The 111,186-nt window shown below is 61.9% G+C and carries 109 protein-coding genes (2 of these 109 cut by a window edge); 41 read left to right on the forward strand and 68 right to left on the reverse strand.

The features are described 5' to 3' along the window. From ABWV89_RS10845 to ABWV89_RS10865, 5 genes are all read right to left on the reverse strand, one after another. Nucleotides 1-507 carry the beginning of a TRAP transporter large permease gene (locus tag ABWV89_RS10845; RefSeq protein ID WP_353396519.1) on the reverse strand. 783 nt of this gene lie to the left of the window's left edge, so the window shows 507 of its 1,290 coding nt (coding positions 1-507); the start codon lies at nucleotides 505-507; the stop codon falls past the left edge of the window. Then, a complete protein-coding gene (locus ABWV89_RS10850) occupies nucleotides 504-1,067 on the reverse strand; it encodes a TRAP transporter small permease (protein WP_353396520.1) in 564 nt (187 codons plus the stop codon). The genes ABWV89_RS10845 and ABWV89_RS10850 overlap by 4 nt, the downstream gene beginning before the upstream one ends. 142 nt (nucleotides 1,068-1,209) lie before the next feature. Then, nucleotides 1,210-2,184 (reverse strand): TRAP transporter substrate-binding protein, encoded by a 975-nt coding sequence (locus ABWV89_RS10855; RefSeq protein ID WP_353396522.1) that lies wholly within the window; start codon nucleotides 2,182-2,184, stop codon nucleotides 1,210-1,212. A 102-nt stretch (nucleotides 2,185-2,286) separates the two neighbouring features. Next, entirely contained in the window at nucleotides 2,287-3,201 is a 915-nt protein-coding gene (locus ABWV89_RS10860; protein WP_353396523.1) for an SMP-30/gluconolactonase/LRE family protein, read from the reverse strand. 10 nt (nucleotides 3,202-3,211) lie between these two features. Further along, nucleotides 3,212-4,060, reverse strand: coding sequence for an NAD-dependent epimerase/dehydratase family protein (locus ABWV89_RS10865; protein WP_353396525.1), 849 nt, complete (start codon nucleotides 4,058-4,060; stop codon nucleotides 3,212-3,214). A 118-nt stretch (nucleotides 4,061-4,178) separates the two neighbouring features. Here ABWV89_RS10865 and ABWV89_RS10870 point away from each other — a divergent pair, with 118 nt between their 5' ends. Continuing rightward, complete coding sequence (locus ABWV89_RS10870) at nucleotides 4,179-4,964, forward strand: FadR/GntR family transcriptional regulator (RefSeq protein WP_353396527.1); 786 nt, start codon at nucleotides 4,179-4,181, stop codon at nucleotides 4,962-4,964. Between the two features lie 31 nt (nucleotides 4,965-4,995). Here the strand turns inward: ABWV89_RS10870 and ABWV89_RS10875 are convergent, their stop codons facing one another. The 6 genes from ABWV89_RS10875 to ABWV89_RS10900 form a co-directional block, all read right to left on the reverse strand. Continuing rightward, entirely contained in the window at nucleotides 4,996-6,198 is a 1,203-nt protein-coding gene (locus ABWV89_RS10875; RefSeq protein WP_353396530.1) for an MFS transporter, read from the reverse strand. A 153-nt stretch (nucleotides 6,199-6,351) separates the two neighbouring features. Then, the gene (locus ABWV89_RS10880; protein ID WP_353396532.1) at nucleotides 6,352-7,038 is read right to left on the reverse strand and encodes a histidine phosphatase family protein; all 687 of its coding nucleotides are present in this window, start codon (nucleotides 7,036-7,038) and stop codon (nucleotides 6,352-6,354) included. A 110-nt stretch (nucleotides 7,039-7,148) separates the two neighbouring features. Beyond that, entirely contained in the window at nucleotides 7,149-7,898 is a 750-nt protein-coding gene (locus ABWV89_RS10885) for an alpha/beta fold hydrolase (RefSeq protein ID WP_353397500.1), read from the reverse strand. A gap of 192 nt (nucleotides 7,899-8,090) precedes the next feature. After that, entirely contained in the window at nucleotides 8,091-9,122 is a 1,032-nt protein-coding gene (locus ABWV89_RS10890) for an AraC-like ligand-binding domain-containing protein (protein ID WP_353396534.1), read from the reverse strand. 60 nt (nucleotides 9,123-9,182) lie between these two features. Then, nucleotides 9,183-9,710, reverse strand: coding sequence for an aromatic-ring-hydroxylating dioxygenase subunit beta (locus ABWV89_RS10895; RefSeq protein WP_353397503.1), 528 nt, complete (start codon nucleotides 9,708-9,710; stop codon nucleotides 9,183-9,185). Nucleotides 9,711-9,798: 88 nt separating this feature from the next. Continuing rightward, the gene (locus tag ABWV89_RS10900) at nucleotides 9,799-11,199 is read right to left on the reverse strand and encodes an aromatic ring-hydroxylating dioxygenase subunit alpha (RefSeq protein ID WP_353396536.1); all 1,401 of its coding nucleotides are present in this window, start codon (nucleotides 11,197-11,199) and stop codon (nucleotides 9,799-9,801) included. Nucleotides 11,200-11,395: 196 nt separating this feature from the next. On the opposite strand from ABWV89_RS10900, the gene ABWV89_RS10905 reads away from it, so the two are divergent. Beyond that, nucleotides 11,396-12,331, forward strand: coding sequence for a LysR family transcriptional regulator (locus ABWV89_RS10905; protein WP_353396539.1), 936 nt, complete (start codon nucleotides 11,396-11,398; stop codon nucleotides 12,329-12,331). A gap of 25 nt (nucleotides 12,332-12,356) precedes the next feature. On the opposite strand, the gene ABWV89_RS10910 is transcribed toward ABWV89_RS10905, so the two are convergent. The 5 genes from ABWV89_RS10910 to ABWV89_RS10930 form a co-directional block, all read right to left on the reverse strand. Beyond that, nucleotides 12,357-12,998 (reverse strand): hypothetical protein, encoded by a 642-nt coding sequence (locus ABWV89_RS10910; RefSeq protein WP_353396541.1) that lies wholly within the window; start codon nucleotides 12,996-12,998, stop codon nucleotides 12,357-12,359. Nucleotides 12,999-13,332: 334 nt separating this feature from the next. Further along, nucleotides 13,333-15,450 carry a hypothetical protein gene (locus ABWV89_RS10915; protein ID WP_353396544.1) on the reverse strand — a complete coding sequence of 706 codons (2,118 nt, stop codon included), beginning with the start codon at nucleotides 15,448-15,450 and terminating at the stop codon, nucleotides 13,333-13,335. Beyond that, nucleotides 15,447-15,803: a hypothetical protein gene (locus ABWV89_RS10920; RefSeq protein ID WP_353396545.1), complete on the reverse strand. Its 357-nt coding sequence runs from the start codon at nucleotides 15,801-15,803 to the stop codon at nucleotides 15,447-15,449. The genes ABWV89_RS10915 and ABWV89_RS10920 overlap by 4 nt, the downstream gene beginning before the upstream one ends. A 219-nt stretch (nucleotides 15,804-16,022) precedes the next feature. Continuing rightward, a complete protein-coding gene (locus ABWV89_RS10925; protein ID WP_353396548.1) occupies nucleotides 16,023-16,898 on the reverse strand; it encodes a hypothetical protein in 876 nt (291 codons plus the stop codon). A gap of 50 nt (nucleotides 16,899-16,948) precedes the next feature. After that, a complete protein-coding gene (locus ABWV89_RS10930) occupies nucleotides 16,949-18,076 on the reverse strand; it encodes a helix-turn-helix domain-containing protein (protein WP_353396550.1) in 1,128 nt (375 codons plus the stop codon). A gap of 729 nt (nucleotides 18,077-18,805) precedes the next feature. On the opposite strand from ABWV89_RS10930, the gene ABWV89_RS10935 reads away from it, so the two are divergent. Both ABWV89_RS10935 and ABWV89_RS10940 read left to right on the forward strand, forming a co-directional pair. Next, nucleotides 18,806-20,428, forward strand: a complete 1,623-nt coding sequence (locus ABWV89_RS10935) for a site-specific DNA-methyltransferase (protein WP_353396552.1) — start codon at nucleotides 18,806-18,808, stop codon at nucleotides 20,426-20,428. Nucleotides 20,429-20,431: 3 nt separating this feature from the next. After that, nucleotides 20,432-23,131 (forward strand): DEAD/DEAH box helicase, encoded by a 2,700-nt coding sequence (locus tag ABWV89_RS10940; RefSeq protein WP_353396555.1) that lies wholly within the window; start codon nucleotides 20,432-20,434, stop codon nucleotides 23,129-23,131. A 125-nt stretch (nucleotides 23,132-23,256) separates the two neighbouring features. Here ABWV89_RS10940 and ABWV89_RS10945 read toward each other — a convergent pair whose 3' ends face one another. Continuing rightward, nucleotides 23,257-23,559 carry an acylphosphatase gene (locus tag ABWV89_RS10945; RefSeq protein ID WP_353396557.1) on the reverse strand — a complete coding sequence of 101 codons (303 nt, stop codon included), beginning with the start codon at nucleotides 23,557-23,559 and terminating at the stop codon, nucleotides 23,257-23,259. A gap of 230 nt (nucleotides 23,560-23,789) precedes the next feature. Continuing rightward, nucleotides 23,790-24,164, reverse strand: a complete 375-nt coding sequence (locus ABWV89_RS10950) for a hypothetical protein (RefSeq protein WP_353396559.1) — start codon at nucleotides 24,162-24,164, stop codon at nucleotides 23,790-23,792. 211 nt (nucleotides 24,165-24,375) lie between these two features. On the opposite strand from ABWV89_RS10950, the gene rbp reads away from it, so the two are divergent. From rbp to ABWV89_RS10970, 4 genes are all read left to right on the forward strand, one after another. Then, nucleotides 24,376-24,675 carry an RNA-binding regulator gene (rbp, locus tag ABWV89_RS10955; RefSeq protein WP_353396561.1) on the forward strand — a complete coding sequence of 100 codons (300 nt, stop codon included), beginning with the start codon at nucleotides 24,376-24,378 and terminating at the stop codon, nucleotides 24,673-24,675. A gap of 469 nt (nucleotides 24,676-25,144) precedes the next feature. Further along, nucleotides 25,145-26,656, forward strand: coding sequence for an ATP-grasp domain-containing protein (locus ABWV89_RS10960; RefSeq protein WP_353396563.1), 1,512 nt, complete (start codon nucleotides 25,145-25,147; stop codon nucleotides 26,654-26,656). A 3-nt stretch (nucleotides 26,657-26,659) separates the two neighbouring features. Then, complete coding sequence (locus tag ABWV89_RS10965; RefSeq protein ID WP_353396566.1) at nucleotides 26,660-27,316, forward strand: YHS domain-containing (seleno)protein; 657 nt, start codon at nucleotides 26,660-26,662, stop codon at nucleotides 27,314-27,316. A 23-nt stretch (nucleotides 27,317-27,339) separates the two neighbouring features. Next, nucleotides 27,340-28,257, forward strand: a complete 918-nt coding sequence (locus ABWV89_RS10970; protein WP_353396568.1) for a patatin-like phospholipase family protein — start codon at nucleotides 27,340-27,342, stop codon at nucleotides 28,255-28,257. Nucleotides 28,258-28,267: 10 nt separating this feature from the next. Here the strand turns inward: ABWV89_RS10970 and phnE are convergent, their stop codons facing one another. From phnE to ABWV89_RS10990, 4 genes are all read right to left on the reverse strand, one after another. Next, entirely contained in the window at nucleotides 28,268-29,104 is an 837-nt protein-coding gene (phnE, locus tag ABWV89_RS10975; RefSeq protein WP_502903194.1) for a phosphonate ABC transporter, permease protein PhnE, read from the reverse strand. Continuing rightward, nucleotides 29,101-29,943: a PhnE/PtxC family ABC transporter permease gene (locus ABWV89_RS10980; RefSeq protein ID WP_353396570.1), complete on the reverse strand. Its 843-nt coding sequence runs from the start codon at nucleotides 29,941-29,943 to the stop codon at nucleotides 29,101-29,103. The genes phnE and ABWV89_RS10980 overlap by 4 nt, the downstream gene beginning before the upstream one ends. Nucleotides 29,944-29,959: 16 nt before the next feature. Beyond that, nucleotides 29,960-30,859: a phosphonate ABC transporter ATP-binding protein gene (locus ABWV89_RS10985; protein WP_353396572.1), complete on the reverse strand. Its 900-nt coding sequence runs from the start codon at nucleotides 30,857-30,859 to the stop codon at nucleotides 29,960-29,962. A gap of 67 nt (nucleotides 30,860-30,926) precedes the next feature. After that, nucleotides 30,927-31,799: a putative selenate ABC transporter substrate-binding protein gene (locus ABWV89_RS10990; RefSeq protein WP_353396573.1), complete on the reverse strand. Its 873-nt coding sequence runs from the start codon at nucleotides 31,797-31,799 to the stop codon at nucleotides 30,927-30,929. A 151-nt stretch (nucleotides 31,800-31,950) separates the two neighbouring features. Here ABWV89_RS10990 and egtD point away from each other — a divergent pair, with 151 nt between their 5' ends. Beyond that, nucleotides 31,951-32,985 (forward strand): L-histidine N(alpha)-methyltransferase, encoded by a 1,035-nt coding sequence (gene egtD / locus ABWV89_RS10995; protein ID WP_353396575.1) that lies wholly within the window; start codon nucleotides 31,951-31,953, stop codon nucleotides 32,983-32,985. Between the two features lie 1,139 nt (nucleotides 32,986-34,124). Here egtD and ABWV89_RS11000 read toward each other — a convergent pair. Next, the gene (locus tag ABWV89_RS11000) at nucleotides 34,125-34,481 is read right to left on the reverse strand and encodes a DMT family transporter (protein ID WP_353396577.1); all 357 of its coding nucleotides are present in this window, start codon (nucleotides 34,479-34,481) and stop codon (nucleotides 34,125-34,127) included. 101 nt (nucleotides 34,482-34,582) lie between these two features. After that, nucleotides 34,583-35,857: a selenoneine synthase SenA gene (senA, locus tag ABWV89_RS11005; RefSeq protein ID WP_353396579.1), complete on the reverse strand. Its 1,275-nt coding sequence runs from the start codon at nucleotides 35,855-35,857 to the stop codon at nucleotides 34,583-34,585. 4 nt (nucleotides 35,858-35,861) lie between these two features. Between senA and senB the strand changes: the two genes are divergently transcribed. After that, complete coding sequence (gene senB, locus ABWV89_RS11010) at nucleotides 35,862-36,884, forward strand: selenoneine biosynthesis selenosugar synthase SenB (RefSeq protein WP_353396581.1); 1,023 nt, start codon at nucleotides 35,862-35,864, stop codon at nucleotides 36,882-36,884. Between the two features lie 98 nt (nucleotides 36,885-36,982). Beyond that, the gene (gene selD, locus ABWV89_RS11015; protein WP_353396582.1) at nucleotides 36,983-38,071 is read left to right on the forward strand and encodes a selenide, water dikinase SelD; all 1,089 of its coding nucleotides are present in this window, start codon (nucleotides 36,983-36,985) and stop codon (nucleotides 38,069-38,071) included. Between the two features lie 24 nt (nucleotides 38,072-38,095). Here the strand turns inward: selD and ABWV89_RS11020 are convergent, their stop codons facing one another. The 6 genes from ABWV89_RS11020 to ABWV89_RS11045 form a co-directional block, all read right to left on the reverse strand. Further along, nucleotides 38,096-39,370, reverse strand: coding sequence for a type II toxin-antitoxin system HipA family toxin (locus tag ABWV89_RS11020; RefSeq protein ID WP_353396583.1), 1,275 nt, complete (start codon nucleotides 39,368-39,370; stop codon nucleotides 38,096-38,098). Continuing rightward, a complete protein-coding gene (locus ABWV89_RS11025; RefSeq protein ID WP_353396586.1) occupies nucleotides 39,367-39,849 on the reverse strand; it encodes a helix-turn-helix transcriptional regulator in 483 nt (160 codons plus the stop codon). Before ABWV89_RS11025 ends, ABWV89_RS11020 begins: the two co-directional genes overlap by 4 nt. 233 nt (nucleotides 39,850-40,082) lie before the next feature. Next, nucleotides 40,083-41,249: a bifunctional nicotinamide-nucleotide adenylyltransferase/Nudix hydroxylase gene (locus ABWV89_RS11030; protein WP_353396588.1), complete on the reverse strand. Its 1,167-nt coding sequence runs from the start codon at nucleotides 41,247-41,249 to the stop codon at nucleotides 40,083-40,085. Between the two features lie 39 nt (nucleotides 41,250-41,288). After that, nucleotides 41,289-43,043, reverse strand: a complete 1,755-nt coding sequence (locus ABWV89_RS11035) for an NAD+ synthase (protein ID WP_353396590.1) — start codon at nucleotides 43,041-43,043, stop codon at nucleotides 41,289-41,291. Between the two features lie 23 nt (nucleotides 43,044-43,066). Then, on the reverse strand, nucleotides 43,067-44,275 hold the full coding sequence (pncB, locus tag ABWV89_RS11040; protein ID WP_353396592.1) for a nicotinate phosphoribosyltransferase: 1,209 nt from the start codon (nucleotides 44,273-44,275) through the stop codon (nucleotides 43,067-43,069). 45 nt (nucleotides 44,276-44,320) lie between these two features. After that, nucleotides 44,321-45,211, reverse strand: coding sequence for a cysteine hydrolase family protein (locus ABWV89_RS11045; protein ID WP_353396593.1), 891 nt, complete (start codon nucleotides 45,209-45,211; stop codon nucleotides 44,321-44,323). A gap of 261 nt (nucleotides 45,212-45,472) precedes the next feature. On the opposite strand from ABWV89_RS11045, the gene ABWV89_RS11050 reads away from it, so the two are divergent. Beyond that, on the forward strand, nucleotides 45,473-46,135 hold the full coding sequence (locus ABWV89_RS11050) for an NUDIX hydrolase (protein ID WP_353397508.1): 663 nt from the start codon (nucleotides 45,473-45,475) through the stop codon (nucleotides 46,133-46,135). Nucleotides 46,136-46,187: 52 nt separating this feature from the next. Here the strand turns inward: ABWV89_RS11050 and ABWV89_RS11055 are convergent, their stop codons facing one another. Next, nucleotides 46,188-46,733: a BON domain-containing protein gene (locus tag ABWV89_RS11055; RefSeq protein WP_353396595.1), complete on the reverse strand. Its 546-nt coding sequence runs from the start codon at nucleotides 46,731-46,733 to the stop codon at nucleotides 46,188-46,190. 64 nt (nucleotides 46,734-46,797) lie between these two features. Then, nucleotides 46,798-47,016, reverse strand: a complete 219-nt coding sequence (locus ABWV89_RS11060; RefSeq protein WP_353396598.1) for a CsbD family protein — start codon at nucleotides 47,014-47,016, stop codon at nucleotides 46,798-46,800. 301 nt (nucleotides 47,017-47,317) lie between these two features. Between ABWV89_RS11060 and ABWV89_RS11065 the strand changes: the two genes are divergently transcribed. After that, complete coding sequence (locus tag ABWV89_RS11065) at nucleotides 47,318-47,548, forward strand: hypothetical protein (protein WP_353396601.1); 231 nt, start codon at nucleotides 47,318-47,320, stop codon at nucleotides 47,546-47,548. Between the two features lie 68 nt (nucleotides 47,549-47,616). Continuing rightward, nucleotides 47,617-47,859 (forward strand): ATP-binding protein, encoded by a 243-nt coding sequence (locus tag ABWV89_RS11070; RefSeq protein WP_353396603.1) that lies wholly within the window; start codon nucleotides 47,617-47,619, stop codon nucleotides 47,857-47,859. Nucleotides 47,860-47,912: 53 nt separating this feature from the next. Here ABWV89_RS11070 and ABWV89_RS11075 read toward each other — a convergent pair whose 3' ends face one another. The 3 genes from ABWV89_RS11075 to ABWV89_RS11085 are packed head-to-tail and all read right to left on the reverse strand — an operon-like array spanning nucleotide 47,913 to nucleotide 49,788. Then, entirely contained in the window at nucleotides 47,913-48,569 is a 657-nt protein-coding gene (locus ABWV89_RS11075) for a hypothetical protein (RefSeq protein ID WP_353396604.1), read from the reverse strand. Further along, nucleotides 48,566-49,534: an MbnB/TglH/ChrH family RiPP precursor modification enzyme gene (locus tag ABWV89_RS11080; protein WP_353396606.1), complete on the reverse strand. Its 969-nt coding sequence runs from the start codon at nucleotides 49,532-49,534 to the stop codon at nucleotides 48,566-48,568. The genes ABWV89_RS11075 and ABWV89_RS11080 overlap by 4 nt, the downstream gene beginning before the upstream one ends. 26 nt (nucleotides 49,535-49,560) lie before the next feature. Then, nucleotides 49,561-49,788: a hypothetical protein gene (locus tag ABWV89_RS11085; RefSeq protein ID WP_353396608.1), complete on the reverse strand. Its 228-nt coding sequence runs from the start codon at nucleotides 49,786-49,788 to the stop codon at nucleotides 49,561-49,563. A 442-nt stretch (nucleotides 49,789-50,230) separates the two neighbouring features. On the opposite strand from ABWV89_RS11085, the gene ABWV89_RS11090 reads away from it, so the two are divergent. Both ABWV89_RS11090 and ABWV89_RS11095 read left to right on the forward strand, forming a co-directional pair. Next, nucleotides 50,231-50,785 (forward strand): thioesterase family protein, encoded by a 555-nt coding sequence (locus ABWV89_RS11090; protein ID WP_353396610.1) that lies wholly within the window; start codon nucleotides 50,231-50,233, stop codon nucleotides 50,783-50,785. 64 nt (nucleotides 50,786-50,849) lie between these two features. Further along, nucleotides 50,850-51,212 carry an antibiotic biosynthesis monooxygenase family protein gene (locus ABWV89_RS11095; protein ID WP_353396612.1) on the forward strand — a complete coding sequence of 121 codons (363 nt, stop codon included), beginning with the start codon at nucleotides 50,850-50,852 and terminating at the stop codon, nucleotides 51,210-51,212. Between the two features lie 31 nt (nucleotides 51,213-51,243). On the opposite strand, the gene ABWV89_RS11100 is transcribed toward ABWV89_RS11095, so the two are convergent. From ABWV89_RS11100 to ABWV89_RS11120, 5 genes are all read right to left on the reverse strand, one after another. Next, a complete protein-coding gene (locus ABWV89_RS11100) occupies nucleotides 51,244-52,866 on the reverse strand; it encodes a Tle-like phospholipase domain-containing protein (RefSeq protein ID WP_353396614.1) in 1,623 nt (540 codons plus the stop codon). Nucleotides 52,867-52,896: 30 nt separating this feature from the next. Continuing rightward, the gene (locus tag ABWV89_RS11105; protein ID WP_353396616.1) at nucleotides 52,897-53,475 is read right to left on the reverse strand and encodes a hypothetical protein; all 579 of its coding nucleotides are present in this window, start codon (nucleotides 53,473-53,475) and stop codon (nucleotides 52,897-52,899) included. A gap of 268 nt (nucleotides 53,476-53,743) precedes the next feature. Beyond that, on the reverse strand, nucleotides 53,744-54,004 hold the full coding sequence (locus tag ABWV89_RS11110; protein ID WP_353396618.1) for a DUF3297 family protein: 261 nt from the start codon (nucleotides 54,002-54,004) through the stop codon (nucleotides 53,744-53,746). A gap of 40 nt (nucleotides 54,005-54,044) precedes the next feature. Beyond that, nucleotides 54,045-55,604, reverse strand: coding sequence for an SH3 domain-containing protein (locus ABWV89_RS11115; RefSeq protein ID WP_353396620.1), 1,560 nt, complete (start codon nucleotides 55,602-55,604; stop codon nucleotides 54,045-54,047). Nucleotides 55,605-55,617: 13 nt separating this feature from the next. Beyond that, nucleotides 55,618-56,931: an SPFH domain-containing protein gene (locus ABWV89_RS11120; RefSeq protein ID WP_353396621.1), complete on the reverse strand. Its 1,314-nt coding sequence runs from the start codon at nucleotides 56,929-56,931 to the stop codon at nucleotides 55,618-55,620. 206 nt (nucleotides 56,932-57,137) lie between these two features. On the opposite strand from ABWV89_RS11120, the gene ABWV89_RS11125 reads away from it, so the two are divergent. The 5 genes from ABWV89_RS11125 (at nucleotide 57,138) to ABWV89_RS11145 (ending at nucleotide 63,327) form a co-directional block, all read left to right on the forward strand. Further along, complete coding sequence (locus ABWV89_RS11125) at nucleotides 57,138-57,839, forward strand: response regulator transcription factor (RefSeq protein WP_353396624.1); 702 nt, start codon at nucleotides 57,138-57,140, stop codon at nucleotides 57,837-57,839. A gap of 307 nt (nucleotides 57,840-58,146) precedes the next feature. Continuing rightward, nucleotides 58,147-60,309: a sensor histidine kinase gene (locus tag ABWV89_RS11130; protein WP_353396626.1), complete on the forward strand. Its 2,163-nt coding sequence runs from the start codon at nucleotides 58,147-58,149 to the stop codon at nucleotides 60,307-60,309. A 33-nt stretch (nucleotides 60,310-60,342) separates the two neighbouring features. Beyond that, the gene (locus tag ABWV89_RS11135) at nucleotides 60,343-60,999 is read left to right on the forward strand and encodes a 3'-5' exonuclease (RefSeq protein WP_353396627.1); all 657 of its coding nucleotides are present in this window, start codon (nucleotides 60,343-60,345) and stop codon (nucleotides 60,997-60,999) included. A 197-nt stretch (nucleotides 61,000-61,196) separates the two neighbouring features. Beyond that, nucleotides 61,197-62,279 (forward strand): 3-deoxy-7-phosphoheptulonate synthase, encoded by a 1,083-nt coding sequence (locus ABWV89_RS11140; protein WP_353396629.1) that lies wholly within the window; start codon nucleotides 61,197-61,199, stop codon nucleotides 62,277-62,279. A 10-nt stretch (nucleotides 62,280-62,289) separates the two neighbouring features. Continuing rightward, complete coding sequence (locus tag ABWV89_RS11145; protein WP_353396631.1) at nucleotides 62,290-63,327, forward strand: patatin-like phospholipase family protein; 1,038 nt, start codon at nucleotides 62,290-62,292, stop codon at nucleotides 63,325-63,327. A gap of 2 nt (nucleotides 63,328-63,329) precedes the next feature. Here ABWV89_RS11145 and ABWV89_RS11150 read toward each other — a convergent pair whose 3' ends face one another. The 9 genes from ABWV89_RS11150 to minC form a co-directional block, all read right to left on the reverse strand. Beyond that, complete coding sequence (locus tag ABWV89_RS11150) at nucleotides 63,330-63,794, reverse strand: PaaI family thioesterase (RefSeq protein WP_353396632.1); 465 nt, start codon at nucleotides 63,792-63,794, stop codon at nucleotides 63,330-63,332. 69 nt (nucleotides 63,795-63,863) lie between these two features. Continuing rightward, a complete protein-coding gene (locus tag ABWV89_RS11155; protein WP_353396635.1) occupies nucleotides 63,864-64,274 on the reverse strand; it encodes a MerR family transcriptional regulator in 411 nt (136 codons plus the stop codon). Nucleotides 64,275-64,427: 153 nt separating this feature from the next. Then, a complete protein-coding gene (gene infA / locus ABWV89_RS11160) occupies nucleotides 64,428-64,688 on the reverse strand; it encodes a translation initiation factor IF-1 (RefSeq protein WP_353396637.1) in 261 nt (86 codons plus the stop codon). 517 nt (nucleotides 64,689-65,205) lie between these two features. After that, nucleotides 65,206-65,505, reverse strand: a complete 300-nt coding sequence (locus ABWV89_RS11165) for a hypothetical protein (RefSeq protein WP_353396639.1) — start codon at nucleotides 65,503-65,505, stop codon at nucleotides 65,206-65,208. A gap of 185 nt (nucleotides 65,506-65,690) precedes the next feature. Further along, nucleotides 65,691-67,391, reverse strand: a complete 1,701-nt coding sequence (locus ABWV89_RS11170) for an ABC1 kinase family protein (protein ID WP_353396641.1) — start codon at nucleotides 67,389-67,391, stop codon at nucleotides 65,691-65,693. Nucleotides 67,392-67,454: 63 nt separating this feature from the next. Next, nucleotides 67,455-67,898 carry an acyl-CoA thioesterase gene (locus tag ABWV89_RS11175; protein WP_353396644.1) on the reverse strand — a complete coding sequence of 148 codons (444 nt, stop codon included), beginning with the start codon at nucleotides 67,896-67,898 and terminating at the stop codon, nucleotides 67,455-67,457. 120 nt (nucleotides 67,899-68,018) lie between these two features. Beyond that, nucleotides 68,019-68,279 carry a cell division topological specificity factor MinE gene (gene minE, locus ABWV89_RS11180; protein WP_353396646.1) on the reverse strand — a complete coding sequence of 87 codons (261 nt, stop codon included), beginning with the start codon at nucleotides 68,277-68,279 and terminating at the stop codon, nucleotides 68,019-68,021. Nucleotides 68,280-68,282: 3 nt separating this feature from the next. Next, nucleotides 68,283-69,107 carry a septum site-determining protein MinD gene (gene minD / locus ABWV89_RS11185; RefSeq protein WP_353396648.1) on the reverse strand — a complete coding sequence of 275 codons (825 nt, stop codon included), beginning with the start codon at nucleotides 69,105-69,107 and terminating at the stop codon, nucleotides 68,283-68,285. A gap of 95 nt (nucleotides 69,108-69,202) precedes the next feature. Then, nucleotides 69,203-70,000 (reverse strand): septum site-determining protein MinC, encoded by a 798-nt coding sequence (gene minC, locus ABWV89_RS11190; RefSeq protein WP_353396649.1) that lies wholly within the window; start codon nucleotides 69,998-70,000, stop codon nucleotides 69,203-69,205. A gap of 192 nt (nucleotides 70,001-70,192) precedes the next feature. On the opposite strand from minC, the gene ABWV89_RS11195 reads away from it, so the two are divergent. Beyond that, nucleotides 70,193-71,113, forward strand: a complete 921-nt coding sequence (locus tag ABWV89_RS11195) for a prenyltransferase (protein ID WP_353396650.1) — start codon at nucleotides 70,193-70,195, stop codon at nucleotides 71,111-71,113. Nucleotides 71,114-71,477: 364 nt separating this feature from the next. On the opposite strand, the gene ABWV89_RS11200 is transcribed toward ABWV89_RS11195, so the two are convergent. The 6 genes from ABWV89_RS11200 to ABWV89_RS11225 form a co-directional block, all read right to left on the reverse strand. Continuing rightward, nucleotides 71,478-74,144, reverse strand: a complete 2,667-nt coding sequence (locus ABWV89_RS11200; protein WP_353396652.1) for a bifunctional acetate--CoA ligase family protein/GNAT family N-acetyltransferase — start codon at nucleotides 74,142-74,144, stop codon at nucleotides 71,478-71,480. A 108-nt stretch (nucleotides 74,145-74,252) separates the two neighbouring features. Then, nucleotides 74,253-75,179 carry a histone deacetylase family protein gene (locus ABWV89_RS11205; protein ID WP_353396654.1) on the reverse strand — a complete coding sequence of 309 codons (927 nt, stop codon included), beginning with the start codon at nucleotides 75,177-75,179 and terminating at the stop codon, nucleotides 74,253-74,255. 138 nt (nucleotides 75,180-75,317) lie between these two features. Then, nucleotides 75,318-76,544: a 5-demethoxyubiquinol-8 5-hydroxylase UbiM gene (ubiM, locus tag ABWV89_RS11210; RefSeq protein ID WP_353396655.1), complete on the reverse strand. Its 1,227-nt coding sequence runs from the start codon at nucleotides 76,542-76,544 to the stop codon at nucleotides 75,318-75,320. Between the two features lie 95 nt (nucleotides 76,545-76,639). Then, complete coding sequence (locus tag ABWV89_RS11215) at nucleotides 76,640-77,509, reverse strand: Spy/CpxP family protein refolding chaperone (RefSeq protein WP_353396658.1); 870 nt, start codon at nucleotides 77,507-77,509, stop codon at nucleotides 76,640-76,642. Nucleotides 77,510-77,704: 195 nt separating this feature from the next. Next, complete coding sequence (gene cueR, locus ABWV89_RS11220) at nucleotides 77,705-78,187, reverse strand: Cu(I)-responsive transcriptional regulator (RefSeq protein ID WP_353396661.1); 483 nt, start codon at nucleotides 78,185-78,187, stop codon at nucleotides 77,705-77,707. Further along, nucleotides 78,184-78,384: a cation transporter gene (locus tag ABWV89_RS11225; RefSeq protein ID WP_353396663.1), complete on the reverse strand. Its 201-nt coding sequence runs from the start codon at nucleotides 78,382-78,384 to the stop codon at nucleotides 78,184-78,186. The genes cueR and ABWV89_RS11225 overlap by 4 nt, the downstream gene beginning before the upstream one ends. A gap of 201 nt (nucleotides 78,385-78,585) precedes the next feature. On the opposite strand from ABWV89_RS11225, the gene ABWV89_RS11230 reads away from it, so the two are divergent. The 6 genes from ABWV89_RS11230 (at nucleotide 78,586) to ABWV89_RS11255 (ending at nucleotide 87,450) form a co-directional block, all read left to right on the forward strand. Further along, complete coding sequence (locus tag ABWV89_RS11230; RefSeq protein ID WP_502903195.1) at nucleotides 78,586-80,922, forward strand: heavy metal translocating P-type ATPase; 2,337 nt, start codon at nucleotides 78,586-78,588, stop codon at nucleotides 80,920-80,922. Between the two features lie 154 nt (nucleotides 80,923-81,076). Beyond that, nucleotides 81,077-82,000 carry an agmatinase gene (gene speB, locus ABWV89_RS11235; RefSeq protein WP_353396666.1) on the forward strand — a complete coding sequence of 308 codons (924 nt, stop codon included), beginning with the start codon at nucleotides 81,077-81,079 and terminating at the stop codon, nucleotides 81,998-82,000. A gap of 51 nt (nucleotides 82,001-82,051) precedes the next feature. Next, the gene (locus ABWV89_RS11240) at nucleotides 82,052-83,365 is read left to right on the forward strand and encodes an NAD(P)/FAD-dependent oxidoreductase (protein ID WP_353396668.1); all 1,314 of its coding nucleotides are present in this window, start codon (nucleotides 82,052-82,054) and stop codon (nucleotides 83,363-83,365) included. Nucleotides 83,366-83,725: 360 nt separating this feature from the next. Then, entirely contained in the window at nucleotides 83,726-85,078 is a 1,353-nt protein-coding gene (locus ABWV89_RS11245) for a sensor histidine kinase (protein WP_353396670.1), read from the forward strand. 34 nt (nucleotides 85,079-85,112) lie between these two features. Beyond that, nucleotides 85,113-86,528 carry a sigma-54-dependent transcriptional regulator gene (locus ABWV89_RS11250; RefSeq protein WP_353396672.1) on the forward strand — a complete coding sequence of 472 codons (1,416 nt, stop codon included), beginning with the start codon at nucleotides 85,113-85,115 and terminating at the stop codon, nucleotides 86,526-86,528. A 247-nt stretch (nucleotides 86,529-86,775) separates the two neighbouring features. Beyond that, a complete protein-coding gene (locus ABWV89_RS11255; protein ID WP_353396674.1) occupies nucleotides 86,776-87,450 on the forward strand; it encodes a hypothetical protein in 675 nt (224 codons plus the stop codon). Nucleotides 87,451-87,518: 68 nt separating this feature from the next. Here the strand turns inward: ABWV89_RS11255 and ABWV89_RS11260 are convergent, their stop codons facing one another. Then, nucleotides 87,519-88,010, reverse strand: coding sequence for a hypothetical protein (locus ABWV89_RS11260; RefSeq protein ID WP_353396676.1), 492 nt, complete (start codon nucleotides 88,008-88,010; stop codon nucleotides 87,519-87,521). Nucleotides 88,011-88,085: 75 nt separating this feature from the next. Here ABWV89_RS11260 and ABWV89_RS11265 point away from each other — a divergent pair, with 75 nt between their 5' ends. From ABWV89_RS11265 to ABWV89_RS11305, 9 genes are all read left to right on the forward strand, one after another. Next, a complete protein-coding gene (locus ABWV89_RS11265; RefSeq protein ID WP_353396678.1) occupies nucleotides 88,086-88,886 on the forward strand; it encodes a gamma-glutamyl-gamma-aminobutyrate hydrolase family protein in 801 nt (266 codons plus the stop codon). 76 nt (nucleotides 88,887-88,962) lie between these two features. After that, nucleotides 88,963-90,321, forward strand: a complete 1,359-nt coding sequence (locus ABWV89_RS11270) for a glutamine synthetase family protein (RefSeq protein WP_353396680.1) — start codon at nucleotides 88,963-88,965, stop codon at nucleotides 90,319-90,321. 52 nt (nucleotides 90,322-90,373) lie between these two features. Continuing rightward, the gene (locus ABWV89_RS11275; RefSeq protein WP_353396682.1) at nucleotides 90,374-91,786 is read left to right on the forward strand and encodes an aspartate aminotransferase family protein; all 1,413 of its coding nucleotides are present in this window, start codon (nucleotides 90,374-90,376) and stop codon (nucleotides 91,784-91,786) included. Between the two features lie 142 nt (nucleotides 91,787-91,928). Further along, nucleotides 91,929-93,110, forward strand: coding sequence for an extracellular solute-binding protein (locus ABWV89_RS11280; RefSeq protein ID WP_353396684.1), 1,182 nt, complete (start codon nucleotides 91,929-91,931; stop codon nucleotides 93,108-93,110). A gap of 147 nt (nucleotides 93,111-93,257) precedes the next feature. Next, a complete protein-coding gene (locus ABWV89_RS11285) occupies nucleotides 93,258-94,373 on the forward strand; it encodes an ABC transporter ATP-binding protein (RefSeq protein ID WP_353396686.1) in 1,116 nt (371 codons plus the stop codon). Nucleotides 94,374-94,523: 150 nt separating this feature from the next. Continuing rightward, nucleotides 94,524-95,438, forward strand: a complete 915-nt coding sequence (locus ABWV89_RS11290; RefSeq protein ID WP_353397514.1) for an ABC transporter permease — start codon at nucleotides 94,524-94,526, stop codon at nucleotides 95,436-95,438. Between the two features lie 292 nt (nucleotides 95,439-95,730). Beyond that, complete coding sequence (locus ABWV89_RS11295; RefSeq protein WP_353396688.1) at nucleotides 95,731-96,588, forward strand: ABC transporter permease; 858 nt, start codon at nucleotides 95,731-95,733, stop codon at nucleotides 96,586-96,588. 104 nt (nucleotides 96,589-96,692) lie between these two features. Next, nucleotides 96,693-97,301 (forward strand): hypothetical protein, encoded by a 609-nt coding sequence (locus tag ABWV89_RS11300; protein ID WP_353396690.1) that lies wholly within the window; start codon nucleotides 96,693-96,695, stop codon nucleotides 97,299-97,301. 145 nt (nucleotides 97,302-97,446) lie between these two features. Next, nucleotides 97,447-98,928 carry an aldehyde dehydrogenase gene (locus ABWV89_RS11305; RefSeq protein WP_353396692.1) on the forward strand — a complete coding sequence of 494 codons (1,482 nt, stop codon included), beginning with the start codon at nucleotides 97,447-97,449 and terminating at the stop codon, nucleotides 98,926-98,928. Between the two features lie 85 nt (nucleotides 98,929-99,013). On the opposite strand, the gene ABWV89_RS11310 is transcribed toward ABWV89_RS11305, so the two are convergent. From ABWV89_RS11310 to ABWV89_RS11345, 8 genes are all read right to left on the reverse strand, one after another. Continuing rightward, the gene (locus ABWV89_RS11310) at nucleotides 99,014-99,784 is read right to left on the reverse strand and encodes a class II aldolase/adducin family protein (RefSeq protein WP_353396694.1); all 771 of its coding nucleotides are present in this window, start codon (nucleotides 99,782-99,784) and stop codon (nucleotides 99,014-99,016) included. Nucleotides 99,785-100,004: 220 nt separating this feature from the next. Then, nucleotides 100,005-101,432: an efflux transporter outer membrane subunit gene (locus ABWV89_RS11315; RefSeq protein ID WP_353396696.1), complete on the reverse strand. Its 1,428-nt coding sequence runs from the start codon at nucleotides 101,430-101,432 to the stop codon at nucleotides 100,005-100,007. 53 nt (nucleotides 101,433-101,485) lie between these two features. Continuing rightward, nucleotides 101,486-102,418, reverse strand: a complete 933-nt coding sequence (locus ABWV89_RS11320) for an HlyD family secretion protein (protein ID WP_353396698.1) — start codon at nucleotides 102,416-102,418, stop codon at nucleotides 101,486-101,488. Beyond that, the gene (locus ABWV89_RS11325) at nucleotides 102,405-103,070 is read right to left on the reverse strand and encodes an ABC transporter ATP-binding protein (RefSeq protein WP_353396700.1); all 666 of its coding nucleotides are present in this window, start codon (nucleotides 103,068-103,070) and stop codon (nucleotides 102,405-102,407) included. Before ABWV89_RS11325 ends, ABWV89_RS11320 begins: the two co-directional genes overlap by 14 nt. Nucleotides 103,071-103,152: 82 nt before the next feature. Then, nucleotides 103,153-104,277 carry an ABC transporter permease gene (locus ABWV89_RS11330; RefSeq protein WP_353396702.1) on the reverse strand — a complete coding sequence of 375 codons (1,125 nt, stop codon included), beginning with the start codon at nucleotides 104,275-104,277 and terminating at the stop codon, nucleotides 103,153-103,155. Between the two features lie 104 nt (nucleotides 104,278-104,381). Continuing rightward, nucleotides 104,382-105,050, reverse strand: a complete 669-nt coding sequence (locus ABWV89_RS11335; RefSeq protein ID WP_353396703.1) for a TetR/AcrR family transcriptional regulator — start codon at nucleotides 105,048-105,050, stop codon at nucleotides 104,382-104,384. Between the two features lie 240 nt (nucleotides 105,051-105,290). Further along, nucleotides 105,291-105,485, reverse strand: a complete 195-nt coding sequence (locus ABWV89_RS11340; RefSeq protein WP_353396705.1) for a YgaP family membrane protein — start codon at nucleotides 105,483-105,485, stop codon at nucleotides 105,291-105,293. A gap of 130 nt (nucleotides 105,486-105,615) precedes the next feature. Beyond that, a complete protein-coding gene (locus ABWV89_RS11345; protein ID WP_353396706.1) occupies nucleotides 105,616-106,284 on the reverse strand; it encodes a Crp/Fnr family transcriptional regulator in 669 nt (222 codons plus the stop codon). Nucleotides 106,285-106,480: 196 nt separating this feature from the next. Between ABWV89_RS11345 and ABWV89_RS11350 the strand changes: the two genes are divergently transcribed. The 4 genes from ABWV89_RS11350 (at nucleotide 106,481) to ABWV89_RS11365 (ending at nucleotide 109,059) form a co-directional block, all read left to right on the forward strand. Then, entirely contained in the window at nucleotides 106,481-107,056 is a 576-nt protein-coding gene (locus tag ABWV89_RS11350) for a cytochrome b (protein ID WP_353396708.1), read from the forward strand. Nucleotides 107,057-107,182: 126 nt separating this feature from the next. After that, on the forward strand, nucleotides 107,183-107,725 hold the full coding sequence (locus tag ABWV89_RS11355; RefSeq protein WP_502903207.1) for a YceI family protein: 543 nt from the start codon (nucleotides 107,183-107,185) through the stop codon (nucleotides 107,723-107,725). 67 nt (nucleotides 107,726-107,792) lie between these two features. Next, complete coding sequence (locus ABWV89_RS11360) at nucleotides 107,793-108,371, forward strand: YceI family protein (protein WP_353396712.1); 579 nt, start codon at nucleotides 107,793-107,795, stop codon at nucleotides 108,369-108,371. Nucleotides 108,372-108,609: 238 nt separating this feature from the next. After that, complete coding sequence (locus ABWV89_RS11365) at nucleotides 108,610-109,059, forward strand: hypothetical protein (RefSeq protein WP_353396714.1); 450 nt, start codon at nucleotides 108,610-108,612, stop codon at nucleotides 109,057-109,059. 4 nt (nucleotides 109,060-109,063) lie between these two features. Here ABWV89_RS11365 and ABWV89_RS11370 read toward each other — a convergent pair whose 3' ends face one another. The 4 genes from ABWV89_RS11370 to ABWV89_RS11385 all read right to left on the reverse strand — a co-directional run. After that, nucleotides 109,064-109,339, reverse strand: coding sequence for a YkgJ family cysteine cluster protein (locus ABWV89_RS11370; protein WP_353396716.1), 276 nt, complete (start codon nucleotides 109,337-109,339; stop codon nucleotides 109,064-109,066). Between the two features lie 10 nt (nucleotides 109,340-109,349). Further along, on the reverse strand, nucleotides 109,350-109,949 hold the full coding sequence (locus ABWV89_RS11375) for an NADPH-dependent FMN reductase (RefSeq protein ID WP_353396718.1): 600 nt from the start codon (nucleotides 109,947-109,949) through the stop codon (nucleotides 109,350-109,352). Nucleotides 109,950-110,001: 52 nt separating this feature from the next. Beyond that, nucleotides 110,002-110,934 (reverse strand): DUF6920 family protein, encoded by a 933-nt coding sequence (locus ABWV89_RS11380; RefSeq protein WP_353396720.1) that lies wholly within the window; start codon nucleotides 110,932-110,934, stop codon nucleotides 110,002-110,004. 77 nt (nucleotides 110,935-111,011) lie between these two features. Further along, nucleotides 111,012-111,186, reverse strand: partial view of an anthrone oxygenase family protein gene (locus ABWV89_RS11385; protein ID WP_353396722.1) — the end only. 380 nt of this gene lie beyond the right edge of the window; only the last 175 of its 555 coding nucleotides appear in the window; the start codon falls outside the window, past its right edge — the gene reads right to left on this strand; its stop codon occupies nucleotides 111,012-111,014.

The following is a 111,186-nucleotide window of genomic DNA, read 5'->3' on the forward strand; positions in this document are numbered from 1 at the left end:
AATGGACACCGTACCGCCGGCTGCCAGCGAATAGATCACGGCGTTGTGGCTGGGCGGAATGAGGATGGCCTGTACCGACCCGCTCACGGTGACCGCAGTGGCGAAATCCCGGGGGTAGCCTTTCCTGGCCATTTCAGGGATAAGCACTGTGCCCACCGACGCCGTGTCGGCCATTGAGGACCCCGAGATGGCGCCAAAGAAGGTGGACGCCAGGATGTTCACCAATGACAGACCACCACGAATGAATCCCACCAGCACGTTTGCGAACGCGACCAGTCTCCGCGCCATGCCGCCTTCGGCCATGATGGCACCGGCCAGCACGAAGAACGGTATGGCCAGCAGCGAGAACTTGTTGACCCCGTTGGCGATGGCGATCATCACCGCGTCCAGCGGAATGTCGATGTACCAGGCGCCAATCAAGGCCGAGAGGCCCATGGCATAGGCCACCGGCGTGCCAATGAGGATCAGCACGAAAAAACTGCCAAGCAAGATCCAGGCATCCATCATGCAGCCCCTTCCACACCACTGGCTTCGGCGGCAGTGGTCTCTTGGTCGAAGGTCACCACGCTGCGTTGACTCTGATCGCCCAGGAAGATGTGCTCGAGCACGAACAAAGCCGTGACAGCACCGCCGATGGGCAACGGCAAGTAGGAGAAGCCCACAGGCATCCAGGGCAGCTCGGGAATCGACTGCCCCCAGGTGCCGATACACAGTTGTGCGCCGTACCACAGCATGAACAGCGATGCGGCGAGCATCAGCAGATGAACCACGCCACGCAGCGGCCGCTGTGCGCCAGCAGGCAGGCGTTGGGTGAGCATGGCCACCGCAATGTGGCCGCCCGCGCGATAGCTGCAGGCCGCCCCCAGGAAGGTGAAGACCACCATCAGCAATATCGAGATCGGCTCTGGCCACTGCGAGCCTGTGCCCAGCACATAGCGCGAGAAGATGCCCCAGGGAATGAAGACCGACATGAGAAAGATGCACGCGCCCGCCGTCCAGATGCAGGCCAGGTAGACCGAGTCGAGAAAGCGCGAGACAGGATGTCCGCCCGATGGGTGGTGACTCATGGAAATGACTCTTGTTTGTTCAAGGCGAGGTGGCCAGCAGCGGCGCCCTGTTCCAGGGCACCCGTGGAACCGGCTTTGCCGGGCCACAGGGTGCGTCCCCCCTCCGGGGGGAAGCCGCGAACCGGCGCAGGCGCAGGGGGCTTTACTTCACCGCTGCGATGCGTTTCATCAGATCCGCGTGCTTGGCGCCGTACTTCTGGCGCACTGGCTCGGTCGCGTCATAGAAGGGCTTGGTGTCGATCTGGATGAACTCCACACCAGCAGCCTTGAGCTTGGCGGTGTAGTCCGCCACGCTCTTGTCCCAGAGCTGGCGCTGCTCCAACTGTGCTTCGCGCGCCAGCTTCTTCACCAGCGCCTGATCGTCGGCCGAGAGCTTGTCCCAGGCCACTTTGGACATCACCAGAATCTCGGGAATGATGAGGTGGTGGGTCTGGCTGTAGTACTTGGCCGGCGTGGTGTAGTGGTTGGCGGTGAAGTAGCTCGGCGGGTTGTTCTCGGCACCGTCGATCACACCTGTCTGCAGCGACGTGAACACTTCACCGTAGGCCATGCTGATGCCGTTGCCACCCATGGCGTTCATGGTGTCGACGAACAGCGGGTTGCCCATCATCCGGATCTTCTGGCCTTTGAGGTCTTCAGGCGAGCGCACCGGCTTCTTGGTGTAGAGGCTGCGGCTGCCGCCATCCATCCAGCCCAGGCCAATCAGGCGCGCCGGGCTGGCGCTGACCTTGTCGAGCAAGTCCTGGCCCACTGGTCCGTCGATGACAGCGCGCATGTGGTTGATGTCGCGGAAGACAAACGGCATGTTGAACACATCGACCTCGGGCACCACCGGGCCGATCACGCCGAGCGAAATGCGGGCCATCTGGATGGCGCCCAGCTGCACCTGCTCCACAGCCTCTTTTTCCTGCCCCAGCACGGCGCCGGGGAAAGTCTGAATCTTCAGACGGCCTTTGGTGGCAGCGTCGAGCTTTTTGCCCATGCTCTCCACCGCGGCCACCGTGGGGTAGCCGGCGGGGTGCGTATCGTGTGACTTGAACACAGTCTGTGCATGGGCCGACAGCGGCAGCCATGCGGCAAGAACCAGTCCGGTGATCAGGCGTCGTTGCAGTTTCATCTTTGTCTCCATGGTGTTGTGTGGTGATGAACGAAGGAACGGAAAACTTGAGTGAACGTGAACGTGTGCGTGTGCTTGAGCGATTGCGCGACGGGGCAGACGTCAGGCCCGGCAGCGCGCCTCCTCCAGGCCCGGAACGCCCGGCCGCAAGGCGAACACACCGCCAGCCAGGGGTTGGTCGCTGAGGTCACCTGGCGGGCGAATCGAGGTCACGAACAAGGTGTCCATGCGTGAGCCGCCAAAGGCACACATGGCAGGTTTTTGCACCGGTACCTGCAGCCAACGGTCGAGCAAGCCATCGGGTGTGAACCGGTGCACCATGCCCGCGTCATTGCCGCATACCCAGTAGCCGCCCTCTGCGTCCACTGCCGCACCATCGGGCCGGCCGGGCAGATCATTGAAGTCGACAAACAGGCGACCGTTGCTCGGCTCTCCCGCATCGATGTCGTAGTCGTATGCCCAGACCGATTGCACCTTGGGGTGGGAGTCGGAGAGGTACATGGTGGTCCCTTCCGGGCTGAAGGCCATGCCATTGGGCGTGATGAAGCCCGATTGCAGACGTTGGAGGCGAGCGGAGGGCGCACGGCCGTCCAGGGCGTACAAGGAGCCGGCCGGTTGCGCCAGCGACATGTCCATGACCATCGTGCCGGCACGCAAGCGGCCCTGCCGGTCGCAGCGGCCATCGTTGAAACGCATGCCCGGGGACGGATGCTCCACCTGCGTGATCCACTCGCAGCCCATGGTTCCGTTTTCCTTGGGCGTGAGCCGCGCCACACCGCTTTCCATCGCAGCAATCCATTGCCCGTGGGCAAAGTCATCGCTGCCGTCGGCCAGCGCTATGCATCCGGTCTGCTCAGGCGTGGGCCAATGGCGCGCTTGCCCGGTGGTACTGGTCCAGCACCACAACAGCTTGCTGGCAATGTCCACCCACCACAGCGCCTGGCGCAAGCTGTCCCAGACAGGGCTCTCGCCCACGCTGCAGCGCGCGTCCAGTACCAGTTCGGCATCTGTTTTCATGTGGCGCCGATCAGGCTTTGTTCTTGAAAGGGTCAGCCCGCACGAACGCACCACCCTGGTAGACAGCGGTAGGTTCGTTCACGTCGGGCGTGGCCGTGCGCTCGAACACGGCATCCCGGAACACATCAGCGCTGTCTTCGGGCACATAGCCGATGTGGCGCGCACGGCTGTTGTCCCACCAGGTCACCGCGTTGTCCGACATGCCAAACACGATGCTGTGCCCCAGCACCGGCGTCGACAGGCAGGCACTGATCAGGCGATGCAGGTCGTCGTAGCTGAGCCAGGTGGCCAGCATGCGCCGATCGCGTGGCTCGGGGAAGGACGAGCCAATGCGCACGCAGGCCGTCTCGATGCCGTAGCGGTCAAAGTAGAAGCGCGAGAAGTCTTCGCCAAACGCCTTGCTCACGCCATAGAAGCTGTCGGGGCGTGGGGGGTGGTCGGCGGTGATGGTCTCGCTTTGCTTGTAGAAGCCCACCACATGGTTGGAGCTGGCAAACACCACGCGCTTGACGCCGTGCTGGCGTGCGGCCTCGTACAAGTGGTACAGGCCCAGAATGTTGGCTTGCATGATGGCCTCGAAGGGCGCCTCCACCGAAATGCCGCCCAGGTGGACGATGGCATCGCATCCGGCCACCGCCGCATTCACCGCCGCCGCATCGGCCAGATCGGCCAGCATCACCTCTTCGCCCGCCTCGGCCTCGCCGACCCCCAACTTGTCAGACAACCTAAGCACATCGCAATTGGCTTTGAGCCGGGGACGAAGTGCGGTGCCCAGGCCACCGGCGGCGCCCGTGAGCAGGATTTTTTGGTGTGTTTTGCGGATACTGACCATGGTATTCGTCGCTTTTTGCGGATTCATTTGCACAGCACTCTCGAGCTTTGCTACAGTTGGCTTGTGCTTGAGACATCTGTCGTCAGTTGTCTGACAACTAGGCGAGATTGTGGAAATCCATGGACTCGCTGTCAAGGAAAAATCGATGGACCCAGTGAAAACCCTAGGATCTGACCCGGCCAAGAACGCCGCGGCTGCGCCAGTGCGTGCGCGCCGTCCGCGCGGGCTGGTGCCTGAAATCGTGGCATCGATCGAAGCCGACATCCGGGAGGGTCGGCTGCAACCCGGTCAGAAACTGCCCACCGAATCCGAGCTGGTCGCCCGCTTCGAGGTCAGCCGCACCGTGGTACGCGAAGCCATCTCGCGTTTGCAGGCATCGGGCCTGGTGGAGACGCGTCACGGCATCGGCACTTTTGCCAAGGAAGCCACAGACCCCAGCCTGTTTCGCCTCACCGCAGCGGACTTGCCCACGGTGGACGATGTGGTGGCCTTGCTGGAGCTGCGCATCAGTCTGGAGACCGAGGCGGCCGGCCTGGCCGCCCAGCGAAGGGAAGAGAGTCACCTGCAGGCCATGGCCAAGGCCCTGGCCAGTTTTGAATCTGCACTGAACGCCCAGTCGGATGCCATTCCGTCCGACTTCCAGTTCCACATGGAAGTGGCCATGGCCACCGGCAACCGCTACTTTGCCGATCTGATGAACCACCTGGGCACCGTCATCATTCCGCGCACAAGGGTCAACACGCCCAACAGCGCGTCAGAAGGCCGTGACGCCTACCTGCGGCGCGTCCATGCCGAACACGAGAACATCTATTCGGCCATCCGCGCGCACGATGCCGAAGGCGCCCGCGCTGCCATGCGCACCCACCTGTCCAACAGTCGCGAACGCCTGCGTCGCTCACAGGCCGTCAGCGCAGGAGAGATGACAGGCTGATCGGCCACTCGCCACTCGTCCGGCACCCGTTTCACGCCGTGCGACGCGCCAGAGCCGCCTCGTACAGACCCACACCCAGCGGAATCATCAACACCACGGCATTGATCAGCAGCACCGTCTCCCAGCCGCCATGGTCCCAGGCGTAGCCGCCGGTGGTGATGCCGACCGCGCCCCCCACGTAGTAGAACAACACGTAGAGCGCATTGCCCCGCCCACGGCTGGCCTTGAGACGGCTGTTGAGCGCGCCTGATGCAGAGGCGTGGATGGTGAAGAAGGCGGCACAGATGCCGAGCAGGGCCAACACCACCACCGGCAAACTGTGCACCAGCAAAGCCGCCAAGGACAAGCCGAGCAAAACCGATCCTGCCACCATGGTACGGCCACTGCCGAGCCGGTTGGACAACTTGCCCGCCAGCGGCCCCATCACGGCGCCCAGCACATAGACCAGGTAGAGCAAGGTGATGAGATCGGTGGAGGCCGAGATGGGCGGCTCGCTCAGGTGGAAGGGCAGGAAGTTGAAGATGCTGGAGAACACCCAGAACGCACCAAAGCCCACCAGACACATGCGCAGCGTGCTGACCGATGCCAGCAGTTTGATGAAACCGTGCTCACCCTCCGGGTGTTGGGGGCGCACCCCCGCTCTGGGCAACCATCGCGCCGAAGCCAACACCGCGAGGATGAGCAACACTGCCGCGCTGACGAAGGCATAGCGCCAGTGCAGCGGCGGGTGAATGAAGCCACCGAGCAAACGCCCTCCCAGGCCACCCACCACCGTGGCCGACACATAGGCGCCCATGGCCACGTTGACGCGCTCCATGGGCAAGTTGTTCGCCACGAAGGCCGCCACGCAAGTGGTGAGCGCCGGCATGAACAGGCCTTGCACAAAACGTGCGGCCACCAGCACAGAGAAGGTTTCAGTGACGGCGGCCAGCAACCCGGCCATGCCCACCATGGCCCCACCCATGACGATCAAGGGACGCAGCGCAAAACGATCGCTCATTCGGCCGAAGGGCAAATTGGCCAGCGCAATGCCGAGCACGGTGCCCGAGACGGTGAGCGAGGCCTTGGCCGCGTCCACGCCAAACTCCTCGGCCAGCACGGGCAGGACTGGCTGAGGGATGTAGATGTTGGTGAACGCCGCAGCCACCAGCGCAAAGATCAGCAGCTGGGTGATCAATGCACTGTTGCTGTTGTCGTCTGAGTCGGGGCCGCGGTCTGGATTGAGGGGAGGCATGGGGTTGCCAGCGGATTGGGGGGCGCTCGGAAAGAACTCGGAAGTGGGGATTGTAGGATTCGACGCGGCAAATTCCACGCATCAAATAGCGCAATACCAGATATCGCACCAACACAACCGACACTCGCCACTTCCAACGTCAAACGTCCAACTTCAAACCTGGCATCGGTACACAAACTCGCCCTCGCCATCCATGTGCTGGGCGATGTGGTACACGTCGCAGTTGCCCGGGTTGCGCTGGCGGTCAAACCATTCGTAGGGCAGGTGCAGCCACTGCATGATGAAGGCGCGCATGGTCACGCCGTGGCAGACGACGACGATGTGGTGCACGCCGTGGCGCTGGGCGTCTCGATGGAAGGTGCCGAAGGCCTGGTGCACGCGAATGGCCACATCAAAACGGCTTTCGCCCAGCGGCATGCGCGCCCAGAAACGGCCTTCGTGTTTTTCCGCCAGGTCGTAGTGGGCATGCTCCAGCGGGAACAGGCGCGGCAAGTCTTCGTCGGGCACACCGTCGAACAGGCCGAACTGCTGCTCGCACAGGTTGATGTGTTCGCGCCTGTCCAGCTTGGCAAAGTGCGGCCGCATTGCCGCTTCAATGCCATCCGCGGTTTCGCGGGTGCGGCGGTAGGGGCTGGTCCACATGCGCACGTGCTCGCTCTGGTGTTCCTTGAGCAATTCGCACAGCGCTTCGCCGGCTGCGGTGGCTTGCTTGTGCCCGCGCGCTGACAGCGGCACGGCGTGGTCGGCCGTGGATTTGTAGATGGTGACGTCGAGGTTGGCGATGCTCTCGCCGTGGCGCACCAAGTAGATGTTGCGCAAGCCCTGATGTTTGCTGCTCATGACAGTTTTCCTCCTTGCAGGTGAGGAGGCACCATCGCGCCGGATAGGCACGTGGCCCTCCGGCGCTGTTGTGTCATGAACAGCCTAACACGGCCGCCAGCGCAGATAGCTCAATCGCGCCCTGCTGCAATGATCGCTTTGGCCAACGCTTCGGGCTGTGTGAACAAGGACTCGTGGCTTCCGGCGCACGCCACGTAGCGGAACAGGCCGAGGCGCTCGGAGAGGCGTGGGTGCCAGGGCAGGCTGTGGGGCATGGCTGTGTCTTCCACGCAGTTCACATACGACTTGCCAATTTCCAGCGCGGCCAGCGGTGCCTTGAGCGGCAGAGGGTCGACAAAGCAACGGTAAGGCTGTGGGTGCAGCACGTCGTAGGCCTTCTGCGCCAGCTCGCCGTCGGCATCGTTGATAAAGGCTTCGCGCCAGATGGGGTAGGGCAGCACCACGGCACCGTTGTTGGCCTTGTTCATGGCGTCGAACAGCTCGCGGAAGTTCGGCGGCGTCATGTCGGCCAGGCATTCACCGGGGTTGGGCACGAAGGCGTTGACGTAGACCAGGCGGCGGATGCGCTCGGGCACGCGCTCGGCCGCGCCAGAGATCAGCATGCCGCCGTAGCTGTGGCCCATCAGGCGCACGTCTTTGAGGTCGTTCTTTTCCAGATAGGCCACCAAATCGTCGATGGCGTCTTGCAGTGAGAGCTTGGCGTAGTCGTCGCCAGGGCGGTTGCCGGCGAGGGTGGGGCAGTGCACGTCGTGGCCTTGCTCACGGATGATGCGCGCGGTGGGCTCCAGGGTTTCGCCGGTGTGCCAGGCGCCGTGAACGAGGACGTAGGTATCTTTGCTGCTGCTGTTGTTGTTGGCCATGGGTGTTGTCTCCGAATGTTCGTGTGTTTGTGAACGCAATGCCATGCAATCCAATCCAATACCGGTAGCGATACCGGTGCAGCTGGGCGCATGGCCCAGCCGAACACCGATGGTGGCGTGCTCCTGCCAGGCCGAATGGCCGCTGCCTGCCAGACGCATGGACCTGGCGTGCCAAGCACCGAGCGCGCAGCTTCAGCGAGCGTCGCGGGCGCGGGCGGGCGTGACGCCGCTCCAGCGGCGATAAGCGCGGGTGAAGTGCGAAGCGTCCAGCAAGCCCACGCGGCGGCCTACCTCGGCCGTGGTCAGGCCATCGAAAGAGCGCGACTGCAACATGCGTTGGGCAGAGCGCAGGCGCTGGGCCATCAGTTCCGACGCGAACGTGCGTTCCTCGCTGGCCAGCGCGCGGTGCAGGCTGCGAACCGATACCCCCAATGACGCCGCCACATCGCCCGCTGTGAGGCCTGGCTCGGCGAAGCGTTCATGCAAGCAAAGGTCGATGCGTTCGCGCAGGCTGCGTTGGGCGCCGGCTTCCCGCGCCGCATCATCGCCAACCCGCGCGTTCTGGTTTGCGGCGCCAGCCCCCAAGGTGAGCGCCAGCAAGCCGCCCAGGTGATCCACCTGCACGCTGTCGGGCAAAGCGCCCACGCCGTCTCCGAGCTTGCGCACATAGGCGCTGAGCACATGGCCCCAGCCTTCGCTGCCGTCGATGCGGCGCCCGAGCTGACACGATGCATCCGGCAGCCAGGTGTCCAGCCAGGCCGTGGGCAGCGCCAGAGAGAACACGTCCACCTCGTCCGGGAAATGCAGCTCGTAGCGGCGGCGGGAATCGATGAGCGTCAGGTCGCCCGGCAGCAGGCGCGCAGTGCCTGCACCGTGCTGGGTGATGACGGCGCTGGAGCGCGCTTCCTTGCACAGCAGGAAATAGAAGTCTTCGTGGCTGCGCGCAATGGCGCCCGGCGTGCGGTAGACCCGCTGGTTGCTGCCGCTCACGCGGTTGATGCGCAAATCACCCAGTGGCGTGGATTGCAAGCGGCCTTCAAAGCCGGGCCGGTCGGTGGTGTCCGCCTCCATCTCCAGAAAGCACTCGCAAATCGCACCCACCCAATAGTCAAAGCGCTGCGGTGCCTCGACCACATCGGTGGTCCAGACCTGTTGCCGCCCACCGCTTAAGGTAGACGACGAGAACGCGCTTCTGGAAGTGCTGGAACTGGAGGTTCTGGACATGTGGCGAATCTTGCGGTCAGCGCGCCGGGGCGTCCATCCGGATCAGCCCCATGCCAGACATCAGATCGGGTAGATGATCGAGTTCGGAATCATCTCGGTGTCGTAAATGCATTCCTTGCGGGCAAAGCGCAGGCCTTCGGGGGTGCGCACGATTTCGTCGATGTAGCGGCCCACGTTGAACACCGTGCTTTCCTGCGAAAGCTTGGTGCGGTAGACGGCGTAATTGGCTTCGCAACGCCAGCCCTCGGCCGTGACCTCGCGCACCACCGGCGTGCCCACCACATGGCGCTGGTAGTACGGGTCGTGGTACAGCGTCTCGCGGATGCCGTACACGCGGTCCTTGAGCATGCCCTTGCTGGTGAAGGACAGCGTGGCCAGCGGGAAGCCGCGCTCATAGTTTTCTCGCGGCTGCAGGCGGTACACGCATTGCTCGGTGAAGTACTCGGGCCAGCGGTCCCAATCGCCGCTGTCTACCGCATCGGCGTAGTCGGCATAAAGCTGGGTGATGGCGAACCAGTCGACAAAGTCGATGTTGACGGGGGTGACCGGTGTGAGTGTGGACGCTTCTGATGCAATAGGGGCTGTCATGTCGTTCATGGCGGGCATTCCTGTGGGCTGTATGGATCTGGAGAGCTTGGCGCTTGGCGCTTGGCTGGGCGTTGAGGCCGAACAAGCCTCAGTCATCCTTGTCCGCTTCCATCACCTCCCGCCAGTAGCGGTACATGCCCCGGATCAGGGTTTCGGTCACCATGTGTTCGGTGTTCTCCACCTCCTTGCCGCCCAGCTCGGCCACGGCGCGGTGGAAGGGCTTGCTTTCAAAACCTTCTTGCGAGAACTCGATCACCTCGCCATCGTCGGCCGATACAAAACCAGCCGGGCCGAACAGGTTGGCCTGCGTCAGGCGGCGGTTGGTCATTTCCTCGGTGTCGTCTTCATAGCCGAAGTGCGTCCAGACAAAATCGAAGCTGCCGTTGCCGTTGGGCTGGATGTGGCGGGTGGAGACGCTGTTGACTTGCTGCTGCAGGATCACGCTCGGAAAAATCGTGGTCATGACAGCTGTAGGCATGGGATTTGAAGCCCCCACGCTCGGCACTTCGTGTCTGTCGCTGCCCCCCGAGGGGGCGTCCGGCGCCTCGGGGCGGCCCTGCGCCGCCGGTGAGCCCTGCATAGCCCACCAGTCTTCCGGCACGATGTCCAGGAAGCTCGCATCGTTGAGCTTCATCGACTGCTTGAAGCTCGTCACTTGCGACACTTCCGACACCTTGCCCGCATTGCCCCGCGTGCTGATCATCGCGGCATGGCGGTGCTTGTCGTCCATGCGCAGCTGGCTCTTGTTGTCGGCGCGCCAGAGGCCGAAGGTCACGAACCAGGTGTGCAGCAGGCCGGGGTGGTACGGGTCTTTGATGTTCTCCTGCATCAGCTTCCAGTTGCCCGGAATGCGCTGGCGGTTGTAGCCCAGGATGGTGAGCTTGCGGCCGTTGAACATGCGGTCGAAGTACTGCAGGATGGTCGGGCCCAGGTAGTCTTCAAACGGCTCCACGTTTTCGTCAAACGAGGCAAACACCACGCCGCCGCGCACGGCCACCTTGAGTTTGGTCAGGCCATGGTCGGCCATATTGAAATCTTCCGGCATGCCGCCGTGCATCTGGCCGTCTTGCTTCACGCCGTTGCGGAAGGGCACGCCCACCAGGTCGCCGTTGAGCTTGTAGCCCCACTGGTGGTACGGGCAGACAAAGTTGCGCTTATTGCCATGGCGCTCGCGGCAGAAGCGCATGCCGCGGTGGGCGCACACGTTTTCCACCACGTTGATGCTGCCGTCGCGGTCGCGCACCATGATCACCGAACGCTCGCCCACCACCGTGCGCTTGAAATCGCCCGGCTTCGGCACTTCGGCCTCCAGGCCCACATAGCACCAGTGGCCTTTGTAGAAGAAGCGTTCCAGCTCCTTCTTGTGCAGTTCTTCGCTGGTGTAGGCGGCAAAGGGAATGCGGTGCGTGCCGCTGCCTTCGCCATCACCTTCCCATTCGGGTTCCTTGGGGAAGAAGTTGAGCGGCGCTTCGGGGCGTGGGGAATTCATGGGTCGTCTCCGGTGTTCGCTTTGTATTCAGCATGCTCGGCTGATCTGATGCCCCGTATCCTGCGCCTCTGCCGCACATTCGGCAATAGAATGGATGGAATCATTGCCATCACGTCAACGTGATATTGGTGGCCCTAAACCAATCCACCCATCGATCAATCGCCCAATCGATCCATCGGCTTCCCTCCCTCCGGACATGAACCTTTCCAACCTCGACCTCAAACAACTCGTGCTGTTCAACCAGCTCATGACGCTGGGCAGCGTTTCGCGCGTAGCCGAACAAATGGACATGACGCAGCCTTCGGTCAGCAACGCCCTGGCGCGGCTGCGCCGGCAGTTTGGCGACGAACTGTTCGTGCGCACATCGGGCGGCATGGCGCCCACCCCGCTGGCCGAGCAAATGGCCGAGCCCGTGGCCGAAGCCCTGGCCATGCTGGACCGCGCCGTCAACCCCAGCAGCGCGTTTGACCCCGCCACGCTGGAGCGCACCATCACCCTGGGCATGACCGACATCGGCGAGATCGTGTTTCTGCCACGGCTGGTCGAGCGCCTGCGGCAAGAGGCCCCTGGCGTGCATTTGCAAACCGTGCGCAACCACACCGCCGTACACCTGCGCGAAGACATGGAATCCGGCCAGGTGGACATGGCCATTGGCCTGCTGCCCCAGCTCAAGAGCGGGTTCTTTCAAAGGCGACTGTTCAACCAGCGCTACGTCTGCCTGTTCCGCCGCGACCACCCGGTCCTCGGCCCATGCGCAGAAGCGAGCTATTCAGCCCGCATCACCCTGGCCCAGTTCAAGGCCGCCGAGCACCTCGTCATCACCAGCGCCGGCACCGGCCACGGCCAGGTGGACGAACTGCTCCAACGCAGCGGCATCCACCGCACCACCCGCCTGACGGTGCCCCACTTCGTCAGCGTGGGCCATTTGCTGCAAAGCACCGACCTGATTGCCACCGTCCCCGAACGCCTGGCCATGCAACTGTGCAATCCCTTCGGCCTGGCCTGGGCCAAACACCCGGTGAAAACGCTGCCCCAGGCACCCATCAACGTGTTCTGGCACGCGCGCATGCACCGTGCGCCGGTGAACCAGTGGTTGCGGGGGGTGGTGTTTGAGGAGTTGGGGGAGGGATGATTCACGGCGTGGTGCTTTGCGGCCGTCAGTCGGAGATGCGCAAACCAAGCACAGGCTTGCCGTCTTCGGTCAGCTCCACTGGCTCACCCTGCCAGGGAATGTCCGCCTCCAGATGTTGCACGCCGTCCATGCTCCCCTGGCGAAACGGCACCTGCACGTCACATCGCTTTTTGTAATAGCAGCGCGGCAGCTCCACGAAGAGCGTCTGGCCGTCTGTGCGGTGGTTGACGCCTGGCGAGTAGTACATGGTGGCCTGCAGCTCGCGATACAGGATACGCAGCTGCCCGTCGCCCGCGCGAACCAGCTTGATGCGCCAGCGCTCGGGCTGTGCAGTAGGCGAGGGCTTTGGCTTTTGTGTTGGTGCTGGCGCCGCTTCGGCGAACGACAGCTCGACCGCTTCGTCACCATCGGGCGAGACCATCACCTTGGCTTCGCCCTGGTAAGGGATGACCACTTCGTACCAGTTGGCGATGGGCGCCTCTTCCGCAAGGACTGAAGGCACCTGCACCGGGCAGGGTGTGTTCACCATCAACGAGCAGGCTTTGAGTGAAATGCTCAAGGTCTGGCCGTCGGAGCTGAAGTCTGCCCCTGCATACACCACCGCACGGTTGGACAGCGGCTGGTAGCGAATGCGCACATGCTTGGCGTCTTCACGCACCATGGTCATGGACCACGGCAAGGTTGAAGACGAGGGAGAAGACCCAGTGATCCCTGACAAACCCTTGTATGGCGGCGTTGCCGGTGTTACCGGTGTTGCCACCGCAGCGTCGTCCGCACGCACGTTCGACGTACCAACTACCAGGAGCAGAGCAAATGACATCAACGCTGCCATTACTGCTGGGCGTGCCGCGCACCCCCCAAGGTGCCCTCCCAAGCGCTTGCGTGCCATGCCTGGCTTGGCGTTCTTCGTCATCCCAGTTTCACCCCTTTCCTTCCCTGCGTGCTGGCTTGGTCCCACCCAAGGCGCCGCTGCCCCTGCCTGCCTGGTCTGCGCTGTGGTGTCAACGCGCCATCGCTGACACGTCTGCCGCCTGCGCTTGCTCTGCAGCCTGTTGTGCCTGATGCGCCTGGGCCATCTCCTGGGCAGGCGCCTGAGCCTGCTGTTCCACCGGCTGGTTCGCCTTCAGTGCATCCTGCACATTGAACTCGCTGAGCGCGCCATTGCTCTGAATCATGGCCACCCGCTCGCCATCTTTGCTCAAATGAAATGCGCTGACGCCACCGCCCTGCGCTTTGGCACTGGCGTGTATTGCTGCGGCAGTGGTCACCCGCTCCATCTGCGCTTCGCTCCAGCCTGCGCGCTGCATGGCCGGCCCCAGCTGCGATTGGGCTTGCGCCTGGTAGCGTTGCTGCTCGGGCGAAAGCTGCGGCACCGCTGAAGTGGGTGAGGGCCGTGCGGGCTCGACAGGCATTCCACGTTCGCGCATCTCCTCGCGCAGCGCACGCACATGCCCCTCATCACGCCAGAGCTCGTTGCGCCCGTTTTCCACACGCTCGGCCTGACGCTTCACTGCCAACGGCCTGGGCCAGCCCTGATCCACATTGTTGTGCGAATCCGTGTTGGCCTCCAGCGCCTGCAGCTTCTGCCGGTCTTGCGCCACTTCGCCCCGGTATTGGCGGTAGCGATCGGTGAGCTGCTCGTTGCTCATGGCCGAATAGTTGTCCAGCGGCTCATGGTGCAGGGCGCGCGGGTACTTCTCATGCACCGCGTCGCTGAACGCACCCCGCATGGCATCAGCAGGCTTCTTGCCGGCATCGATGTGGCGCGCCAGCGCATCCACCACATCGTCCTTGTCGACTTTTGGGATGCGCTCGTGCATCTTCTCCCACACCTGGTCGATCTTTTCTCGGCCTTGAAAGTAGCGGTTGTTGCGTTCGACCTCGACATTGAACTTGTCCGCGGCCACATCGAGCCTGGCTTGAATGCGGGCACGCTCCGCAGGGCTTGATGCTTCGCGCAGGTCTTGCGTCAAGCTGTTGACCTGCCGCAGCGCACGGCCGTCGGCCGACACATAGTCATAACCCAAGTCGCCCGCCTGGCGGCCCACATATTTGGCGAACTGCTGCAGGCGCGAATCTTCATACAGCTTCTCGGCGCCATAGGCCGCAGCGCCACCCGTGGCCAGGCCACCCACAATCGGGCCGGCCGGCCCGGTGACAGGGCTGGTCAAGGCCCCGGCGGCCGCACCCGGAATCGCCCCCACCGTCGCCGCCGAACCCGTCACCACCGTCTTTGCACCCTGGTTCGCCGCCTCTTCCGTGCCTTTGATCCACTGCTCGCGGGTGGAGCGGGCAGTGTCGATGGCGGCGTCGACCTGGTTCTTGGCGTCAAGCGCGCCGTAGACGGTGCCAGCCGCTCCAGCGACTTTGACAGCCCCGCGGACAGCACTGGCGTTGACCTTGCCCCCATGCGCTTCCGCTGCTGCGTTGGCGTCTGGCGTGTGCGTGCGATGGGGTGCGTTGAGGTCGGGCTCGCTTGTTGCTGCTGTTGCCTGTTTTGATCGCTCTAGGTCACGCAAAGGAACCCGCAAGCGGTTGTCAACTGTCCGGATGGGTTCGTCGGACATGGTGTACTGGCCACGGTTCGGCGTCAGGTACTGCGTGGCGCCACCTGGCTTCCTGACCTCCCCGTCCAATTCGCTGACGGGCGCCACTGTGCTCACCCAAACTTCCGTCGGCGCGTTCGGCGTAAGCCGGTACACGTCGTACTTGGCGGCCTCACTCGTTACGGGGAGGCCGAAGAACTCCTGCAGGTTCTTACCTTCGCGGATGGCAGCGTCCAGGTCAGCTTCGCGCGCCCAGTACGGGGTGAACGTTGATGGCTTACTCCCTGCAGGCACGATCTTGACCAACGCTTCGCTGTTCATGTCCACGCGAGGGAATTCGCGACCAGATGTTATCTGCCCTACCGCTCGATCGTAAAGCTCTTTGAAGCCTGCGTTGCCGCCCTTACCGGCTTCGATGACCCGCTGCAGGTAGGCTTCGCCTTCGCTTGTTTTCAGAAACTGCCGGGCCTGTTCTTCCGAAAGACCATGGGTTTTGAACGTGCTGATTCCCTGGCTTGCCAGCTCTTCGACCCTCTTTCTGAGGTGGTCCGGCGTCAGCCCAGCCTCTGTCATGACTGGCGACCCTTTTCCATCTGCGCTGCCATGGCCGCCATTCGGCCAATGATCTGCTGTTCTTCCTCATTGAGGCCGCCACACATCTCGATGCCGAAGTCGACGTAGGCACCTTCCACATTGGGATCCCTGAACTCACGATACTCGCCTTCTGCCGAGACGGCCCACCGCCCTGGCATGCTTTGTCTGTCTGGCAGTGGCCTGGTGACTCGACCTGCCTTCGCATCCTCAATCATCGGCAGCAAGGCCTTGTAGAGGCCTTGCACCTTGTCCACATCTGGATACTGCTGACACACCCATTCCAGGTGCTCTGCAGCGGCCTTAAGTTTGACGGGGTCGATCTTCTGGGTCATCTGGAGTCCCTGATAAAGGGTAAGGGCGAAACAGGCAACGGGCTGGACGCTACGGGCAGCCCAGCCAGAGTAGTACCTAAAGTGTATAGGCGCTGTGGGTTGCCGAGGTACCGGGCACCCTCTTTTTTTGACACCGTCCCAAACATTCAGGGAAGCACTGCCATCGGCACGCATCAATGCATTTAGGAATGCCCTTGGATACCGTATGTAAGGCCCGACCTACGACTTGTCCCTGCGGATCAAAGGGTAGATCCCGAACAGAGAATCAGGCTGCGGAACTCTATAGGCTCCAGAACGAGCCTCTGTAGGTGGACAGGCAAACTTTCGCACGTTATCTAATTTTCCGGGCAGCCTCCCCGGAAGAATCTCGACACCAGCCCGTTCCACCTGCCTCACGAATTTCCGGCAAACATCAAAATATGCAATATGAGAAGCAGAACTCTGAACTATGTAGCCAAAGTTCACTTCTCCATCTTTTTGAAACAGCTGTACGCATTGGTACCTCGACGCTTCGCATCCACGAGAGAAATCAGCCAAATGGTCTTGGGCCAGTTGTTCACCAACCGTCCGGCCAACAAAAAGCGGCGCGGCAAAGATTCCGAACAGCATCGCTAGTGCGAAAGGAGCAAGTATTCCCGATCCGGCACCTACTGTTGCAAGGAGGAGCGGCCTACGCAGGTGAAACCTCTCTAGCCATTTCCAGCGATCAACTCGCGGAGCTTCAAACGCAGAGAACGCAAGACTGAGCCCAAACCATATCAAACCTACATACAGCGCAAAGGCAATGCCACCGACTGCAGCCCAGATAATCCGATCTAGTAGGAATGTAAACAGATAGCCAATGCCATTTAGCAATCCATGAAAGCCGGTTACAGCAATTTCATCTGAAGTCTTTGGGAATACGCTTCCATCAATACCCCATTCAGCGAGGTACCCAATCTGTACAGCTCGACCAATGTAGTACAGCAGTACAGCGCTCACCGCAAAGAACGCCGTGGCCTTCGCTACAAGGCGCTGCCACGATTGCCACCATTCGAAGCTTTCCGTGGACGTAGCTTCAGTCTTGGCCGAAAGCTCTGATTCTATGCTTGCCACAATTTATTTCCCCCTTGACTCCCGGCACGTGCTGGGCAAGTAGCTTTGCGCTACCGCGCAACTCTGAACTCAAACTTCGCCTTTAAATCGTTCAGCCACCTAACATCCAAAAGACCATCGTGCTGCATTCTTCCCACCACGATTCCCGGATGAATTCCTATCGAATTCGCGAATTGAGCAACGGCTGACTTGGTCTTCGGGAGGTGAGGAAGAAAGCGCGCACTTTCCGGGGAAACCAAAAAGTCCCTAGCCCAGGCATTCGCTTCCTGCTCCTCTTTTGAAGATGCTCCTGACTTGCTTGGATCATCGAGGAACACAGACTTCTTTTGCTTCCCGTGAAGCAAGATGTGCGCAGCTTCGTGAAAGAAACTGAACCAGAACCTGTCGTTCTGCTTCCCATACAGGGAAAGTTGAATCATTGGACGGTGGGGATTCAGCCAGCGAGCCACTCCAGACACATGCGCTTTTGGTAGCGCAGGCACCAAGACGAAAGCAACTCCTGCTTCGTGCAATAGCTGCTTCATGCGTGGCTCGAATTCCTGCGGGGACTGGCAAGTTAGGCTTCGAATCGCATTCAACGCGGCCTTGAAGCGCGACTCGACAAAGGGTGGTCCATCGAGACGTTCGGCTAGACGCTCCCCCATCCTCAGCCATGCTGAAATGGCAGCAATATCAGCCTGATCCTCACGGCTCCGCCGGAAAGACAGTTCCATCCGCTCGTACTGCGCAGCCCACTGCTCTGGCGTGGCAACACTGAAGAACGTCAGCAACTCATCGACAACAGCGAGTTTGGTCCTGGCATCAAGGCGGCATCTCGTTAGTTCACCGGCGGCCATCATTTCCCTGATAGGAAACCGCTCCAACCAAGGCACCATCGCCTCTCGCTGCTTTTCCGCCTCCTGTATAGCAACACGTTCCCGGTACTGGGCCTCGCGCGTTAGCCAAAACCCAACGGTGGAGCCAAAGACACGTTGAAGCCGAATTGCAGCATCTTCCGTCAGCGGCACTTTGGCCTTGATCAGCTGATTCACATGTTTTACCGAATAGCCAAGACGATCAGCCAACTGTTGCTGCGTCCAATCCCGCTCTTCCAGCAGGTCCACAATGGTGTCTCCGGGCGGCGATACCCAATCGGGCTCGAACTCCATTTCGCCGAGACGTGCCTGAGCTTCAGTCATGGTAGTCCCCGATGTATTCAATGCAAACGATGGTCACGCTTGACCAATCGATAGAAGCGTCTTCCCGACGCGGTATGGGATCGTTGGCAGGTGCGAAAACGAGCCGCCATCCTCCAGTCAAGTTAAGCGCGTACTGCCCTTGGCGATCTCCGGTAAGGGGGTGAGGATTCCCGGCCACAAGATCAGTTACACGAGAAGCGGCTGAAATATCAGCTATACGCGCAAGCAACCTCCGCGCACCTACGTCTCCCAGCTTCCTGACGGCTACGACCTGCTTGCTACAAATATCTTGCAGCTTCTTGTTCTTGAACAGGATTCTCAAGAACGCCCCCTTTCACAGTTAGTGATTCTATATTTTATTTACCCATTGGGTAAATAAAATATAGAACACCCACATTTTGGGGATGGGTTGTATCGTCGGCGGTTCCCTAGGCGACCTTCTGGACTCGTTCATCTACCCTTCAGGGGCTTCCACCATCAGAAGATCCTTCGCACCGCACACTAAACGCCCTAGGACTGCCCCGACTGTGCGACGCTTTGGTCTCATGCACCCTCAAATTTCACAGGTCGCGCGGGCCTAAGATGCTGAGAAAGGCGACTATGACCAGGTGTTGAATAGAATTTGAGTCGACAAGGCTGCGAAGGACTCGGCAACCAATGTCTTTCAAAGCTGGTACCAGTTGTGTACCAGTCCCAAGTGCATACCGCAACAACAAGGAAATGGGCTGAATGCCAACTCTGAACTGGATCGGCAAAGAAGCCGTCGTCAAGCACCACAAGGATGTACCATTCCGCCTACTGGAGACAGACCCAGAACTGTCCTGCGGCCCCGCAGATTCAGGCAACCTGATCGTGCAGGGCGACAACTTGCATGCGCTGAAAAGCCTGCTGCCGCGTTATGCGGGCCAGGTGAAGTGCATCTACATCGACCCGCCATACAACACAGGCAACGAGGGCTGGGTCTACAACGACAACGTCAACAGCCCGGAAATTCGCAAGTGGCTGGGCGAGGCGGTTGGCAAAGAAGGCGAGACACTGGACCGGCATGACCGCTGGCTCTGCATGATGTACCCCCGCCTAGTGCTGCTGAAGCAGTTTCTGCGCGAAGACGGCGCGATCTTTGTGTCCATCGACGACAACGCGGTTGGCAACTTGCGGCCCTTGATGGACGAGATTTTTGGTGCCCGCAACTTCATCACTGGCTTCATCTGGCGCAAGGTCGACAGCCCGAACGACAACAAGGTCCCGCTCACGCCCGACCACGAGTATGTGCTGGCCTATGCCCGCAGCAAGGACCGCCTGAAGCTTGCACAGATGTCGGCGCCGGGCATCGTCGAGGCCTATGGGCGCGTTGATGATCAGGGGCGTCGTTTCCGGGATCGGTTGCTAAAGAAGAACGGCCGAAACAGCCTGCGCAAGGACCGTCCGACGATGTACTTTCCGCTGACCGCACCTGATGGCAGCGAGGTCTATCCAACCCATGACAACGGCGAGGAAGCCGTCTGGGCAATGGGCCAATCTGGAATTGATCGCCACAAGGCAGCGGACACGCTGATATGGAAACAGCGCCAACGCCAGGGTCAGACGGTTTGGGAACCTTACACGCGCGAGTTCGCCCCAGAGGACCCTAGGCGTCCGTACCCCAGCATCTGGGCGGACCTACCGACCATGCGCCAGGCCAAGGCTTTCCTGCGCGATGTGTTCAACACGGCCGACCTGTTCGACACGCCCAAGCCCGTTGAACTGATTGAACGCATCCTGCAGATGATGAACGACCCCTCAGCGCTGGTGCTGGACAGCTACGCGGGTTCCGGTACCACCGGGCACGCAGTGCTCAAGCAAAACGCCGAAGACGGCGGAAACCGTCGATTCCTTCTGGTGGAAATGGATGACGGCATCGCTGTTCGGGTTTCGTCCGAGCGCGTCAAGAAAGTATCTGAGGGCTACACCCCCGATGGTGGCGAGCCGGTCGAAGGACTCGGGAGTGGCTTCCAGTTCTGTCGCCTGTCAGCAGCCCCCCTGTTCGACGCCGACGGTCAAATCCGCAGCGATGTGAAATTCGCCCAGCTGGCCGAATTCGTCTGGTTCGCCGAAACCGGAACGGGCTACACGGGCCCTGCCGATTCGCCGCTGCTGGGCATCCACGAGGGCCGCGCCATTTACCTGCTCTACAACGGCATCCTCATGGACAAATCTGTGGGCGGCGGTAACGTGCTCACCGGCCCGGTACTCGATGTGCTGCCCAAGTTCGCTGGCCCGAAAGTGATTTACGCCGCTGCCAACCGCATGGGTGCCCGCACCGCGCGCGAAGGCATTACCTTCAAGCAAACCCCTTACGCGCTGGAGGTGTAAGCCATGTCTGGATTCGCACCGAAAGTCTATCAACAGCAAGTGCTCGACAGCGTGGAGGCCTATTTCAAGTCCTGCCATGAACTGCCGTCGCCTTCGATTGCCTTCACCGCCACCACCGAGCGCCTGTGGGGACGCGGCAACCCGTACAACCCGTTGTCGGGCTTTCCGGCCGATATGCCGTACTTCTGTCTGCGCGTACCGACCGGCGGCGGCAAGACCTGGCTGGCGGCAAAAAGCGTCCAGCTCGTTAACACCCACCTGCTGCGTGGCGAGCACAGCGTGGTTCTGTGGCTCGTGCCCAGCAAGCCGATTCGTGAGCAAACGATCAAGGCGCTGAAAGATCGCAGTCACCCCTATCACGCCGCACTGCGCGAGGCGGGCCCGATCACGGTTTTGGATCTTGAAGAGGCCAAGAGCGTGACCCGCGCCACGCTGGACACCTCGACCACGGTGATCGTTGCCACGCGGCAGGCGTTTCAGGTGGAAGAGGAAGAGTGCCGCAAGGTGTACCAGTCCAGTGGCGCACTGATGCACCACTTCGACAACCTGTCACCCTCGCAGCGCGACGAGCTGCTGACCGATGGCGAGGGAAGCGAGCGCACCACGCCGTATTCGCTGGCCAACGTGCTGCGCCTGCGGCGCCCGTTCGTGGTGGTGGATGAAGCGCACAACAGCCGTACCGAACTGGCCTTCGACATGTTGGCGCGCTTCCGCTCCAGCGGAGTGATGGAGCTGACCGCCACGCCTGATCTGGAGCGCACGCCTAGCAACGTGCTGCACAGCGTTTCCGCCGCCGAGTTGAAGGCGGAAGAAATGATCAAGTTGCCGGTGGTGCTGGAAACCGAACCCAACTGGCAGCAGTGTCTGGCCGATGCCATTGCCCGCCGCGATGTACTGCACAAGCTGGCTGATGAAGACCGCCGTGCGGGCGCGGACTACCTTCGCCCCATCGTATTGATCCAGTCGGAGCCGCGCCGTACTGGCGTCGAGACGCTGGATTTCGACAAGGTCAAGAATGAGCTGATCACCAATCATGGCATTCCTGCGAACGAAATCGTAGTGGCCACAGGCGAGGAAAAAGGGCTTGAGCAGATCGATGCCGATTACAAGCTGGGCATTGCCGATCCGGCGTGCCCGGTGAAGTTCGTCATCACCCAGAAGGCTCTGGCCGAGGGTTGGGACTGCCCGTTTGCTTACATTCTGGTAAGTATGGCTTCGTTGTCATCGGCCACGGCGGTTGAGCAACTGCTCGGGCGTGTGTTGCGGCAGCCAGGTGCAAGCCATCGGCAGGCCAAGGCCTTGAACCAGTCCTATGCCTTCGTGGTGTCGCGCAACTTTGCCGAAACAGCCGGTGCGTTGCGCGACCGGCTAGTGGCCGGTGCCGGGTTTGAGCGGCGCGAAGTCACAGCCTTTGTCACTGCAGCAAAGTCAGAACAAGCACAACTGGACCTCGAAGGACATGCAGGGCGAGTTGTGTTACACCCTGTCGCGATCAAGTTGTCTGAGAAGCCCAACCTCAAAGGCATACCTAAGCGCGTCCGTGACAAGGTCAGCTGGGACGGGAAAGCCAATACGCTCACCATCAGCGCGCCTCTCTCAGACGAGGAGACAGAGTGTCTGAAGACGACCGTTTCATCTACCACTACTGCGTCCGCAATTGAGGAAGCTGCCGAGGTCAGTCGCACAACGGCGATTGAGTATTTTCAAACGCCCGCTGAATCTGGGGAGCGGTTCTGTGTGCCACAGATGGCTTTGCGCATTCAAGGTGAGCTAGCACTATTTGATGACCCAGAGGTATTGGAGTATCCGTGGGATCTTTCACTCTATGACGCCACACCTACGGCAGAAGATCTGACGAAGTTGGGGGCAGCACTGAAGGTTTCTGAGGCTGGTGAAGTTGATATTGACGAAGACGGACACGTGTTTTCACGTTTCCTCCCAGAGCTTCAGCGCGACCCGGGGCTCGCGTATCAACCCGAGAACTGGGATTCGGTTCGAATCGCCACTTGGCTATGTCGAAACCTCCCAGAACCGTCATTGACACACGCCAGCAAGCAAGCGTTTGTTGCGAAATGGGTCAAGGATTTGTTGGATCGTCATGAGTTCACCTTGGCAAGGGTCAACCTTCAGAAATTTCTTATCCGGAATTTGATCGAGTCTCGGATTCGCGAGTTAAGGAAGAATGCCGTCGGGCAGGCATTTCAACAGGCATTGTTTGGCACCGGCGCTGATTCACGTGTTTCGGTGACCGATCAGCACTTGTTTGAATTCCATTCCCAGGCCTATGCTCCGACGCATGACTACGATGGCCGCTATGGCACCTTTGATTTCCGAAAGCACTTCTACGGACGTATCGGTGACTTCGACAGCAAAGAAGAGTTCGAGTGCGCCTGCAAAATTGACATGCTGGCTCAGAAAGGTCAAATCCAATTCTGGGTCCGAAACCTTGTGAGACGCGAAGGCAGCTCCTTCTTTCTGCAGAAGGCGGATGGCCGTTTCTACCCCGACTTCATCTGTCAACTACCAGACATTGATTCTCAGAAGGGTCCTGTTCTCGCGGTCGAGTACAAAGGAGCAGACCGCTGGAAAGCGGCAGAGGATGACAGACTAATCGGGGGTCTGTGGGCGAACGTGTCTCAAGGCCGCTGCAGGTTTGTGATGGTTACCAACAAGCAGTGGGACGACATCGAAGCGCTGCTCTAGAGGTACTTCAATCAATTGGACGGCACCGGCAGAGGTCTTCCGTTGGGCCGCTATTTGAGCTTGCTTTCATTGGCCCGCTCACGTTCAAGCCTGCTTGAATTTGCCTTGTGCCAGCCCACCCACGTTCAAACCGTCCCCCGCTGCACAAACCCCTCCAACACCTCCGCTGAACCCAGCACTTCCGTCACCTCCACGCCGCTCACCCGCGCCAGCTCGGGCCCACGGTGGGCCCAGGTGATGAGGGCTTGAACGGCTTGGGGCGGGCCTTGGACCAGGGCTTCGACGCTGCCGTCGGTGCGGTTGCGGACCCAGCCTTTGAGGCCGAGCGCGGTGGCTTGCTCGACGGTGCTGCCGCGGTACCAGACGCCCTGCACTTTGCCGGTGATGCGCAGGCGGCGGGTGATGGTGGGGGTGGGGGCGGCGCTCATGCGGTGGCTTTTTGTGTGGTGTGGCGGTGTGGCGGCGTGGAGTTTTGGTACGGCGTGAAGGGCGAGGGCGTTGGGCTGTGTTGGGTTGGGTTGGGTTGGGTTGGGCACTGCAGAAAAGTATTTCCCCCTTTTACCGCGATATGACATAGACTCTGCGCATTGGTTCGGTTGTCTGGCGCACACGCGTTGGCCTGGATCAAGCCGGTGGTGGCGTCGTTGATTGACGATGTTCAGCTGCTCTCTCTCTTGGTAATTGCTGTTCTCTCTGCTTTGCTGTAGGCCGCCCCGCTCGCGCGGTTGGTCTGGCGGCTCAAGGGGGTTGGCATTTGCTGAGGTGAGGTTTGCTTGCGCTGCCCCCCGGTGAACTCGAACGCTGGCAAGCGAGGGACCGCAAACCTTTTCTGTTGATGCCAGTGCGTTGGCCTGCCGAGCTGCAGGTACGGCGGCTTTCTTTCCTGACTGCTCAAAGATTCTTCCAACACACGATTGACGTCGTTGATGTCGATGTGATTGTGGTGGTGGTGGACGTTGGTGCCTTTGTCATCAGTGGTGCGTTGCATTGAAAAGTGCTGCGCTACGCCGCGCTGCTGGCCTGAAGGCGTCATTCGTCTGTCTGCCCATCTGTCTGACTGTGTGTGCTCTTGTTCGCGCTTGCTTGTGCGTTCCTTTTCCTGTTCGGTTGGCGTCAACCCTGTGCTGATCTGGCTGAGAGTTGGCGGAGGCACCGGTGGCGGCTTGCAGGGGTATTGAGGCTGTCTTTTCTTTTGCCTTTGCGGTATTTCTCTTTTCTCTCTTTTCTCTCTGAAAGGCTCATTGATGAGCTCGAAACTTTATGTGGGCAACCTGCCCTACACCGTTGACGAAGACGCCCTGCGCAGCAATTTCGCTGAATTCGGTACCGTGGCATCTGCCAAGGTCATGACCGACCGCGACACCGGCCGTTCCAAGGGCTTTGGCTTCGTGGAAATGAGCAGCCCGGCTGAAGCCGAGGCCGCCATCAGCGGTTTGAATGGCGTGTCCGTCAGCGGCCGCTCGATCGTGGTGAATATTTCTCGCCCGAAAGAGTCCAACGGCGGTGGCGGCTACGGCCGCGAGCGTCGTTCGCACGCTTACTGAGCGAGCAGCACTTGCCAGGACACGGGCCGTCACGCATGGATGACGGGGCGCCCGGAGGTGGGAAGGTGAACGCGAGTTCGTGACTGTCTTTCATCGACAGACAACACCGCCACACCCTTGCCCACCCAGCCAAGCCGGCCTTCCTTTTGTGGAAGGGCCGGCTTTTTCTTTGGCGGCTTCGGTTTTTGTTTTTGTTGCTGTTGCTGTTGCTGTTGTTGCCGAGGCCGAGGCCATGTCCGTGGCCGTAACCCTCACGGGCTGGTATTCCCGATACCCATTCGCGCGGCTATCGGTTCATAATGAAGCGCTGATGGAGATTGATGCCTGCCCTGTGTGCATGGCCAGGGCTCGGGATGCCATTGCACCTGCAACGCCGATGGCCGCTGCGGTGGCGACGGCGGCTGTTCTTTCGACATCGCCTTGGCCAATGCCTTTGTCTTTGCCTTCACTTTCGCCTGATTCCTGATTGATGCCCAAGCAGACCCGCGCGCTGGCGCTGTTCAACTACGACTGGGATGCCCTGGGCCATGCGCGTGCGGCACAGAATGTGCCTGCGCTGGGGCTGGCGGGGGTGGATGAGGCGGGGTTTGACCTGTTTTCGTTTCCCAGCAATGCGCGGCTGGCCTGGTTTGACATGGAGCGTTTTGTGGACCGGCTGGCGCGCAAGGCACGGCGCAAGGGTTGGACGGCGGTGACGTCCAACCATGAGCAGTTTGGCGCGCTGGCGGCGGCTTTGCTGGCCGAGCGCATGGGCTGGCCGGGCACGCCGGTGAAGGCGATTCTGGCTTGCCAGCACAAGTGGTACGCGCGGCAGGTGCTGCAGCAGGTGGCACCAGAGGCGAACCTTAGCTATGCGCTGCTAAACGCCGCCTATGGCGACCCGGCGCCCGAGGGCTTGCGCTACCCCGCGTTTGTGAAGCCGGTGAAGGCGGCGTTTTCGGTGCTGGCCAAGGCGGTGCACAACCGCGATGAGCTGCAGGCGCACACGCGCTTCGGCGCCTGGGAGCTGTGGGTGATCAAGCGGCTGGTGGAGCCGTTCGAGCGGCTGGCGCAGGAGCGGCTGGCCCCGCTGAACCAGGGCCAGAGTGGTGAGGAGGCGGCACTGCCGTGTGCGCACCGCATGCTGCTGGAAGAGGTGGTGCCGGCAAAGACACCGCAATACAACCTGGACGGCTATGTGTTCAAGGGCCAGGCGCATGCGCTGGGCGTGGTGGACGCGGTGATGTACCCCGGCACGCAGGCGTTCATGCGCTGGGATGTGCCAGGCAGTGCGCCAGCGGGCGTGCAGGCGCGGGCGCTGGATGTGGCGCAGCGCTTCTTGCATGCCGTGGGCTTCACGCATGGCATGTTCAACATGGAGTTCTTTCACGACCCGGTGACCGACCGGCTGAGCGTGATCGAGTTCAACCCGCGGCTGGCCTCGCAGTTTTCTGATCTGTATTTGCGCACCACGGGCGTGGACTTGCATGCGGTATCGCTCGCCTTGGCGCTGGGCATGGACCCGGCCACGCTGCCACGCGCCGAGCCGGTGGCCGGTGCGGCGGCGAGCCTGGTGTACCGCGCGTTTGAAGAAAACGAGATCCGGCCGCAGCCAACACCCGCGCAAGCGAAGGCGCTGACGGATGCCTTCCCCGATGCCGACCTCTACCCGTTTCCGAAAGCGGGTGGCTCGGTAGCGCGGGATTTCAAATGGCTGGGCAGCTACCGCTATGGCATTGTTCACCTGCAAGGGCGCGACAAGGCCGACCTGAAGGCGCGCAGCGAAAAGGCGAGCGCGCTGCTGGGCTGGCCCACGCCGTGGCTGGATGGGGAACCTGTGGCCACCGCAGCCGCTCCCACCAACACCACGATGCCGCCAACTGTGCAGGTGGACGGCGCCTCCGCTATGCTGGACGTTGACCTGGCGCCGTTCCCCACCCACACCCACTGCCTGCGGCCCGAAGCCGCCTCAGAACAACGACCCACTGCAAGGACGTCTTGAACCATGAACACCGCTGCCCCGACATCTTCATCACAACGCCGCCCCTCTACCCTGAGCCGCTGGCTGAAGAACCTGGCCTTTGTGGCGCTGCTGGCGGGCGTGGCCAGCCTGTCGGCCTGTGGTGCGATGAAGGCGCAAAACCCGTCAGGCGCGTATTCGCCAGTGAACGCGGTGCAGATGAACGACGACGACCGCGTGATGCTCAAGGGCGCGGACGTGGTGGCCTACTTCACCGAAGGGCAGTACCAGCAGGGCTCGCCTGAGTACAAGAGCGTGTACGAGGAGGTGACCTTCTACTTTGCGTCGCCCGAGCACAAGCAGGCGTTTGACGCCGCGCCCACGCAATTCCTGCCCCAATACGGCGGCTACTGCACCAACGGCATTGCCTACGGCATTCCATGGGGGGGCGACGCCGACATCTGGAAGGTGGTGGACGGCAAGCTCTACATCTTCGGCGGCCAGGCCAGCAAAGACGCTTACGAGCTGGACGAAGCCGCCAACGGCGAACTGGCCAAGAAGTACTGGGCCGAAGAAGTAAAAGACAACAACAGCTTCTGGCAGCGCAGCAAGCGGCTGGTGTTCCGCGTGCCGCATTACAAGAGCGGCGAAGAGCTGGCCGCCGATATTGCCGCGGCCAAAGCCAAAGCTGGCCAAAACTGAAGCGCTGAAAGCAGCGAAGGGACATGCGCCCCAAGCTGACGCGCCGGCGGCTGATGGTGGGCGGCGGGCTGGGCGCAGGCCTGCTCTCGGGCGGGGTGTTCACGGCGTCCAGCTTTCAAAGCGGGCGCAACCATGAAGGGCCAGACGCACCGCAACAAGTGCCCTGGAGCCTGGGCGCGGGTGTGGCCTGGGTGTTCAGCTCGGGCGGGCCGCGCGGCTATGTGCACGTGGGCGTGATCAAGGCGCTGGACGAGCTGGGCCTGCACCCGGGGCTGATTGTGGGCGCATCGGCCGGCGCGCTGGTGGGCACCATGCGGGCCGCTGGCTACCGGGGAACCGAACTGCAAAGCCTGGCGCTGGAAGCCGCTCCCTGGAAGGTCACGCGCCTGAACCCGTTTGGGCCGCCCTGGCTGGCCGGTGACGCGCTGGCCGATTTCATGCGGCACTGCGTGGACGGGCGCCCGCTGGAGGCACTGCCCACCCCGGTGGCCTGCGTGGCCTGGAACCGCAGCCAGCAACAACTGGTGGCGTTCAACCGGGGCGACACCGGGCTGGCGGTGCAGGCGTCGAGCGCGATAGAGGGCGACTTTGCGCCGGTGACGATACGGGGCGAGGTCTATGTGGACGCCGACTTGCACCAGCCCATGCCGGTGCGCACGGCGCGGGCGCTGGGTGGCTTGCGGGTGCTGGCGGTGGATGCCTCCGCCCATGAAGACCGGGCGCCCGCCGGCACCGAGCCCTGGCGCGCGGGCGACTTGCGCAAACGCGCACTCACCCAGCCAGACGCCAACGCGGCCGACCTGGTGCTGCACCCGGACACGGGCTACTACGCCGGCATGTCACGCGAGTACCGCGAGCGGGTGATCGAGATTGGATACCGCGAAACGCTGAAGCAGGCCGATGCGCTGCGGGCCTTGCATGGCGTGGACGCAAAGAGCTGAACCTAAGCGGTTAACGCGTGAGCCAGCGGCGCCAGAGGTAGCTGAGCGCATCCACCAGCGCCACCATGAACAACATGGCGATGAGCACGGTGGCGGTCTTGTTCATCTGGAACAAGCCCATGTGGAAAGCCAGCATCTGCCCCAGGCCACCGGCCCCCACCACGCCAAGCACGGCAGCGGCGCGGATGTTGTTCTCCCAACGGTAGAGCGTGTAGCTCATGAGCTGCGGCAACACCTGCGGCAGGGTGGCGTAGACGAACACGCGCGCGTTGCCCACGCCATGGGTGCGCAAGGCATCGCCAGGGCCGGGGGGTGCGTTCTCGATGGCTTCGGCAAAAAGGCGGCCCAACACGCCAGTGGTGTGAAAGGCCAGCGCCAGCGTGCCGGCAAAGGGCCCTAGCCCGGCGGAGATGAGCAGTAGCGCAGCCCAGACCAGCTCGGGGATGCTGCGCAGCGCATTGAGCACCAGGCGCGTGAATGCGCGGCCACGGGCGGCATCGCCTTCATGGAGGCGGCTGGCGGGCAAGGCCAGCAACAAGCCGGCCACCGCCGCGATGCCGGTGCCCAGCGCCGACATGGCCAGGGTCTCCCAGGTGCCCTGGACGATCTTGAGCAGAAAGTCGGGCGCTGCTTCGGGCGGGAAGAACTCCGCCAGAAAACGCCCCATGCTTTGCGCCGCTTCGAGCGAGAAGAACTGCGCCCACTGCATGTCGAGCGACCAGAAGCTGAGCACGATGAGCACACCGATACCGGCGGTGAACCAGCAGGCCTTGCAGCGCGCATCGAACAACGGCGGCGGCAAGCGGTAGCGCTCGTTGGCAGCGGGGCGGGAAGTGTTGATGCTCACCCCAAGGCCTTTCGCAGGAAGCTGCTGACTTTGTCAGCGAGCGCCACCAGCAACATGAACACCAGCAGCATGGTGGCCACTTCACCGCCGGCAAACATCTTCATGGAATTGTCCATTTGCTGGCCCAGGCCTCCGGCGCCCACAAAACCCAGCACCACTGAAGAGCGGATGGCGCATTCCCAGCGGTAGACGGTGTAGCTGGTGAGCTCGGCCGCGTTGGCCGGCAGCAGGCCGTAGGCAAAGGCTTGCAGGCGGGAGCTGCCGTTGCGCAGCAGGGTTTCGGTGGCGTGGCGTTCCCCGCTTTCCAAAATCTCGCCATAGACCTTGCCGAGCATGCCGCCGTAGGTGAGCGCAATGGCGAGGACGCCGGAGGTGGGGCCCAGGCCCACCACGCGCACAAACACCAGCGCCCAGACCAGTTCGGGGATGCTGCGCAAGACGATGAGCAGCCAGCGCACCAGTTGGCGCAGCCAGAACGGCCCCCGCGCCATGCTGCCCGAGAGCGACGAGATGGACAAGACCTGGGTGCTCGCCAGCGTGAGCGGCAAGGCCAGCACTAGGCCAAGCGTGATGCCAGCGGTGGCCATGGCGACGGTGCGCCAGGTTTCGCGCGCCACCAGCCAGAGAAAGTCTGCGCTGTGGGCGGGCGGCAGGAAGCTGGCCAAAAAGTCGCCGGTGACGGCCAGGCTTTCCGGCTCGAACAGTGTCCAGGGTTTGAATTCGGTGGCCACGCCCAGCGGCCACAACACCACCAGCACGGCCAGCACCGTGAAAACGCGGCCCGTCCAGGCCGGGTCGCGCAGTGCGGGCGAAGCAGCAGCAGAGGTGGTGGCGTTCATCGAAGGTGTTTGCAGCTCAGCGGCAATGCATCACCACCGGGGCGGGTTTGGCCTGTGCCGCGTTGTCTGCATCATCGCTGGCAGGCCGGTTACCACTACTGCCGCCACGCAGCTCGTCTTCGTGCTGCTCGTACAGCGCGGCCAGGCGCTCGGGCGTGACCTCGGCCGTGGGCAGGTCGAACGCAAGGCGGCCATCGCGCAGGCCGATGATGCGGGGGAAGCTGGCCAGCGCGGTGTCCACCTGGTGCAGCGTGGCCACCAGCGTGGCCTGGTGGGCACTGGCGGCCTGGGTGAGGGCGTCGATGGCGCGGCGGGCACGGATGGGGTCGAGCGCGGAGAGCGGCTCGTCCACCAGCAGCAGGCTGGCGCCAGGGCCGCGCACAGATGAAGATGAAGAGGAAGAGGCGGCCTGCATGGCGATGAGCGCACGGGCCAGGCCCACGCGCTGGCGTTCGCCACCCGAGAGGCGATCTACCCGCTCGAAGAGTTTGTCGCTCAGGTCGAACGCGTCGAGCGCATCGTGTGCCGATGGAATGTCGGCCGGATAGAAGAGGGATCGCAACGCGGCCCACAACCCCATGCGCGGCAAACGACCCGCCAGCACCGAGGTGACCACGCGCTGGCGCGGTGGCAGCGGCGGCACTTGCGGCGCGAGGAACAGCCGGCCGCGCAGGCGCTGCAGGGCCGGGCGCGAGAACTGCCATGGCGACTGCCGGTTCAGGTGCAGCACGCCGCCCGTGGGCGGCAGCGCGCAGGCCAGCACCTGGAGCAGGCTGGTCTTGCCGGCGCCAGAGGGGCCAATGATGGCGACTTGCTCGCCCGCTGCGATGCTGAAGCTGATGCCTTGCAAAGCGGGCGCAGCACCGGTGCGTGCAGCCGGGTGCTGTGCCGCAAGGGATTGGAGTTCGATGTTCACGCCAAGGCGTTTTCAGCACCAACCGAAACGGTCAATATGACCTGTGCGATCAGTGCGATCTGGTCGATCAGAGCAAACCAGCGCCGCGGGCAGCGTCTTCAATGCCTTTGTAGTTCTTGGCTTCGGTGGGCACGAACTTGGAGGCGCGCTGCAGCTTGAGGATGGTGGTGCCGGGCTCGGCGTCAGGCGTGAGCGCCAGGAAGGCCTTGGCCAGCTTCTCGCGCGTGGCGGCAGGCATGTCGGCGTGAACCGTCCAGTTGTAGTCGAAGTAAGGCGGGGTGGTGTAGAAGGCGTTGACCTTGGTGGTGTCGACCTTGTTCTCTTTGACGAACTTCTCCCACACGGAGATGTTCAGCGCGCCGGCCTGGACCTTGCCCGAAGCCACAGCGGCGATGGTGGCGTCGTGCGCGCCACTGAAGGCCACGCGACGGAAATCTTTCTCGGGGTTGAGGCCGGCTTCCATCAGGAAGCTGCGCGGCATCAGGTGACCGCTGGTGGAGCTTTGCGAGCCGAAGGACACGGTCTTGCCCTTGAGGTCGGCCAAGGTCTTGATGGTGGGGTCAGCGGAGATGAAGACGGACTTGAACACTTCGTCTTCGGCGCGCTGCACCAACGGGATGACCTTGCCACCGGAGCGGACGTTGGCTTGCACAAAGGTGAAGCCGCCAAACCAGGCCAGATCGACCTTTTTGTTGACCAGGGCTTCGACGGACGCGGCGTAGTCGGAGACCGGCACGAATTCAACCTTCATGCCCAGCTGTTCGCCCAGGTACTTCATGAGCGGCTCGGCCTTGCGTGCGAGTTCGGTGGGGGACTCGTCCGGAATGGCGGTCACGCGCAGGGTTTGCATGTCGGCAGCATGGGCAGCCGAGACAGCGCCAAGGGAAGCCAGGGAGATCGCGGCGCAGGAAAAGAGTGCGCTGAAGGTGCGTCGTTGCATGGTCATGTTTCTCATGTTGTTGAGGTGGGGGTGCATCCGATAAAGCGGGATGGCGAAGCTCTATTAGACCAAACCCTGAGTGTCTGGCCTACTGTGCTGCCGTTACAGTGGGTGCTACGCCCCTTTCAGCGCCCGTACCAGCTATGCGCCCATGACAGCAGCCACGCCGCACTTTGTTCAGGTTTATGAAGAAGACCGTGCCGCCGTGCGCGCTGAACTCGCTGCTGGCCTGCTGGCCAACCCGGCCCGCGTGGCGCCCAAATTTTTCTACGACGTACTGGGCTCGCGCCTGTTCGATGCCATTACCGAGCTGGACGAGTACTACCCCACCCGCACGGAAGCGGCCATCTTTGCGGCGCACGGCGAAGCCATGGCGCAGGCCGTTCCTGCAGGCGCGGTGATGATCGAGCTGGGCGCGGGCAACAGCGCCAAGGCGGCCAGCCTGTTCGGGCAACTGCGCCCGGCGGCCTATGTGGCGGTGGACATTTCGGTGGTGTACATGCGCGAGTCTTTGACGGCTTTGCAGGAACAACACCCGGCGCTGCCCATGCTGGGGCTGGGCATGGATTTCTCGTCTTCGCTGGCCTTGCCCGACGCTGTTCAGGCTTGGCTGGATGAGCAAGGCTTGGCGGGCGCGCCGCGGGTGGTGTTTTATCCGGGCTCCAGCATTGGCAACTTTTCGCCAACAGAGGCTGAGGCCTTGCTCAGGCAGGCACATGCCGTGTGTGGTGGTGGCGGGCCTGGCAGCGGGTTGCTGATTGGCGTGGACCTGGTGAAAGACGTGACAGTGCTGGAGCGCGCTTATGACGATGCGCTGGGCGTGACGGCGGCGTTCAACCGCAATGCCTTGAGGCATGTGAACGAGTTGCTGGGAGCGAACTTTGCGCCGGAGCGGTGGGCGCATGTGGCGTTCTTCAATGCAGGGGCGTCACGCATTGAGATGCACCTGGCCTCGGTGGGGGAGCAGGTGGTGAAGTGGGGTGATGGTGGTGGTGCTGTCCGCCGGTTTGCGGATGGCGAGCGGATTCATACGGAGAACTCGTACAAGTGGACGGAGGAGGGGTTTTCGGCCTTGCTGGCCGAGGCTGGATTCGTTGCTTCTTCTGTTTCTGCTTCTGCTTCTGCTTCGCAGGGGTGTTGGATGGATGTTGAGGAGTGGTTTGGGGTGTTTTGGCGGAAGGCCTGAGATGCAAAGCCGAGGGCGCGGCTGATCCGGGTTTCCCGGGCGGCAACGCGCCGTCCCCCAGTGGGGGATGCTGCGCTAGCAGCGCAGGGGGCGTCTTTTTATCCCCCCCTATCCCCCCCGCCCCTTTCCACCCCCGCCGGGGCGGAAAGGGGAGCCTTTAAACATTCGGCTTCAGCGAATTGGACGGGTGGCTACTGGCGGGAGGTTGCCACTGCTTCTGGCTCACCACGGTTTTTCCACCGCTGTCGTAGAGACTTCGCCTGCCCTTGGTGCACCCACGGCAGTCAACCAGCGTTGCCGCTGCGCGGCTCGCCGGTTGACTGCGAGCGAGACATTTCGGGCCAACGAGATTGGCAGCACGTGGAGCTAGCGCCCATCTGGCAAGCAAGTGCTACTGTCGGGCCGAGGGCGCGGCTGATCCGGGTTTCCCGGGCGGCAACGCGCCGTCCCCCAGTGGGGGATGCTGCGCTAGCAGCGCATGGGGCATTTGTTTTTGTTGCCTTAAACAGGGCTTTTTTCTCCTTGCCTGCGGCGCTGTCTTGCGACAACCTCGCCCTTCCCCCCTATCCCCCCAGCCCCCTTTCCACCCCGCCGGGCGGAAAGGGGGAGCTCTCATTTGGCTTCTGGTCTCCGACTGGCCTTCTACGGCTCGAACCGTCGCCACCGTGGTTGGGGGTACATGCATTTCGCTGAGACTGTCGTAGGTGCCTCGACTTTGGTCTTCGCTCCCACGGCGCCCATCTGACTTTGCCGCTTTGCGGCTTGTCAGTTGGGCGCTTGTCCCGCGCGTCGCAAACCTGCTGGAAGTTGCGTGTCTCGCCAGCAGCGTGCCAAGGAGCCGCGCAGCGGCAAGCTTGGCGGGCTGCCGTGGGCGCACCAAGCGCAGGCGAAGTCTCTACGACAGCTGTGGAGAAACCGTGGTGAGCCAGAAGCAGTGGCAACCTCCCGCCAGTAGCCACCCGTCCAAATCGCAGAAGCCGAATGTTCAAAGGCTCCCCTTTCCGCCCCGGCGGGGGTGGAAAGGGGCGGGGGGGATAGGGGGGGAAGAAAAAGAAGAATGAAAGAAGAGAAGCTTGAAAAAAGGAGCTGCGGCTAGCAAAGCAAAAACCATCTTCTACCTTGGCAGGTTGAACCAACCTTCAACTCAACGGCTTCGCTGACAAATGCAACCCCACTACCCCCGCCACAATCAACCCAATACTCACCATCTTCACTGCCGTCACCGGCTCCTTGAAATACAAGAACCCGATCGCTGCAGTGATCACCGTTCCTGCACCGGACCAGACCGCATAAGTGATGCTCAGACCCAGTGTCCGGATGATCATGGTGTTCAGGGCAAAGGCCACCGCATAGAACACAAAGATCAGCACCGACGGCGTCAGGCGGGAGAAGCCGTCGGACAGACGCATGGAGGTGGTGCCGGCGCATTCGGCCACGATGGCGAGGCCGAGCAGCCACCAGGCCTGGGACATGGTGAGCAAGGGAAGTTTGATCATGATGGGTTCACCAACGAAGGAAAGATAAAAAGGGAAAAAGATAGAGAAGAAAAAGAAGAAGAAAGAAGCGCAAAAACGCTTGTTGCTTCGCTGACGTTCATTCAACGCGCCACGGATCGAAAGCCGGCAATGATGTCGTTTCGTTCGGGCGTGAAGTAGTTGCGATACGCCCTGTGCCGCATGCGCGGTGCGGTGGCAAAGCTGCCGCCTTTGAGCACCGGGCGGCCATCGGCAAACCAGGGCTGCGAATAGTCGCGATAGGGGTGCGGCTCAAAACCGGCAAACGGCGCGAACGGGCTGGACGTCCATTCCCACACCTCGGTGCCCCACACAAAAGCGGTGTCTTGTCGTTGATGTTGAATTTGTTGTTGTTGCGTGGCCAGCATCCACTCGGCTTCGGTGGGCAAACGCCGGCCGGCCCATTCGCACCAGGCCTGGGCTTCAAACGCCGTGAGATGGCTCGCTGGCGCGCTCAAGTCTACCGGGAACCACCGGCCATAGACACAGCGCTCCCAATCACCACTTCGGCCCTGGCGGACATAGCGAGGTGCGGTGGCACGGATGGCGGCTTTCCAGGTCCAGCCCTCCGGCGTCCAGAACTGGCGCTGTGCGTAGGCGCCAGAGTCCACAAAGGGTAAAAACTGCGCCCAGGTAACGGGCTGGCGATCGATCTCAAAGCCATCCACTGGCGCCAGGGTCGCGCTAAGTTCGTTGTCGAACGCAAAACCATCGCCTCCTGCATAGCCCAACCAGCATTCGCCTGCCTCGATCCAGAGAGGTTCAAACGATGGCGGCGTTCGATGATCTTTCGTCTTCGGTGCGTGCTCACCCGGATCGAACCCGATGTTTTGCGCCATGTACACCGCCGCCTCGGCATGCATGTCTTCATGGAACAGGGCCAAGCGAAAGAAATACAGGCCTTCGTCCGTTTCGGGTGCACCGTCCAGCAGCGCCAGGGTGTCAGTGAGGCTTTGGGCGAGGTCTTCGCGCGTGGTGTCGATGTCTGGCAGGGGCAGATGCCAGCGGCTATCGTGCGGGACTTCGCTGGAGTTGTAGAGGGCGTCGGCGTCCTGGCCGCGGCTGGCTTGCCGGGCCGGCAGGCGCGGTGCATCGTGCTGCGCCCGCACACCGTTGAAACGCTCGGGGTTGCGGGCGAGCCACCAGTCGTAGAACCAGCCCACGTGGCCCAGCTCCCAGATCGGTGGGTTGAGCTCGGGCGTGCAGGGCACGTGCAGAGTGGAGCCCAGGGCGGCCTCGTACGCGGCCGACAGCGCCAGCGTGCGGGTGCGGCATTGCTGCAAAGCCGCTGCCAACTCGCGTTTTCCCATCCGCCGGGCAGCGGCTTCTTGGTCCACAATGGTGCGACTATCGTTCATGGGCATGAAGTTGAAACAACGACCCTCGCTGTGCATCGTGACACCGGCGCTGGCCGATGCCAACAATGGCAATTGGCAGACAGCGCGCCGGTGGGCGCGCATGCTGGGCAAGACCCATTATGAAGTGCGGATGGTCAAAACGTGGCCGGATACCGCCGACAACCCCGTCGGTGAAGGAAAGGACGATGACACCGACATCTTGCTGGCACTGCATGCGCGGCGATCGGCTGCCAGCGTCGATGCCTGGGCCCGGACACACCCGGACAGGCCGCTTGTGCTGGCGCTGACCGGCACCGACCTGTACCGGGACATTCACACAGACGCCGACGCACAGCGTTCGCTGGAGCAAGCCACGCGCCTGATCGTGCTGCAAGGCGAAGGCTTGAGCGAATTGCCAGAGGCGCTGCGCGCCAAAGCTTCTGTGGTGCTGCAGTCGAGCACCCGCCGGCAAACCCTGCCCAAACCGGCCCGCTATCTGCGTGCGGTGATGGTGGGCCACCTGCGCGATGAAAAGTGGCCGCAAACCCTGTTCGAGGTAGCACGCCTGCTGAGCCCGGGAGAAGGCATCCGCATCGACCACATCGGTGGAGCCCTGGACCCGGCCCTGGCCGACGTCGCCTTGCAAACCCAGGCCGCCTGCCCGCACTACCGCTGGCTGGGTGCCTTGAGCCATGGCGAGACACGCCAGCGCATCCAGCGGGCCCATGTGCTTGTCCACACCAGCCGCATGGAAGGTGGGGCGCATGTCATCATGGAGGCTGTTCAAAGCGGCACGCCGGTGCTGGCCTCACGCATCAGTGGCAACGTCGGCATGCTCGGTGCCGACTATGGCGGCTACTTTGCGCCAGGAGATGCCCAGGCGCTGGCGGCTTTGCTGCGCCAATGCCGGGCAGAGCTTCCGAGTGCAAATGGCAAACTGGTCCAGCTGAGCGCACAATGCGCTGTGAGGGCCCCGCTTTTTGACCCGGCGCATGAGCAGGCGGCGTTGCTGGACGCTCTGAGCAAGGCCATGCACCCGCCGCGGTAGCCGCCGCGACTCATCGCCATCGCTGCACCCCACCAGACACATCCATCTGACAACACGACGACATCAACAACGACAAAGACAAAGACAAAGACACGACCATGAGCACTGCCAACACGCCCTCGACACCCGCCACCCAACCTCGCCTGACCAGCTTGTCGCACGGCGGAGGCTGCGGCTGCAAGATCGCGCCCGGCGTGCTCTCGGAAATTCTCAAGGGAACGGCGGCCATGCCCATTCCCAAAGAGTTGCTGGTGGGCATTGAAACGGCAGACGATGCCGCGGTGTATCAGCTCAACGACGAGCAGGCGCTGATCGCCACCACCGATTTCTTCATGCCCATCGTCGACGACCCGTTCGACTTTGGCCGCATTGCCGCCACCAACGCCATCAGCGATGTCTATGCCATGGGCGGCACGCCCATCATGGCGCTGGCGCTGGTGGGCATGCCGATCAGCGTGCTGTCCACCGACACCATTGGCAAGATTCTGGAAGGCGGCCAAAGCGCTTGCCGCGATGCCGGCATTCCGATTGCGGGCGGCCACACCATCGACTCGGTGGAAGCGATCTACGGCCTGGTGGCCATGGGCCTGATCCACCCCAAGCGCCTCAAGCGCAATGCCGATGCGAAAGCGGGCGACAAGCTCATTCTGGGCAAGCCGCTCGGTGTGGGTGTGCTGTCGGCTGCGCTGAAGAAAGACGCGCTGAGCGCTGAAGGCTATGCCCAGATGATTGCCTACACCACTAAGCTCAACACGCCGGGGCCCGACCTGGCCGCGATTGAGGGCGTGCACGCCTTGACCGACGTCACTGGCTTTGGCCTGGCCGGGCATGCGCTGGAGATGGCGCGCGGCAGCGGCCAGACGGTGCGCCTGAACATGAACCAGGTGCCACTGATTGCCGGCGCGCGTGAACTGGCCAGCCAGGGCATGATCACCGGCGCCAGCGGCCGCAACTGGGCCGCCTATGGCAGCGAAGTGTCGATCGACACCGGCGCGTCACAGGCGTTGGACCAGGCTTTGCTGACGGACCCGCAAACCAGTGGCGGCTTGCTCGTGTCTTGCGACCCGGGCAGCGTGGAAGAAGTGCTGGCCACGTTCCGCCAACACGGTTTTGATGCCGCGGCGGAAGTGGGTGAGCTGGTGGCCAGCGACGGCAATGGTGTGCGCTTGCAGGTCAGCGCTGGCTGAATTCAAAGCCCGTTCACAGCCCGGTCACAACCAGGCCCGGCGTTGATCAAGCAATGCTGCGCGATCAACGCTGGCAGCCACCATGTTGCGGTCGGCATCGCTGACACCCACGCTTGCAAAATGTGCAGCCCAGCCATCCACCACCTGGGCCACTTGCCGAACCAGAATTGCAGCCCGATCCTTTGAGATGGCGTATTCGCTCAACTGGGTCAGCGCATTGTCCAGACTGGATTCAGACCCTCTCTCGCCAACCACCATGGCCTGGTAGCCCAGGTTTTGCAATGAAGGCACCACGTCGTACGCTGGCGTGAGTGCGTAATAGCCATCCAGCGCCAGACGCACGCTGTGGTTGCGCTCGTGGTCGTCGGTGTTGTCCATCAGGATGTTGAACACCATGCGTTTGAACAGTTCTTCGCGCATGGCTTGCTGACGATCCGGGTGGGCCAGGCGCAACAACACCGTGGACAGCGCGCCATAGGAAAGCGGCAAGCGAGCGGCCCGCAACAAGGTATGCGCTGAGAGACAGTGCAAACGGAATTCGCCGAACCGGTCAAAGCGTTCAATGGTGAGCGCGTGGCGCTGCCGTCCGTGGCGCAGGGGCAAGGGCAGCACGGCGGTCTTGGCCACGTCAATGCCAGCGCGCGCGGCCAGCGTCATGGTGGCGTGCTCCACCAGCGGCGTGTCCACCACGTCATCCAGCTCGCTGAACTTCACCACTTGCACGCCTTGGTCGGTTTGCAGCAAGGCCTTGGGTCTTGCCCCGCCAAGGCTGATGCCTGGCTGCACCAGGCGGCGCATGTCGGGTGACAACGGGGTTTGGGTTTGAACGTCTTCAACAGCATGATTCAGACGCGCCAGGTCGTTCAACATCGGATACGGCCCGACGCGACGCGGCTGGTAGTGCTCGCTCGACACGGACACACCCAGCGCGCCAAAACGGTCGTCACCGGCGAACAACAGCACTTCCAGCACGGACAAGCGCGCCGGTCTTTCGATGTGCCGGATGATGCGCTCGCCCCAACGGTCAGGGCGCGCATCGTCGATCGCGCCGGGCGCGCTTCCGCGCTCATTGGCAGAAAAGCGTTGGCCCGGCACCAGGGGCAGGTCTTCGCTCAGCGGAAACTGCCACCAGCTGGGGTCGTACCGGAAGCTCGCGCAGTCGGGCACCAGCTCATGCAGACGCAAGCTGCCCACGTAAGCGGGCGCCGACGGCTTGACCAGCATCCACAGGTGCAGCTCGTCTTGCGGCACGTAAGCGGTGGGCGTCACATCGAAAGCTGCTGCCGTCCCTTGCGTCATGACCGGTCCGCCTTGAGTTGCGTTGGCGGCTTGCCCATCAGATCGGCCAATCCGGCTGCGGCCGGGTTGACCTTGGAAGATGGCGAATAGCCAACTTCCTCCTCGGCTGCAAGTGGCGCATAGGGGTTGGGCGGCAGAGCACCCACAGCGGAGCGACGCAAGGACTTGCGCAGGGATTGCCGCACTTTGGCCACTTCCCGCTCCAACGCCTCCGTGTCCCGCTCAGGTGCGGCCAAGTCAGCCAGGCCCATTTCGGGGCGGATGAGCCACAAGCACATGGCGTAAGAGGCCATGGAGACGGAAGGATCACCCCGCTCGATGCGGGCCATCGTAGGCAAGGACACGCCCAGTTTGCGCGCCCACTGGGCCTGGGTTTCACGCCGACGCTTGCGCGCGAGCACGATGTTCTGCCCCAGACGCTCGATTTCCTGCCGGACCGCTTCAGGGTACTCAGAGGGACTGATGTTCTGCTTTGGCATACATAGATATGCTCTTGAAAGTAAAAAAGCAATATCTATGTATTTTCCTATGGATAGCGCTTCCAAATCAAGCGATTTGGGTGATCAATGCAGCGACATCACTCATAGATTTAACATTTTTCGACTCTATAACAGTTTTAAGCCTTATTTTTGAGTATCACAGCGGCCATATGCACCTGAGACGATTTCGCGCACGGCAGGGCCGGCGAGCAGACCAGGTGATGCATGCCCGCTCATGACGTCAGCCCCAAAAAACTGTCGAGAATGTGGAAGTGATCGTCATGAAAACGGTCTTCCATGGCAGCGAGGTCGGCAATCGGCACCCACATGGCTTTGGCCGCGTCGTCCGCGCCAGCGACTTCCGGCAGGTTCTTGCATTGGCCCAGATCGAAGTGGTGCACGTGGGTGATCACGCGCCCACGCAGGCTGCGATCGGGGTGATCGAAGACTTGCACGCCGCGAAAGGCAGTGTCCATATGGACCGGCAGTCGATCAAATCCGGTTTCTTCCTGCAGCTCACGAAGGGCGGACTGGTAGATGCTCTCGCGCTGCTCCAGAAAGCCGCCCGGCAAGGCAAATAAGCCCTTGCCCGGTGCGCGCCCGCGCTCGATGAGCAGCACATGGTCATTGCATTGCAACAGCGCGTCTACCGTGACGAACACAGGCGGGTAGGGTGCGCTCGCCCATTGCGCCCGCTCTTCGCGCAGCATGGCCCATTCTTCTGCCAGCGCGCGGTACTCGGGCAGCTCCGCCCAGGTGCGCAGAAAGGCGATGGTGGAGGGCGGCACCACACTGACCAATGCCGAGAGTGCGGCCGCCAGCATCAAGGGATTGGCCTCGTTACCGCCTCCGGCAAAGTAGGCATCGCGCAGACTGCTCGAGTGCATGCGACCCTGGCTCGGCATGGCTTCCAGAGTCCAGCCGGGGAAGTCGCTCAGGTAGTCGCTGGTGGCGTCCTTGCGGTGTCCGACCAGCACGGTGCGTGGCGCCGCTTGCCCATCCTGGCGTGGCGCCACCCCGTCGACGCCTTGATGGACGGCCTCCACCCACCGACGGCTGTCGTAGTAGTCACGCACCGGCACGAAAGATACGCGGTCGAGCAGCGCCGTGGTGGCGTCGGCGTCGTGGTTGACCGAATCCGACAGAGCGAGCCGGATCATTTCGGCGCGTTCTTGCCAGGTGAACGGGTTCTTGGGCGTGCGTGCCTGAAAGGCTGAGCCGACAACGATGACGACCTTGGGCGCCAGTGCCAGCGCACGCTGGATCAGGGCGAACTGGCCCAGGTGCAGGCCCTGGAAGCGACCGATGCAGACAGCGACATCGAAGCTTGAACCCACCGCCGCATCAGCTGGTGACTTGAGTTGAAGATTGGCATCCTGAATGCGAGATGACGAAATCATGGCACTCTCTTTCAGTGAGTTCTTGACCATATGATGGACTCAGTAGTGGCGTGCGGCAATCGGCATTTGCCTGCCCGCACCGAAGGCGCGGCCGCGCACGCGGATGATGGGCGGGGCCTGGCGGCGCTTGTATTCGCTGCGGGCGATCATGTGGCGCACCCGCTCGATCAGTGCACTGCCTTCTGTCGTGGCCTGCAGGCGGGCAACGTAGGCTTGCACCTCCACCGCCTCTTCACGCCCCAGACCAGCGCCTTCGATCAGGTGCTTGAGAATTTCATCGAGCACTTCGTAAGGGGGCAGGCTGTCGGTGTCCTTCTGGTCAGGGGCCAGTTCCGCAGAGGGTGGCTTGTCGATGATGGCCATGGGGATCAGCTCGCGGCCGGCCGCCTCATTGAGATGGCGCGAGAGGGCGAACACTTCGGTCTTGTACAGGTCGCCGATCAAGCCCAAACCACCGTTGGTGTCTCCATACAGCGTGCAATAGCCCACCGACATTTCCGATTTGTTGCCCGTGGTGAGCAACAAGTCGCCCCAGGTGTTGGAGTACTCCATGAGAATGACGCCACGCACCCGCGCCTGCAGGTTCTCCAGCGCCAAGCCCTTGAGCGGAGCCTCAAACGCTTGCTCGAATCCGCGGGCATAGCCTGAGACAAGTTCGGCAATGGGGTGGCGATACAGCCGCACACCCAGGTTGGCGCACAAGGCTTGTGAATCGTCGACCGAGCCGCTGGACGAATACACCGACGGCATGGTGACCGCCGTGACCTTGTCCGGCCCGAAAGCCTCAGCCGCCAATGCAATGGTCAGAGCCGAATCGATACCGCCTGAGGAGCCAATGACCGCCCGCGTGAAGCCGCAGCGCCGCGCATAGTCCTGCAGGCCCAGCACAATCTGCCGGCGGTAGAAAGCCATGGTGGGCAAGCCCGATCGCTTCACGTCAGGCAGGCACTCTCCTGACGCCGTAGCGAAGCGGCCCTGGGTATCCACCGTGATCGTGCGCACATCCTCTTCGAACCGCCTGGCTTCAAATGTCACACCGGCCTTGGGCTCGACGGCAAAGGATGCGCCGTCGTAGACCAGCTGGTCGTGCCCCCCCACCTGGTTCACATAGAGAATGGACAAGCCATTGCGCTCGCTGGCGGCGCGGAACACATCGTGCCGCTGTTCGCGTTTGCCAATGTGAGAAGGGCTGGCGTTGATGGAGATGACCACATCGGGCGCGGCATCACGCAAGCGTTCAAACGGATTGATCGCATATGCACTGCCGTCGTCGTTCCAGCCGTCTTCGCAGATCATGAACCCGACCTGAGCACCGCCGATGCGCAGCACCCGGGCCACGTCCGGGCCGGGCTCGAAGTGGCGACGCTCGTTGAAGATGTTGTAGGTGGGCAGCAGCTGCTTGGCATACTCCAGCACCACTTGTCCTGCCTTGATGACCCGCAGCACGTTCTGAAGGCGATGACCGGGCCCGGCGTGGGAGACCGGCATGCCGACCACCCAGTGCAAGGCGGGCATCTGGCGCGAGGCTTGAAGCAGGGCTTGAAATCCGGTGTCGACGCGCTGCATGAAGTGCGGGTCGTCCATCAGGTCGCCGGGGTAATAGCCGGTGAGCGAGAGTTCGGAGAAGACGACCAGATCTGACTGCTCGTCCCGGGCTTTCTGCGCTGCCTCCACCATCTTCTGGACGTTGGCGTCCATGTCGCCCACAGTCACGTTGAGCTGGGCAATGGTGATTCCGAGTACGGTCTCCGATGCAGATTGTTTGACTTCCGTGTTCTGACTGGATGCACTCATGGCGTCCTCCCATGTTTTGTCGGTTAGCGGCGGTCAGGCGAGTTGGCGGGCACCTTGAAGACCTGGCGCAAGTAGGCGAGGAAGGTCTGGTCATCGCACAGCGTCTTGCCGGGCGAGTCACTGAGCTTGGCCACCGGCTGATTGTTGGCTCGGGTGATCTTCATGACAATGTTCAGGGGCGTGAGGCCCATGTCGTTGGTGAGATGTGTTCCGATGCCAAAGCCCAGTTGCACCTTGTCACCCAGGGCGAGGTACAGGGACAGTGCGCGGTCAATGGTCAGGCCGTCGGAAAACACCAGTCGCTTGGTGTGCGGATCGATGCGCAGGCGTTCATAGTGGGCGAGGGCCTTGTTGGCCCAGGTAAGCGGGTCACCCGAGTCGTGACGCAATCCGTCGAACAGCTTGGCAAAGTACAGGTCAAAGTCGTCCAGGAAGGCATCCATGGTGATGACATCGGTCAGCGCGATGCCCAGGTCACCACGATACTCCTGCACCCAGGCCTCCAGGGCGGCGGTCTGGAAGTCGCGCAAACGAACGCCGAGGGCCTGGAAGGTTTGCAGGTATTCGTGCGCCATGGTGCCAATGGGCACCAGGCCCAGCTCCTTGGCCAACAGCACGTTGGAGGTGCCTTTGAACACTTCAGGTACGCCATCGCGCAGCGTGCTGAGGACTTCACGCTGCCAGGTGCCGGAAAAACGCCGGCGCGCGCCGAAGTCGTACAGGTTGAAGCTGTGACGCAGGCGATGTTGGGATGCCAGGTCGCGCAGGCGGTCTACCTTGGCTGTCAGGCGGCGGCGTCCTTCGGCCAAGGCGGTTTCCTGTGGAAAGCGACGGAAGTACAACTCATTGACGATGGCCAGCACAAAGATCTCGAAGGCCATCACATGCACTTGGGGCCCGCGTGCAACGATCTTCAAGGTGTCCCCGTCCGCGCTGGCCTCGATGAAGTTGCGCTGGAAGCGGAAGATGCGCAGGAAGTCGACAAAGTCGCTCTTGGTGTAGCGCAGTTCAGCCAGGTAGGCCAGCTCGTCTTCCTTGAAGGTCAGGGCACACAAGGCGTCGAGCTCGGCATTGACCGCCGGCAGCAGTTCGGTCAGCGCAAACTCTGGCGTGTTGCGGCACACAAAACTGTATTCCGCTTGTGTCTGCGGAAATCGGTGCAGCATGGTCTGCCACATTGAATATTTGTAGAGGTCGGTGTCCAGCAAGCTGGTGATGATGGGTTTGTTCATGTTGCTTCTCCGGCAAGGGATATTCCTGGCTCTGAAGGGTCCCGTTCAAGCAGGCAGTTGGCCCCCCAGCCATCCGACCATTTCCTGGCAAGTCGCTGTGCGCACGCCTTTCGCTTTCATGTCGTCGACGAACGCTGCCGCCTGCGCCTCAAAGCCAGCGACCGGGCTCATGGCATCGGTCAGCAAAACGATCTTCTCGTACTGGCGCGATGGCAGGTATTGCACCAGGTGCTCGGTGGTGGCCTTCACGCAGTGGCTGCTGGCTTCGCCGGCAATGACGATGAGGCCGGACAGGTCGAGATCGTCGATCAGGGCTTGATTGAGTTGCGTGTCGGCGTCCTCGCTCAGCGGCACTTCTGCCTGCAATGCGCTGTAGTGCTCCGTCCATGGATTCTCACCCTTGGTGACCTTGCGAACCACGGCCATGTTGCTGTCTTCCCAGCGGTTGTAGGCGGCCCGCACCGCTGCGTGAACGTTGTGGCCCCAGGTGCCGATCTCGCAGTGCACCGGCCACACCATGAGGGTGTAGCGACCATTCGTTTCCAGCGCGTCCAGGTAGGCGAGCACTTGATCTTGGACGCCAGCGTCCCTGGGGCTATACGCGCCCGCGCGAACCTGCTCCGCGGTAATGGCCGTGAAGGGCGTGACAGCATCCCCGTTTCCTGTCACCCAGAAGCCGGGGTGGGCGACGTCGTATTGCTGATGTGAGTCCAGCGTGACCACCATGTCGCCGAAGGCCTGGCCGACTTCGTCGATCAGCCTGGCCAGGCGAAGCATGTCCTCGTGCGCACCTTTCACTGGAAGAGCAGGTGCGACTGGGACATGGGTCAGAGGGGTGCCGATCTGCCAGCTGGTGGGCAGATCGCAGAAATCATTCTGCGGATCGATGATGAGCAAACTGCGGCGAATGGTGCTTGCCTGGGTCGTGTTGTTCATGATGGCCTCCTTCTCTGGACTTCAATGATGCGTGTGACAGCGATTCCGTGTGGGTGACGGGGCTTTGACAGTCTCGCCATGTGAGTTGTACTGTACAACTTATATGGGTTGTATAGTACAACTTATCTGTCGCGTGTCAAGTGCTACTCCTGTACTGCCATGAAAAAACCGTCTGGTTCAGCCCACCTCTCCACAGCCTCTCAAGGAACCAAAGCCAAAGGTCTGCGCTTTGAGCGACCACTGGTGACGGTAGACGTGGTGATGTTCAGCATCAGCGCAGAGCAGTTGTCCGTTTTGCTGGTCAAGCGCCCTGACGCAGAGCCAGAGCCCTACCCCGGCCGCTGGGCCTTGCCTGGTGGCTTTGTGGATGTGACTCAGGACGCAACGCTGCAAGACTGCGCGATGCGCAAGTTGCATGTGAAGACGGGGGTAGATGCCCCATACCTGGAGCAGTTGGGTAGCTGGGGCGGCGCCACGCGCGACCCGCGTGGCTGGTCGTGCACACATGCCTACTTCGCACTCATGGCCGCGCCAGCCATCAGCGCAAAGGATGAGGGCAGCTCCCCATCAGAATGGGTGCCGGTCGAGACGGCATTGCGCCGCCGACTGGCGTTTGACCACAACGCCATTCTGGAAGCAGCGGTGGAACGTCTGCGAAGCAAGGTGGAATACACCTCGCTGCCAGCGTTCTTGCTGCCTGTGCCTTTCACGCTGCCCCAGCTGCAACGCAGCTATGAAACAGTGCTCGGCCGTGCGCTGGACAAAAGTGCGTTTCGCAAGCGCATGCTCGATGCAGACTACCTGGAAGAGGCGGGCATGCTCACCACGGACCAGGGCCGGCCGGCCATGGGCTACCGGGTACGGAACCGCGAACGCGCCGTGGTGTTTCCGCGCGGGTTCAAGTCGGGCGAAGCGCCCGGCTGACACAAGCCTCCGTGGAGGTGACTTGGGTCAGTGTTGAGGACGCTTCTGACGTTCAGCTGTTGGCCGGCCGGATCGCCAGGTTGTTGACGACCGATTTCACCCCTGCCACCGTCATGGCCAGCTCGGTGGCGCGAGAGGCCGCTTCGGCGCTCGCCACAGGTCCGGTCATCGTGACATGGCCGTCAGCGGTGTCGACATTGATCTGGCGGGCGCTCAGCACCTCGTCGTCGGCCAGCTTGGCATTGACCTTCGCTGTGATTTCCAGGTCTTCCGCCTTCTGAGCGACAGCATCGGCTACGTCGCTCGCCTTTTCTTCGGTACTTTCCATGGCCTGTGTCAGGTCCTGCCTGGCTTCCTGTGCCGCTGATGCGGTGGTCTCGATAGCGGAATCGACGCGCTCGCCCACCGTCGGCTCGACGGCTGATTGCTGGCCGCAAGCCGCCAGGGAGAATGCCACAGCCGTGGTCGCCAGCATCACACCCACACGACGCTGGAAGCGCGTGCTGCGGCCAACGTCATCAGACGTTGCAATTGGCTGCGGGCAGATTTCACTCAGGTGCTTCAACGGATAGGGGTTTTGATTGAACTGATGGTTCATGTCAGATGTCCTTTCGGTTTGTCGGTCTCGACTTCTCTCTCTTGGTGCTTCCGCTGGTTTCTGGTCAGTGCTTGAACCAGTGATCGGATGCGCCTTTCTCGAAGTGGGAGACTTGCTCCTCTGCTTCTTCCTTGGCCATTCCATAGCGCTCTTGGAGCTTGCCGGCGAGTTGCTCGCGGCGGCCTGCCACCACGTCCAGGTCGTCGTCAGTGAGCTTGCCCCACTTTTCGATGATCTTGCCCTTCGCTTGTTTCCAGTTTCCTTCGATTTGGTCCCAGTTCATGTGCTCTCCTGCTAGGTGTGGTCAATGGCATCGGTCCGGGAAGTCAGATCCAAGCCCGATGTCGCTTGGTGAGATTTCACTTTAGGACCGCGCACGCTTGATGGCCGTCAGCCAGGCGCGGAACCCTTTGTAGGACGACATCCCGTCATGTCCTGCACCGGCTTTGTCCTACATTCGCATCCCCTCACAACTGACATGCAAGCGACTGCAGCGGCGAGACCATTGGAACCAGCGGTGTTGTTGAACCTGCAGTTCAATCCACCTCCCCCGGACCTTCAACTTGCCGAAATGAGTACCGCCCATGACACGCATCCAGAAAGCAGGCCATCACATCGCTATCGGCGTTGCGGCTGTCGCAGCCGCCAGCTTGCTCAGCGCCTTCACTGGTGTCGTCCAGGCGCAAAGAGAGCGAGGCGATCTGAGACTGGCGCAGCAGGCGCGCACGGGCCAATGGCTGCTTCCGGACGAGCGCGGCAACAGCGACGCGCAGCAAGCCCAAGCTGTTGCGCAGGTCAGCCTGTCTCCCTTCTGATACTGTCCAGGGCAAATTGGTCAGGCGAAGTATTCCCTGGCGAGGGTGAGTTGCCAGACAATTGCCACATGCTGCCGATTGCAAAGAACCCCAAGGCCTTGCCCGTGATCGATCCCGGTCGCTGCACGGGATGCGGCTGGTGCGTCGGCGCATGCCCGGAGAACGTCCTGGCACTGCAGTTGGCGGAAGACTGGACCAAGCGTTCCCAACTCAGCAACGCCTCGGGGTGCACGGGTTGCGCCAGGTGTGCGGTGCGCTGTCCGTTCGATGCCATCGCCATGCGCAAACCACTGACCGGCGCGAACGCCTGAGCTTGAGCTGGCGCGCCGGTCACTGCACCTGCCTCACCGGTCAGACCAATCAGTCAGGTCACTCGATTGATGGCTTCGGACCGCGAGTCCGCGACCGGCAGCGGTGTGCCATCGAGAGCCACGACTTCCCAGTGCGGCTTGCCGTGCGTCTTGCTGAAGCGCCCGATGGCCAGGCAGGGACCAGAGGCTATTCGTTGCGGACGTTTGCCTTGCACCAGGGTGCCCAGCAATTCCGACGGGTTGTGCTCAAAGCGTATGCGCTGCTCCGGAACAGGGCCGAGGCGGGCCCGTTGAAGCTCCAGGTTGGCCTTCTCGAAGCTCACCACTTCGCGCAGGTACTTGGATTTGGAGAACGCTTCGCGCCACAGGAGAAAGTCACAGAAGTCGATGGCTTCAGGCAAGAAGTAAAACGAGGTGGGCGGATGGGTTTCCCAGAATTGCGAGATGGCGACGTGCAGGGCGCGTGTGCTGAGCAGGGTAAAGGTCAGCGGCAACAGGCCTCGCAGCTTGCCCAGGCGAAAGCCCTTGTGCAACAGCGCAGTGGTTTGCAAGCCCGGGTGTGCTGCAATGTGCGCAAGCCGCTTTCTCTCCAGCGGCGTGAGGTCTGCCAACGCTTGTACACGCCCCTGAGGGTTGGCGCGCCATGATTCGCGCAGGTCCGGCTCCGTTACCAGACGGGCCAGCCAGCTTTGAAAGACCTGCTCACTCATGACGTCAGTGCCGACTCGCCTGCTCTGTGTCGCGCGCGCGTGGCACTCTTGAGGGCGCCGCCGCCTGAGTTGAACACGTCCGCCCAGATGCGCTTCAACCGACGCAGCTCAGCTCGAACGCGCTGCTCACCCACGACGTCGTACCAGGAGCCAAACAGCTCGAAGGTCACGGCGCCGACATTCGGGCACCGGGGCAAGGCGTGCTCCAGCATGGTCCAGACCAGGTCAGGAAGAACATCGCTGTGCGCATCCAGATACACGCCTTCGTGTGTCATGCCACCGGCGACATGGATCTCGCCGACATGCCGAAGATCGATGTCGGCGAGCAAATCCATGGCATCAAAACCATGGTTGACGGCATTGGTGTAGATGTTGTGCAAGTCCAGCAGCAAGCCGCACCCGGTTTCTGCACACAGGGTGTTGAGAAACCGCGCTTCGTCCATGTCTTCGTCGGGCATGTCGAAGTAGTAGACATTGTTCTCAAGCAGAAAAGGCACCGGTATGGTCTGCATGACCTGCTGCACCTTTGGCCTGATCATCTCGATGGTCTGGCGGTCGCGAGGCAGAGGCAACGTGACACCGGTGTTGATGGGCTGGCCATTTCGATCGGCCACGTGAAAGGCCAGGTGGTCACTGTGCCAGGGAAACTGCAACTGCTGGTGCCAGCGCTGCAGTTGCTGCAAATGCTCCATGTCTTGCGGCCTTGCACTGCCGATCGACATGCCGATGCCGTGGGGGATCACGGGCATGTTCGCTCGCAGGGCGCGCAGCCAGGCCATGCCTTCTGCGTCATCGATGAACCGAGGGTGCACGCCTTCGCCCTGGTCGACCCACAGGATGTCGGGCACCACTTCTGCCAGATCGAAATCGTCGTCCGGCTGTTCAAACAGGGTTTTGAGGGGGGCCTGGAAAGCCAGTGCCACCCCCAGCCTGGGCAAAGTTTGCTCAGACAGATGCTTGACCATGGTCATCGTGTCAATGCATCAATGGATCAACGCAGCCCACGAATGAGGACATCTTCGATCACCAGGCGGTCCATGCCCGAGAGGCAGGGGCGGCAACCTTTGATACCGGGCAACTCGGGAATGGTCAGCGTCTTTTCCAGCACCTTGACGATGTCTTTGAACGCCATGTCGCTCGGCAGCGATAGTTGCATCTCGCTCACAGGCGACAGCTTGGTTTTGGCAGTCAGTTGGGCTTTGCTCAGCGATTTGGCCATGGGGTACTCCTTGGGTTGAGAGGGTTCGGGCGCCGAACCTTTGGATGGATCAACAGGTCTCTTGGCTCCGTCGGGCGCGTCGAGACCACACTGGGCTCCCTGTCACTCGCCAGGCTTGCAAGGCAAGCCAGTTCCCCTGAGTGCGTTCCTTCGCTGATGCTGATGGCACATTGCTATGGATTCGGGAGAGCCCGGGTGAATGCCCGGGCGCGAATGGAACGCACGGCCTCATTGTCTGAAGCCCTCCAGCCCACGTCATCCCTCTTGCAATGGACCGTGCGCACGGCCGACACCCTCCATGGGGGATGAAATAAGACCCTGACGCGAGAAACAAGGCTGAATCGGCGAAGGCCCACCCGGCGGCGAGAGTGCTGGCCCAGACACCTCGCCATTAACAAGTTATTTCAGATTCAACAGATGGCAAATGCTGTAATCGACCGCCATGAATCTGTGGATAAGAATGCTGGGGACACTGATCACTTCCCCTCGCCGAAAAGCCATCCGTCCGCTGGACGACGCCAGACTGGACATGATGGTCTGGCCAAATGACCTGGATGTGAATGGGCATGTCAACAACGGCCGCTATTTCACGATGGCCGATATCGCCCGGTTCGACATGGCTCGGCGCACCGGCATTCTCGCGATTGCACGCAAGCACAAGGCCATGCCGGTGATCGGAGACTCCATGGCCCGTTTCCGGCGCGACCTGAAGCTGTTTGACCGCTTCGAGATCCACTCCAAGGTGCTGGGGTGGGATGAGCGCTGGATCTACATGCAACACCGCTTCATGCAAAAAGGGCGCGTCTGCGTACTGGTCGTGGTGCGCGCTGGCTTCAAGGCCCAGAGCGGGCTTCTGGGGCCGTTTGATCTGGCCGAGGCCTTGGGCGTGGACAAGCGCTCGCCGACGCTGCCCACCTGGGTGATCGGCTGGAGCCGGCATTGCGATGCCGCCAGCAAAGCCTTGCGGGAAGAAGAAGAAAAGTTCGGTCTGCGCTGATTCGGCGGCATACTGGAGCAGTGAACGAGGCAGATACCTCGACCGGGAACAGGAGACACGCTGCATGACCACCGACCATCTTGCCCGCACCCCCAAGCCACCCTACTATGCGGTGATTTTCACCAGTGTTCGCACGCCCGGCGATGGCGGCTACGCCAGCATGGCAGACCGCATGGTCGAGCTGGCCGCAGAGCAACCAGGCTACCTTGGCATGGAGAGCGTACGCGACGCAGCCGGCGTGGGCATCACCGTCTCGTACTGGACCTCAGAACAGGCCATTGCGGACTGGAAGGCCAATGCCGAGCATGCTGCCGCGCGCGACACGGGACGAGAGCACTGGTACCAGGCCTTCGAGCTTCGCGTGGCGAGAGTCGAGCGCGCATACGGGTTCCTTCGCCCCAGCGGCCATACCGAGCACGCCCCTTGAGGCGCGCCGCTGTGAAAGCCGCTCAGGCCACTCAGGCGGCCAGGGCTTGAACCGGCGCTTCTTCTCCTGTGCCTCGCCCCTGCGCCAGACTGTCTGCAGCCTGCACGGCATCCTGGAAATGCGCCTGCGCTGGCTGCGTCAATGCATCGCCCACTTGCACTTCTGCCAGCATTTGCCCACCGGGATTCATCACCCCCACTTGCTCGCCGTCATGGCTCACCAGGAAGCGGTCGGCCTGCGCCATGCATGACCGGCGCGTGCACTCAGCCACCGTGGCCGCGCACACCTGGGCCACTTCAGGGCCTTTGAGGCCACGGGCGATCAAGGGGTCCGCCACCTGCTCGCTCGCGTTGACGAACACCTGCATCTGCTCGGGCGTGAGTGCGTCGCTGGCCAGGCGGGTATCCCCCTGGCTCGGCCCGGCTTCGCGCATGGCCACTTCCCAGGTCGAGAGCGTCTGGCCCTGGCGATCGAGCTCCCTGAACGTGGCCGGAGAGCCATCCCGTGCGTTGAGCTCGACCTGGATGTGCTTGCCGTCAGGGCTCCAATGATCGATTTCTGTCTGGCCATTGGGCCAGACACGGATGCGCTGGCGACTGTCATCCTCGCGCCTGAGATGGAAGAGGGCGGGGTCTTGCGGGTCACTGTTCTGGTCCTTGCGGACCTCGATCACCCTGGATGCACCAAGCTCCGCGAAGCGCTTGCGTGCCTCGTATGGCACCTCCGGAAACACCGTGTGACCTTTGGGGCGCACATAGCGGCCTTCGGTATCGATCCCCAGGCCAACACTGGTGCGAATGATCGACCCCATGGTGTGGTCCTTGCCCATGATGGCCCCGCCCACCAGCGTGCCTTCACCGCTAAGCAGGATGACGGTTTTCAGGAAGTCCGGCATTCTTGCCCCGGGCAGCATGTCATGACCCTGCCCGGTGAGCTCGCTCAGGTACTTTTGCTGGTGAAAACCGTCGTACCAATAGGTGGCGATGTCATTGGGCGTGCGCACATCGTGCACCTTGCGGTCAGAAGCCTTGTAGGCGGCCAACGCGGCGTCGAAGCCACCCACGTCTTTGAAATAGTCGCCCTCGATCGTGTCGCGTGCAATGGGCAGGCTGTTGTAGACGTAGGCATCGATGTTGTTCTTGAGCGCAAAGCTCTGAGCCATGCCACCGCCGAGACTGTGGCCAGTCGCGGCGAAGGTGTAGCCCTCGAAACGGGGGTCCTTGCTGATGGCGTCAAATGCCGCCTGCGCCTTGGCCTGGATCTGCGCAAATTCGGATGCCCCGGAATTGCCCAGATCGGACTTCCAGTTGCTCCAGGCATCCGAGCCTTTGAAGTCGAAGGAGATCTCTCGAGACGTTTCGTTGATGGACACCCTGAACATGTTCTCGAGTGTGGCGCTTTCATTGTGCTGGGTGTTCCAGCCCTCTTGCACTACCTTGGTCGGCTTCTCCGCGTTGTCGTACTGCGCAACTGGAAAGTCCTCTGGAAGATCTACACTCGGCTTCGCCCATCTCCAGCCGGCAGGGTACGCCGCCAACTCCTTCGCCTGCTCCTCGGTCTTGATGCTGGCTTCGTGTGGGTAGGCCCAATACGCCAGGCGCATGCCCGTCCAGGCATTCAATGGCTCCGAAAAGACCTCTGATTTGACGGTCACTCCCATATAACCTCCCTCCCTGTTCTTGTCCTACTTAAAGTCTGGAACCGGGACACCTCCGCGATCGCAATCCCGGTCAATGCGTTCCCATTCCTGTTGTCGCTGTGGGTCTTTCAGTAGTGTGCGGGTGTCATCTATGTTCCGGCGAAAGTACCCATCTCTGAACTTGGGCCAAATGAAGTTTGCGATCGAGTACTTCGCGATTTCAGGCGTCCCCAAATCCAGCACCAACCGCCGCGCATAACACTGCTGTTCAAGCAATGGCTTGAGCTCAGCCAGACCCGCTTCCCATTGCCCCAAGTTCTCTCTCGGCCCCTTGCTTTCCATCAGGCGCCCTGGTACTGGCTCGCTGGTGGCCTTCTGCAAAGCCAGGATGATCTTCGCATCCATCGACCCCTTGACCGCTGCGTCTCGGAACAACTGGGTGATCGCTTCCGGATCCCGCACATCTTTTATCCACCCGTCGGCATTGCCCATGGCGTAGTAATAGTCGCCCTGTGGGTCTCCTTTTGCGCGGAGAGATTCAATGTAGGCAGTGAGCTTGCCTTTCTGTTTCTCATAGTCCCTTTGCTGGCCCACCGATTCCACTTTGTTGGCCAGCGAGCCCACCGCCGTGCAACCGGCTTGCAGGTAGGCAGCCGCCAGCAGAGCCGAGGCCAGTACAGCAACACGGACGCAGGACGAGAAAAGTGAATCAGATGAGGTGTGAAAGGAACGCATGGACAGGAAGACCGTTGAACAACGCAACAATGCTAGCAGAAAGTACTCATTTCACCCTCGCAGCCCCCGCCGCCGCCCATCACGAACGCCAAAAAAAATACCCCGATGGAGGATGTCCATCGGGGCGGGTGGTTCGCTGGTGTGGAGCAGGTTCTGCTCAGCGCCAGAAGGCCTCAACCTTGCCTTTGAGTTTGATCATCAGCGGCTGGCCCTTGCGGTCCAGCGTCTTGGCCGAAGGCACACCGATCCAGCCTTCGCTCAGGCAATATTCTTCGACGTCGAAGCGCTCTTTGCCGTTGAATCGAATACCGATACCGCGTTCGATGACATCGCGGTTGAAATGAGGGCTCCTGGGATCGACAGACAGTCGGTCGGGCAGATCTGGTGCAGAGGAGGGGGTAGCAGGTGTTTCAGACATGGCGCTATTGTGCGCCATGGCCAGCGGTCCATGCACCCCCTCATCTCAGGGCCAGCGACTGCTGCTTCCATTGTGGGTCCGACCACCGGTTGAATTGTCCGAGTGCGTGCGGGTTGAATGCGGTGCGACGCGGACGCAAGGAATCCAGACTGACCACTTCGAAGCGACGCACGGTGCGGCCACCGGCAATGGCCTCTCGCGCCAGCAACATGGATTTGCCTCCTGGCACCCAGCCGGCAAACTCCGCATAGCCCACGCCAGGGTCATGGGGTGCCGGCGGCTGCACCAGCACCGTCCAGCCTTTGGGCGTTTTGCGGAACACCCACAGTTCACGCCAGCCATCCACTGGCTGGACCGAGACCACGAGGGCATTGCGCTCGCGATTCTGGCGCGCCGATGCCATCCACACCTGGCCCCAGGTGCATCGCTGAGCGAGCACTTTTGCTTTGCTGCCTGGCTGCTGCAGTTTCAGGCAGGTACGTCCGTCAGTCTTCGTCTCCAGGTGCAATGGCAACTCCGCAGGCGGCGCACCAGGCACCAGCGCCCACCGGACCGCATTGGTTCTCAAGGCTGCCAGCCTGGCCGCCTCCCGGTCGACCTCGTCCAGGCCATCGCGGCTGACGGCGGCAACCGCTGTCACGGCCACATCGGCGGCGGCCTGCGCGGCGGACCAGTCCCCACGTCTGGCCGCGGCATAGGAAAGCCGGCTCCACACATCTGCCCTGCGCGTGAGAAGGCGTTGTTGCCACGGCTGCGGCACGGCTTCAGGTGCCACCTTGAGCAAAACGTCCGCACGCTGTTGGTTCAGAGCCTCGCGCTCGCTGGCGGCGCCGGGTTGGGCCTGACACTCCGGCCGGGTCAAAGCCAGCGCGGCACGGGCACGTTGCGCCGGTGTGGCCGCTGCATGTGAAAGAAGGCGTCGGTTGACATCACCGTCATAGCAAAGACGGACACGACCGTCATGCTCGACCGAGCGAAAGCGCACACCGTGCCGTGCTGCCCCTTCCAGATGAGCCGTCACGCGAGACTGCTCACTGGCACGGATGCCGACGCCTTCATTGGCCCTGGCGGCGAGCCGGTCGGCCTGCCGGCCGATGGCGTCGAGCACGGCGGCCCCGTCGGTGCCATGCAGGTCGTGCGGGGGCAAGGCCTGGATGGTAGCGGCCGCAATGGACAGACCCAGGCTTTCCTCTCCGGGCTGGTCGCTCAGGTAATCGAGCAGGGTCAGCAAGCCGGCTGTCGCCCCCGGCCCGCTGCGCAGCTTCCAGACCTGATCGGATCGCACGTAGCCGCCTCGCTCTCTTGTGTGGCTCCAGACGCGCACGTAGTCGCCTCGCTGTCCGCGCAACTCGAGCAGGTCGCCCCGCCAGAGGACGGACAACCTGGCCTCGGCGCTGTCCGGGCCCGCCCGCAAGGGCACCAGATCGCGGGTGATCACGCCGACGTTTGCCGATGCCGGTATGGGGTTTGCTGTTGCAGTTGCAGATGCTGTTGGGGAAGTGCCGGATGCGGCCCGGGCGGAGCCCGAGCTTGCGATCAGCGCGAGGGCCAGTGCGCCTGCCAGCGCCACGGTCAGTGCAAGGTTCTTGAGCCATTTCACGTCATGCCTCCCGTCAATGTCCACCGTTGTGCACCACTTTCAGTGGCTGTCCCAGCAGGTTGTCGCCGATGAAGCCACCCCCTTGAGGTGGCGAGGCGATGATCACCTGCACCTTGTCACTCAAGCGGTCCGCCATGGTCTTCTGGATCAGCAAGGGGTGTCGCGTGATGATCTCGCCTTGCACAGCCATCTGCTCGGCCTCCACCTTGCCCAGGCTGGCCAGGCGGTAGGCTTCAGCATCGGCCAGTTTCTGGCGCGCTTCGGCCTCTGCCATGGCCTCGATTTTTCGGGCTTCGGCTTCGGCCTGGGCGCGCTTGATGCGCTTGACGCGTGCGGCTTCTGCTTCCAGTTTTCGCTGCTCGATCTGCCGTTGCTTGAACGGCAGCACATGCTTCATCGCCTCTTCTTTCGCCTTGGCAGCGATCACGCGCTCGCGTGCTGCAGCCTCGGCGGCGATCTCGCGCTGGGCCTTGTCTGCCGCAGCGAGCAATTTGCGCTCTTTGACCTGCTTGTCCCGCAGTTCAAGGGTGTAGCGCATCTTCTCTGCTTCCAGGCCTTGCGTCAGCAGCGCTTCCATGCCTCGCTTGTAGTCCGGTGGCAGGTCTATCTGGCCAATATGCAGCGACCGCAGCACCAGGCCCTCTTTGGACAGACGCTCGCCGATTTGCGCCGTCAGGGCCGCCTCGATGTTGTCGCGGTCGGTGGAGAATATCTCCCGGACCGTGTGACGGGAGATGAGCTTGTAGACCGTCGACTGCACCGCTGGCTCGACGATCTGACGATCGATTTCCGTGGGCAGGGACGCCAGTCGCTGGGCATCCATCTGGCCAAGGTCGAGCGCATAGCGCAGCTTCAGGTCGATGCCGATGGACAGGCCTTCGACCGACTGCGCCGGCGCCGGACCGTCTGCCCTGGAGAGCTCGCGGGCGGCCCATTGCGTGTCCTGGGTGGAATACACCTTGACCCGGTGTACGCCAGGCAGCACCCAGGCACTGCCGCTGCGCCAGATGGTGGCGCTGCCGGTCAGCAGGTTCGAGCGCACACCCACAAAACCCGGCTTGAGCTGTACCACTGGCGGACGCTGAACCATCACCCATCCCATGCCGCCCACCAGCGCAAACACCACCGTGGTTCTGGCCATGGAGCGCCAGGGCAAAACCGGCCAGCGCAGCGGAGGCCGGGCCGTCATGGTTTTTGGCGGCGCAGGTGGCCCCTGCATTTCCGGAGGGTTGCGGGCTTCGTTGCTGAGGTCCGGCAATGGCGCAGATGCAGCTTCGCGGCCCGTCAGGCGCCGCCAGAACCGCTGGATGGACGAAATCATGCTCATGGTCGTGTCGCTTTCTTGCAGTGACGTTGGGAATTGCCTCGCTGCCGGACAGACCTCCCTCCACCGGGCGACACCATCCATGCAGGCATGCCATTGATCGTCTACAGCAGAAGGGGAAGACTCAATGCCGCCATCAGGTCCTTTCGCTCACAACACCGGAAGAAACACTCACAGGGCGTCCGTGACGGGCGGCTGATAATGGACCAATGGAACGAATCGCCGTCATCGAAGACGACCAGCCGACCAGCGACCTGATTGCAGGGTGGATCAGGGCGGCCCGCCCCGACCTCACTGTCGATCAATGGCCCGACCGAGACAGCGCCGAAGCAGCACTGCAGCGAGAGCGGTATACCGCCGTGGTGCTGGACATCGAGCTCGGCCACGAGCGACACGCCGGTGTGGCAGTCATCAACACCATCAACAAGCTGCACCAGGGCACGCCGGTGCTGGTGGTCTCCGCCATGCCGGCGGCCATTTACCGGAGCATCATGAAAGCACTCGATGCCTGGGACTACCTGCAGAAAACCCACTTCGAAGAGGCAGAGTTCATCGAGACGTTTCTCGACATCCTGCGCTCTGCGCGGCAGAGGCGCGCGAACGAAGACCAGCAGGCAGAGAAGGACACCGACCACGCACTGCGTCTCGACCCCTTGTGGCAGCGCAATCCAACCTGGCGAGGAGAACGCATCAACCTGCCGCTCACGGCTCAGCGCATTCTGGCGACGCTGGCGCAGCGAAAAGGGGAGGTGGTGAGCTATGAGGAGCTGTTTGAGGTGGTCAAAAGCGGGCGCAACCGCGACAACGTGCGAAAGCATGTGAGCACGATTCGCGAGGCGTTCCGCGAAGTGGACCCAGACTTCAACGGGATTGAGAACGTTCCGATGCGAGGGTTTCGATGGGGTGGGTAGAGGTAGCACCCCCTGCGCCGCTGCGCGGCTTCCCCCTCTCTCACCTACGGTGGGAGGGGGACGCTCCCTTGGACCGGCAAAGCCGGATCTTCGGGAGCCTGGTGGTTTGGCGTTTCTTCGCTCGGCGCGGATCGGGATATTGGGGCACACGCCCTGCGGCGTTTTGCGGCTTCCCTCTCTCTCGCCATTGGCGGGAGGGGGACGCTCCCTTGGACCGGCAAAGCCGGATCTTCGGGAGCTTGGAGAAGAGGTGTTGGCGCTCGGAGAGGGCGGATTGGCGGGTTTTCTCGGTGTTGACTGATCGCGCATGAAGCTTGGGCCACTCGATCTGCCTTCTTTGCCGGCGCCGCGTTTGCGGCTGGCGGCGTTTCGGCGTCGGCTGGTGTTTCATGGGGCGTTCTTGTTGCTGGCGGCGGCGACGGTGGTGTTGGCGGTGACGCTGTTGGCGGAGGAGCGGCAGCGCAGTCGGGACCGATATGAGGCGGCGTTTCGGCAGCGGCTGAACAACATGAGCGCGCAGTTGCGGCATCCCACTGGCCAGCTGGCGCTGCTCAACGCCGATGCGCCGTTCAGTGTCGATGACGGGATCAGTCCGGTGGTGTTGCCGTTTGCCGGTCTGGACTTTGGCGATCCGTTCAAGGCTCGGCAGGCGGTGGAGATGAGCGGTTGTGCTGTGCAATGGCCGGACGGACAGCAGCTTTGTGTGGCGGTGGGGCGGCGTGCCTACGCAGGCGCCTTCGTCTACGCGGTGGCCGACCTGATGCTGCCGCCGGCGGTGGCGCGCACCCGGGGGCAGACGGATCTGGCCCATGTGAGCCGGGCTCGCATAGACGTGACGCTGGAAGGCGAGCACATGCAATGGATGGCGCCATTCGAGGCCGGACGGGGCGTGCGTTTCGACGAGACCAGCCGCGGCATTCGTGGCCGCCTGACCGGTTTTGCGGCGGACAGCGACACGCTCGACCGGCTGGCAAGGCCAGAGCGCGACTTCGGGGGCTGGCTCTGGCAGGACTCGGTGTGTGCAGACCCCAATGCGAGTCTGCCGGCATGCGACAGGCGCTCACTGGTCTCGGTTCGCCTGCCTGTCGATGCCTGGCGTGACCAGGTCTACCGCTCGCGTGGCAAGCAGTGGCCACCCGAGAACCTCTATGCCATGCGGGTGCGGCTGCGCTGGATGGGCACTGCAGGCGCACCGGACGATGTGATTTTTGACAGCCAGAACACCGACGCACTCCGTCCTTTTGCGCTGGCGCAGCTGGGCGAGGCATTGCTCAAAGGCGAGCAGTTGCGGATCGACCGACTGGTGGGGGAGCGGGCACAGACGATCAGCACGATCGGCGCGCCAGAGGCACCGACCGAAAGTGCGTCACGCTGGATCAGGCGCCTTGTCCGGCGCCTGCCTCTGGACGAGGGCAGGCCCACCGACAACGCGCTTCGGGCCGAGGAAGAGGTGATCACGCCAGCGGGTCGGTACGCTCTCTCGCTCAGTGGCGACCTGGGCACGGTAGACGAGCAGGTGAGCGCCAGCGCGACCCGCATGAGCGGCTATGTGGGTGCCATGCTGGCTGCGATCGCGCTGACCTGGCTGCTCATCGAAGTCGGGCTCATGCGGCGCATCACCTCTCTGACTCGCCGCGCCGCTGCGCTGCGTTACAACATGCAGGACCCACAGGTCGACCGGCGTCTGGGTGCTCTCGATGTGAGCGACCTGGGCGGCAGGGATGAGCTGGGCATTCTGGCCAACACGCTGGCCACACTGCTCGAACGCGTGAAAGAAGGCGTGCGGCGCGAGCACATCCGGGCCGAACAGGAGCGCGACATGTGGCACGCGGTGGGCCACGAGATCATGTCGCCGCTGCAGTCGCTGATGGTCTTGCATGGAGACGCCTCGGACCCGAGCCACCGCTATGTTCAGCGCATGCAGCAGGCGGTGCGCGTGCTCTATGGCACGGCCTCGCCCAGCGATGCGATTTCAGCTGCGCCGCTCGAGCTGCAGGCGCTGGATCTGGCCGCATTCCTGTCTTCTGTCGCCAACCATGCCCCCGACGCCGGCATTGGGCAGGTGGTCTACGAAGGGCCGGGCGAGGGTGTCTGGGTCACGGCAGACGAGCACTCGCTCGAAGACGTCATTGCCCATGTGTTGCGCAATGCCGATCGCTATCGCCACCAGGACACGCTCATCCACATCGGGCTCGGCACGGATGGAAAGCTCGCTTCGGTGATGATTCGGAACCAGGGTCCGGCCATTGCCGAAGAGCAACTCGATCGCATCTTCGAGTATGGCGTGTCGGACCAGAACGCCGCCGCTTTCTCTGCTCAGGCCTCTGCTGCGGCTGAGCGACGTGGCCAGGGCCTGTATGTGGCGCGCACCTACCTGGCCAAGATGGGTGGCAGCATTCGTGCGGAGAACCGGGACGACGGGGTGCAGTTCTGCCTCGAGCTGCCTTTGCGTCCACCCGCCCGCGAATGACGCCCATCTGGCGACTTGACTATGATTCATGCCATGACACAACGCATGGCCGTGATCGACTTTGAAACCACCGGCATGTCGCCGGCCTACGGCGACCGAGCCACCGAGGTGGCCATCGTGATGACGGAGGAGGGGCAGGTCGTTGACCGTTTTCAGAGCCTGATGAATGCTGGCGTGCCCATTCCCCCATTCATCGAATCGCTTACCGGCATCAGCAACGCCATGCTGGCGGATGCGCCGACGCCGGCGGAGGCAATGCGTGCCGCTGCCGAGTTCGTGGGCGACGCACCCATGGTGGCCCACAATGCCTCCTTTGACCGGCGCTTCTGGCATGGCGAGCTCGCCCTGGCCGGCCTGAACGCGACCCAGCCGTTTGCGTGCACGGTGCTGCTCTCGCGCCGTCTTTTCCCGGAAGCCACCAGCCACAAGCTCAGTGCCCTGGCCGGGTGGCTACACATCGAACGCTCCGGTCAGGCCCACCGGGCGCTGTCGGACGCCGAGGTCACCGCCGAACTCCTGCTGCGCCTGCAGTCAGCCTTGCGGGAGCGGCATGGCATCGCCAACCCGGATCACGATTTCCTGATGCGACTGCAGGCCTGCTCCAAGGCGGGCCTGCCCAAGTTCATCGCTCGTTGCCTTGCATCGCAATGCGCCGAGGCCAAGGACACCACGACTGCGACTCATCAATGAGAGTTGGTGTTCACTTTTCTTTATCGCCATACAGCGATTCATATTTGGCGCCAGCCTCCGTTTGAATATCCCTACGCCTTGTCATCTTTGTACGCGCTTTATTACCTCAAGCGCGTACATTCGACCGAGAATGTTGCAGTGCAATATGACTCCATTGCCAAGGCGCTCCATCAGCACCCTTGTCCCCACGTCTACCCATGACCGCATCAACCGCCCCTTCCACTGACGACACCACCCGCATCGACGATCTGCGCATTGGCGCTGTACGCCCACTGGTCACCCCAGCCCTGCTCGAAGAGCAGATCGCGGCGCCCGAGGCTGCCCAGCAGCTCGTGGCCAGCAGTCGCCAGGCCATTGCCAAAGTGCTCGCAGGCCAGGACGACAGGCTCATCGTGGTGGTGGGGCCTTGCTCGATTCATGACCATGATCAGGCGATCGAATATGCCCAGCGCCTCAAGCCGGTGGCCGATAGGCTGAGCCGGGACTTGCTGGTGGCCATGCGCGTGTACTTCGAGAAGCCCCGAACAACTGTGGGGTGGAAGGGCTACATCAACGACCCGCACCTGGATGGCAGCTTTGCCATCAACGAAGGTCTGTCGATGGCCCGACGCCTGCTGATCGATGTCCTTGGCGTTGGCCTGCCCGTCGCCACCGAGTTTCTCGACCTGTTGTCGCCCCAGTTCACCGCCGAGCTGGTCAGCTGGGGCGCCATCGGGGCGCGCACCACCGAAAGCCAGAGCCACCGGCAGCTGGCCAGTGGCCTGTCCTGCCCGGTGGGCTTCAAGAACGGTACCGATGGCGGCGTCAAGGTCGCTGTGGACGCCATGGTCGCGGCGCGCTCACAACACGCCTTCATGGGCATGACCAAGATGGGGCAGGCAGCGATTTTCGAGACCCGCGGCAACCAGGACTGCCACGTCATCCTGCGCGGCGGCAAGACCCCCAACTTCGACAAGGCCCATGTGGATGCCGCCTGCGAACTGCTCAAGGGCGCCGGCCTGCGCGAGCAGGTCATGATCGATCTGTCGCACGCCAACAGCAGCAAACAGCACCGCAAGCAGATTGAAGTGGCTCAGGCCGTCGGAGAACAGATTGCCGCTGGCGACCGGCGTATCACTGGCGTCATGATCGAAAGCCATCTGCATGAAGGCCGGCAGGATCTGGTCGAGGGCCAGCCATTGCAGCCTGGTGTGAGCATCACTGATGCCTGCATCAGTTTTGAACAGACCCTGCCCGTGCTGGAGAGCCTGGCGCAGGCAGTCGCCACGCGACGATCGTAAGCGAGATGCGATGGCGGTGAAGTTGCTCCCCTGGCGTCACCGCCCTGTGGTCAGTCTGGCGCTGCAGGGGGGCGGTGCGCACGGCGCCTTCACCTGGGGCGTGCTCGACGCCTTGCTCGAGAGCAAGCAGGTGCGCCTCGATGGTGTCAGCGGCGCCAGTGCAGGTGCCATGAATGCTGTGGTCCTGGCCCATGGTCTGATGGCCGGTGGCCCTGACGGCGCGCGCGACGCCTTGCGAAGGTTCTGGAGCGCAGTGGCTGACGTGACCCCGTTTGAGGTAGCGCGACCCACACTCGACGGCAAGAGCATGCATCTGGTGCCGGCCATGCGCATGATGCTGCAGTGGTCGCACTACTTCTCGCCACAACAACTCAACCCCTTTGACTTCAACCCCCTGCGCAAGATCCTCGACGATCAGGTGGATTTCGCCGAGTTGAAAGCCCGCAGCCCGGTGAAGCTGTTCATCGCGACCACCCATGTCAAGACCGGCAAGCTGCGCCTGTTCCGCACCCATGAGCTTTCCGTTGACGCCATGCTGGCTTCTGCCTGTTTGCCAAGCATGCACCACACGGTGGAGATCGATGGTGAAGCCTACTGGGACGGTGGCTACGCCGCCAACCCTGCGGTGTTCCCCCTGTTCCACGAATGCAAGGCGCGTGACCTTCTGCTCGTCATGCTTGCGCCACTGGAGCACACCGACACGCCGCTGTCTGCGCGCGACATCCAGGCACGCACCATGGAGATCGCCTTCAACGCCACCTTCCTGCGCGAGATGCGCATGTACGCGCATCTGCAGGAAGGGGCCCGCGACCTGCCCTGGTTCCGGCGAGGCGCGCTGGAGCACCGGCTGGTGAACACGCGCTTTCACATCATCGAAGCCAGCGAAGTCACCAGCGAACTCGATACCCAGAGCAAGGCCGCAGCGAGCATGCGCTTTTTCGAGATGCTGTTCAGCCAGGGGCGTCAGCACGCCAAAGCATGGCTGCGCAAACACCGTCAATCCCTGGGCGAGCACAGCAGCGTGGACCTGGGCGCCCTGTTTTACTGAGGCTAGCTGGCTGACAGCTCACGATTGGATGCTGTGGCCACCATCACCGCACACAGGGTCTCTTCCCCCATGGCATTGACTGCAAAGACATCTGCAGCGCACACGGTCTGGGAACGTCTGATGGAGATCACCCGTCCGCGGGCTCTGAGCACTCGGCCCACCGCCGGCGCCACCAGCTTGAGTGTGGTGTCCGACGTGGCATTGACCCAGCCCTGCGGAAGCGTTGTTGCAGCAGCGGACACCGCGGCGAAATCGGCAATCGCGTACACAGGTGTGGCCTGGAGCATGCCGGGCGCGCAAGTGAGTTCATCCTGGTAAGGTAGTTCCAGTTCGGCATGACCGGCGTCCAGTTGTCGAACGCGCAAGCCGAGCGAACGAGCCATCGGCATGGCTTCCACAGCAGAACGAACTGCGGCCAGCTGCTCTGCAGAGGTCATGGTTTGCTCGGGTGTTGAATGGGTATCCATGGGGTAATGGCTCCTTTGACGACGGGTTAACGGACAGGAGATGAGCTCTCCCGGCACGGGGAGGCGGCTTCAACGCTGTTTCTTGCGACTTGCGGGCCATGGCTTGCGCGAAGAGCCGCGATTCGGGGCACCTGAGGCTTGCCGGTTTAGCCACTGCGCGTGATCGATCAGCTTCTGTCGTTGTGCAGACAGCGTGGCAATCTGCTCATCCACCACCTTCTGCTGCTTCTCCAGCATCTCGACCATGTCTGCCACCGACAGGCCGCCCTGCCGATACAGGGGCAGCACCTGCGCAATCGCTGCCAAGGAGAAGCCGACATCGCGAGACATGGCAATGAATACGCCCTCGCGGACCTGTGCAGGTGCATAGTCGCGCCAACCGTTGGAAAGGCGGGCAGGTACCAGCAGCCCCATCGCCTCGTAGTGCCGAAGCGCATGCACCGACAATCGCGTGGCATCGGCAAAGGTCTGAATCTTCATGCTCGCCAAGTTAGCAAGCTTCGTCCTGCCCGAGGTTTGCAAACCGGTCGCGCCGGCGACAGGACTTGTGCGGCTCTTCGGCCAAATCAAGGTGTCCAGCCATGAAAAAAGGGACCCCGGAAGAGGCCCCTTTTCGAATGCGTGCGGCTGATCTCAGCGGCGATTGCCACCACCGGCCGGGCCAGGGCCACGACGCTCGAGGTGACGGAAATTGATGCGACCTTTGGTCAGGTCGTAAGGCGAGAGCTCCAGCGAGACACGGTCGCCCGCGAGGATACGGATGCGGTGTTTTTTCATCTTGCCTGCAGAATAGGCAATCAGTTGGTGACCGTTGTCCAGAGTCACGCGGAAACGCGTGTCAGGCAACACTTCGTCCACCACTCCCATCATGTCAATCAGTTCTTCCTTGGCCATGTTCTATGGTTCCTTTCGTGGCGATGGGTTAGCGAGCCAGGTCGAATCCGTCAGCCAGCGCATCATGTCCCACATTCATGACATGCACTGACGTCTCGGCCGCGCTTGGCGCAGCCGGCCCGGACACATCGCGCCCAACATTCGTGGGTGCGACGCTCGACCCTCGACGCAATCAACAAAATTCCAGCAACCAATGACCGGTCGGAGGGTCTTTGGTCCCCCCGGGTAGCGGGGGATGGTGTGTGGATCGGTGACATGGCACTGTCTCAGCCGACTGTCGACGGCGCTCTGGCGCCGGGACCCAACACAATCGATTTCAGAGGCTAGCGAACACGTCTGGCAGGCACGTGACGCTCAGGCCAAGCCGATCACAGAAGTTGTCTGCGGAAGCGGGCAGATGGTTTCATATGCCTGCAACTTGGAAACGCTTGGCGGTCAATCAGCAATTTTACCACGTTGCACAATTTTTGACCAGTGCAACGACTGCTTGAGCATTCACCGCGGGAACGCGCTCAGATCAGTCTTCGTCCAGGTACAGCCAGCCCTGCTCCACACATTGCGCCAGCAGCGCTGCGTAATCGGTACACACCCACATCTGGTCCGGATGGTCGTGGAAGCCCAGCATGGGGTTCTGTCCGTCGCGAACTTCAAAATCCCGCACGTCCAGAATGTTGCGCTGTGTCAGTGGCCCGGATTCGGAGAAGTCGGTTGTCGGCCGGCCATTGAGCAGCACCACTGGCTGCCTGGCATGCTCGATGGCGCACAAGGCAATCTGGCGGTAGTTCTTCGGCTGGACGGTGATCGTGTTGGTCTTCATCGGTATGTGACGGCGGCATCAGCGGCCCGGTACAGGATCGAGACCGACCGTAACTGGCCGCACCGTCGCTGAGCGATCATTCTGCCCACTGCCGCTCTACCTGACAAACCGGGTGTTGCGTTCAGGAACGCGCGCCGACGCAGCCGACTCCACAGCCGACAGACGGCCTGGCAACGTCAAGCGAGTCAGTCATCGCTGTGGTCGCGGTCATGCGAGCTGCGCCAGATCGATCGCACCAGCCAGATGCCGCCAATCACCGCGCCGGAGAAGCCCAGAAAACCGAATGCCGGAAGGCCGAACATGGTGGGGCCCCCTTGCACGGTCATGACGATGGACGAGCCGATGATGAGGGCAGCAATGATGAGCGCCATGGCCAGCCGATTGGCGGCGCGGCTGATCTGGTTGCCCACGCGTCTCAGGTGCACCAGCTCAAGTCCGACATGGACCCGACCACGCCGCGCATTGCGCAGCAGGCGAGAGACATCGTGCGGAAGCTGCTCTGCCACCACCAGGGCACGGCGCAGCGTCTTCCAGGTGCGCTTGCCCAGCGTGGAGGGCTGGTAGCGCGAGCGCACCACCTGTTTGAGCAAGGGCATGGCCTCACTCGTCATGTGAAACTCTGGCTCCAGCGCACGCCCCATGCCTTCGAGCGTGATGAAAGCCTTGATGAGCAGGGCCAGGTCGGACGGCAGTGCCAGCTTGTGTTCGCGCAGAATGGCCGTCACATCGCTGAGCATGTGGCCCAGGCTGAGTTTGGCCAGCGGCACGCCATGGTACTGGTCGACGAAGGTCTCGATCTCGCTTTCCAGCAAGGCAAAGTTGACATTGTGATCGTCACCTGTCCAGTCGAGCAGGATGTCCACCACCGAGGAGGCATCGCGTTCGACCAGGCCGAGCAGCAAGGTGAGCAACTCGTCGCGCCGGCGCTGTGACAGGCTGCCCACCATGCCGAAGTCGATGAAGGCGATGCGGTTGCCATCCAGATAGAACACATTGCCCGGATGCGGATCGGCATGGAACACGCCGTCTTGCACAATCATCTTGAGCACGGCCTGTGAGCCACGCTGGGCAAGCAGGCGGCGATCGAGTCCCCTGGCATCAATGGCGTCGAGATCGTGACCCAGGATGCCGTCGATGCGGTCCTGCACATTGACGCGCTCACGCGTGTACTGCCAGTGCACCTTGGGCACCACGATCCAGGGCAGGGGTTGCATGTTGACAGCAATGCGTTCGGCGTTGCGGCATTCACTGGCCAGGTCCAGCTCGCGCCGGAGCGACCGTGCCAGCTCGCGCACCAGCTGCTGCGGCTGGTACGGCTTGTATTGCGGCATTTCCTCTTCAATCACACTCGCCAGACGCTCGAGCAAACGCAGGTCGGCATCGATCACGTCGGCAATGCCGGGGCGGCGAACCTTCACCACCACTTCGGTGCCATCCTTGAGCTGAGCGCCATGGACTTGCGCAATCGAGGCAGCCGCCAGCGGTTCATGGTCAAACCGTGCAAAGACCGTCTCCGGCTCACCGCCCAGGTCTTCCCTGAGCTGTTCGCGCAATTGCTCGAGCGGCACTGGGGGCACATGGCTGTGCAGCTTCTCAAATTCGGCGATCCACTCAGGGCCGAAGAGATCGGCACGGCCGGCCAGAATCTGGCCGAACTTCACAAAGGTAGGACCCAGCTCTTCAATGGCCAGACGCACCTGCACGGGGGGTTCAAGCCTGGCGAGATCGGCCGCGTGGTCCCATTTGATGACGTGGCCGGCGCGCTCGAGCTGGTCCACCAGACCCAGGCGACGAACGCTGTCGCCAAAGCCGTGGCGGATCAGGACGCCCAGAATGGTGTTGAGGCGGCCCATGTCACGGGCGGCACCCAGGGTTTCGATCAGCATGGGCGCATCATAGCCCGCGCCGTTCAGGGCCGAAAGCGCGGCTGCACAACGCTGAGACGGGTCTCAGAAGCTGCGCAATTCCAGCTCGGCCAGGCGCTCGTGAAACACCTTGGGAATGAGCGCAGGGCGACGCGCCTCAGGATCGATGAAGACGATGCCCACCTTGCCGCGAGCCACTTCGCGGGCGGTGTCCAGGCAATCCATGGAATACACCAGATCGAATCCGTAGCGGTTGAAATCATCGGGCACCATGCGCACCCGCATGGTCTCACCATGAAAGCCTTCGGACTTGTACTGAGCGACGATGTCCCCCACCACAATCGCCAGCCCTTCCACGCTCGACTCACGCCAGCCCAGTGCCTTGAAGAATCGCACCCGTGCTTCCGAGACCAGCGTCAGCAACTGCGCATTGTCCAGGTGGCCGCCCTGGTTCACATGGCTGATGTAGATCTGGATGTCGGTGGAGAAAACGTATTGCTCAGGGAGCGTGAACTGGATGCGGGACATGACTTGAGGTGGTACACAAACAATTCCGGGCGCGACCGCGATCTGCACGGTGGCGCCCGGCGGCCGCGCCGCTGATTCAGCGACACGGCATAGGCTGGATCATCAAGGAGGCCGGATCGCTCAGGCCCGGTCCGGCAACTCTATCTTGACCTCGAGCACTTCCAGATCGTCCTGGCGGTCGAGCTGGACCTTGATGTCGTCGGGGTTGATCTTGATGTACTTGCCGATCACGGCAACCAGCTCTTTTTGCAACGCTGGCAGATAGTCGGGCTCGGCTGCACCACGCCCGGCACGCTCATGCGCCAGGATGATTTGCAACCGCTCCTTCGCGACGCTGGCCGTCTTCTTTTTCTCGCCCAGCAGAAAGCCGAGAAGTGACATGGTTTACTTCCCCCCGAACAGGCGCTTGAGCAGTCCTGGTTTTTGTGAATCGATGAAGCGCAAGGGCTTGTCGGCACCGAGGAAGCGGTCAATCACGTCGGTGTAGGCTTCGGCAACGTCGGTGCCCTTGAGCATGATGGCGGGCGAGCCCTGGTTGGACGCCGACAGCACGTCCTGGCTTTCAGGGATCACGCCGATCAGGTCGATGCGCAGAATGTCCTTGATGTCTTCCAGACCCAGCATCTGGCCATCGGCCACACGATTGGGGTTGTAGCGGGTGATCAGCAGGTGCTCCTTGATGGGCTCCTTGCCTTCCATTGCGCGCTTGGTCTTGCTGCCCAGCATGCCGAGGATGCCGAGGATGCGGTCGGAGTCGCGCACGCTGGAGACTTCGGGGTTGGTCACCACCAGCGCTTCGTCGGCGAAGTGCATGGCCATGAGTGCACCGGTTTCGATGCCGGCTGGCGAATCGCAGACGATGTAGTCAAAGCCCATGTCGGCCAGATCCTTGAGGACCTTCTCCACGCCTTCTTGCGTGAGGGCGTCCTTGTCGCGCGTCTGGCTGGCAGCGAGCACGTAGAGATTCTCGACCTGCTTGTCACGGATGAGGGCCTGATTGAGGTTGGCTTCGCCCTGGATGACGTTGATGAAGTCATAGACCACGCGGCGCTCGCAGCCCATGATCAGGTCCAGGTTGCGCAGGCCGACGTCGAAATCGATCACGGCAGTTTTGTGACCGCGCAGGGCCAGACCGGTGGAAAAGCTGGCGCTGGTCGTGGTCTTGCCCACACCGCCTTTGCCCGAGGTGACGACAACGATCTTGGTCATGTGATGCGTTCCTGTGCAGATATCTTGAAGATGAATGGATTGAGAAGAAGGAAAAGGGATTCCGGATCTGGCAGCGGACTGCAGAACCTCTAGTGTCAGGGATTCAGGGGCTGGATCACAAGATGGTCACCTGAGTCATTGCATTCAAGCCGAACTTGCGCGGTCTTGCCCTGTACATCGTCGGGCAAGGGAGTTTCGCTGGTGCGGTAGATGCCGGCGATCGAAATCAGTTCGGGAGACATGGTCAGTGCGAATATCCGTGCGTCGGTATCGCCGCGGGCGCCAGCAATGGCCCGACCGCGAAGCGGCGCATAAACGTGAATGTGTCCGTCGGCAATGATCTCGGCACCCGGGTTGACCATGGCCATGACCACCAGATCCCGCCCACGGGCATAGACTTGCTGTCCAGAGCGCAACGGCTTGTCGATGACCATCGCGCCTTGAGGTGTCTCTGGCACATCCACAGCCATTTCGGGTTCAGGATCAGGCGCAGCGGGTGCCGGCGTTTGCGGGGCAGGCTCCGGCTCCTGGATTCTGGGTGTATGAACACGCACATCGTCAGATGCGAGCAAACCCAAGGCCACGGCCGCAGCGGTCTGCGATTCGTTTCCGCCCTTGACCGCGATGGGCCGAAGGCGAAAACCCTCAAGCAAAGCCACCAAGGCAGCAAAATCCACGCTTTGGTCGGCAACCTGATCGTCGGCCTGCATCGGGCGCAGGTCGATCACAAGCGGATCGTTGTCAAAGAAGTCGGGAATGTCACCGAATCGCTGCTTGAGCTCTTCGGTGAGCTGTTCGAGGTCGGGGGACTTGAGCAGCAAGGCCACCAGGGGCAGGTTGGCGCTCTTGATCTCGAAAGTGGTCGGCGCGCTGGCGCTGAGAATGGTGGACATGGGCTTTCAATGCAACCACAACACCGGCGCCGGCTCACCCGAGCGCAAGTATTGAACCCGACGCAGTTTACCAGCCGGGCAGCCTGTACCGGCAGCCTGCCGGTGTCCCGGTGTGAATCCTGTCAGAACACGTTAAGTCCGGGCTGACGGATGACAAGGCACCGGGGCTGTCACAACGCTAAGCTGGGGGCCATGACCACACCCACGCCCTTGCTCTGGCTGAAGATGACCCGGCCGCCGTTTTTACTGCTGACCGTGGTGGCCTGCATCCTGGGCACGTCCACAGCGGCAGCGTGTGGATGTGGCCTGGACACGGGGCTGGCCATTGCCACGACGGTTCTGGCAGTCATGGCCCATGCCGCCGGCAATGTGCTCAACGACTTCCACGACGCCCGCAATGGCGCAGATGCCGCCAATCGAGATGCCATTCGCCCATTCACTGGCGGGGCCCATCTGATCCAGACCGGTGCCGTGTCCGAAAAGGAAACCCGGGATCTGGCGCTGGTCCTGCTGGTGGTACTGATCGCGGGCGGCCTCTGGCTGGTGAGCCAGACTGGCGGCGGGGTGTTCTGGCTGGGGCTGGCCGGCGTCGTGCTGGCCTGGGCTTATTCTGCGCCGCCACTCAAACTCATGAGTCGGGGCGCGGGCGAGTTGACCATCGCATTGGTATGGTTCATGGTGATAGTGGGTGCTGACTATGTACAAAGGCGCCAGTTTTTTGTGATTCCCGCCAGTGCCGGCTTCAGCTTTGGTTTGCTGGCCGCAGCGTTGTTGCTCATCAACAGTTTTCCCGATGCAAAGGCCGACGGCAATGTCGGCAAGCGAACCACGGTGGTTCGCCTGGGACCTGAGCTCAGTGCGGTGCTGTACCTGGCGCTGGTGACAGTTGCCCATGGCTGGCTGGCCCTGAGTGCCTGGTGGCAGATTCCGCCACTGCAGGCTTTGTGGGGACTCGCATCGGCACCCCTGTCGCTGGCAGCGGCCTTCTGGCTGCTGCGCCATCGCCGGCAACCGTCACGCCTCAGACCTGCACTGGTGCTGACTGTCGCTGCGGCCCTCGTCCATGGCTTGGCCATGAGCTGGGGATTCTGGCAGCTGGCCACGCAACATTGAGACATGGATACCGAAGAAGACACCTGTGCAGATCCGGAGGCAAAAAGCGGTCTTGAACAAACTTGTGGAGAACTTTGGCACAAGCCTTCAGTTGTCCACAGGCAGGTGGATGGACTTGGCTTTGTCCCCAAAACCGGACGCAGTCTTCACGGGCTCTCTCAACAGTGTTTTACGCAGGCCAAGTCTTTGATATCAAAAGAAAAAGGCGGCTTGTCCACAGACATTGGCCGCCTTCTACTATTCCTACTAATTTAAAAAATAGATTCAGGAGGAATACAAGGGATAACGTTGCAACGGTCTTCCAGGAGCTGAACCTGGTTCAGAAGTTACTGGTGAATCAACATGAGAACCCATCTGCAAGGCTTCATAACGGATGGGTCACCAGCTTGAAGTCCGGATCCTCGGGGAAAGGTTTGACCTCAAAGCCCAGACTGCGCATGAGCTTGAGCATGCCGGGGTTGTTGGCCAGTACCAATCCGTCAATCTCGTCCAGTCCCTTGTCTCGCGCTTCTTCCATGATGCTGAGCATCAGACGCGAGCCAATGCCTTTGCCACTGAAGTCGTCCGCCACAACCAGTGAGAACTCGCAACTGGTCTTGTCGGGGTTGGTGATGTAGCGTGAGACACCAATGATGCGCTCGGTCTCGGTACCACCGGGCTGACGATCCTTGTGAACGGCCACCAGGGCCATCTCGCTGTCGTAGTCGATCAGGGTGAGCTTGGAGAGCATGACAGGCGGCAGCTCGGTCATGGCGGAGACAAAGCGGAAGTAGCGGCTCTCAGGCGAGAGGCTGGCCACCAGGTCTTGCAGCATCTGGGCATCGTCGGGGTGAATCGGCCGGATCGTGTATTCCCCGCCGCCACGCATGGGCCACGTCTGCTCATAGCGGGCCGGGTAGGGCAGGATGGCCAGGTGGCCATAGTCGTGGGCCGAGGCCGGCGTCTGGTCGATCACGATGCGGGCATCCACGGCCACGGCTCCCTGGTCGTCCACGATGATGGGGTTGATGTCCATCTCGCGCAGCTGGGGCAGCTCGCAGACCATCTCCGAGACACGCAGCAAGACCTTCTCCACCGCCTCCCGGTCGACGGCCGGGGCTCCCCGCCAGTCACCCAGGGTCTCAGACGCACGAGAACGGTCCATGAGCTGCCGGGCGAGGTACTGGTTGAGGGGGGGTAGCTCCATGGCCTGATCGTTGATCAGCTCGATCATGGTGCCGCCGGTGCCGAAAGCGATCACCGGACCGAAGGGATCATCGGTCTTCAGGCCAATGTAGAGCTCGCGCCCACGTCGGCTTCGCACCATTTTCTGGATCGTGATGCCGTTGATGCGGGCATTGGGTTCCAGGCGTTTGACGTTTTCGATCATGGCCTGGTAGACGTCACGTACGCTGGTGGCGTTCATGACGTTGAGCGCCACACCGTTGACATCTGATTTGTGGCTGATGTCGGGCGAATCGATCTTCAGTGCCACCGGGTAGCCCAGTTGGGTGGCGATCATCATCGCCTCGTTGGGCGTGCGTGCCAGAATGGTCTGGGTGACCGGGACATGGAACGCAGACAGAAGCGCTTTGGATTCCATCTCGGTGAGTACCTTGCGGCGCTCTGAGAGCACGTTCTCGATGATCAGGCGAGCACCTTCGATGTCCGGCGTTTCCAGCTGAGACAGCGGCGGTGGCGTCTGCTGCAGCAAGAGCTGGTTCTGGTAGAAGCTGGCGATGTTGCCAAAGGCGCCCACAGCGGCCTCAGGCGTGCGAAAGCTCGGGATCTGGGCCTTGCCCAGCACCTCGCGGGCTTGGCCCACGGTGGCGTCGCCCATCCAGCAGCACAGCAAGGGCTTGCCGGATTTGCGTGCCACTTCCGCAATGGCTTCGGCCACCTCATGAGGCTCTGTACCCGCCTTGGGCGAATAGATGGCCAGCATGCCGTCGATATCGCTCTGGTGGCCTACTGTGTCGATGGCTTTGCGGTAGTGCTCGCCAGTGGCATCTTCTGACAGATCCACCAGGTCGGAGAGAGAAGCCAGCGGCGGCAACTCGGCTTTGAGGGCTTGCTGGTTCTGCTCGGAGAGCTTGCCCATTTGCAGGCCGATCTCATTGGCCCAGTCGGCTGCCAGCACGCCAGGCCCACCGCCGTTGGTGATGATGGAAAGACGCTTGCCCACAGGGCGGTAGCGGGCAGCCAGGCATTTGGCCGCAGAGAATAGCTGGACGAAGGAGTCGACCCGGACAGCACCGGCTCTGCGCAGTGCGGCATCAAACACATCGTCGCTGCCCACAATAGCGCCGCTGTGGGTCTGCGCAGCTTCATTGCCTGCGGGGCGCCGGCCGGATTTGAGCACCACCACGGGTTTGACGCTTGCCGCAGCACGCAAGGCGCTCATGAAGGCGCGTGAGTTGGAAATGCCTTCCAGATACACGACGATGCTGTGGGTCTGGGCATCGGTGGCCAGGAAATCAAGCACCTGCGCAATCCGGATGGCCGTGTTGGGACCGAGTGAGATAACAGTGGAGAACCCGACGTTGTTCTGGTGCGCCCAGTCCAGCATGGATGAGGTGAGTGCGCCCGACTGCGATACCAGTGCGAGTGAACCCGGTGCCGAGAGCTGGCCCGTCACGCTGGCATTGAGTCCGAGCCGGGGGCGTTGCATGCCCAGGCTGTTCGGACCCACGAGCTGCATGCCATGGCGCTTGGCCACTTTGTGCATGCGGGCGGCAGTTTCGGCACTGGTGCCATGTCCGATCACCATGGCAGCCTTGCACTTGATGCGGCCAGCCACTTCCAGTGCGTCTATGGCCTGGTCTTCAGGCAAGGCAATGATGGCCAGGTCAGCGCGGGTCTGGGCCAGATCGGCCAGTGTGCCGGTGGTCTCGATGTCAAGAAAGACAAGATTTCCGGCGAATCGTTGTGTCGTCAGGTTGTCCAGCAGATGCTGGGCCACTGGCGAGAGGTTTTCCCGGTTCTTGTGCTTGCCCACGAAGACCGCGATGGTCTCGGGCTGGAACAGTGGGGTGAGATAGTGTTTGTCCATGTGTTGTACCGACCTTTTCCCGGGTGGACGGAAGGATCAGGTTCCCTGTTTTTTGTGTACAGCGTGTGAAAGACGAGGGTCTGTGCGGAGTGCACAGGCCGATGCTGATCAGTCTGCGCCGATCAGCACCTTGACGTGAGCCGCAACGCTACGGGCCAGCGGGCTGAGCACATAGCCGCCCTCCAGACAGGAAACAATGCGTCCCTTCGCATGTTTATCGGCCACATTGAGCAATTGCTGAGTCACCCATGCATAGTCGGCTTCGACCAGGCCGAGATTGCCCATGTCGTCTTCACGGTGGCCGTCAAAGCCTGCCGAGATGAAGATCATCTGGGGCTCGAATCTCTCGAGGGCCGGCAGCCAGGTGTTGGTCACGGCTTCTCGAAACTTGTCTCCCAGGGAGCGTGTGGCCAGGCCGATGTTGACCATGTTGGGTCCCTTGGGGATGTCGCCATTGAAGGGGTAGAGACCCGTTTCAAAGGTGGAGCACATCAGCACACGTTCGTCACCGTGGAAGATGTCTTCGCTGCCGTTGCCGTGGTGGACGTCGAAATCGATCAGTGCCACACGTTCGAGGCCGTGAACGTCCAGCGCATGGCGGATGCCGACAGCGGCGTTGTTGAAGAAGCAAAAACCCATGGCGGCGGCGCGCTCGGCATGGTGGCCTGGCGGACGGACGCAGCAAAATGCATTGGGCACTTCACCTTTGATGACCAGATCCGTGGCCAGAACCGCTGCACCTGCTGCCCGTTGTGCGGCCGTGAGTGTGTGCGGGTTCATGCAGGTGTCCGGATCGATCTGGTGATATCCCTCTGCAGGAGAAGAGGTGAACATCTCCCGCACATACAGAGCGTTGTGCGCACGCGAGAGTTGCTCTTCGGTGGCCAGGGGTGCGTCGTGCTGCGACATGTAGTCGAGCAGACCGGCCATGAGCAGCTGGTCGTTGATGGCGCCCAGGCGCTCAGGGCATTCGGGGTGGTGCGGCCCCATTTCGTGGCGGGCGCAATCGGCGTGGGTGATGAAGGCGCTGAGCAAGTGCGAGTCTCCGTGGCTGGCTATGGATCAATTCAATCTAGGTCGAAACACCCATTTTGGGCTTGATGCAGCGCAACATCCAGAGGCTTGTGCCGCTGATTGCAAACAATTGCAGTTCGATTGTTGCTGGCCAGCGGCTCAGTGCAGGCCAGTCAGAGAGGCTGCAACAGCCCGTTTGAAAGGTGGCAGTCTCTCCCCGAGACCGATCAATGCCTGGCGCAGTACGCGTGCCGGACCGACGTCCCGGGTGTAGAGCATGGCCAGGGCGTGGGTGGCCATGTAGATGCCCCGGCTGGCGCTCTGGTGGGTGCGCTGATAGCGTTGCAAGGCAGACGTATCGGCGATGTCCTGAGTGCATGCGACCTGTCGACGGATTATCTCGGAGAGCGCTTCAATGCTGCGCAGACCCAGATTGAAACCGTGAGCCGTGACGGGGTGCATACCGACGGCTGCATCGCCCACGGCTGCGAAGCGCGTGGACACCAGACGGTGTGGCCAGACGCCCACCAGTGGATACGCATGTCGTGTGCTGACCAGCCGCATGTTTCCGAGCTGATGCGCAAAGCGGCCACCCATTTCGGTGTTGAATGCCAGCTCGTCCGTTTGCAGCAAGGCCTCTATGTCCTGGTGCGGAAGGGTGAGCACGACCGAGGATCGATGCAGGCCCGTTTCCGGACAAGGGTTCATGGGCAGCAAGGCCAGGGTCTGGCCATGGTCGAACCACTCCCAGGCCGTGTGTTCATGGTCTTGCTCGTGCGTCATCGCGCAGACCAGCATGGTGCGGCCATAGTCGTGCAAATCGGCTGAGATGCCCATTGAACGACGTGTGGACGAATGGCGACTGTCAGCGGCTACCAGCAGTCGGGCAGTCAGCGCTTCGCTGCTGTCCAGCGTGACCGTGGCCTTCTCGGCGGTGACCTGGACGGCGCTCACCTTGGCATTGCAGCGCAGCGCAGGTGGTGGACCGAAACTGTCATCTTCACCATCGACCATGGCAGCCAGAAAGGCGGCACGTCGAATGTGCTGATTGCTGATCAGATACCCCAGCTCGCCTGGCTGGTGCCTGGCATCGTCATGACTGATGCGCATGCGCGCTTGTGTGGGGCCTGGTTTGCCGTCAAGGACCAAGGCATCTTTCAAAGGTGAGATGTGGGCAGGATCGATGTGAGACCACAGACCTAGCTCTGCCATGAGCTGGCGGCTGTGGTGCGTCAACGCGATTTCCCGACCGTCGAATGCCGGTTCCGCCAGAGACGTTTCCGGTTGCTGTTCCAGCAGCATGACGCGCAGTCCGGTCGGGCGCAGCGCACGTGCGAGGCAAAGGCCTGCAGGGCCTGCGCCGACAATGATGATGTCCAGATCCATGGTGGCACTGACTCTATGCCGCCCATGGAAAAAGGGGCTTGACCTGCGTCAAGCCCCTTTTGCTGAGATCGAAACCGCTGGTTGCGGGCAGCCGATCAGCTCTTGGCTGGCGACTGATCCTCCGGAGCTTCAGGGACGGCCGGACTGTTGGGGTCCATCCGGTTTCCCCTTGCTTTTCCATCGCACTGGTCACCATGATGGCCCTGCTTGCCGTGATGGCGACCACCATCATGGTGGTGGCCGTGCCGGCGTTGGTGATGCTCGCCATGCATCTTGTGGTGCCCATGATGTCCGGCCTTGCCGTGACCCATACCCATGTGTTTGCCACCCATGATGCCGCGCATGCCTTTGTCGTCAAAGACCTTTTGTTGCTCGGGGGAGAGGGCTGCATACAGACTCTTGATGGCGTCCATGTGCTTGTTCATGGTGGCCTGGTGTTCGGCATGCATGGCTTGCATGCGGTCGATGCGTTCTGGCGTGGTGAGCTTTTGCCAGTCTTCGCGTTGGGCCATGCGCTCTTTCATCCCGGCAGTGTCGGGCGCGGTGCGATTGACAAAGGCCAGCCAGGCGGCTTCCTGCTCGGCTGTGATTTTCAGTTCTGTCTTGAGCGCGTTGAGGCGTTCGGTGCGGCGGGCTTCGTGACGCTTGAAACGCTCTTCCATGCGCGCCTGGTGTTGTTCCTGAGTCATGGGGGCTGCACCCGGGCCATTGCCACCACGAGAAGAGTCTGCACGGGCCAGCATCATGTCGGCGGCTGCCGTGTTCTGGGCGGTGATCCAGCTGCGCTGGGCCATGTGCTGGGCCACGAGGACGGGCTCAATGCTGCTTGTGGTCCCGGACGCGCCTGGAGAAGCCATGGAAGCGGCCAGGGCGGTGCCTGCGGCCACACCGGCCAGTGCGAGTGCGATGACGCTGCGGCGGAAGATCGAGCGGGTGGTGGTGTGTGAACGGGATGGTGATGTCATTTCTGGACTCCTGCTGTCTGTCGGCTGTCGGATCGGTGGATCGGTCGGCCGGTTTGCACTTGGGGTGGCTGGATCGGCTGCATTGCCTTTCGCCATGGCAGTCAGTGTGGCAAGCCCATGTATCTGTTTGATGGGGCTGCATCGCCGGTTTGTAAAGTTTTGTACCCGAGACCCTGGTTGGGCGCAGCTGCAAGATCAGGACGGCTTGCTTGACTCGGCGTTTTCCAGATCGTCAAGAATGGGGCAATCGGGGCGCTCGTCGCCTGGGCACAGGCACAGCAAACTGTGCAGGCTGCGCTGCATGGACTGGAGCGCCTCGATGCGCTGTGCCAGGTCGTCGTGGTGTTTCTGAGCGATGCGCTTGACGCTGGCACTGTTGCGCCGACGGTTGTGCCACAGGCCGACGAGTTCTTCGATGGCCTCCAGACTGAAGCCCATGTCGCGTGCGCGCCGGATGAAGCGCAGCGTGTGGACGTCGGACTCGCTGTACTGGCGGTAGTTGTTGCCGCTCCGGGTGACGCTGCCAAGTAGCCCCAGTGATTCGTAGTGGCGCAGCATCTTGGCTGAGACGCCACTAAGCCGGGCAGCCACACCAATGCTGACCGGCCAGTCCTGTGACTGGACCGCACCGGAGAGGGACTCCTCAAGGCCGGCACTCGCCGGCTTGGATTCGGTCATGCGGCAACCGTATAGCCTTCTTCCTCAATCGCGGCCGCAATGGCTTCTCTCGATTGGGAAGAGGTGACTTCGACCTTGTTCTGCGCGCGGTCGATGACCACCTCGGCTTGTGGATCGAGCACCTTGATGGCAGTTTGCACAGCCTTCTCGCAGTGGCCACAGGTTATGCCTTCAACGTTGAGGGTGATGTTGCTCATGGAAAAACTCCTGTTCTGGTGCGATGCTATGGGAATGATTGGGCCGGCTTTCCTTTTCCGCTGATTGGCCGACAATGCCTCCATTTTGAACCTTCCCATGATGTCAAGGTCAAGAAGAGTGCCCGAAGACCTTTTTGTCCCTGCATCCGATACACCTTGTGGCTTGACCTTCCCACGGAGGGAAAGCTTATGCTCTGAGCTATGAACACTTCAGTCACTGCGCCCAAGGCGCCTCAGGAACTGGAAGCCTCCAGTGCCGCTCCTGCCCCGGACGAGGCGATGTCGCATATCGATCTGAACATTGGCGGGATGACATGTGCTTCCTGCGTCTCCCGCGTCGAGCGTGTGCTCAAGAAGCAGGAAGGCGTGAAGGAGGCCACCGTCAATCTGGCCACCGAATCTGCCCGTATCACCGTCGAAGGAGCAGTCACGCCTATCAAGATCGGCTTGATGAAGCGGGCGGTACGTGATGCTGGTTATGAGCCCCGCTCACCCGAGGCCGCTGACGCGGATCTGGCTGAGCGCTGGATGGGACTGCCGCGCGACTTTGTGCCGGTGCTGGCTGCGCTCGTGCTTTCTGCCCCGCTGGTGTTGCCGATGGTGATGGGCATGCAGTGGATGCTGCCCGCCTGGATGCAGTTCCTGCTCGCCACACCTGTCCAGTTCATCATCGGTTGGCGCTTCTACAAGGCTGGCTGGTCGGCTGTCAAAGCCATGACCGGCAACATGGAGCTGCTCGTAGCGATCGGGACGACGGCGGGCTGGGCCATGTCGACATGGTTGTGGTTGAGCGCCGAAGAAGGTGTGATGCCGCATCTGTATTACGAGGGTTCAGCGGTCGTCATTGCACTGGTGATGCTGGGCAAGTGGCTGGAGACACGTGCCCGTCGCCAGACCACCGACGCCATCCGCGCGTTACAGTCGCTGCGGCCGGAAGTGGCACATCTCTTGCCTGACGGCGTGCGAAGGACTGAAGCTTCGGACGTTCCGGTGGACGAGCTGTTGGCCGGGGACACCATTCAGGTGCGGGCAGGTGAGCGTTTCCCGGCCGATGGCACGCTTGTCAGCGGAAGCACGCAAGCGGATGAATCCATGCTCACTGGCGAGTCCATGCCGGTTGACAAGGCAGAGGGCGATGTGGTGACCGGGGGATCGCTCAACGGCGACGGCACGGTTCAGGTCAGGGTAGGTGCAGTGGGCGCTCAGAGTGTGCTGGCGCAAATCATCGAGATGGTGCAGGACGCTCAGGCAAAAAAGGCGCCTGTGCAGCGTCTCGTGGACAAGGTGGCCGCAGTGTTTGTGCCTGCCGTGCTGGTGGTGGCTCTGGGCACGTTCATCTGGTGGTGGACGCACGATGCCGGCGTGGAAACCTCGCTGTTGCGCATGGTCTCCGTGCTGGTCATTGCCTGTCCCTGTGCGTTGGGGCTGGCCACGCCCGCAGCCATCATGGCCGGGACCGGGGTGGCGGCGAAACACGGCATTCTCATCAAGGATGCGCAGGCCCTGGAAAACGCCTGGAAGGTGGGCACGGTTGCGTTCGACAAGACCGGTACCCTGACTGAAGGGCATCCTCGTCTGTTGGTCATTGAAGCGACCAAGGGCGTGGATGAAGAAGCTGTGCTCAAGGCTGCGGCGGCCTTGCAGGCCCAGAGCTCCCACCCGCTTGCCCGAGCAGTGCTGGAAGCGGCGCAGGCCAAGGGCGTGTCTGTTGATGCGTCGCAGGCGCTGGATGTTCAGTCTGTTCCGGGCCGAGGCACCCGAGGCACCGTCAATGGCGCGAATCTGGTGCTGGGCAGTTTGCGCTGGATGGAAGAGCTCAATGTACAGCCCGGTGCGCTGGCTGCGGTGGTGCAGGAGCAGCTGGCAGCGGGTGCCACGGTGTCGGTACTGGCAACGCAGACCACAAAGGACAAGGATGCATCGGCCTGGGCGGCACTGGCTGTACTGGCCTTTGGCGACGAGCCCAAGCCGACAGCCTTGCGTGCCTTGCGCGAGCTGCGCAGTCGCGGCATGAAGCTGGTCATGGTCTCGGGCGACAACGAAGCAGCTGCACATGGCATGGGTCAGCGCCTGGGACTGAAGGCTGGCAAACCGGAAGAAGGTGGTGAAGTCATTGCCGAGGTGTTGCCAGCCGACAAGGCGGCGGTGGTTCGCCAACTCAGGCAGCAGGCGGGTGGCCATGGCGTGGCGATGGTGGGCGATGGGGTCAACGATGCTCCCGCGCTGGCGGCTGCCGATGTGGGCATTGCCATGAGCCATGTGAAGGGCGGCGGATCGGATGTGGCCATGCACGCGGCGGGCATCACACTCATGCGCGGCGACCCCGCCATGGTGGGGGCAGCGCTGGACATCTCCCGCAAGACGGTGGCCAAGATCCGGCAGAACCTTTTCTGGGCCTTCATCTACAACGCGGCAGGCATTCCACTGGCGGCGATGGGCTATCTGAGCCCGGTGATGGCGGGGGCTGCGATGGCCCTGAGCTCAGTGAGCGTGGTGACCAATGCCCTGCTGCTCAAATGGTGGAAACCCAAGGCGTGAACAACGGGGAATGACCCACTTGCCCTGGCGCCGACGGGTATGATGGTCTGATCAGACGATCGTCGATTGACAACTCTTTTTCCGGTCTTTTCCGATCCTTCTCCCCTCCACCCTGGCCGGGCAGGCTTTGCGCTGCCGGCACATGGATGCAAGCATGGCCCACGGACGCTTTCCATACGCCAATCACAGCACGGGTTTCCTGGCCGTTGAGGCCCTGACCGATCAGCCGCTGGCAGTGGTCGGAGTGCCGTTCGACGGCGCTGTCACCAACCGCCCTGGCGCGCGCTTTGGCCCGTCGGCCATCCGCTCGGCCAGCCTGTTGCTTTGTGACGGCATCCATCCTTTGTTCAATGTCTCGCCAGTCGGGCATCTTGGGGATGGGGCCGACATGAATTTGCCCAATGCCTCGCCCCTGCCGGATGTGCGTGCCAGCATCGAGGCGCAGGCCCTGGCTTTCATGCAGCAGCACCATTGTGTGTTTCTCGGCGGCGACCATTCGGTGACGCTGGCGCTGTTGCGCGCGGCCAGGCAGGTTTACGGGCAGGACGAGCCGTTGGCCCTGGTGCATTTCGATGCCCACTGCGATACCTGGACAGACCACTTCGGCGAGCCATCGGGTCATGGCACCTGGGTGTACGAGGCACTGGAGGAAGGGCTGGTGAGTGCAGCCCATACGGTTCAGATCGGCATTCGATCGAGCGGGGAGAGGGCTGCGCGCGAATATGTGGCCGATCAGGGCGGTCAGATTTTCGGTGCCCGCGATCTGCGAGGTCGGGACGGGATCGGGCTGGCCGAGGTGGTGCAGTCCATTCGTCGCCGCATCGGCAAGCGCCCGTGCTACCTCACGCTGGACATCGATTGCCTGGACCCGGCCTTTGCGCCAGGGACCGGCACACCGGAGCCTGGTGGCATGACCAGCTCGCAGGTGCTCACCTTGCTTGAAGACCTGGCCGATCTCAACTGGATCGGCATGGACTGCGTGGAAGTCGCGCCAGCCTATGACCATGGCGAGCTCACCACGCTGGCCGCAGCCACCTTTGTCTGGACCTATCTCTGTGCCCAGGTGGCCCGTCGGTGACGGCCCATACCCCACCCCTTGGCGCCAGCGTTTGATTTCGATTGTGCAGGCATGTTTCGTCGTTCCCTGATCGCTTCCGATACCCAGCTCAACCGCCAGAGCTACTACGAGGCCAGCGTCGAGCGCCCGCCCGAGCGCCAGGCGCTCCAGGGAAGCCTGTCGGTGGACGCTGTGGTGATTGGTGGTGGATTTGCGGGGCTGAGTGCTGCTCTGGAGTTGGCAGAGCGCGGTATGTCCGTTGCGTTGCTGGAGGCTGACCGCGTCGGCAGCGGCGCCAGTGGTCGCAACGGTGGCCAGGCCATCGTGGGATATGCCAGCGGACAGGAGCCATTTGAGCAGCAACTGGGCGAGGCCGATGCGCGTGTCGCCTGGAATTTGTCCATCGAAGCGCTCGATCTGATTCACCGTCGCAGGGCACAGTACAACATCGACTGCGATTGGGCCAGCGGGTATTTGCATGTGGCGGACAGTACCCGCAAGGCCAAGGGCGTGATTGAGGACGCACGCTGGATGGAGCGCATGGGTGTCGCCTGTGAGGTGGCTGAGGGAGCCGCCGTGCGGGAGATGATCAACACCTCCCGCTATGTGGCCGCCGCGCGCGAGAGCCGCTCGGGGCACCTGCATCCGCTCAAGTACGCGCTGGGCCTGCAGCGGGCCGCCGAGGCTGCAGGTGTGCAAGTGTTCGAGCAATCGGCGGTGACTGCGCTGGAGCGTGGCGAGACGCTCGTGGTCCGGACCCGCTCGGGTGAGGTGAAGGCGAAATTTGGCGTGCTGGCGGGCAACTGCCTGCTGCCTGAGTACGGTCCGGCGGTGGCCCCGGATCTGGCCTCGCGCATCATGCCGGTGGGTACCTACATCATTGGCACCGAGTCACTCAACCCTACGGTGTGCGCCGACCTGATCAAGGGCAATGCCGCTGTGTGCGACAACAACTTCGTGCTGGATTATTTCCGGTTCAGCGCAGACCATCGCATGCTGTTCGGGGGGCGTGTGAGCTACACCACCATGACGCCCCCGCGCCTCAAGGAAATCATGCAACGGCGCATGGGCAGGATCTTTCCTGCCCTGGCCAATGTCGATGTGCCTTATGTGTGGGGGGGCTTTGTCGGCATCAGCATGAACCGGGCACCGGACTTTGGCCGCCTTGGTCACAACCTGTACTACCTGCAAGGCTTCAGTGGTCATGGCGTGGCTCTCACAGGTCTGGCCGGCCAGATGGTGGCGGAAGCGGTGGCCGGTCAGGCCGAGCGTTTTGATCTGTTTGCCCGCCTGAAGCATCGCCCGTTCCCCGGGGGGCAATGGCTGCGCACCCCCAGCCTGGCTCTGGGCATGCTCTGGTATCGCCTCAAGGACATGGTGGGCTGATCCTGTGCCCCATCTGGTGGTGGGCGGCGCTTTGGCGCGAACCTTGCGCCATTCCCGCTGTGTGTTGCTTGCCAACGTGCCAAGGTCGGGCTGCCATTTGTCAGGATCTGCCCGCAATTGCTTGTAACAAGGCGTGAACACACAGCTTTTCCGGAGGAGGTGGGTGGTGTGCATCGCGGCGGCACCTCTGTTCCGGTATGGGGCCAACTGGGGGATATCCCCCGTGTTGGGGGGTGTTGGGGCATATGCCCCAGTTTCGCAGGGCGGCCTAGAATGTCTTCGATCTTTGTTTCTTTCATGGCTGGCGTCATCAGGCCTTTGGTACTGCCCTTTCTTCCGGGATCTGTTGTGAAACCGACCATGCGCAGCTTGTTGGGCACCAAACAGCCCATGTTCTGGACCCGCCGCTTTGCGGTGCTGAGTTTGCTGTGCGTGCTGGTCACGGCCTCGGGCAGTGCGACCTGGTTGTCCAGGACCGTCTCGGAGCGCATGATCATGCGCAATGCCGAACTGGCCCAGGAGTTTGTCGACAGCCTGGTCCGCATGCACAGGGGCGACCGGTTCTTCTCGGACCAGAGCGATGTGGCCGGCATGGAAATGCTGTTCGGGGAACTGGGCCGAATGCCCGGCCTGGTTCATGCCAATGTGTATGACCCTTCCCACAAGCTGATCTGGTCGACCAACCGCTCAGCCATCGGCGAGAGCGCAGGCGACAACCATGAGCTGGAAGAGGCCCTGGAGGGGGAGCTGGCGGTGGAGAGCGAGCTCCTGGAAACGGTGAACTTCATCAAGCCGGAGCACGCGTTCATTCCTGATGACGCTCGGGATGCGATCGAGGTCTATATACCGGTTCGCAACGAGGCCTTGTCGGTGGTGGGCGTGGCTGAGCTGTACATGCGACCGCAGCGCCTGATCCAGTCGATTCATGAACTGACCCGCGGCGTCTGGCTGGCCTGTGCGTTCAGCGGTCTGCTCATCTACGGCGCACTGGTCTGGCTGGTCATGATGGCCGACCGCCAGATTGCGCGCCAGCAGCGCACCATTGTGGCCAATGAGTCCCTGGTGGCCGTCGGCGACATGGCGTCTGCCGTGGCACACGGCCTTCGCAATCCGCTGGCATCCATTCGCTCCAGCGCCGAGCTCATTTCCATGGGTCCGGAGAAGCCGCAGGCTGACGACATCATGAGTGAGGTCGATCGCCTGCAGTCATGGATCAGCAAGCTGCTGGCCTATGCGCAGCAGGGTGGCCGCGACCTGACGCCGGTCGATGTGCGGGAGCTCACGGACAACCTGCTCACGCCCTACAAGGCCCGCATGAGGTCATTGAACGTGGTACTGACCTGCGAATGGCCTTCCCCTTTGCCACTGGTGCTGGCCGATGCGCCCGCGCTGGAGCAGGCCATGGACAACCTGATTGCGAACGCCATTGATGCCATGCCGGAAGGCGGGAAATTGCGCATCTCTGCCAGCCGGCAGGGCAAGGCCCTGCGCGTCGTCATTGCAGACACGGGCGTGGGGATGTCGGCTGAAGACTTGCAGCGGGTCTTTGTGCCGTTTCATACCACCAAGCGAACCGGCCTGGGTGTCGGCTTGCCGCTGGCGCGCCGGACCCTGGAGCGGCTCGGGGGCAGTCTGCGCCTGCGCAGCCAGCTTGGTGAGGGCACGCAGGCAGAGCTGAGCCTGCCCATCGCTGGCAACAAGGTTCGCACCTGACCACTGGCATCGAACACACGCATCACCGCAGAGCATGAACTACACCGCACTGATCATTGAGGATGAGCCCCTGCTGGCCCGCAACATGATGCTGTACCTCCAGCGCCATGAGCTGGAGTGCCAGGCCGCCGGCAGTGGGGAAGAAGGCCTGATGATGGTCGATGAGGTGCGACCGGACGTGGTGGTGCTGGACCACAACCTGCCAGGCAAGACGGGGTTGTCGGTGCTGGAGGAGTTGCGCGCGAGGGACGCGCAGTTGCCGGTGGTGATGGTGACCGGCCACGGCAGCGAACAGGTGGCGGTAGACGCCATGAAGCTCGGAGCATTCGACTACCTGATCAAGCCTGTGTCGCTGCATCAGCTCAAACAGGTGCTCGATCGGGCGGTGCAGCAGCAACGCCAGGCAAGTGAACTGCGTCATTTGCGGGCCCAGTCCGCAGGTGCCAGCGCGACGAAAGGAAGCGCCGCCTTGCTGGGCAGCTCTTCGGCAATGAAGCAGATGCGGCACCGATTGGCGCAGCTGGTGGACGCTGACCGGCGACTGACCCAGGGTGCTCCTGCGGCGGTACTCATCCATGGCGAGACCGGGACCGGCAAAGAGCTGGTGGCGCGTTCGCTTCATTTCGATGGTCCGCGCAGTGAAGGGCCGTTTGTGGAAATCAACTGTGCGAGCCTGCCATCGCAGCTGGTCGAGAGTGAGCTCTTCGGCCATGAGCGCGGTGCCTTCACCGATGCCAAGGAACGCCGTATCGGCCTGGTCGAGGCCGCTGACGGGGGCACCCTGTTTCTCGACGAGGTGGGCGAGCTGGAGCTGGCCACACAAGCCAAATTGCTCAAGCTGCTGGAAGACCGTCGCGTGCGACGCCTGGGCAGTGTGCGTGATCAGGAGGTGGATGTGAGGGTGGTGGCCGCGACCAACCGGCCACTGGAAGCCATGGTGCAGGCCGGGACGTTCCGTGGGGACCTGTTCTTCCGCCTCGGTGCCTTGCGCATTGACCTGCCTCCCCTGCGCGCACGCGAAGGTGATGTGGTGGAGTTGGCCAAGGTGTTTCTGGCCCGGACGGCCCGCCGGTACGGAAAGCCGGACCTGCGCTGGTCCAGGGAAGCGCTGGATGCACTGGCCGCCTATGCCTGGCCCGGCAATGTACGGGAGCTGAGCAACGTGGTGGAGCAGAGCGTGATTCTGTGTGCCTCGCCGGAAGTGGGCGTTTCGGACTTGAACCTTCCGGCTGCACCGGCCGTGCCGCCGGATGCCCGTCATGGCGCAGCCCCGGCGGCAACAACAGGCTTCGGTGGCCAGGCCAGCCTGCCCGATGCGGAGCGCCAGATGCTGGAGCAGGCGCTCACGCAGCATCGCTGGAACGTGACTCAGGCCGCCCGGGCACTGGGCATCTCTCGCGATACCTTGCGCTACCGCATCGACAAATATGATCTCAAGCCCACGGCCTGACGCCTGTCTGCGCTAGCCCGTGGGTGGGGGAGATCCCCAGAACCTGGGGGAGGATTGGGGGAAATACCCCAGTTCCCCCCAATCCCGAGAACAAATTGTTTCCCTGAAAAAGTCAATGAATTCAACGACTTAATTGGTTTTCTCCTGGTTGGCACAAGGACTGCTCTGAATCAGGCATGGAACGCCACTGCGAGTGATGCAGGCATTCCAGTGATTGCAGTTCAAACGACCATCAAAGGAGAAACCCATGAACGCATCTGTTCGCAAAATGACCGTCCTGGCAGCTGCTGCCTTGGCCTGGGGTGCCAGCCATGTTGCCGTGGCGGCGACCAGCCATACCATTGACATGTCGACCCTGTCGGCGCTGCCGACCCAGCTGCAGGCGAGCGAGGAGCCCGTGCAAGTCCTGGCGCGCCGTGGCCGTGGTCGCGGTGGCGATTCCGGCAGCAGCAGCTCCAGCGGTGGAGACAGCGGAAAAGGCCGAGGCCGTGGCCGCGGTGGCCGCAGCGACAGTGGCTCCAGCTCCAGCTCCAGCTCCAGCTCCAGCTCCAGCTCCAGCTCCAGTTCCGGCTCGAGCTCTTCCTCCGGTTCGTCGTCCGGCTCCAGCGGCGGCGATAGTGGCGGCTCCTCTTCGGGCGGCTCTTCATCCTCTGGCGGTTCGTCGTCGAGCTCCAGCGGCGGCAGCAGCAGTGGTGGCTCCAGCAACAGCGACGGTGGCCGCCGTGGCCGAGGAGCCGACGATGGCCCGGGTCACACCCGCCAGGGCCGTGGAACAGACGACGGCCCAGGCCATGTTCGTCGTGGCCGAGGCGCCGATGACGGCCCAGGTCATACCCGTCAGGGTCGCGGAACCGACGATGGCCCGAATCATCACAATCCGTCCAGTGGTGAAATGAGCGATCACGGTCCCAACCACACCTGAGCCAAGCCACCTGTTCTGACCAGGTGAGTTCAAAGCCGGTGCCGCAAGGTACCGGCTTTTTTGTTCGCTCAGAGTTCGGCGAGTGTCAGGCGCAGGCGAATGCGTGTGATCACCGGCCCGGTGAACCCGCGGCGAAGCGTGATGTCGCTGCCGGCATCGCCCCTGACCATCAGCCCCATGGGCATTTCGACGCTGACGTCGTGGCGCAGGTCTGCTCGTGCCTGTGTCCAGGGCAAGCCAGCGCGTTCGATGCTGACGACTTCCATGTCGTGTCGCACGCGCATGCCCAGCTTCGAAATGGCCAGGCTGGCGCCTTGCAGCTTGCCGCAAGCGTCTTCATAGCGATCGCCCTCCATGCGGGTTTCGCCAAAGGGGTGGACCACCGTGATATCGAGCCGGGTCTGACCACCGAGGTTGCGGCAGACGGAGAGCTTGCCGTCAAGCCCGGCCTGCACCATCTCGTTGACGCTGCCCTCGATCTGCCCGGCAGAAAAGACATACAGACCATGGACGTAGAAGGCCAGCAACAGGCCAAGAAGGGACAGCAATATTTTTTTCATGGGCAGCAGGCGGTCGACGGCAAAAAGGGCCGGTTTGTGATTCAATGATGCTAAATCAATCTGTCCGGAGCTCGCATGAAATCCTCGCCTTGCATGGTATGGCTGCCTGCCGACCATAAGCTGCTGGGCGACCATGACCACCAGATGCCGTTTCTTGTACTCGGCGACAAATATGCCCGTGCCGTGCGGGATGGTGTGGAGGCACAACCAGTGATGTTTCCACTGGCGGATGCTCATCAGGTCGAACACCTGCTGTCCATGGTGGACGGCGTCATGCTCACGGGTTCGCACGCCAACGTGCACCCGTCGCACTTTGGGCAGGAGGTCACCGACCCTTCCTTGCCCCTTGACACGGCACGTGATGCACTGACCCTCGCGCTGGTGCGGGCTTGCGTTCGCATGGGCGTGCCGCTGCTGGGCATTTGCCGTGGCTTCCAGGAGATCAATGTTGCCCTGGGCGGCTCGCTTTATCAGCAGGTGCAGGATGTGCCCGGGCGCATGGATCATCGGGAGCCCAAGGGCGCACCATTTGACGAGCAGTACGGACTGGCGCACGCCATTCGTGTGGCACCGGGCAGTGTGTTCGAGCAATGGGCTGGTGGTCCGGAGGTCATGGTCAATTCGCTGCATGGGCAGGGGATCGACCGTCTGGCCGACAGCCTTGAAGCGTTGGCCCATGCACCGGACGGACAGATCGAGGCCGTGGGTCTCAAAAACGCCAGCACCTTTGCCTATGCCGTGCAGTTTCACCCCGAGTGGCGCTGCACGGAGAACCCTTTCTACCTGGCCATCTTCCATGCGTTTGGCAAGGCTTGCCGACAGCGCTACAGCGCGCGCCTGCAGCACATGGATCTGGAGCGCCATTGCCGCGACTGAGTGGCGTCGCACGACGCAGACAACCCTCTCACATCTCCATCTTCACCTTCATCATCGTTACTGAAGCGACTTTGTCATGAACGCACCACGCAATTTCAATGATCTGGAGCTTTGGCTCAATCAGAACCATGTCACCGAGGTCGAGTGTCTTGTACCTGACCTCACAGGGGTGGCGCGAGGCAAGATCCTGCCCCGGGCAAAGTTCACCGATGACCGGGGCATGCGCCTGCCGCAAAGCACGGTGTGCATGAGCGTGACGGGCAATGTTCCGCCGTCCGGCCCGTACTTCGACGTGGTGGAGCCCACCGATCGCGACATGCAGCTTCGTCCTGACCCGGCTACTGTGCGCATCGTGCCCTGGGCGTCAGACCCGACGGCGCAGGTGCTGCACGACTGCTTCATGCACGACGGCACCATGGTGCCCTTTGCGCCGCGAACCGTGTTGCGCAGGGTGTGCGATCTTTATGCCAAAGAGGGCTGGACGCCGGTGGTGGCACCTGAGCTGGAGTTCTACCTGACGGCACGCAACACCGACCCAAACACCTTGCTTCGTGCACCGGTCGGTCGCAGTGGCCGGGCCGAGACGTCGCGTCAGGCCTATTCCATTGACGCTGTGAACGAGTTCGATCCCCTGTTCGAGGAGATTTACGACTACTGCGACAAGATGGAGCTCAACGTCGATACGCTGATCCACGAGATCGGTGCCGGTCAGATGGAGATCAACTTCTTCCACGGTGATCCGCTGAGACTGGCCGACGAAGTGTTCTTCTTCAAGCGCACCGTGCGCGAAGCGGCGATGCGCCATGACATGTATGCGACCTTCATGGCCAAGCCGGTTGCTGGCGAGCCTGGCAGCGCCATGCACATCCACCAGAGCATCGTGGATCAGGATGGTCAGAACCTGTTCTCCAAACCCGATGGCAGTGCCTCGGAGACGTTTGCGCATGCCATTGGCGGCTTGCAGCGTTATGTGCCTGCAGCGATGGCACTGGTGGCTCCGTACGTGAACAGCTACCGGCGCCTGACCCGTCACACCGCGGCACCCATCAACATCGAATGGGGTCACGACAACCGCACGGTCGGCATTCGCTCGCCGATTGCGCCGCCACAGGCCCGACGGGTGGAGAACCGCGTGATCGGCGCGGATGCCAACCCCTATGTCGCCATGTCCATGACGCTGGCGTGTGCCTATCTGGGCATGAAGAACAAGATTCAGCCCAAGCCGGAAATGAAGGGCGACGCCTACCTGTCACCGTATGCATTGCCCCGCAGCCTGGGCGAGGCACTCGACTGGCTGCGTCGCGAGTCTGAACTGCACGACGTGCTGGGCAAGGAGTTCATCACGATCTACACCGAGATCAAGGAGCTCGAGTTCGAAGAGTTCATGAAGGTGATCTCGCCGTGGGAGCGGGAGCACCTCTTGCTCCACGTGTAAGGCACGTCCCGTTTTCGAGAGTTGCGGACATATTGCCGCTGGAAAGTTCGTTATGAATGCACCCACCAAGGCTGACGTGCTCAGCACGCAGGAACTGCAGGCGCTGGACAGCGCGCACTATTTGCATCCGTTCACCGATCATGGTGATCTGGCGTCGCGGGGTGCGCGGGTGATCGTGAAGGCGGAAGGGGTCTATGTGTGGGACTCCGAAGGCCACAAGATTTTTGATGCCATGAGTGGCCTGTGGTGCGTGAACGCCGGGTATGGACGCAAGGAGCTGGCGGACGCGGCGTACGCGCAGATGATGAAGCTGCCCTTCTACAACAGCTTCTTCCAGACGACGAATGAGCCGGCGGTGCGCCTGGCGGCCAAGCTGGCGTCGCTGGCGCCAGAAGTGGGTGGGCGCAGCTTCAGGCACGTGTTCTTCTCCAGCAGCGGCAGCGAGAGCAACGACACCAACGTGCGCATGGTGCGCCGCTACTGGGATTTGTTGGGGCAGCCCGAGCGCAAGGTGATCATCAGCCGGCACAACGCGTATCACGGGTCCACCGTCGCAGGGGCATCCCTGGGGGGCATGAGTGGCATGCATGCGCAAGGCGATCTGCCGATTCCCGATATCGTGCACATCGAGCAGCCGCACTATCACGTCCATGCCGCTGCGGGCGAGAGTCCCGAGGACTTTGGCAAGCGGGCCGCACGCTGGCTGGAAGAGAAGATCCTGGCGGTCGGGCCCGAGCGCGTGGCTGCCTTCATCGGCGAGCCGGTGCAGGGCGCCGGCGGCGTGATCATTCCGCCAGCGAGCTACTGGCCCGAGATTCAGCGCATTGTCGACCAGTACGGCATTTTGCTGATTTCAGATGAAGTGATTTGCGCTTTTGGCCGGCTGGGGCACTGGTTTGCCTACGAAAAGTTCGGCATGCGCCCCGATCTGGTTACCTTTGCCAAGGCTGTCACCAGCGGCTATGTGCCGCTGGGTGGCGTGATGGTAGGTGATCGTGTGGCACAGGTCCTGATCGACAAGGGCGGCGAGTTCAACCATGGATACACCTACAGTGGGCACCCGGTGGCCTGTGCCGTCGCGCTGGCGAATCTGGAGCTGATGGAGCAGGAAGGCATGGTCGAACGGGTTCGGACCGAGCTCGGCCCTGTCCTGGAAGAGAAGTTCGAGGACCTGCAGCACCACCCGCTGGTCGGGGTGGCCGAGACTTGCGGACTGGTGGCCGGGCTGACCCTGGTCAAGCGCAAGCAGGGGTTGGTACCGTTTGACGAGGCGGACGGGGCTGGCATGATCTGTCGCAAGCACTGTTTTGACAACGGACTGATCATGAGGGCCGTGGGTGACCGGATGATCATTGCCCCGCCCCTGTGCATGAGTCTGGCCCAGGTGGACGAACTTGTGGCGCTGATCCGTCACTGTCTGGACGCTACTTTGACCGAATTGCGGGACAAAGGCCTGCTGGCATGAATAGAATGCCGGGGTATGAGCATTGCCCCAGTTCGGGGCATGGGTCTGGTCTGTCTTTTGCTTTGATCAGGGTGGGGTTGGCGACGGAGATGTCTGCCCTGCTGGTTTTTCTTTCATCTCACTGTTTGGAGAGTTCCTCATCATGAAGAAACAAGTTCTGGCGTTGGCCGTTGCCGCCATGCTGCTCGCCGCCTGCGGCAAGAAGGAAGAACCGGCTCCGGAAGCCGCTGCACCGGCCACCACGGCCGCCGCACCTGCAGCCGAAGCCGCTGCACCTGCCGTTCCTGAGCTCGACGACGAGAAGGTCCTGAACATCTACAACTGGCCGGACTACATCCCCGAAGGCATGGTGGCCGCGTTTGAAGAAGAGACGGGCATCAAGGTCAACTACGACACGTTCGAGACCAACGAAGCCCTGCACGCCAAGCTGGTGGCCGGTGGTACTGGCTACGACATCGTGGTGCCTGGCTCGACCTTTGCCAAGCCACAGATCGAAGGCGGCCTGCTCCAGCCCATGGACAAGGCCAGCATTCCCAATCTGGCCAACCTGGACGCCGGGGTCATGAAGACCCTGACCAAGGCCGATCCGGACAATGCACACTTGGTGCCATGGGCCTGGGGCTTCACCACCGTGGGCATCAACCGCACCAAGGTCGAGAAGGCCCTGGATGGCATGGCCATGCCTGAAAACGCCTGGGATCTGGTCTTCAAGCCGGAGTACACCAGCAAGCTCAAGTCATGCGGCATTGCTTACCTGGATGCACCGACCGAGATCATTCCGGTGGCATTGCACTACCTGGGCAAGGACGCCTATTCCAATGAAGCGGCGGACTACAAGGCTGCGGCCGAGATGCTGGCCAAGGTGCGCCCTGACATCCGCATCTTCAGCGCCACCATGATTGACGACATTGCCAGCGGCAAGGCCTGTGCAGTCATCGGCTGGTCTGGCGACATCAACCAGGCGGCGGCCCGCATGAAGGAAAACGGCGAGACCGACGTGGTCGAAGCCCTGCTGCCATCGACCGGTGCGCTGATCTTCTTTGACACCATGGCCATCACCAAGGATGCCAAGCACCCCAAGAACGCAGCAGCTTTCATCAACTTCTATCTGAAGCCAGAGAATGCAGCCGCCATGGCCAACGAGATGGGCTACCCCACCGGCAACACGGCAGCCATGGACAAGATCGATCCGGAAATTGCCAGCAACAAGACCATCTTTGTGGAGTCCTCCTACTTCGACAAGATGATTCCGCCAAGCAGCTGGACCAACGAAGCACGTGAAGCCATGGCCTCGGCCTACAACACGTTCAAGAAGGGCAGCTAATCAGCGGCTGGCCATGCCTGTGCGGCTGTCGATCCTGACGGGCCACAGGCACAGCAGGGCTGTTCGTACCGCCAGGCGCGTATGAACAGCCCTTTTTGTTGGGTGCGTGACTGTGCCCGGCACTGAGTGAGTGAGCGAGGAACCCCGATGTCAGCCCCAACCTGCAACACCACCTACGAAGCGGACTATCTGGTCACGGACAAACTGGTCAAGCGTTTTGACGATGCTCTGGCTGTGGACGAGGTGTCCCTGTCGATTGGCAAGGGAGAGATCTTTGCCCTGCTGGGCAGTTCAGGCTGCGGCAAGTCGACGTTGCTGCGCATGCTGGCAGGCTTTGAAAAGCCCACATCCGGCAAGATTCTTCTCGGTGGGCAGGATGTGGCAAGCATGCCGCCGCACGAGCGGCCAGTGAACATGATGTTCCAGTCCTATGCCTTGTTCCCCCACCTGAACATCTGGGAGAACGTGGCTTTCGGCCTCAAGCGTGAAGGCCTTCCCAAAGAGGAGGTGACGCGCAGGGTGGAAGAGATGCTGGCCATGGTGCAGCTGACGCCTTATGCCAAACGCAAGCCACACCAGCTCTCGGGCGGACAGCAACAACGGGTGGCCCTGGCCCGTAGCCTGGCCAAGAAGCCAAAGCTGCTATTGCTCGACGAACCGCTGGGGGCGCTGGACAAGAAGCTGCGTGAGCAGACCCAGTTCGAGCTGGTCAACATCATCGAGAAAGTCGGCGTGACCTGCGTGATGGTCACGCACGACCAGGAAGAGGCCATGGCCATGGCCAACCGCATTGCCATCATGAGCAAAGGCCGTGTGCTGCAAGTGGGCACACCGGAAGAGGTTTACGAGCACCCGGCCAACCGCTTTGTGGCGGACTTCATTGGCAACGTGAACCTGTTCGAGGGAAAGCTCAGTGTCGACGAAGTGGACCGAAGCGGTGCGACCACCACCATCGGCGACATCCATATCGGTCACGGTGTCAGCGGTGCGCTGAACATGCCGGTGGCTGTGGCGGTGCGGCCAGAGAAGATCGAGATCAGCAAGGAGCCGCCTGCCGGTGTGGGCGAGAACCTGTTCACCGGCGTGGTCAAGGAAATCGCCTATTTTGGCTCGTACAACACCTACATCGTGCAAACGCCGGATGGCTCCAGGGTGAAGATCACACAGGCCAATGCGACGCGGCACCAGGCCACCGGAATCACCTGGGACGACATGGTGTATTTCTGGTGGGATGACGTGGCCGCGGCGGTGTTGAGGGATTGATGATGACAGGCTCCCCCCGCGCCGCCTTTGGCACCACGATGCGAGTGGCCCGGCAAAGCCGGTTCCACCGGAGCATGGGCTTTGTGTCTTGTCGGGCCAGTCTGGTTTTTTAAGGAGTAGACCGTGTCTTCTTCGTCTTCTTCCTCTGTGGTGACCTCGCCTTCCTCTTCTGGCTGGCCTGTGCCGGGCAAGCGATTTGTCATTGGCGTGCCCTTTGTCTGGCTGCTGGTGTTCTTCCTGCTGCCGTTCCTGATTCTGGTGTACATCAGTTTCGTGGACATGGGCAATGACATCCACCCGTTCAAGCCCTTGTGGGACCCTGAGACGGGCGTCCTGCACCTCAAGTATGAGAACTACTGGAGCATCTTCCGCAACGGTTTGGGCGGTGGGTTGTTCGAGACGCTGTACATTGAAGCCTACGTGCGCTCGATCTGGTATGCGCTGTGCACGGCAGTGATATGTCTGGTGCTGGGCTATCCCTTTGCCTACTTCCTGGCACGCTCTCCCGCTTCCGTGAGGCCTGCGCTGCTGATGATGGTGATGCTCCCGTTCTGGACTTCGTTTCTGCTTCGTGTGTACGCCTGGAAGGGCATTCTGGCCGACTATGGTGTGATCAATCGTTTGCTGATGGCCGCCGGCATCATCGATGAACCCATCCTGATGCTCTACACCACCACCTCCATGCTGGTGGGCATGACCTACGTGTATCTGCCGTTCATGGTGCTGCCGCTGTACGCCAACCTGGTGAAGATGGATTTCCGGCTGCTCGAGGCCGCGGCCGATCTGGGCACCTCGCCGTTCAAGGCCTTCTGGCTGATCACGGTGCCCCTGTCCAAGGCGGGCATCATCGCCGGCTTCATGCTGGTGTTCATTCCCTGTGTGGGCGAGTTCGTGATTCCTTCACTGCTGGGCGGCCCGGAGAACCTGATGATCGGCCGCGTGGTGTGGGACGAAATGTTCGCCAGCAACAACTGGCCGCGTGCGACGGCATTGGCGGTGGTGATGATCGGCCTGATCGTGGTGCCACTGGCCATTTATTACCGGTATTCGGGAGAAGAAAAGTGAGGCCCCCCTGCGCCGCTTTGCGGCTTCCCCCCGGAGGGGGGACGAACCCTTGGACCGGCGAAGCCGGATCTTCGGGTTCCTGGGGGTTTGGGAGGCGTTTGCGCGGGTGCGGGCGTGCTTCCTCATGGCGCCTTCGGGTCACGCCGGGGGGACGAACCCTTGGACCGGCGGAGCCGGATCTTCGGGTTCCTGGGAGTTGGGGTGTTGGCGCGCCAAGATCCATGCTTTCCGCATGGTCTCCTTGGTTTGGGCCGGTCACGGTCATCGTGTCTGCGGGTGAAAGGGGTTTGAGATGAAGGCTTTTGTCGAGAAGCACTTTGGCAAGCTGTGGCTGGGGGCGGTGTTCCTGTTCCTCTACCTTCCGCTGGGCTACATGATCCTGTTCAGTTTCAACAGCACGCGGCAGGACGCCCGGTTCACGGGTTTTTCCTGGCGCTGGTACGAGGCGCTCACGCGCGACAGCCGCATCGTCGATGGCTTCTGGCTGTCGGTGAAGATCGCGGCCACCAGTGGCTTGCTCTCTGCGGTGCTCGGCACATTTGCCGCATTTGTGCTGGTGCGATACCGGCGCTTTCTCGGCCGCACCATTTTTTCGGGCATGGTCAATGCGCCACTGGTGATGCCGGAGGTGATCATCGGACTGTCGCTGTTGCTGCTGATGGTCGGCATTCAGCGCCTGGTGGGCTGGCCCGAGCGGGGCATGTTCACCATCGTGCTCGGCCACACCTTGCTGGGCATGGCCTACGCCATGGTGGTGGTGCAAAGCCGGCTGATGGAGATGGATCGCAGCATTGAGGAGGCCGCCATGGATCTGGGTGCCCGTCCACACCAGGTGTTCTTTCTGGTGACCTTGCCCAACATCTTTCAGGCCTTGCTGGCGGCGTTTCTGCTGGCCTTTACCTTGTCGTTCGATGATGTGGTGATTGCAGAGTTTCTGTCGGGGCCTGGTGTGAACACGCTGCCCCAGGTGGTGTTCGGCTATGCGCGGCGCGGTATCAATCCCACCATCTTCGCTGCCGCGTCCCTGCTGATCGTGACGGTCACCCTGGTCATCGTCGGCTACAGTATTTGGGTGGCTCGGGCCACGCGCAAACGCGAGCGCGAAATGGCCGCGGCGGCGCGGGCCGAGCAGGTGGCTTTGTCGAGCTGACGACGTGTGTTTCGACTCGTGTGCGGATCGTTGGATAATGTCTGCTCCGGCCTTGGCCTCCTGCCTGCTCTCATGCTTGTCCTGATCCGCTTCAACGCCTGCCCGTGACACGTCGAATCCGCCTTCTGATGATCTTGCTGGCCACCGCCGCCCTGGCTGGGTGTGCGGGCAAGAACTTCGTGCGGGCTGGCAGTGAGGACCTGCGACTCGGGCGTTCGACCTATTCGGAGGTGTTGGCGCTCATGGGCGAGCCGCAGCGCAGCGGGCAGGTCATCAAGAATGCCAAGCCTTTGCGCAGCATCGTCTATGTGTACGCCGCATCCGGCGGCGAGCCATACGAGGACGGCGTGATCCCGGCGCGGGCCCAGACGTTCTGGTTCCACCGCGATGTGTTGGTCGGTCAGGAGTTCATTTCGTCCTTCAAGGCGGATGCCACTTACTTCAACCTGGAGAAGGTCGGTGAAGTGGTGCAGGGCCAGTCCACCCGCTCGGATGTGGTGGCGCGGTTTGGCCAGCCGACAGGGCGCTTTGTGGCGCCAGTGGTCGAAGACGGCCATGGAACGGCTTTTGGCTATCGCTATCAGACCACCCGCGGGGGGGTGTTCAGCGGCGTGTTCAACAGTTTCCGGTTTCACAACCGCTCCGTGGTCTTTCGGTTCAACCGCGATGGCGTGGTGGACCTGATCGATCTCGAAACGTCTGCCAGCGACTGAGCAGTCCCTCGCATGCGCATATCTGCGCAGCCCAATGCACCCGTTTGCATAAGCTGTCCCATGGGCGTCCCCTTGTTACACAGCACTGCTGTTTTCGTCGTAGCATGGCGTCCAGTTTCCATCTGATCGACGGAGTAAATTCAGCATGAGTTCCAGCACTTCTTCACCAGGCTTTGATGGCCGCGCGTTCATTGGCGGCGAGCGCGTCGGCGCCAAGAGTGGCAAGACCTTTGATTGTGTTTCGCCAGTCGATGGCAGCGTACTGACACAGGTTGCCCAGTGCGAGGCGGCAGATGTTGACGCAGCGGTTGCTGCAGCCCGGGTCGCGTTCGAAGACCGCCGCTGGGCCGGCAAATCGCCTGCGCAGCGCAAGAAGGTGATGCACAAGTTCGCCGATCTGCTGCTGTCCAAGGCCGATGAGCTGGCGCTGACCGAGACCATGGACATGGGCAAGCCGGTGCAGTATGCGAAGGTGGTCGACGTCAATGCCACTGCCAACTGCATTCGCTGGTACGGTGAAGCGGTTGACAAGATTTACGACGAGATCGCACCGACGCCCGATACCGCGCTGGCCCTGATCACCCGTGAGCCAGTGGGCGTGGTGGGCGTGATCGTGCCCTGGAACTACCCCATGATCATGGCGGCGTGGAAGATCGCGCCTGCTCTGGCGGCTGGCAATTCGGTGGTGCTCAAGCCCAGCGAGAAGTCGCCACTGTCGGCTCTTCGCCTGGCCGACATTGCCATGGAGGCCGGGATTCCTGCGGGTGTGTTCAACGTGGTCACCGGTACCGGTCCTGAGGCGGGCAGTCCGCTGGCACTGCACATGGATGTTGACGCCATCGGTTTCACAGGCAGTACCCGCGTTGGCAAGCAGATCCATGTGATGGCTGGCCAGAGCAACCTCAAACGCGCCTGGACCGAGCTGGGCGGCAAGTCGCCCAATATCGTGTTTGCCGATTGTCCTGATCTGGATGTGGCGGTTCAGAAGTCGGTGGGCAGCATTTTCTTCAACCAGGGAGAGAGCTGCAACGCGCCCTCGCGCCTGTTTGTGGAGAAGTCGATCAAGGAGGCGTTCATCGAGAAGGCCCTGGCCCTGGTGCCGAATTTCCAGCCCGCCGACCCGCGCCAGAAGGGGACCGTGATGGGTGCCATCGTCGACAACATCCAGATGTCGTCCGTGATGCGCTACATCGAGTCCGGCAAGAGCGAAGGCGCCAAACTGGTGGCCGGGGGTGAAGCGGTTCAGCCGGTGGCTGGTGGCTACTATGTGCAGCCCACCATCTTTGACGGTGTGAAGAACAACATGACGATTGCGCGGGAAGAGATCTTCGGACCAGTGCTGTCTGTCCTGAGCTTTGAAGACGCGGCTGATGCGGTGCGCCAGGCCAATGACAACGACTACGGCCTGCAGGCCGCGGTCTGGACGCGTGACATCAACAAGGCTCATGGCGTGGCACGCGCGTTGCGCGCAGGCACGGTGCACGTGAACCAGTATGACGAAGATGACATCACGGTGCCGTTTGGTGGCTTCAAGCAAAGCGGTGTCGGGCGCGACAAATCCCTGCACGCCTTCGACAAGTACACCGAGACCAAGACGACCTGGATTCGCATCGACAGTCCAATCTGATCCGGCCGGTTCCGATGGGTGCTTCTTCAGCGCCAACGAAAAAGGGTGACCGGCAGTCACCCTTTTTTCATGTGTGGCCTGTGCTTCAGCTGCAGTAACTCGGGTCCATCCGGTCGAGTTTGCGCAGCAGGGCGGGCCAGGCGATGTTCGCACCCTGACCAGCGGTGGCCACCCGCATGACCTCGCCCATGTTCGCCAAAATGGAAGGGTTCACCTGGGTGAGCTCGCTGCCACCGGCCATCGCGTCGATCTGGATCTTGCAGGTGCTTTCGAAGGTATACATCGAGAGGAAGGCGTCGGCGATGGTTTTGCCCACAGTCAGCAGACCGTGATTGCGCAGCATGAGAAAGTTGGCATTGCCCAGGTCGGCCTGCAGGCGTGGTTTCTCGTCTGGCCTGAACGCCACACCTTCGTAGTCGTGGTAGGCCAGCGATGCCAGCACAAAAGTGCTTTGCTGGCTGATGGGCAGAATGCCAGCCTTCTGAGCACTCACGGCCACACCCGCACGGGTATGGGTGTGCAGCACGCAGCCGACATCCGGACGGGCTTCATGCACGGCGCTGTGGATGACGAAGCCAGCCGGGTTCACCGGGAACTCCGTCTCCTGCAGCTTGTTGCACTGCATGTCGACTTTGACCAGGCTGGAGGCCGTGATCTCGTCGAACATCAGCCCATAGGGGTTGATCAGGAAATGCTCTTCACCACCGGTGATGCTGGCGGGCAGCTTGGCACTGATGTGTGTGAAGACCAGATCGCTCCAGCCGTAAGCGGCCACGAGCCGATAGCAAGCAGCGAGGTCACAGCGCAACTGCCACTCTTCGGCGCTGACGACTTCTTTGAGGGAAGGGATGTGCATGGCGGTCTGTCTCCTGTCGGCCTCTTGTGAAATGAATGGAGTGAGGCGCGTCACCCACTGTAGACGTGGGAGCACAAGACAGACAAGCCCAGACAAGACCAAACCTGTCGCCACGCGGACAGGTGGAGTGGAAGTGCAGATCTCCTCTCTGGTCGCCTGCTCGCGTCGCACTGCGTGCGAATGGTCCTGAGTCTTTTGCCGGCGATTTGTGCACCCGCAGTCAACCCCCGAGCGCGAACTGCGCTTTGGCTTGGGCGCCAAGAAGTTCGTAGCGGCTTTGGAGCACTTGCTGGTCAGCCTCCAGCAGCGCCAGTTGCGCTTGTAGCAGTTCGGCACGGCCAAGCAGGCCCGCTACCAGTTGGGCACGCGCGCTCTCTTGTTCAGCTATGCAGCGCCGCTGCTCGGCCTCGGCCGATGCCACTCGCTCGCGCTGGGCTTGTGTTGTGCTCAGCGCTATCTCGACCTCTGCCAGTGCCGACACCACGGTCTTTCTATACATGGCGTGCCGCTCGTCCATTTCGGCAACTGCATGGTGGGTCCGGGCTTCGTGCATCCCGCCGTCGAACACTGACCCGTGCACCGCTGCCTGAAACAACCAGTCGAGCGCTGTCGTCGTGAGCCATCGCGCCAGTGATTCACTGACGAGGCCGCTTCTGCCCGTCAGTGTCAACGAGGGAAATCGCTCCAACCGAGTGGCCCTGGCCTCCAGATAGGCGGACTGAACTCGCTGCCAGGCTGCGGCCACGTCAGCTCGGCGCCCTATGACCTCGGCAGGCAATCTGGGGGGTAGCACACCTGTCATGTCGAGCTGTTCAAAGTACCGTGCATGGGTGGTCAGTTCCGTGGCGTCGGGTGCCTGATCCAACAAAACGGCCAGCCGGACCTGCGTGTTCTGCCGTTGCGATTGCACGTCGCGCAAATGATCGCGGGAGTGCGCGAGCTGGCGTTCAGCTTCCAGCCATTCGTGTTGCGCTATCAGGCCGGCGCTTAGCTTCTCACCTTGCATTCTCAGCGCCTGGGTCAGCAGCGCTTCGCTGCGGCGAGCCAGTGTCGCCCTTTGTTGATGCAGCCGGTACTCTGCATAAGCTTGCAAGGTTTCGTGCACCAGCCATTGCCGCAGCCCTTGCTTATCGGCCGCGCTTGCTTGCTGCTCGGCCTGCGCGGCCCGAGCTTCCAGGCCAAGCCGGCCCAGCCAGTCGAATTCATAGCGCGCTTCTAGCGTCAGGCCGTAGCGGCTGTTCCGGTCGGGCGGCAGTGTCACGGGCCTCCCGTTGGCGTCTTCGACAGTCGAGCCGGGCACTCGTTCGTGTGCTGCGCTCACGCTTGCATCCAGCTGCCACTTGCGGTCAGCTTGCGTGGTCCTCACCATGGCCCGCGCCTGGCGAAGGCGGGCTTCGGCTGCATGCAAATCGGCATTGCGCGTGAGCACAGCTTCAATGATGCGGTTGAGGTCCTCATCGTTCAGCGCGCGCCACCATCGCTCATCCGGTGGTTGGTGGGAGGGGTTGGTTGGCTGCTGGGTGGTATTGGGCGCGAACGACCAGGCCTCGGGTGGCTCGGTCGGTTCAGGTGGAGGCACCGGTGGTGCTGCACAGCCCACGACAAGCGCCGGTAGAGCCAGGGACATCAACCATGCTCGCATGCTCATGCCATTGTTCCTTTTTTGAGTGAGTGGTTGGAAGTCGGCGCTTGAACCGACACTCACGCGCCGGCGAAACGGACGATGACGCGCTGTCCGATCAGCAGCGCGTCCGCACGTTCCAGCGTGAGCACGACTTCCAGTACCCGGTTGTCCTGCCGTTCTGTTGGGTCATCGCTTGGGGTTCGCTCCCCCACGACGTGGCCGATGCGGGTGACTTTTCCGTGCCAGGTTTTTTCGGGCTTGGCTTCCAGGGTGATGTGAGCGTCCTGCCCCAGCGTCACTGCGTCTAGGTATTGCTCCTCAAGTTCCGCTCTGACGATTCTGGGCGCGTCGGGGACGAAGAGGAACAATGGAGTGACGTTCAAGGTGCTGACGCCATTACCGGGCCTGGCATTGCGCTGGATGATTCTGCCCGCCAAGGGAGCGACGATCTTGCGTTCTTCCATGGCTTGCTCGGCGAGGCTTTGTCTGGCACGCGCGGTTTGGATTGCCGCCTCCGCTGCTTGCCATGTGGCCTTGGCATGAGCATGTGTGTCGTGGGCTTGATCGAGTTCCTGCCGTGGCACCAGCAGTTTTGCGGCCAGAGGCTCCAGGCGGGAGACTTCCCGCGCTGCTGCTTGCAGAGACACTCGTGCCGCTTTGGCTTGCATTTCGATTTCCCGGGTCTCGTGGCTTGCCAGGGCCAGGCTGCGACGTGTCAGTTCGTCGTCGAGGGTGGCCAGCAGTTGCCGGGCCCGAACTCTTTCGCCTTCTTCGACCAGTACTTTTTCGATGATGCCGTCATGTCTCGCTGCCAATCGAATGACGCCGCCCTCTACGTCGACCCGGCCCTTTGCGCTGGCTGTGTATGTCGGGTGGGTTGGCGCTTCGGCCTTTGGCGATGGGGCCGGTTCGCGTTCGCTGCAGCCCTGAAGCGTGAAGGCAAGCGAGATCAGCCAAGCTGCAAAGAGAAGCTTGTTGGCGGGTGTCGAGTCCGGGTTATGAAGTGGCATGTGGATTGTCCTTGGATGGGTGGTTAGGGGCCGTTGTTGCGGTGTCCCGCACGACCTCGCCATCTTCGAGTTCGATGACGCGGTCGGCGTGGGATAGCAGGCGGGGGTCGTGTGTGACGCCCAGCACGGTAGCGCCGTGGTCGCGGGTGATGCGCTTGAGCAGCTCGATGACGATTTCGCCGTTCACCTTGTCCAGGGCGGATGTGGGCTCGTCGGCGAAGATCATTTCAGGGTTTTTAACCAATGCTCGTGCTATTGCGACACGCTGCTTTTCGCCGCCTGAAAGTTCGGCAGGGCGTAAGTGGCTTCGTGGTTCGAGACCCACTTCTTGCAGGGCTTTTTTTGCGCGCTGGTGGGCCTCTGTGCTACTCACGCCCAGGTATTGCAGGGGGAGGGCGACGTTTTCGTGGGCGGTGAGTGCGTTGAAGAGGTTGAAGCCCTGAAAGACGAATCCGCAATGTTCGAGCCGGAAGCGGTCGAGCGCGTTTTCGTTTTGCGCCCATAGATTGACGCCGAGGGCGCGTACCTCCCCTTGGTCAGGCCGAAGGAGTCCTGAGAGCATGGACAGCAGGGTGCTTTTGCCTGACCCTGATGGTCCGACGATCAGCGTCAGTTTTCCGGGCACAACCTCGATGGTGGTGTTCTTGATCACTTGCTGACATATTTTTCCGCTGACGAAGGCCTTGGAGATGCTGTTTGCAACCAGTGTGTGTGAGTGCATTCGGTGTGCCCTTTCAGCGCAACAGGGAAGCGGGCTGGGCGCGCAGCAACGGGCGCAGAGAGATCAGGCCCGAGATGGCTGAGATGAGGAGGAGCAGGATGGCTACGCTCACCAACATCCACCAAGGAAAGCTCATTGAGATTCGCCAGGTATGCCCGAGCCAAGCGGTCAGTCCGGTCAGGGCCGCTGTAATGGCCAGTCCCATGACGCCGACCCACAGTGCTTGTTCGATGACGATCGCCCGCAATGAGCGCAGCGGTACGCCCAGCGCCCGCATTGCTGCGTACTCCTTGATGGACGCCATGATGGCGCCTGACAAGGTTTGGCTGGTGATGACGATGCCTACGATCAGTGCTAGCAGTGAAGCGAAACCGGTGCCAATGCCGGAGCCGGACTCTAGCAACCAGTACGCCTGCGATTGCACTGAGAGCTCATCAGCCAGCCATACGCTGTATTGCGGGGTCTGGCGCTGGTCAGCGATGTCTCGGGCCACGGCAGCCGCATCGTATCCAGGCCGTACGCTGATCAGGTAGAACGTAACGTGGTTTCCCTCGGACGGTGATATCGAGCGTGCTGTGGCGAAAGAGGTGACAACGTTTGCTCCGCCGATGGCGCGCAGTCCTTCCACTATGCCTGCGATGCGCGCGCGTTTGCCGTTGATCTCCACCACTGTTCCGATGCTGGCGTCCAGTTTTCCAAGGTCGGCAGCGTCGATCAGCATGGCGTCCGGCTCGCGCAGCAGGCTGCGCTGTTCCGGGGTGAGCAGCTCGCTCAGCGCCAGGGATCGGTGGGATGTGTCGATTGCGTTGATCAAAACCGATACCGGGACGCCGTCGTCGCGACGGAGGTCGCCATAGGCATATAGATACGGCTCCACTCGGCTGACCCCCGGGTGCATCCAGGCGCGTGAAGCGCTGGCGGGGTTGACGGGGCGCCCGAGGTCGACGCTCTGTGTATTGCGAAAGCCCAACCATAGGTCTGCGGAAGACTGGTCGATGATCACCGAGACTGTGCCGAACATGCCGAGCAGCAGAGCCAGTTGAACTGTCAGAAGCAGACCCGCGAAAGTCACTGCCAATACCGCGGCCAAGTAGCGTCGCCATTCGTGAACCAGACTGGCACGTGCCACTGAAATCATGTGTCGTCTCCGGCGATGTGGCTTCTGCTGTTGGGATTTTGTTGAGAAAACGGAGTAGTTCGTCTAAGAAAAATAGAGTTGCGCGTCATGGTGTTTTTTTGCCGTCAAGCAAGAATGAAGGTTTTGAAGAGATCGGCGATGGCGCGTGCCGTGCGGTTGGGGCGGCTCAGCGCGCCCAACTCGCTGTCGAAGCTTAGGCCTGAGAAGATGGCAAGCACGATATCTGCTGTGCCGGCGGTGTCCAGGTCCTTTCGCACCCATCCTTCCTCTTGTCCGCGTGTGAGTTCGCAGGTCAAAGTGGCTCGCAGTTCAGCGTCGAAAGCTAGCAGCCTTTCCTTTCCGTGTGGGTCTCGAGCGAGTTCCAGCCAGCTGTCCGTTCCGAGCCCGAAGGTGCTGACCTGAAGCATGCTGGTCAGCTCGCCTGGCTTGACGCGCGCCATCCATTTCAGGCCCTCTTTCGTTGCCAGGGATCGCACCTGCTCTCTGTGATTGGCGAATTCGATCTCAGCAATAGCGTCTATCATGGCGCGCTTGTCGGGGAAGTACCGGAACACCGTGCCAGCGCTCAGCGACGCCTCGGCACAAATGTCTTCGGTGCGCGCCAAGTGGAACCCCTTGAGTCGAAACACGCGCGCGGCGGCAACCAGGATTTCTTCCTTGCGCCTCTCATGCAAGCCTTCGTCTTTTTTCCGCATGTCGTTGGTATTTATAAACGGAGTATTCAGTCTAATATATTTGATGTTCGGGCGTTGTGCAAGCTCCCAGCGTGACAAGGTGGTCGCAACGGCCAGGGCGCTGGAGCGAGGACCACGAGATAGCCAGTGCGCGCGGGAGAGGTTTTACATGATCTCTCATGCGCCGAGCGTGACGCGTGCGGTAGTCGCTCGATGAGGCCCAAGTCAGGGACTCGCCCTGGCCATCGCGCCATGTGCCCCACGCGGCAAGGTCCCCGGCGTGGGCGTGCAGAGCTTCCCCAAGAGCTGGCGCCGGAGGCGCCGCGGGGGGGTCTTATTTCACTCTTGTTTCATCGGGCAGGTGTTGAAGCCCAGCAATGCGTAGGGAGGGCACCAGCCCATCAGGCCGGTGGCCAGAGGCACCACGCCGATGTAGCCCCACATGCCGATGGTCTCGGTGGCTGCGGCCACCATGAGGCCGGCGCCCACAGCGATGCGCAGGATGCGGTCAATGCCGCCAACGTTCTGTTTCATGATCAAGACTCCTTCAGAAGGTGTGCGCCAGCAGTGGTGCACCAGATTGATTCGACGTCCAAAGGTTGGTCATTTCCCCTTGGCTGTGTTTCATTGGACACCTGGGGCTCTGACAAGTATGTGACCTGAGTCACATAGTGTTCACTTCGCCCTGTCGGGTACTGGCGACCTGGCGCAAGGCGGCGCTGTTCTTGATGTCGATGCATTCGCGAGAGAGCTCCACCAGCCCGTCGCGTTCAAAGCGCCGCAACAGGCGGGTGACCATTTCGCGCACGGTGCCCAGTTCGTCTGCCAGGGCCTGGTGGGTGATGCGCACTTGCTGTCCGTGACCGAGCAAGGTGTTGGCCAGTCGCGCATCGAGCTTCTGGAATGCGATGGCTTCGATCAGACCTGTCAGATCGGCCATGCGCGCGGCGTACAGGCCCAGCACGAAGTCCCGAAAACGCTGGTTGCTCAAAGCGTCCTGAAAGGGTGCAGGTGAGAGCAAGGTCAAACGCGTGGCGCGGGTGGCCACACCATGGGCACTCAAGGGTTGATGGGCGAACAGGCCAGCGGACGAAACCAGGCACATTTCGCCCGGTTGAACACGGTAGAGCTCCAGTTCGCGACCGTTGGGAGATGATCGCGAAACGCGAACTTCTCCCTCGAGCACCATCGGAAAGCCCTGGCAGGTCTCATGTTCCCGAAACAGAACGGTTCCTGCCGGCACCTCCATGACGGCCAGCGAGTCCACCAGTTCGGGCAGCTCGGACATGGCGGGGTACAGGTCAATCAGTTCCTGGGCGGTAGGGCTTGGCATGGGCGCATTGTAGGCGGCTGGTTCACGCCTGCGCCCGGGGTTTCCCTGACACCCTGGGGCGCGTTCATGCCGCTGAATGTGAGAATCGCTCTCAAGGTGATTCGAACGGTTGGAATTTGTTCCTTCAAAATTTTTGAACAAAAGCTTCAAGCCCGTGCATCCAGCGAACGGTTGGGGCTCCCTACACTTTCGACTTATGAATACCGCATCCGCCCCTGTCAACAGCGCTTCGGCGCGCTACCACCCCGTCTCGGTGCTGTTGCATTGGGTGCTGGGTCTGGCCCTGATCGCGATCTTTGCATTGGGCATCTACATGCATGAGCTGCCGTTCTCGCCGCAGCGACTGAAACTCTACAACTGGCACAAATGGGCAGGCATCACGGTGCTGACGCTCTCCTTTGTTCGCCTGTTCTGGCGTCTGCTTGTGCCGCCGCCTGCCTTGCCGCAAAGCATGGTCGATGCCATGCCTGCCTGGCAGCACATGGCGCACAAGCTGACGCATGTCGGCCTGTATCTGCTGTTCTTTGCGGTGCCGCTGGTGGGCTGGGCGTACAGCTCTGCTGCCGGTTTCCAGGTCGTGTTGTTTGGCGTGCTGCCGCTGCCGGATTTTGTCCCGACCAGCGAGGGCCTGGCCGACGTACTCAAGGAAGCCCATGAAGTCCTGGCCTTTGCCATGGCGGCGCTGGTGCTCTTGCATGTGGCCGGTGCCGTCAAACACCAGGTGATCGATCGTGACGGCCTGATGAGCCGAATGGGTTTTGGCCGCTCCTGAGGCGTTCGCCAAGGTCATGACCCGCAACAAGAAACCCTGAATATCCAAGTGAGCACATTCATGTTCGAACCGACGTATCTTTCTTCCGCTCCCGGGCGCCGTTCCCTGGTGCGTTCCGGTGCCATCATGCTGGCGCTGACAGCCGCTGCCTGGCTCAACGATTCCGCGTACGCCCAGCAAGTCGTCCCGGCGCAAAGTGAAATCGGCTTTGTGAGCAAGCAGATGGGCGTGCCGGTGCAAGGCAAGTTCACCCGCTTCGAAGCCAACGTGTCATTCGACCCGGCCAAGCCGGAAGCCGCGAACATTGCGTTCACGGTGGATACCGGCAGCGCTACTCTGGGCGTCAAAGAAAGCGATGCCGAGTTGCCCAAGGCAGACTGGTTCAATGTGTCCAAGTTTCCAAAAGCGACCTTCCAGTCCTCCAGCGTCAAGAAGACGGGGGCCAACAAGTTCGAAGTACAGGGCAAATTGACCATCAAGGGCGTGAGCAGTCCCGTGGTGGTGCCGGTCGACCTCTCGCAAAAAGGCAGCGATGCGATGGCCACAGGTGCTTTCCCGATCAAGCGCCTGACCTTCCGTATCGGTGACAACGAATGGTCGGACACCTCCATGGTGGCTGACGAGGTTCAGGTCAAGTTCCGCATTGCATTGTCTGGCGTGGGCCAGTGATTTCCCAGCGTTTGTTTGTCTGGTTTCGTTTCTCAGTTCGCACACATTTCCAACAAGGAGTTCAACCATGAGCAAGAAGACCTTTATCGCCGCTGCCGCCATCGCTGCCGCCACCCTGGCCAGCGCCCCGGCCATGGCAGCCGAGTACGCCATCGATCCGTCGCATACGTTTGCCACGTTCGAGATGCCTCACTTCGGTACCTCGACCAACCGCGGTCGCTTCGACAAGAAGGAAGGCAAAGTGATGTTCGACAAGGCCGCCAAGACCGGCAGCGTTGAACTCACCATCGACATGACCTCCATCAACTCGGGCACCGCTGCTTTCGACAAGCACCTCAAGAGCCCCGACATCTTTGATGCGGAAGCCTTCCCGACCGCCACGTTCAAGGCCGACAAGCTGGTCTTCAACGGTGACGCTGTGGCCGAGGTGCCTGGCATGCTGACGCTCAAGGGCAAGACCCAGCCTGTGACCCTCAAGGCCAACAACTTCAAGTGCTATGACAACCCGATGCTCAAGCGCGAAGTGTGTGGTGGCGATTTCGAAACCACGTTTGACCGCACCGCCTTTGGCGTGGACTATGGCCTGAAGTACGGTGTTCCCAAGGAAGTCAAGGTCATCGTTCAGGTGGAAGCCATCAAGCAGTGATGTGCTGAAGCGGGTTGTCATGCGCCATGGCACCCGAGCGAAAGATGAGAGGAGGGCCCGCTTCGGCGGGCCTTTTTCGTGGGCCTTGGTTTCGGTGTGAAAACCACGCGAAGCCGGGCAATTTGCCCAAGAGCGAGGTCGCAGCACGAGTCGTCTCGAAATGCGCCAGTCGCGGCGTGACCCCTGTGCTCCGACTGTCCAGAATGCCTCACAGGTTCAACTGACATGGAGACGCATCATGGGGCTCGCAGAGAAATGGTGTTTGCTGGCGGCAGGCAGCTATCTGCTCATCGGCATGCTCACCGGGGCATGGAAATACCACGGCATTCGCACCAGCCCCGAGCACAAGGCGCATACCTACGTGAGCCTGGCGCATCAGGCGTCGTTGGCCTATGCGTTTGCATCCGTGGTGCTGGGACAGCTGGCGCGCTACAGCCCATACAGCGAATCGACCACGATGTGGGCGGCGTGCGTGCCCCTGGCCTATTTCGGCCTGGCGATTGTGTCCTATGTGATCCACGGCGTACTCAAGGACACCCACAATCAGTTTGCCGAGCCGCATCGCCTGGGCAAAGGAACGGTGAGCCCGGTGAGCACGCGCCTGTTCATGTGGAGCCTGGGGCTGGGTGAGATTGGCGGCGCAAGCGTTTTGCTGTGGGGCTTTGTGCAGAGCCAGCTGCTCGCCTGAATCCTCAAAGCGTGTCAGGACGGGTCTGTTGCTCAAGTGTGGTCAGGAACACCATTGCGTGTTCGCGCGAGTCTCCGCACATGTCGTGACTCGGCGCCAGGGCACTGCAGACAGCTGGCCTTTCTTTCTGCCCGAAGAGCTGGCAGCGCAGCGCTCCATCCAGATGGGGGCACGCTACGCCTGCCGGCTTGCCTTGTGGCAGGCCGGGCATGGGGCTGGTGATGCTGGGGGCAATGCAGCAGGCGGCGCAGGCACTGCGGCATGTCTGCGCCACATGCATGGCGCTGCGCTCAGGCGCGCAGCTTGCGAGCCGTCGTCAGCACCTGCTCAATCACGGCTTGCACTTGCTGGCGGTTGGCGTCGGTGGCGATGCGGCCATCCGGGTCAAATGCCTCACCTGACTTGCCCAGTGCGAACTGGCGTGGCGCGACCCAGCACATGAGCTTGCGCAGCAGTGTCGCGGTCTGGCCCAGGCCGGTCATGCCGCCGATCGGGCCAGGTGCTGTGGCCAGCAGGCCTACAACAGTTCCCTCGAAGGGTTTGGCCCCGCTCAGGTCGGCATGTTCGTTCTGCAATGGCCGGGAGGCCCAGTCGATCGTGTTTTTGAGCAGCGGTGTGTAGCTGCCGTTGTACTCGGGCGTGCAGATGATCCAGGCCGGGTGGTCCTTGAGGATTTGCTTGAGGCGAATGACATTGGCGGGGCGGCCGGCGTCTTCGAGGTCGCCGTCATACAGCGGGAGGTTGAGCTCGCCCAGTTCCAGCACGGTCACGTCCGCACCTTCGGCCTTGGCCATGTCGGCGACCGCCTGCGCAAGCTGACGGTTCCAGGAATCCTTGCGGGCGCTGCCAGCAAAGATGAGCAGGGGAATAGAGGATTTGTCGTTGTTCATGCCTTTATTTTGGCATCGCGGCAAATCCCCTTTTCGTCTGGATGATTCGTCCTCAATGGGCGACGCTGGCGCCTGCAAGTGTGTCGCTCAATGGGCTGAACTTCAGCTGCGTGATGCGGCCTTCCCAGAACGGATAGATCTTGCCGCCGGCCATGCGTGAGATGCGAAAGCCCATGGGCACGCGCACGCCTTGAACGTCTTGCCAGTCGCTGCGTGCCACATGTTCGCCGGAGCCATGGTAGGGCGTGGTGAGGTCGCCATCCTTTTCTGCTTCCATGCTGATCAGGTCGCCCTCGGGAGAGAATCGAGCAATGACGCCGATGTGCTGATCACCGAGGTGCGCCACCGCGCGTGCACTGTTGTTGTCAATGGCTTCCCAGGTGACCTGCCCGCCGGGGAGCAGTGCATGTGGGTAGGTAGGGCTCTCGAGCAACCAGCGGCGCAGGGAAATCAGGTTGAGCTCGGGCGAGGTGAATTCATCTTCGTGCACCACTTCCACCGTTGAGACCACTTTGGCCTTCATCTCCATCTTGCCGTTGACATAGGCGTCATAGGCGCGGGCCCACAGAACGCCAAGCATGGGCGTGTTGGCGTCGAACATGAGGGCGGGGGTGGCGCTGTTGGCCGTCTGGCTGGCGGTGGTGAAGTTGAAGTCGTTGGTGAGAGGGCGCCGGAACTGGCCTTCCATGTCGTTGTGCATGACCACCGGCTGGATGCCGCCGGGCTGCGTCAACGCATCGCCGAAGGTGGTGGCCAGGTAGCGATGGACGGGCGCGGGCAAGGTGGCCAGCGTCTGGGTGCTGGCTGCTTGCAGGGCAGGAGGTGCGTTCACGACTCGCTGGTGATGCGCCGCAATGTCACGCTCGGTTGTGCGTTGGCCGTTCCAGACGAACAGGGCCAGCGCCACGGCGCCGAGACCCACGAGGGCGCCAGTGACCTGTGCGGTGCGTTTGAACAAGGACGGGATGCGCTGGGTTCGGGTCATGGTGTTTCTCCTGTGGAATCAATCAATCAATTGGTCGGTCGTTAGCGTGCTCGCTTGATCAGTCGGACGGTCCCTGGTCATTCCCCTGTGGCCTGGCGGCGGGTCAGACGCGAAATCAGCGCCCAGAGGCTGAGGGCAAACAAGGCGAGATTCAGGCAGGCGCGCCAGAGGTTGGCCTGGTTCCAGGCGTCGCGCGTGGCGGCCCAGTCGGCTGGCAGCGTCGCAGGTGTCCAGGATTCAGTGAGGTAGTTC

This window comes from Hydrogenophaga sp. 5NK40-0174, from assembly GCF_040372165.1.
In the GTDB taxonomy this organism is placed as follows: Bacteria; Pseudomonadota; Gammaproteobacteria; order Burkholderiales; family Burkholderiaceae_C; genus Hydrogenophaga.

What these genes read in the sequence shown, in the direction of transcription:
- ABWV89_RS11155 (WP_353396635.1), bottom strand. Translation starts at nt 64,274, where the DNA reads ATGAAGATTCAGACCTTTGCCGATGCCACGCGATTGTCGGTGCATGCG.
- ABWV89_RS11245 (WP_353396670.1), top strand. Translation starts at nt 83,726, where the DNA reads ATGCGCAGCTTGTTGGGCACCAAACAGCCCATGTTCTGGACCCGCCGC.
- cueR (WP_353396661.1), bottom strand. Translation starts at nt 78,187, where the DNA reads ATGACCGAATCCAAGCCGGCGAGTGCCGGCCTTGAGGAGTCCCTCTCC.
- ABWV89_RS11175 (WP_353396644.1), bottom strand. Translation starts at nt 67,898, where the DNA reads ATGTCCCGCATCCAGTTCACGCTCCCTGAGCAATACGTTTTCTCCACC.
- ABWV89_RS10915 (WP_353396544.1), bottom strand. Translation starts at nt 15,450, where the DNA reads ATGACAGAGGCTGGGCTGACGCCGGACCACCTCAGAAAGAGGGTCGAA.
- ABWV89_RS11305 (WP_353396692.1), top strand. Translation starts at nt 97,447, where the DNA reads ATGAGTTCCAGCACTTCTTCACCAGGCTTTGATGGCCGCGCGTTCATT.
- ABWV89_RS11050 (WP_353397508.1), top strand. Translation starts at nt 45,473, where the DNA reads ATGTTCAGCATCAGCGCAGAGCAGTTGTCCGTTTTGCTGGTCAAGCGC.
- ABWV89_RS11060 (WP_353396598.1), bottom strand. Translation starts at nt 47,016, where the DNA reads ATGAACTGGGACCAAATCGAAGGAAACTGGAAACAAGCGAAGGGCAAG.
- ABWV89_RS10945 (WP_353396557.1), bottom strand. Translation starts at nt 23,559, where the DNA reads ATGAGCGCCGCCCCCACCCCCACCATCACCCGCCGCCTGCGCATCACC.
- ABWV89_RS11075 (WP_353396604.1), bottom strand. Translation starts at nt 48,569, where the DNA reads ATGAGTGAGCAGGTCTTTCAAAGCTGGCTGGCCCGTCTGGTAACGGAG.
- ABWV89_RS10965 (WP_353396566.1), top strand. Translation starts at nt 26,660, where the DNA reads ATGAACACCGCTGCCCCGACATCTTCATCACAACGCCGCCCCTCTACC.
- ubiM (WP_353396655.1), bottom strand. Translation starts at nt 76,544, where the DNA reads ATGGATCTGGACATCATCATTGTCGGCGCAGGCCCTGCAGGCCTTTGC.
- ABWV89_RS10895 (WP_353397503.1), bottom strand. Translation starts at nt 9,710, where the DNA reads ATGACAGCCCCTATTGCATCAGAAGCGTCCACACTCACACCGGTCACC.
- ABWV89_RS10970 (WP_353396568.1), top strand. Translation starts at nt 27,340, where the DNA reads ATGCGCCCCAAGCTGACGCGCCGGCGGCTGATGGTGGGCGGCGGGCTG.
- ABWV89_RS10880 (WP_353396532.1), bottom strand. Translation starts at nt 7,038, where the DNA reads ATGAGCAGCAAACATCAGGGCTTGCGCAACATCTACTTGGTGCGCCAC.
- ABWV89_RS11095 (WP_353396612.1), top strand. Translation starts at nt 50,850, where the DNA reads ATGACCACCGACCATCTTGCCCGCACCCCCAAGCCACCCTACTATGCG.
- infA (WP_353396637.1), bottom strand. Translation starts at nt 64,688, where the DNA reads ATGGCCAAGGAAGAACTGATTGACATGATGGGAGTGGTGGACGAAGTG.
- ABWV89_RS10910 (WP_353396541.1), bottom strand. Translation starts at nt 12,998, where the DNA reads ATGACCATGGTGCGTGAAGACGCCAAGCATGTGCGCATTCGCTACCAG.
- ABWV89_RS11065 (WP_353396601.1), top strand. Translation starts at nt 47,318, where the DNA reads ATGACACGCATCCAGAAAGCAGGCCATCACATCGCTATCGGCGTTGCG.
- pncB (WP_353396592.1), bottom strand. Translation starts at nt 44,275, where the DNA reads ATGAACAAACCCATCATCACCAGCTTGCTGGACACCGACCTCTACAAA.
- ABWV89_RS10865 (WP_353396525.1), bottom strand. Translation starts at nt 4,060, where the DNA reads ATGAATCCGCAAAAAGCGACGAATACCATGGTCAGTATCCGCAAAACA.
- ABWV89_RS10930 (WP_353396550.1), bottom strand. Translation starts at nt 18,076, where the DNA reads ATGACTGAAGCTCAGGCACGTCTCGGCGAAATGGAGTTCGAGCCCGAT.
- ABWV89_RS11280 (WP_353396684.1), top strand. Translation starts at nt 91,929, where the DNA reads ATGAAGAAACAAGTTCTGGCGTTGGCCGTTGCCGCCATGCTGCTCGCC.
- ABWV89_RS11260 (WP_353396676.1), bottom strand. Translation starts at nt 88,010, where the DNA reads ATGAAAAAAATATTGCTGTCCCTTCTTGGCCTGTTGCTGGCCTTCTAC.
- ABWV89_RS11090 (WP_353396610.1), top strand. Translation starts at nt 50,231, where the DNA reads ATGAATCTGTGGATAAGAATGCTGGGGACACTGATCACTTCCCCTCGC.
- ABWV89_RS11130 (WP_353396626.1), top strand. Translation starts at nt 58,147, where the DNA reads ATGAAGCTTGGGCCACTCGATCTGCCTTCTTTGCCGGCGCCGCGTTTG.
- ABWV89_RS10905 (WP_353396539.1), top strand. Translation starts at nt 11,396, where the DNA reads ATGAACCTTTCCAACCTCGACCTCAAACAACTCGTGCTGTTCAACCAG.
- ABWV89_RS11240 (WP_353396668.1), top strand. Translation starts at nt 82,052, where the DNA reads ATGTTTCGTCGTTCCCTGATCGCTTCCGATACCCAGCTCAACCGCCAG.
- ABWV89_RS11085 (WP_353396608.1), bottom strand. Translation starts at nt 49,788, where the DNA reads ATGGCCAAATCGCTGAGCAAAGCCCAACTGACTGCCAAAACCAAGCTG.
- ABWV89_RS11120 (WP_353396621.1), bottom strand. Translation starts at nt 56,931, where the DNA reads ATGAGCATGATTTCGTCCATCCAGCGGTTCTGGCGGCGCCTGACGGGC.
- ABWV89_RS11255 (WP_353396674.1), top strand. Translation starts at nt 86,776, where the DNA reads ATGAACGCATCTGTTCGCAAAATGACCGTCCTGGCAGCTGCTGCCTTG.
- ABWV89_RS11230 (WP_502903195.1), top strand. Translation starts at nt 78,586, where the DNA reads ATGAACACTTCAGTCACTGCGCCCAAGGCGCCTCAGGAACTGGAAGCC.
- ABWV89_RS10890 (WP_353396534.1), bottom strand. Translation starts at nt 9,122, where the DNA reads ATGTCCAGAACCTCCAGTTCCAGCACTTCCAGAAGCGCGTTCTCGTCG.
- ABWV89_RS10855 (WP_353396522.1), bottom strand. Translation starts at nt 2,184, where the DNA reads ATGAAACTGCAACGACGCCTGATCACCGGACTGGTTCTTGCCGCATGG.
- ABWV89_RS11310 (WP_353396694.1), bottom strand. Translation starts at nt 99,784, where the DNA reads ATGCACATCCCTTCCCTCAAAGAAGTCGTCAGCGCCGAAGAGTGGCAG.
- ABWV89_RS11000 (WP_353396577.1), bottom strand. Translation starts at nt 34,481, where the DNA reads ATGATCAAACTTCCCTTGCTCACCATGTCCCAGGCCTGGTGGCTGCTC.
- senB (WP_353396581.1), top strand. Translation starts at nt 35,862, where the DNA reads ATGAAGTTGAAACAACGACCCTCGCTGTGCATCGTGACACCGGCGCTG.
- ABWV89_RS10920 (WP_353396545.1), bottom strand. Translation starts at nt 15,803, where the DNA reads ATGACCCAGAAGATCGACCCCGTCAAACTTAAGGCCGCTGCAGAGCAC.
- ABWV89_RS10885 (WP_353397500.1), bottom strand. Translation starts at nt 7,898, where the DNA reads ATGGCCAACAACAACAGCAGCAGCAAAGATACCTACGTCCTCGTTCAC.
- ABWV89_RS11025 (WP_353396586.1), bottom strand. Translation starts at nt 39,849, where the DNA reads ATGCCAAAGCAGAACATCAGTCCCTCTGAGTACCCTGAAGCGGTCCGG.
- ABWV89_RS10940 (WP_353396555.1), top strand. Translation starts at nt 20,432, where the DNA reads ATGTCTGGATTCGCACCGAAAGTCTATCAACAGCAAGTGCTCGACAGC.
- ABWV89_RS11270 (WP_353396680.1), top strand. Translation starts at nt 88,963, where the DNA reads ATGAACGCACCACGCAATTTCAATGATCTGGAGCTTTGGCTCAATCAG.
- ABWV89_RS11340 (WP_353396705.1), bottom strand. Translation starts at nt 105,485, where the DNA reads ATGAAACAGAACGTTGGCGGCATTGACCGCATCCTGCGCATCGCTGTG.
- ABWV89_RS11145 (WP_353396631.1), top strand. Translation starts at nt 62,290, where the DNA reads ATGGCGGTGAAGTTGCTCCCCTGGCGTCACCGCCCTGTGGTCAGTCTG.
- ABWV89_RS11225 (WP_353396663.1), bottom strand. Translation starts at nt 78,384, where the DNA reads ATGAGCAACATCACCCTCAACGTTGAAGGCATAACCTGTGGCCACTGC.
- ABWV89_RS11275 (WP_353396682.1), top strand. Translation starts at nt 90,374, where the DNA reads ATGAATGCACCCACCAAGGCTGACGTGCTCAGCACGCAGGAACTGCAG.
- ABWV89_RS10980 (WP_353396570.1), bottom strand. Translation starts at nt 29,943, where the DNA reads ATGAACGCCACCACCTCTGCTGCTGCTTCGCCCGCACTGCGCGACCCG.
- rbp (WP_353396561.1), top strand. Translation starts at nt 24,376, where the DNA reads ATGAGCTCGAAACTTTATGTGGGCAACCTGCCCTACACCGTTGACGAA.
- ABWV89_RS11365 (WP_353396714.1), top strand. Translation starts at nt 108,610, where the DNA reads ATGGGGCTCGCAGAGAAATGGTGTTTGCTGGCGGCAGGCAGCTATCTG.
- speB (WP_353396666.1), top strand. Translation starts at nt 81,077, where the DNA reads ATGGCCCACGGACGCTTTCCATACGCCAATCACAGCACGGGTTTCCTG.
- ABWV89_RS10860 (WP_353396523.1), bottom strand. Translation starts at nt 3,201, where the DNA reads ATGAAAACAGATGCCGAACTGGTACTGGACGCGCGCTGCAGCGTGGGC.
- ABWV89_RS10850 (WP_353396520.1), bottom strand. Translation starts at nt 1,067, where the DNA reads ATGAGTCACCACCCATCGGGCGGACATCCTGTCTCGCGCTTTCTCGAC.
- ABWV89_RS11165 (WP_353396639.1), bottom strand. Translation starts at nt 65,505, where the DNA reads ATGAAGACCAACACGATCACCGTCCAGCCGAAGAACTACCGCCAGATT.
- ABWV89_RS11250 (WP_353396672.1), top strand. Translation starts at nt 85,113, where the DNA reads ATGAACTACACCGCACTGATCATTGAGGATGAGCCCCTGCTGGCCCGC.
- egtD (WP_353396575.1), top strand. Translation starts at nt 31,951, where the DNA reads ATGACAGCAGCCACGCCGCACTTTGTTCAGGTTTATGAAGAAGACCGT.
- ABWV89_RS11140 (WP_353396629.1), top strand. Translation starts at nt 61,197, where the DNA reads ATGACCGCATCAACCGCCCCTTCCACTGACGACACCACCCGCATCGAC.
- ABWV89_RS11170 (WP_353396641.1), bottom strand. Translation starts at nt 67,391, where the DNA reads ATGCTGATCGAAACCCTGGGTGCCGCCCGTGACATGGGCCGCCTCAAC.
- ABWV89_RS11330 (WP_353396702.1), bottom strand. Translation starts at nt 104,277, where the DNA reads ATGATTTCAGTGGCACGTGCCAGTCTGGTTCACGAATGGCGACGCTAC.
- ABWV89_RS11030 (WP_353396588.1), bottom strand. Translation starts at nt 41,249, where the DNA reads ATGATTTCGTCATCTCGCATTCAGGATGCCAATCTTCAACTCAAGTCA.
- ABWV89_RS11020 (WP_353396583.1), bottom strand. Translation starts at nt 39,370, where the DNA reads ATGACGCAAGGGACGGCAGCAGCTTTCGATGTGACGCCCACCGCTTAC.
- ABWV89_RS11045 (WP_353396593.1), bottom strand. Translation starts at nt 45,211, where the DNA reads ATGAACAACACGACCCAGGCAAGCACCATTCGCCGCAGTTTGCTCATC.
- senA (WP_353396579.1), bottom strand. Translation starts at nt 35,857, where the DNA reads ATGAACGATAGTCGCACCATTGTGGACCAAGAAGCCGCTGCCCGGCGG.
- ABWV89_RS11370 (WP_353396716.1), bottom strand. Translation starts at nt 109,339, where the DNA reads ATGCATGTGGCGCAGACATGCCGCAGTGCCTGCGCCGCCTGCTGCATT.
- ABWV89_RS11315 (WP_353396696.1), bottom strand. Translation starts at nt 101,432, where the DNA reads ATGAGCATGCGAGCATGGTTGATGTCCCTGGCTCTACCGGCGCTTGTC.
- ABWV89_RS11380 (WP_353396720.1), bottom strand. Translation starts at nt 110,934, where the DNA reads ATGACCCGAACCCAGCGCATCCCGTCCTTGTTCAAACGCACCGCACAG.
- ABWV89_RS11360 (WP_353396712.1), top strand. Translation starts at nt 107,793, where the DNA reads ATGAGCAAGAAGACCTTTATCGCCGCTGCCGCCATCGCTGCCGCCACC.
- ABWV89_RS11035 (WP_353396590.1), bottom strand. Translation starts at nt 43,043, where the DNA reads ATGAGTGCATCCAGTCAGAACACGGAAGTCAAACAATCTGCATCGGAG.
- ABWV89_RS10990 (WP_353396573.1), bottom strand. Translation starts at nt 31,799, where the DNA reads ATGCAACGACGCACCTTCAGCGCACTCTTTTCCTGCGCCGCGATCTCC.
- minC (WP_353396649.1), bottom strand. Translation starts at nt 70,000, where the DNA reads ATGTCCACCATTCTCAGCGCCAGCGCGCCGACCACTTTCGAGATCAAG.
- ABWV89_RS10935 (WP_353396552.1), top strand. Translation starts at nt 18,806, where the DNA reads ATGCCAACTCTGAACTGGATCGGCAAAGAAGCCGTCGTCAAGCACCAC.
- ABWV89_RS10875 (WP_353396530.1), bottom strand. Translation starts at nt 6,198, where the DNA reads ATGCCTCCCCTCAATCCAGACCGCGGCCCCGACTCAGACGACAACAGC.
- ABWV89_RS11215 (WP_353396658.1), bottom strand. Translation starts at nt 77,509, where the DNA reads ATGACATCACCATCCCGTTCACACACCACCACCCGCTCGATCTTCCGC.
- ABWV89_RS11055 (WP_353396595.1), bottom strand. Translation starts at nt 46,733, where the DNA reads ATGAACCATCAGTTCAATCAAAACCCCTATCCGTTGAAGCACCTGAGT.
- minE (WP_353396646.1), bottom strand. Translation starts at nt 68,279, where the DNA reads ATGTCACTTCTCGGCTTTCTGCTGGGCGAGAAAAAGAAGACGGCCAGC.
- ABWV89_RS11295 (WP_353396688.1), top strand. Translation starts at nt 95,731, where the DNA reads ATGAAGGCTTTTGTCGAGAAGCACTTTGGCAAGCTGTGGCTGGGGGCG.
- ABWV89_RS11375 (WP_353396718.1), bottom strand. Translation starts at nt 109,949, where the DNA reads ATGAACAACGACAAATCCTCTATTCCCCTGCTCATCTTTGCTGGCAGC.
- minD (WP_353396648.1), bottom strand. Translation starts at nt 69,107, where the DNA reads ATGACCAAGATCGTTGTCGTCACCTCGGGCAAAGGCGGTGTGGGCAAG.
- ABWV89_RS11125 (WP_353396624.1), top strand. Translation starts at nt 57,138, where the DNA reads ATGGAACGAATCGCCGTCATCGAAGACGACCAGCCGACCAGCGACCTG.
- ABWV89_RS11150 (WP_353396632.1), bottom strand. Translation starts at nt 63,794, where the DNA reads ATGGATACCCATTCAACACCCGAGCAAACCATGACCTCTGCAGAGCAG.
- ABWV89_RS11200 (WP_353396652.1), bottom strand. Translation starts at nt 74,144, where the DNA reads ATGGACAAACACTATCTCACCCCACTGTTCCAGCCCGAGACCATCGCG.
- ABWV89_RS10950 (WP_353396559.1), bottom strand. Translation starts at nt 24,164, where the DNA reads ATGACGCCTTCAGGCCAGCAGCGCGGCGTAGCGCAGCACTTTTCAATG.
- ABWV89_RS11080 (WP_353396606.1), bottom strand. Translation starts at nt 49,534, where the DNA reads ATGGTCAAGCATCTGTCTGAGCAAACTTTGCCCAGGCTGGGGGTGGCA.
- ABWV89_RS11320 (WP_353396698.1), bottom strand. Translation starts at nt 102,418, where the DNA reads ATGCCACTTCATAACCCGGACTCGACACCCGCCAACAAGCTTCTCTTT.
- ABWV89_RS10870 (WP_353396527.1), top strand. Translation starts at nt 4,179, where the DNA reads ATGGACCCAGTGAAAACCCTAGGATCTGACCCGGCCAAGAACGCCGCG.
- ABWV89_RS11195 (WP_353396650.1), top strand. Translation starts at nt 70,193, where the DNA reads ATGACCACACCCACGCCCTTGCTCTGGCTGAAGATGACCCGGCCGCCG.
- ABWV89_RS11135 (WP_353396627.1), top strand. Translation starts at nt 60,343, where the DNA reads ATGACACAACGCATGGCCGTGATCGACTTTGAAACCACCGGCATGTCG.
- ABWV89_RS11355 (WP_502903207.1), top strand. Translation starts at nt 107,183, where the DNA reads ATGCTGGCGCTGACAGCCGCTGCCTGGCTCAACGATTCCGCGTACGCC.
- ABWV89_RS10960 (WP_353396563.1), top strand. Translation starts at nt 25,145, where the DNA reads ATGCCCAAGCAGACCCGCGCGCTGGCGCTGTTCAACTACGACTGGGAT.
- ABWV89_RS11265 (WP_353396678.1), top strand. Translation starts at nt 88,086, where the DNA reads ATGAAATCCTCGCCTTGCATGGTATGGCTGCCTGCCGACCATAAGCTG.
- ABWV89_RS11110 (WP_353396618.1), bottom strand. Translation starts at nt 54,004, where the DNA reads ATGTCTGAAACACCTGCTACCCCCTCCTCTGCACCAGATCTGCCCGAC.
- ABWV89_RS11285 (WP_353396686.1), top strand. Translation starts at nt 93,258, where the DNA reads ATGTCAGCCCCAACCTGCAACACCACCTACGAAGCGGACTATCTGGTC.
- ABWV89_RS11070 (WP_353396603.1), top strand. Translation starts at nt 47,617, where the DNA reads ATGCTGCCGATTGCAAAGAACCCCAAGGCCTTGCCCGTGATCGATCCC.
- ABWV89_RS11345 (WP_353396706.1), bottom strand. Translation starts at nt 106,284, where the DNA reads ATGCCAAGCCCTACCGCCCAGGAACTGATTGACCTGTACCCCGCCATG.
- ABWV89_RS11350 (WP_353396708.1), top strand. Translation starts at nt 106,481, where the DNA reads ATGAATACCGCATCCGCCCCTGTCAACAGCGCTTCGGCGCGCTACCAC.
- ABWV89_RS10900 (WP_353396536.1), bottom strand. Translation starts at nt 11,199, where the DNA reads ATGAATTCCCCACGCCCCGAAGCGCCGCTCAACTTCTTCCCCAAGGAA.
- selD (WP_353396582.1), top strand. Translation starts at nt 36,983, where the DNA reads ATGAGCACTGCCAACACGCCCTCGACACCCGCCACCCAACCTCGCCTG.